Raw genomic sequence first — 110,850 nt, 5'->3', positions numbered from 1 at the left:
TCATGGGGTGTACCGCTTCCTGTTGTCCCGGCAGTGGGTGATCCTCACCCTGATCGCCCTCGTCCTCGTCCCCACGATGATCGAGCTGGGCTTCTGGCAGTTCCACCGGCACGAGCGCCGGGTCGCCCAGAACGCTCTGATCGAGGACAGCGTCAGCGCGAAGCCGGTGCCGGTCGAGGAGCTCACCTCCCCCGGCCACACCGTCCCGCGTGCCGACTACTGGCGCCCGGTCACCGCCACCGGCACCTTCGACACCGCCCACGAGGTGGTCGTCCGCCGCCGCACCTCCTCCGACGACCGGATCGGCGTCCACGTCCTGACCCCGCTGGTCCTGCGGGACGGGAAGATCCTGATGGTCAACCGGGGCTGGGTGCCGGCCGCCGCCGACCAGCACTCCTACCCGGCGGTGCCGCCCGTCCCGAAGGGCGAGGTCACGATCACCGGCCGGCTCAAGGCCGACGAGACGACCGGCGCCAGCGGCATCAAGGACCTCAAGGGGCTGCCCGACCGGCAGGTCATGCTGATCAACAGCCGGCAGCAGGCCGAGCTCATCGGCCGCGAGGTTCTCGGCGGCTACGTCGAGCAGACCGCGCCCGACCCCGCCGACGGCACCCTCGAACAGATCCCCGAGCCCGACCACGACTCGATCGGCGCCCACATGGCGTACGCCGTGCAGTGGTGGCTCTTCGCGGCCGGCGTGCCCGTCGGCTGGGTGATCCTGGTGCGCCGCGAGAAGCGCGACCGGGAGGCCGGAGCCGCCGCGGGGACCGCCGGAACGCCGGAACCGGACGCCGCGGAGACCCTGGCCGCGCCGTCGCGCTGATTGACCGCCGCCGCTTCCGGGAACAGCCCGAGCGTGACGCAACACATCGACGACTACGCCCTCATCGGCGATCTCCAGACCGCCGCGCTCGTCGGCCGTGACGGATCGGTCGACTGGCTGTGTCTGCCCCGGTTCGACTCGGCCGCCTGCTTCGCCGCCGTCCTCGGCGACGAGGAGAACGGGCACTGGCGGATCGCCCCCAAGGGCGCCACGACCTGCACCTCCCGCCGCTACGCCGAGGACTCCCTCGTCCTGGAGACCTCCTGGGAGACCCGTACCGGCACCGTCAAGGTCATCGACTTCATGCCGCAGCGGGACGCCTACCCCGACGTGATGCGGATCGTCGAGGGGGTCAGCGGCAGCGTCGAGATGAGCGCCGTCCTGCGGCTGCGCTTCGACTACGGCTCGATCGTGCCCTGGATGCGCAGGGCGGACGGCCACCGGGTGGCGGTCGCCGGGCCCGACGCGGTCTGGCTGCGCAGCGAACCGCACGTGAAGACCTGGGGCCAGCAGTTCTCCACCTGCTCCTCCTTCACCGTCGCCGCCGGCGAGAAGGTGGCCTTCGTGCTGACCTGGCACCCCTCGCACGAGCCGCGCCCCGACCTGATCGACCCCTTCGAGGCGCTGGAGCAGTCGCTCGCGGACTGGCGGGAGTGGGCGGCCCGCTGCACCTACCGGGGACCCCACCGGGAGGCGGTGATGCGCTCCCTGATCACCCTGAAGGCGCTGACGTACGCACCCACCGGGGGGATCGTCGCCGCCCCCACCACCTCCCTGCCGGAGGAGGTCGGCGGCGTGCGGAACTGGGACTACCGCTCCTGCTGGCTGCGCGACTCCTCCCTCACCCTGGGCGCGCTGCTCGCCGCCGGATACGTGGAGGAGGCCGCCGCCTGGCGCGACTGGCTGCTGCGCTCGGTCGCGGGCGACCCGGCCGACCTCCAGATCATGTACGGCCCGGCCGGGGAGCGCCGGCTGCCCGAGACGACCCTGCCGTGGCTGCGGGGGTACGCCGACTCGGCGCCGGTGCGGACCGGGAACGCGGCCGTGGACCAGTTCCAGCTCGACGTGTACGGCGAGGTCATGGACTCGCTCAACCGGGCGCGGGAGGCCGGGATCCCGGCGGAGCGGCACGCCTGGAACCTCCAGCTGAGCCTGCTGGGCTTCCTGGAGTCGACCTGGCGGGAGCCCGACGAGGGGCTGTGGGAGGTGCGCGGGCCGCGCCGCCACTTCACCCATTCGAAGGTGATGGCCTGGGTGGCCGCCGACCGGGCCGTGCGCACCCTGGAGGCCGACCCGTCGCTGCCGGGGGACGCGGCCCGCTGGCGGGCCATGCGGGACGACATCCACGCCCAGGTGTGCGACAAGGCGTACGACCCCGTGCGGAACACCTTCACCCAGTCGTACGGCTCGCGGGAGCTGGACGCCGCCACCCTGCTCATCCCCCAGGTGGGCTTCCTGCTGCCGGACGACCCCCGGGTGGTGGGCACGGTGGACGCGGTCATGACGGAGCTGATGCACGACGGGTACGTGCGCCGCTACAGCGCCGACTCGACGGCGGTGGACGGCCTGCCGGGGCAGGAGGGGACCTTCCTGGTCTGCTCGTTCTGGCTGGCGGACGCCCTGCGGATGACCGGGCGGCCCAGGGAGGCGCGGGCGCTCTTCGAGCGGCTCGTCGCGCTCGCCAACGACGTGGGGCTCCTCGCGGAGGAGTACGACCCGGCGACCGGCCGCCAGCTCGGCAACTTCCCGCAGGCCTTCAGCCACATCGGCCTGGTGGGCACGGCGCTCGCGCTGGCAGCGGACGAGCCGGACCCGGCAGGATAGGGCCATGGATCTTGGACTGAAGGACCGTGTGTACGTGGTGACCGGCGCGACGCGGGGGCTCGGCCGTGCCTCGGCGGAGGCGCTGCTCGCGGAGGGCGCCAAGGTGCTGGTGACCGGGCGCGAGGAGAAGACGGTCGCGGAGGCCGTGGAGGCGCTGGGCCCGGGCGCGGCCGGGATCGCGGCCGACAACACCGACCCGGGGACCCCGGCCCGGCTGATCGCGGAGGCGCGGTCCCGGTTCGGCGGCTTCGACGGCGTCCTGATCAGCGTCGGCGGTCCGGCGCCCGGCTTCGCCGCGGACAACACCGACGAGCAGTGGGCCGCCGCCTTCGACACCGTCTTCCTGGGGGCGGTGCGGCTGGCCCGCGCGGCGGCCGAGACGCTCGGGGAGGGCGGGGTGATCGGCTTCGTCCTGTCCGCGTCGGTCCACGAGCCGATCGCCGGCCTGACCCTCTCCAACGGGCTGCGCCCGGGGCTCGCGGGCTTCGCGAAGTCCCTCGCCAACGACCTGGGGCCGCGCGGGGTGCGGGTCGTCGGGCTGCTGCCGAGCCGGATCGACACGGACCGGGTGCGTTCCCTGGACGCGCTGTCCGGGGACGCGGACGCGACCCGGGCGGCGAACGAGGCGACGATCCCGCTGCGCCGGTACGGCACGCCGGAGGAGTTCGGGCGGACGGCGGCCTTCCTGCTGTCGCCGGCCGCCTCGTACCTGACGGGTGTGATGCTGCCGGTGGACGGCGGGGCCCGCAGCGGCTTCTGAGCCGCCCGGTCCGCCCGCCCGTCAGTTGACCTCAGTTGACCCGGCGGGCGCGGTGCTTCACCGCGCGCAGGCGGGCCTCGGTGGGCAGCGAGGGCAGGCCGGTCGCGGTGCGGGCGTTGGCGAGGGCCTGGGAGCCGAGGGTGGCGAGGGCGTCGGCCGGGGCCGCGTACGGCTCCAGCTGGAGCTTCACCCGGGCGCGGGGGGCGGTGCGGCGGCCGGTGAGGGAGACCCTGGCCCGGTCCACGCCGTCCTGGGAGGCGGCGTCGGCCTCCAGGACGCCCTCCAGGGCCCGGCCGCGCAGGACCGCCTCGTCGCCGTCGCCGCTGTCGACGGCGACCTCGGCGAGCCGGGCCCGGCGGAACTGGGCGATCAGCCACCACAGGGCGAGCAGGACGAGCACGCCGAGGACGGCGATGACCACCGGCCACCACCAGCCCTCGTCCCGCCAGCGCTGCCGGTCGGCGGTGGTCAGCAGGACGTCGGAGGGGCCCGACCAGGGCCACCAGGACGGTACGGACAGGCCGGCCGCGGCGGCGAGGACGGAGCCGCCGAGGACGACGAGGACCAGCCCGGCCAGACCGAGCAGGAAGCGGTTGACGCGGCGCAGGACGACGGTCACCTGCGGGCTCCTTCCGGGGGCGCGGGGGACGTGGCGCGGGGCGGGGTCTTCTCGCGGGGCGTCATCGGGCCGCTCATCCCTTCCGGGGCGGCCGGGCCACCCGTACCTTCGGCGCGGGCGGGCGGGCGAGGCCGAGTTCGTCGACGCCGGTGGTGACCGCCCGCTCCAGGTCGGCCCGGACCTCGTCGAGGTCCCGGAAGTGCGAGACCGCCCGGACGGCGGCCTTGGAGCGGCGGACGCGGACCTTCGCGGACTGCACGCCGGAGACCTCCATGGCGCGGTCCCGCAGGATGAGGGCCGCGGCCTTGCGGTCGAGTCCGGCCCGTACGTCGGGGTGGTCGCGGCGCATGGGGAGCACGGAGCGCAGCCCGGGGGTGAGGGCCAGGAGCAGCAGCCAGAGGCCGAGGAGGGCCGCGAGGGACGCTCCGGCGAGGACCCAGGTGGAGTCGAGCGGCTCGGTCGCGAGGCCCTCGGCCGTCTCCTTCCGCCAGGCCATGGCCGAGTGGTCGGCCCGTACGGCCGCCACGTCGTAGAGGAGCAGCCCGGCGCCACCGAGGACGACGGCGGCGAGCAGGGCGGCGGGAACGCGGCGCACCGCCCAGAAGCGGCGGGCGGGGGCCGCGGGGGCGGTGGTGCCGGGCTCCTCCTCCCGGGCGGGGGCGGGAGCGGGTGCCGGGGTGGTGGTCATGAGAGGCGGCCCCTCGGCGTGTCGTCGCGGGTGAGGGCGGAGTGGAGGCGTTCCACGTCGACGGTCACCTCGTGGACCTCCAGGCCGACGAGGTGTTCCACCCGGCTGCGGACCCTGCTGCGCACGGCGCCGCACTGGCGGCCGACGTCGGAGGGGTAGTCGAGTTCGAGGGTCACCGCGACGCGGGCGGCGTCCCGGTGGACGACGACCGAGGCGTGGGGCTTCGAGCCTCCCCTCGGGACGCGGTCGAGCGCCTCCCGGGCCGCCTGGGCGGCGATCTTCGCGACGACCCGGTCGGCGATGTCGGTCGCTCCCCGCCCGCGCACCGGGTCCCGCGCCGTGTCCGTCGGAGAGGCTGCAAGGTCCGTCGCCACCCCGCGTCACCGCCGCCGGTCGCCGCGATCGCGTCCCCGGAACAGGTCGCCGGGTTCGAGGTCCCCGTCGGCGAAGCGGCCGACCACGAAGCCGACCGCCCCGAGGGCCGCGACCAGTACGAACGCTCCGAAGCCGCCGAAGTATCCGGCGAAGCCGAGAGCCATGCCGGCCAACAGGCCGACCACCGCCATGCTCATTCCGAGTCCCTTTCCTGGCCCTGGCCGCCGGGGTTCCGGTGCCTACTGGAGTCGACGCTGGTCCTCGTCGTCGTCCTCGTCGTCCTCGTCGTCGGGCAGCTTCACGTCGCTGACCGCGATGTTGACCTCGACGACTTCGAGGCCGGTCATCCGCTCGACGGCGTTGACGACGTTCTCCCGGACGTTGCCCGCGACGTCGGAGATGGCGTAGCCGTACTCGACGACGATTTCCAGGTCGAGCGCGGTCTGCACCTCGCCGACCTCGGCCTTCACGCCCCGGGTGACGTTCGACTTGCCGCTGCCGCCGGGGACCCGGTCGCGCACGGCGCCGAAGGTGCGGGAGAGTCCGCTGCCCATGTCGTGGACGCCCTCGACGTCCCGCGCGGCGAGACCGGCGATCTTCTCGACCACGCCGTCGGCGATGGTCGTCTTGCCACGGGTGGCCGCGGGGCCGCCGCCCCGCTTGGTCACGGAGGTGCGGCGCGACTCGTCGGCCGAGGAGTCTCCGGTGTGGGTGGTGTCCGTCATCAGTTTTCGCCCCTTCTGGGATATTTCGGGGTTCCTCGCTCACATTAAGGGCGCTTTCCCATATCTGCTCCGTGAATGCGGCAGTCTGGGGGAATGACGACGGCTGAGGGTTGGACGACGGCGGTCCGGGACCGCCTGGCCCCGGGCAGACTGCTGCCCCTGGGCACGGCGGAGGACGGCGCCTGGATCACGGAACGGGCGGCACGGCGGGTCCTCGACGGGGCCGCCGCGGCGGTACGGGGGGTGGTGCCGGGCGCGATCCGGGTCGGCGCCGATCCGGACGGGGAGCAGGAGGCCGGGCCGTTCCCGGTGCCGCCGGGCGGGCTCGCGCCGGGGCCGCTGCGGATCGCAGCGGACTTCGGGGCAGTGGCGGGCCGGCCGCTGCCGGAGGTGTCCGAGGAGCTGCGGGCGGCCCTGCTCGGGGCGGCGGCGGACGGGATCGGGCTGCGGGTGACGGCCGTGGACCTGCGGGTGACGGAGCTGCTCGACGCGGCGCCGGAGGAGGAGCCGGCCGCTCCCCCGCCGGGGCGGCCCTCCCCGGCGACGGACGATCCGGTGGCCCTGGCGGTGCTGCGGGTCGAGGGGGTGGCGGGCGTGACGGACGCGCTGGGGCCGCCCGTGCGCCGGAGCGGGGACGCGGTGCGGGTCGAGCTGGCCGTGACGGCGGGCCGCCGCCCGCTGGACGTGGCCCGCGCGGCCCGGAGCGCCGCGACCGCGGCCGCCGGTGGGGCGACCGCGGTCACGGTGCTCGTGTCGGAGCTGCGCTGAAAGGGGTCGGGCGTCAGTCGCCGAGGCCCGCGAGGTCGCGCAGGCGGCGGCCCTGGGCGGCGCGCTCGGCGACGCGCTGCTCCTCGTAGGAGCGGCCGGAGACGCCCTGGAGGAGCGCCTTGGTCTCGTTGACCGCGTCGCGGGGCGCCGCGAGCAGGGCGGCGGCGAGGTCCCGTACGGCCGCGTCGAGCTGGTCGGCGGGCACGGCGAGGTTGGCGAGGCCGGTGCGCTCGGCCTCGTCGGCGTGCACGAAGCGTCCGGTGGCGCAGATCTCCAGGGCGCGGGCGTAGCCCACGAGGGAGACGAGGGGGTGCGTGCCGGTGAGGTCCGGGACGAGGCCCAGGCTGGTCTCGCGCATGGCGAACTGCACGTCCTCGGCGACGACCCGCAGGTCGCAGGCGAGGGCGAGCTGGAAGCCCGCGCCGATGGCGTGGCCCTGGACGGCCGCGATCGACACGAGGTCGCCGCGGCGCCACCAGGTGAACGCCTCCTGGTACTCGGCGATGACGGCGTCGAGGTCCTCGTCGGACCCCCGCGCCATGTCGAGGAAGGACGGCTCGCCGTCGAAGCCCTCGGGCGTGAACGCCTGCCGGTCGAGCCCGGCGGAGAAGGACTTGCCCTCGCCGCGCAGGATCACGACCCGCACGCTGCCCGGCAACGACCGTCCGGCTTCCGTCAACGCCCGCCACAGAGCGGGAGACTGGGCGTTGCGCTTCGCCGGATTGGTCAAGGTCACCGTGGCAACGGCGTCCTCGACGGTGAGCCGTACACCGTCCTTGTCGAATACGGGCTCAGAGTCGTCGAGCGTGGTCATGGGGCGCCTCCGGTTCCGGTGCAGCACTGCATCCGATGCTAAGTGACTGCACAGTAACCACCTGGCCGACCGCGGAGCCGACCGGGTGGCCACCGGGAGACCCGGTGGCCCGGTGGGGGCCGCCCCGTGTCAGGCCGAGGCCGCCTTCTTGCCCCGGGTCGCCCCGCCGCGTCCGCGCAGCGTGACTCCGGATTCGCTGAGCATCCGGTGGACGAATCCGTAGGAGCGGCCGGTTTCCTCGGCCAGCGCCCGGATGCTCGCACCGGAGTCGTACTTCTTCTTCAGGTCTGCCGCGAGCTTGTCGCGCGCGGCGCCGGTCACCCGGCTGCCCTTCTTCAGAGTCTCGGCCACCCGTGCCTCCTCATGGGAAGTGCGCTCTGGACTTCTCATGATCACCCCTCCCGTCCGTCCTGGCCACCCATTCGACAAGGTCCGTGCCGCTTCGTTGGTGGACGAGTGCGGCATCGCCATGAGCGGAAGCCTGGATTCCGGTCTTCGGGAAAGCCGCCTCCGCGCCGGGCGGAACGGGAAGTGCCAGGTCAGCGGGGCGCCGGGAACACGCGTGCGGCGCGGGCCTGCCGGAAGGATTCAGCAGGGCACCGCGCCGACGGGTACGAGACGTCCTCACTCAGATGATGGATCACCCATGAGCCGAATGATCCAGTCCGGAATGATCGTTTCGGGTCCGGATCGGGTCCGGAGCCGGTCCGGACCGGCTCCGGAAGGGGCTCCCGGGGGCTCCTCCGAGGCCCCGGGGAGCGCCCCGGCGGGTCAGGCCAGGGCCACCAGGTCCGCGTAGTCCGCGCCCCACAGGTCCTCGACGCCGTCCGGGAGCAGGATGATCCGCTCCGGGTCGAGCGCCTCCACGGCCCCCTCGTCGTGGGTGACGAGGACGACGGCGCCCTTGTACGTGCGCAGCGCGCCGAGGATCTCCTCGCGGCTGGCCGGGTCCAGGTTGTTGGTGGGCTCGTCGAGGAGCAGCACGTTCGCCGAGGAGACGACCAGGGTCGCCAGGGCGAGCCGGGTCTTCTCGCCGCCGGAGAGCACCCCGGCCGGCTTGTCGACGTCGTCGCCGGAGAAGAGGAACGAGCCCAGCGTCTTGCGCACGTCGACCAGGTCGAGGTCGGGCGCGGCCGAGCGCATGTTCTCCAGGACGGTCCGGTCCGGGTCGAGGGTCTCGTGCTCCTGGGCGTAGTACCCCAGCTTCAGGCCGTGGCCCGGGGTGACCTCGCCGGTGTCGGGCTGCTCGACCCCGCCGAGCAGGCGCAGCAGGGTCGTCTTGCCGGCGCCGTTGAGGCCGAGGATGACGACGCGCGAGCCCTTGTCGATGGCGAGGCTCACGTCGGTGAAGATCTCCAGGGAGCCGTACGACTTGGAGAGCCCCTCGGCCGTCAGCGGGGTCTTGCCGCAGGGCGAGGGCTCGGGGAAGCGCAGCTTGGCGACCTTGTCGGAGGCGCGCACCGCCTCCAGGCCGGAGAGCAGCCGCTCGGCGCGCTTGGCCATGTTCTGCGCGGCGACGGTCTTGGTGGCCTTGGCGCGCATCTTGTCGGCCTGCGAGTTGAGCGCGGCGGCCTTCTTCTCGGCGTTCTGGCGCTCGCGCTTGCGGCGCTTCTCGTCGGCCTCGCGCTGCTGCTGGTAGAGCTTCCAGCCCATGTTGTAGACGTCGATCGTGGAGCGGTTGGCGTCCAGGTAGAAGACCTTGTTGACCACGGTCTCGACCAGGTCGACGTCGTGGGAGATCACGATGAAGCCGCCGCGGTAGGTCTTCAGGTAGTCGCGCAGCCAGACGATGGAGTCGGCGTCGAGGTGGTTGGTGGGCTCGTCGAGCAGGAGCGTGTCGGCGTCCGAGAAGAGGATCCGGGCGAGCTCGACGCGGCGGCGCTGACCGCCGGAGAGGGTGTGCAGCGGCTGGCCCATGACCCGGTCGGGCAGGCCGAGGGCGGCGGCGATGGTGGAGGCCTCGGCCTCGGCCGCGTAACCGCCCTTGGTCAGGAACTCGGTCTCCTGGCGCTCGTACTGGCGCAGGGCCTTCTCGCGGGTGGCGCCGGAGCCGGTGGCGATGCGCTCCTCGTTCGCCCGCATCTTCTTGAGGAGGGTGTCCAGGCCCCGGGCGGAGAGGATGCGGTCGCGGGCCAGGACGTCGAGGTCGCCGGTGCGCGGGTCCTGCGGGAGGTAGCCGACCTCGCCGGAGCGGGTGATGGTGCCGCCCGCGGGCTGGCCCTCGCCGGCGAGGCACTTGGTGAGGGTGGTCTTGCCCGCTCCGTTGCGGCCGACCAGGCCGATGCGGTCGCCCTTGGCGACGCGGAAGGAAGCGGACTCGATGAGGACGCGGGCGCCGGCGCGCAGCTCGATGCCGGAAGCGGTGATCACGGACAGACTCCAGGGCGGTGGGGATACGGCGGAAGGACGGGGTGGAGGGCTTCGACGCCGCTAATGCACGGGGAGAATGGCCATACGGCCAGTCTAACGGGCCCCTGCAACTGGTTTTCGGCCACGCGGGGCGCCGGGCCGCGCCCCGGACCCCTCCCGCCCGCGTTCCGGTGGTCCCGCCGGCGCTTCGTAAAAGGGGCGGCGGGTAGGCGGTCGTCCGATACTCGGCGCAGGGCGGCGGCCACTGCCCGGCAGACACGCGGAGGGTGGTGGACCGTGCAGTTCGACGACGACGCCGACCTGGACACCTCGGAGGTCAAGGACGTCCGGAGCAGCCGCATCCCGGGCGGCGGGGCGACCATCGGCGGCGGGATCATCGGTTTCGTCGCGCTGATCCTGGGGCTGTTCTTCGGGGTCGGGCCGGAGCAGCTCGGGCTCTCCGAGGGCGGTGACGAACCGGCCGCGACCTCGTCCTCGGCGGCCCAGGTGAACCAGACCTGCCGGAAGGGCTCGGACGCCAACACGCGCGACGACTGCCGGATCGTGGCGGTCGTCAACAGCGTCCAGGACTACTGGCGGAGCGAGTACACCCGCCGGGGCGGCACCTACGCCACCGCGCCGACCGTGATGTTCACCCAGCGGGTCGGGACCGCGTGCGGCACGGCGACCTCGGCGGTCGGGCCGTTCTACTGCCCCGGCGACCGGCAGGTCTATCTGGACCTGGGCTTCTTCGAGGAGCTGCGGACCAAGTTCGGGGCGAGCGGCGGGCCCTTCGCCCAGGCGTACGTGGTGGCGCACGAGTACGGCCACCACGTCCAGAACCTGATGGGGACCCTGAGCCGGGCCCAGGACGGCCGGACCGGCGCGGACTCCAACGCGGTGCGGGTCGAGCTCCAGGCCGACTGCTACGCGGGCGTGTGGGCGCGGCACGCGACGACCACGCCCGACGAGAAGACCGGCAGGCAGCTGCTGACCACGCTGACCGACCAGGACATCAAGGACGGCCTGGACGCGGCGGCGGCGGTGGGCGACGACCGGATCCAGGAGCGGTTCCAGGGCCGGGTGACGCCGGAGAGCTGGACGCACGGCTCGGCGGCGCAGCGGCAGCAGTGGTTCTACGAGGGCTACCGGACCGGCGACATGGCCCGGTGCAACACCTTCCGCTGAGTTGTCAGTGGCGACTGCGAGACTGAGACCTGGATCACATACGGCCGATTCGAGAGGACGTGGTCGGGATGACCGGGGCACCCCACATCTGTCCGACGCTGCTGTACGAGGACGCGAAGGCGGCGATCGAGCTGCTCACGGAGGGCTTCGGCTTCACCGCGACCGGCGTGTACGAGGGCGAGGACGGGCGCGTCGCGCACGCCGAGCTGTCCTTCGGGAACGGCGTCGTGATGCTGGGCAGCAAGGGCACCGGGAGCGCCTTCGACAAGGCGATGGCCGGTGCCGGTCCGGCGGGCGTCTTCGTGCGCGTGGACGACGTGGACGAGCACCACGCGCGCGCGGTCGCGCACGGGGTGGAGGTCCTGACGCCGCCCGCGGACCAGGAGTACGGCGCCCGGGACTACATGGCCCGGGACGCCGAGGGGAACGTCTGGAGCTTCGGGACGTACGCGCCCGGCGGGGCGGAGTAGCCGGGGTCCGGCGCGGGGCGGACCGGGTGCCCGGTCCGTCCCGCGCCGGGCGTCACGCGCCCCCGGTGTGGACCTGGAAGGCGGCCCTGCGGACCGCCTTGGCCAGGGCCGGGTCCGGGTGGGCGGCGGCGAGGGCGACCAGGACCTGGACGGTACGGGGGTGGCCGACGGCCCGGACCTCGTCGAGCAGCGCGGGGACGGTGCCCTGCACGGCGGAGTCGAGGTGGCGGACCAGGAGCGCGGTCTCGCCGTGGTCGGCGACGGCCGCGGCGGTGTCCACCCAGAGCCAGGTGGCCTCCTCCCGGGTCAGCACCTCCTGGGCATCGTCGGGGTCGGCGCCCTCGTACTCCGCGAGCCAGAGCAGCGCGTAGGGGCGCAGCGAGGGCTCGGAGACGGTGGCCCGGACCCCGGCCTCGGCGGGGGCGCCGACGACCCGGAGCGCCTCGAAGGCGAGGCCGCGCAGCAGGGCGTCCTCGCCCCGGGCGACGGCGAGCAGCTCGGCCACCGCGCTGGAGAGGGTGCGGGCCGCGAGCCAGGCGCGGTACTCGTCGCGAGCCGGGCCCGGGGTGAGCCGGGCGCAGCCGCGGAGCATGTCCTCGGCGGACTGCTCGATGTTGCCCGCGGGGCTCTGCGCGGCGACGCAGATCTGCTCCAGCTTGACCCACACGGCCCAGTTGCCGAGCGGGGTCAGGGTGGCGTGGCGCTCGCCGGCGCCGGAGTCCAGGGTGAGCGCGCCGACGGCGGCCAGGCCCTCCAGGGCCCAGTCGAGGAGGGCGGGGAGCCCGTCGACGCCGCCCTCGGCGGGTGCCTCGGGGGCCTGTTCGGGCGCGGGGACCTCGCAGCGCTCGCCGCGGAGCTCCTCGACGCGCTGGCCGAGGAGGTCGAGGAGGGCGGGGACGAGGACCGGGCCCTGGGAGAGCTGGAGCAGGGAGAGCACCTGCGGGAGGGCCTCGACGACCTCGGCGACGGCGCCCGGGGCGACCCCCTCGGGGGCCGGGTGCACCAGGGACCAGGCGTCGAAGAGGGCGACCCAGCCGCGCAGCACGGCGGAGTCGTCGCGGTCCCAGGCGTGCAGCCGCCAGCCGGGGCGGACGGTGTCGCCGTGGAGCTCGACGAGGCCGGCGAGCCGGGCGCGGTCCCAGCCGGCCCGGACCTGGCCGGGCGTCAGGTCGAGGGCCGCGGCCGCCCGTTCCCGCGGGGGGACGGCGTCGGGGCCGGTGCGGGGGGTCTTCCCGGCCCCGCCGTCGACGGCCGCCCAGCGGGCGATCCGTACGGCGTCGGCGAGGACGTGCCGGGCCTGGCGGGCGAGTTCCGCGCGGGGCGGAGTGCCCTCGGGCGGCCGCGGCGCCGGCCGGGTGCGCCGGGTCGTCACGGCCCGTCGGGCGGTGGCCAGCGACCGTGGGCGGACGAGTCGGAGTCTGGAGTTGCGCGCCAATGGTTCATCGGGCTTTCGAGACGTCACGGGAGCAGTCTTCCCGCTGACGGCCCGAAAGCCCAATCGGAACCGGCCGCGCCGTCGGAACGGGGCTCGCGGAGGGCCCGCGAAGACGGTACGGAGGCCTGGCGGAGGCTTCCCGGAGACCTCGTGGAGACCGCGTGACGCCGCCCGGCGGGGTCTTCCGGCCGGTCCGGGAGTGCCCCGGGTCGGGGTGCCGGGAAACCCGGGCCGGCGCGGGGGTCCCGGGCCGGTGCCGGGCGGCCCTCGGAGCGGTGCCGGGCCGACCCGGCGCGGGGGGGGGCTCAGAGCAGGGGGGTCAGGAAGCGCCGCAGGGACTCCTCGTAGCGGAGGGGGTCCGGGTTCCACATCGCCGCGTGCGGGGCGTCCCGGACGGTCTGGAGGCTGATCAGGTCGGGGCGGCGGGCGGCGAGTTCGACGGAGGGCTCCCAGGGGGCGATCGTGTCCTCGGGGCCGTGGAAGAGGAGGGCCGGGGCGCGCAGGGCGCCGGGGGCCGAGGCGAGCTGGAGGAGGTCGCCGTGCGGGCCGGTCCTGCCCTGGGCGGCGCGGACGGCGAGCGGGACCAGGGGGCCGGGGACGTGCCGGGCCGACGCGAGGTTGCGGAGGGTGACCTCCCAGTCCAGGACCGGGGAGTCGAGGACGAGGCCGCCGATCCGGTCGCGGACCCCCGAGTCGGCGGCGGCGCGCAGGGCCATCGACGCCCCGGGCCCCCAGCCGTGCAGGACGACCTTGCGGGCGCCCCGGCGGACGGCGTAGCGCAGGGCCGCGTCGACGTCGCGCCACTCGGAGTCGCCGAGGTGGGCGAGGCCGTCCGGGGACGGGGGCGCGCCCTCGTCGCCCCGGTAGGCGGGGACGAGGACCGGGATCCGGTGCCGGTGGTAGAAGGGGACGAGGTTCAGCGGGTGCTCGCGGGTGGTGCCGAGGCCGTGCAGGGCGATCACCCAGGTGGTGCGCGGGGCGGGCACGAGCCAGGCGGGCAGCGGGCCGAGCTCGCCGGGGATCTCGACGTCCTCGTGGTCGAGCCCGAGGGCGCTCGTGGGCGTCCCCCGGTGGAGCGCGGGGGTGAGCCGGACGCGGGCGCCGGGCCCGGGGGTGCCGAGCTCGACCCGCTCCAGGCGCCGGACGGCGGTGTCGGCGGTGTGCGGGGCCCGGTCGAGGACGGGGCCGAGGACGGCGTGCAGGCCGGGGCCCTCCATGCCGTACGTGCCGGGGCGCAGCGAGGCGAGGCTGCGGGTGAGGGTGATCCGGTCGGGGCCCGTGGCGTGCACGGTCAGTCTCGGATCGCCGGGCAGGGGTCGTATCGACGACGCCTTGAGGGCGAGGTCGCTGGCGTACCGGCCGGCCGCGACCGCGGCCGCGCCGACACCGAACAGGGTGGTGACGGCCGCTGCCGTCGCTGTAGCCGGGCGCACACCCCCAGTGTCCGCAGGACGGGGCCGGGGTGCCACCGGAGGGTCGAACGGGGGCGAAAGGGGCGCGCGCCGGGGCCCGGCGGGACCGCTCGGGAGGGTGACGTGGCTCTCCCCGGCGGGGTCCCCCGGTCGGGTGGTCCGGTCCGGGGAGCGGAACGGGGCGGCGCGGGAGGAACCGGGGCAGGCCGCCGAGGGCCCGTGGGGCCCGGATTACCCGGGGTCGCAGGGTGCCCGCATCGTGGACACCCCTCCCCCGGACCCCCTCGGGAGGGCTAAGCGGAATCTCTTGACACCGGATAGGGACACCACGCCGCCCGCCCCAGTTCATCTTCCGTTCACCCAGGTTGCCTACGTTCGACCAGCCACTGACGTCGAACGATTGCCTGGGTAAATGGAACACATCACGCTGCTGCTCGCCATTGTGGTCGTGACAGCTCTCGTGTTCGATTTCACGAACGGTTTCCACGACACCGCCAACGCGATGGCCACGACCATCTCGACCGGTGCGCTCAAGCCCAAGACGGCGGTGGCCATGTCCGCCGTGCTCAACCTCGTCGGCGCGTTCCTGTCCGTGGAGGTCGCCAAGACGATCTCCGGCGGGATCATCAACGAAGAGGGCATCCGGACAGAGGTGATCTTCGCCGCGCTGGTCGGCGCCATCCTGTGGAACCTGCTGACGTGGCTGCTCGGACTCCCGTCCAGCTCCTCCCACGCGCTCTTCGGCGGCCTCATCGGCGCCGCGGTCATGTCGGCCGGCTGGTCGGCCGTGAACGGCTCCACGATCGTCACCAAGGTCCTCATCCCGGCCGTCGCCGCGCCGCTGGTCGCGGGTCTCGCCGCGATGGCCGCGACCAAGCTGACGTACAGGATCAAGGCCAACCCCGAGGCGAAGGCCACGGCCAAGGGCTACCGGGCCGGCCAGATCGCCTCCGCCGGTCTCGTCTCCCTCGCCCACGGCACCAACGACGCCCAGAAGACGATGGGCATCATCACCCTCGCCCTGGTCACCCAGGGCGTCGTCGCCCCCGGCTCGAACCCGCCCCTCTGGGTCGTCGTCTCCGCCGGCGTCGCGATCGCGCTCGGCACCTACCTGGGCGGCTGGCGCATCATCCGCACCATGGGCAAGGGCCTCACCGACCTCCAGCCGCAGCAGGGCTTCGCCGCCCAGACCAGCGCCGCGACGGTCATCCTGGCCTCCTCGCACCTCGGCTTCTCCCTCTCCACCACCCAGTCCTGCTCGGGTGCCGTGATGGGCGCCGGCCTCGGCCGCAAGGGCGGTGTCGTCCGCTGGTCGACCGCGACCCGGATGTTCGTCGCCTGGGGCCTGACCCTGCCCGCCGCGGGCCTGGTCGGCGCCGGCGCCGAGTTCCTCACCAAGCAGGGCCCCTGGGGCATCGCCGTCGTCGCGGTCCTCCTCGTGGCCGGTTCGGCCGTCATCTGGGCGCTCTCCCGCCGCAAGCCGGTCGACCACCACAACGTCACGGCCGACGACCCGCACGCCGAGGAGCCCGCGGGCGTGGTGACCACCGCCATCGCGGCCGTCACCCCGCCGCCGGCCGGCTCCGTCGCCGCCGTCACCGACGAGGACCTCAAGGCGACCATCCTCGCCCCGGCCCCCACCGACCCGACCGCTCCCCCGGCCCCGGCCGCGAAGGTCTAAGGAAAGAACCACATGAAGATCGACTGGGCAGCCCTCGGCTCCGTCTTCGGCGTCAGCCTCGTGGCCACCGTCGCCCTGGTGGGCCTCTTCACCCTCGGCATCGTCGGCCTCACCAAGCAGGAGGAGGCCGCCGCCCGGGGAGGCTCCGCCGCCCTGGCCCGCACCGGCGCCTACGCCTGCTTCGGCCTCTGCCTGGCCGCCGTGGCGTACGGCATCTACCTGATCGTCGCCTGACGGTCCCCGCTCCGCCGGCCGGGCGGTCCGCACCTTCGGGTACGGGCCGCCCGGCCCCTTTTCTGTGGCGCTCCGCACAGTGCGCCGCCGCAGGTCAAGGGCGGGTTGACGCCCGTTCTCGGGGCGTGGTGGACTGCCCGGGCCATTACGGCGGCAGCAGAGGAAGTCCGGTGCGAATCCGGCGCGGTCCCGCCACTGTGACCGGATCCGAGGGGTCCGGGAGTCAGGAACTCTCGCCGCCGGTCACGTCGATCCAGGGCGCGGACCCTGAGTGAGGACGGAGCGCCATGCCCGGCCGTCCCAGAGCCACCGGTGTCTTCGCCTACGGAGCGGCCGCGGGCCTCGCCCTCGACCTGCTCCTCGGCGACCCCCGCCGGGGGCACCCCGTCGCCGCGTTCGGCCGGACCGCCGCCGCCGTCGAGAAGCGCCTCCACCACGACCACCGGGGCTGGGGCGCCCTGCACACCGCCGTCTGCGCCGGGTCCACCGCCGCCCTCGGCGCCCTCGCCGCCCGGGCCGTGCGGGACCGGCCGGCCGCCGCCGTCGCGCTGACCGCCGCCTCCGTGTGGGCCGTCGTCGGCGGTACGACCCTGGGCCGGGAGGCCCGCGCGATCGGCGGGGCGCTGGCCGCCGGGGACCTGGAGGTGGCCCGGGAGCGGCTTCCCCACCTGTGCGGGCGCGACCCGCAGTCCCTGGACGGTCCCGCGATGGCCCGCGCGGTCGTCGAGTCGGTCGCCGAGAACACCTCGGACGCCGTGGTCGGCGCGCTGTTCTGGGGCGCGGTCGCGGGCGTGCCGGGACTCGTCGGCTTCCGGGCCGTCAACACCCTGGACGCGATGGTGGGCCACAAGTCGCCCCGGTACCGCCGCTTCGGCTGGGCCTCGGCCCGCCTCGACGACCTGGCGGGCTGGCCGGGCGCGCGCCTGACGGCCGCGCTCGCCACCGTCGCCGGAGGCGATCCGCGCGGGGCCGTACGGGCCTGGCGGGCGGACGCGTCGAAGCACCCGAGCCCCAACGCGGGCCCGGTCGAGGCCTCCTTCGCGGGCGCGTTGGGCGTACGGCTCGGGGGCACCCTCTCGTACGGCGGGCGCGTCGAGCACCGGCCGGTGCTCAACGGGGAGGGGCGGGCCGTCGAGGTGGCGGACGTCGAACGGGCGGTGGCGCTCTCGCGCCGGGTGACCGCGCTGACCCTGGCCGCCTGCGTGGGCGGCCGTCTGATCGCCGGCGCCGTGCGGCGCGGGAAGCGGAGGAGCGCATGACGGGCGGGAGGGGCGGGGGGCTGCTGGTCGCCGGGACCACGTCCGACGCGGGCAAGAGCGTCGTGACGGCCGGGATCTGCCGCTGGCTGGTCCGCAAGGGTCTGAAGGTGGCGCCGTTCAAGGGGCAGAACATGTCCCTCAACTCCTTCGTCACGCGCGAGGGCGCCGAGATCGGGCGGGCCCAGGCCATGCAGGCGCAGGCCGCCCGGGTCGAGCCGACCGCGCTGATGAACCCGGTGCTGCTCAAGCCGGGGAGCGACCGCTCCAGCCAGGTCGTCCTGATGGGGAAGCCGGTGGGCGAGCTGAGTGCCCGGGGCTACCACGGGGGACGCCAGAGGGAGCTGTTCGAGCCGGTCATGGCGTGCCTGGAGGAGCTGCGGAGCACGTACGACGCGGTGATCTGCGAGGGCGCGGGCAGCCCGGCCGAGATCAACCTGCGGCGCACCGACATCGTGAACATGGGCGTGGCGCGGGCCGCGAAGCTGCCCGTGGTGGTGGTCGGGGACATCGACCGGGGCGGGGTCTTCGCCCAGTTCTTCGGCACGACGGCGCTGCTGTCCCCCGAGGACCAGTCGCTCGTCGCCGGGTACCTGGTGAACAAGTTCCGGGGCGACGTGAGCCTGCTCGAACCCGGGCTCGACATGCTGTACGGGCTGACCGGGCGCCGGACCTTCGGCGTCCTGCCGTACGCGCACGGGCTCGGCATCGACGAGGAGGACGGCCTGCGGGTCTCCCTGCGGGGCACCGTCCGGGAGTCGGTGGTGGCGCCGCCGGTCGGCGCGGACGTGCTGCGGGTCGCCGTGTGCGCGGTCCCCCTGATGTCCAACTTCACGGACGTGGACGCGCTGGCGGCCGAGCCGGGCGTGGTCGTCCGGTTCGTGGACCGGCCCGAGGAGCTGGTCGACGCGGACCTGGTCGTCGTACCGGGCACGCGGGGCACGGTGAGGGCGCTCGCCTGGCTGCGGGAGCGCGGCCTCGCGGACGCCCTGGCCCGGCGCGCGGCCGAGGGCCGCCCGGTCCTCGGCATCTGCGGCGGCTTCCAGGCGCTGGGCGAGCGGATCGAGGACGAGGTCGAGTCGAAGGCCGGTGTGGTCGACGGGCTCGGCCTGCTTCCCGTACGGGTGCGGTTCGGGGTCGAGAAGACCCTGGCCCGGCCGGTCGGCGAGGCGCTCGGCGAGCGGGTCGAGGGGTACGAGATCCACCACGGCGTCGCGGACGTACGGGGCGGGGAGCCGTTCCTGGACGGCTGCCGGGTCGGCTCCGTGTGGGGCACCCACTGGCACGGCTCCCTGGAGAGCGACGGCTTCCGGCGCGCGTTCCTGCGGGAGGTCGCGACGGCGGCCGGACGCCGGTTCGTCCCCGCCCCGGACACCTCGTTCGGCGCCCTGCGCGAGGAACAGCTCGACCGGCTCGGCGACCTGATCGAGGAACACGCGGACACGGACGCGCTGCTGCGGCTGATCGAGCAGGGCGCCCCGACGGGGCTGCCGTTCGTGCCGCCCGGGGCGCCGTGAACGGGCCCGCCACCGACGGCCGTGTGCCGTCGTCCGAACACCAGCGATTCGAAGGAGAGACCACCCGATGAGCACCCGGTATCCGTTCACCGCCGTCGTCGGCATGGACGACCTGCGGCTCGCGCTGCTCCTGAACGCCGTCAGTCCGGCCGTGGGCGGTGTGCTGGTCCGGGGGGAGAAGGGGACCGCGAAGTCCACCGCCGTGCGGGCGCTCGCCGAGCTGCTGCCGGTCGTGCCGGTGGTCGCGGGCTGCCGGTTCAGCTGCGACCCGGCGTCCCCCGACCCGGGCTGCCCGGACGGGCCGCACGGGGCGGGGCCGGGGGCCGAGCGGCCCGCGCGGATGGTCGAGCTCCCCGTCGGCGCCTCCGAGGACCGGCTCGTGGGGTCGCTCGACATCGAGAAGGCGCTCGCGGAGGGCGTGAAGGCGTTCGAGCCGGGGCTGCTCGCCGACGCCCACCGGGGCATCCTCTACGTCGACGAGGTCAACCTCCTCCACGACCACCTGATCGACCTGCTGCTCGACGCCGCCGCCATGGGCTTCTCGAACGTCGAGCGCGAGGGCGTCTCCGTGCGGCACGCCGCCCGGTTCCTGCTCGTCGGGACCATGAACCCCGAGGAGGGCGAGCTGCGGCCGCAGCTCCTCGACCGGTTCGGGCTGACCGTGGAGGTCGCCGCCTCCCGCGACCCCGAGCAGCGGGTGGAGGTCGTGCGGCGGCGGCTCGCCTTCGAGGACGACCCGGCCGCGTTCGCCGCGCGCTGGGCCGGCGAGGAGGCCGCGCTGCGCGCGCGGATCGTCGCCGCGCGCGCCCTCCTCCCGCAGGTGACCCTCGAGGACGCCGTGCTGCTCCAGATCGCCGCGACCTGCGCCGCGTTCGAGGTGGACGGGATGCGCGCCGACATCGTCATGGCCCGCACGGCCACCGCGCTCGCCGCCTGGGCCGGACGGACCGAGGTCACCTCCGAGGACGTGCGGCAGGCCGCGCTCCTGGCCCTCCCCCACCGCCGCAGGCGCTCGCCCTTCGACGCGCCGGGCCTCGACGAGGACAAGCTCGACGAGACCCTCGAACAGTTCAAGGGCGAGGACCCGGACCCCGATCCGGAGCCGGACGGCCCGGGAGACGGCGGGCCTGACGACGGCGGCCCGGGAGACGGCGGCCCCGGCGGGGGCGGCCCGGACGGCGGCGGGATCCCGCCGCAGGGCGACGGGCCCGCGCCCGAGGACGTACCGGCGCCGGAAGAGGCCCCCGTGCCCGAGCCCGCGCCGCAGAAGGCCGAAGCGGGCGCCGGTTCCGGCGAGCGGGCCGCCGTCAAGGCCGCCGAGCCCTTCCGTACGAAGGTGCTGAGCGTGCCCGGACTCGGCGAGGGCGCGGCCGGGCGCCGCTCCCGGGCCCGGACCGAGCACGGCCGGACGACCGGCTCCACCCGGCCCCGGGGCACGCTGACCAAGCTGCACCTGGCCGCGACCGTGCAGGCCGCCGCCCCGCACCAGAAGGCGCGCGGGCGGACCGGGCGCGGGCTCGTGGTCCGGCGCGACGACCTGCGGCAGGCGACCCGGGAGGGCCGCGAGGGCAACCTCGTGCTCTTCGCGGTCGACGCCTCGGGCTCGATGGCGGCCCGGCAGCGGATGAGCGCGGTCAAGGGCGCGGTGCTGTCGCTGCTCCTCGACGCCTACCAGCGGCGCGACAAGGTCGGTCTGGTCACCTTCCGGGGCCGGGACGCCGAGGTGGCGCTGCCGCCGACCTCGTCCGTGGACGCGGCCGCCGCCCGGCTCGAACAGCTTCCGACCGGGGGCCGCACCCCCCTGTCGGCCGGGCTGCTCAAGGCCCACGACGTGCTGCGGGTCGAGCGGCTGCGGGACCCCTCGCGCCGCCCCCTGCTCGTCGTCGTGACGGACGGGCGGGCGACCGGGGGACGGGCGGCCGGGGACCCGGTGGCGCTCGCCGCCCGCGCGGCGCGGCTGCACGCCGCCGAGGGCACGGCGTCGGTCGTCGTGGACTGCGAGACGGGGCCGGTGCGGCTCGGCCTGGCCGGGCAGCTCGCGCGCGAACTCGGGGGCACGGCGGTGACGTTGGACGAGCTGCGCGCCGACTCGATCGCCGGCCTCGTCAGGGACGTACAGGCAGGACAGGCAGGGCACGCAGCACAGGCAACCAGGAGGGCCGCTTAATGCCGCAGGGACAGCCGACCGTCGTTCCCGACGACGGTCTGACCACCCGCCAGCGCCGCAACCGCGCGCTGGTGATGGTCCACACGGGCATCGGCAAGGGGAAGTCGACCGCCGCCTTCGGCATGGCGCTGCGCGCCTGGAACCAGGGCTGGCCGGTCGGGGTGTTCCAGTTCGTGAAGTCCGCCAAGTGGAAGGTCGGCGAGGAGAACGCCCTCAAGGCGCTCGGCGAGACCGGCAAGGGCGGCACGGTCACCTGGAACAAGATGGGCGAGGGCTGGTCCTGGATCCAGCGCGAGGTCGCCGAGGGCGAGCAGTCGCACGAGGACAAGGCCCGCGAGGGCTGGGAGCAGGTCAAGCGGGACCTCGCGGAGGAGACGTACAAGTTCTACGTCCTCGACGAGTTCGCCTACCTCCTGCACTGGGGCTGGATCGACGTGAACGAGGTCGTGGAGGTGCTGCGGAACCGTCCCGGGCAGCAGCACGTCGTCATCACCGGCCGCAACGCGCCGCAGGAGCTGGTGGACTTCGCGGACCTGGTCACCGACATGTCCAAGGTCAAGCACCCGATGGACGCCGGTCAGAAGGGCCAGCGGGGCATCGAGTGGTAGCACGTCTCGTCATCGCCGCGCCCTCCTCGGGCGCGGGCAAGACCACGGTCGCGACCGGCCTGATGGCCGCGTTCGCGGGCCGCGGCCTGGCCGTCTCCCCGCACAAGGTCGGCCCGGACTACATCGACCCCGGCTACCACGCGCTCGCGACGGGCCGCCCGGGGCGCAACCTCGACGCGTACATGTGCGGTACGGGCCTGGTGGCGCCGCTCTTCCTGCACGGGTCGCGCGGCTGCGACCTGGCCGTGGTCGAGGGGGTCATGGGCCTGTACGACGGGGCCGCCGACCAGGGCGAGCTGGCGTCCACCGCGCAGGTGGCGAAGCTCCTCAAGGCGCCGGTGGTGCTCGTCGTGGACGCGTCCTCGCAGTCGCGGTCGGTGGCCGCGCTCGTGCACGGGTTCGCGTCCTGGGACCCGGAGGTGCGGATCGGGGGCGTGATCCTCAACAAGGTCGCGACCGACCGGCACGAGCACCTGCTGCGGGAGGCGCTCGGGGAGTCCGGGGTGCCGGTCCTCGGCGTGCTGCGGCGGGCGCCCGCCGTGGCGACGCCCTCGCGGCACCTGGGGCTCGTACCGGTGGCCGAGCGGCAGGCCGCCGCCGTGGAGGCGGTGGCGGCGCAGGCCGAACAGGTCCTGGCCGGGTGCGACATGGAGGCGCTGCTCGCGCTCGCCCGGTCGGCGCCGGAGCTGCGCGCGGAGGCGTGGTCACCGGAGGTCGTGGGGCCGGCGGTCGCCGGCGCGCGCCCCCGGATCGCGATGGCGGGCGGGGCCGCGTTCACGTTCTCGTACGCCGAGCACACCGAGCTGCTGACCGCCGCCGGGGCCGAGGTCGTCACCTTCGACCCGCTGCGCGACGAGGCGCTGCCCGAGGGGACCTCGGGGCTGGTGATCGGCGGCGGTTTCCCCGAGGTGTACGGGGGCGAGCTGTCCGCCAACGAGCCGCTGCGGAAGGCCGTGGCGGACCTCGCCGCCTCGGGCGCGCCGGTCGCGGCCGAGTGCGCCGGGCTGCTCTATCTGGCGCGGTCCCTCGACGGCACGCCCATGTGCGGGGTGCTCGACGCGGACGCGCGCATGTCGGAGCGGCTGACGCTGGGGTACCGGGACGCGGTGGCCGTCAGCGACAGCGTCCTGGCGCCCGCCGGGGCGCGGATGCGGGGGCACGAGTTCCACCGCACCGTGATCGAGCCGGGCGCCGGGGAGCGGCCCGCGTGGGGGCTGCGGCAGCCGGGGCGGCGCGTCGAGGGCTTCGTGCGGGGCGGGGTGCACGCCAGTTACGTGCACACGCACTGGGCGGGCGCTCCCGAGGCGGCGACGCGGTTCGTGGCGTCCGCCGCGGGCTGGAGCGCGGGCGGTTCGGTCGCGGACGGCTCTGTCGCGGGTGGTCCGGTTTCGGGCGGTCCGGTTTCGTGAGGTCAGCCGCCGGAGGCCCCGACCACCAGCCAGATGAAGCCGACGCCCGTCACCGTGCACAGCAGGGTGGAGCGGGCGGGGTGGTCGTGGTGGGCCTCCGGCAGGATCTCGGCGGCGGCGAGGTAGAGCAGGGCGCCGCCGAAGAAGCCGAGATAGCCGCCGAGAAGTTCCTCCGGAAGGGTGAACAGCAGAGTGGAGGCGGCGCCGAGGACGGGGGCGACGGCGTCCGCGACGAGCATCGCGAGGGCCTTGCGGCGCGCGTTCCCGTAGAGGCTCGTGATCGTGTACGTGTTGAAGCCGTCGGCGAAGTCGTGGGTGATGACGGCGAGGGCGACGGTGGCGCCCATGCCGCCGCCGACCTGGAAGGCGGCGCCGAGCGCGATGCCGTCCATGAGGCTGTGGCCGACCATCGCGGCGGCGGCCGTCATGCCGACCTGGGGCACCCTCTCGCCGGCCGAGACCCCGTGCGCGGCCCGGCGTACGGCGAGCAGGCGCTCCACGACGTGGGCGAAGAGGAAGCCGCCGACGAAGAGCAGCAGGGCCTCCGGGACGCCGAACACCTCGTTCCCGGCGGCCTCCAGGGCCTCGGGCAGGAGGTCGAGTCCGACGACGCCGAGCATGAGCCCGCCGGCGAGTCCGAGGACGAGGTGACGCCGGTCGGTGACGCGCCCGGCGACCCATCCTCCGAAGAGCGTCATGAGGAACGCGCCGAGCGCGACGACCACAGCCATGGGGCTTTGCTATCGGATGGGGAGGCGTCCGCGCACCTCGGTGTGGGCGCCCGGTCGGGCGTTCCGGCGGACGAGGTGCTGGCCCTCGTGGACGCGGTCCTGGCGGAGGCGGGGCTGGCGCGCACGGCCGTCCGGTCCCTCGCCACAATGGACGCGCGGGCGGCGGAGCCGGGGATCGCGGGGGCGGCGGCGGTGCTCGGCGTGCCGGTGCGGGGTTTCGCGGCCGGGGAGTTGGCGGCCGTGTCCGTACCGCACCCGTCCGCGCGGCCCCTGGCGACGACGGGCACGGCCTCGGTGGCGGAGGCGGCGGCGCTGCTCGCGGCGGGCGGGGGCCGGGGGGCGGGTACCGGTACGGGTGCGGGTGCCGGTGACGGGGTGGGTGCGGGTGCCGACGCGGGGACGGATGCCGGTGTCGGGGCGGGTGCGGGTGCCTGGACGGGTGCGGGTGCCGGGGCCGGTGCGGTCGCGGGGGCGGGCGGGGACGGGGTGGTGGAGCCCGTGGCATACGCGCGGGGCGTGCTGCTCGTACCGAAGCGGAAAACCCGGCGCGTAACGTGCGCTCTCGCCGCTTCCGTCCCGGTTCGGCCGCGCGAAGACGCCCCGGGCGCGCGGTTGTTGCCCCGAACTCACGGGTACATCGCTGGCGAGCCTGGCTCACCCCCCACCATCCCCACCCCCCACACGACGGCGGCCATGGACATGCACACGCATACCGACGCCCACGACCTTCGCCACCACGGTGACGCCGAGGTCAGGGACGAGAAACTCATCGACCTGGCGGTCAACGTCCGGACGGACACCCCTCCGGACTGGCTGCGCAGACGCATCGCCGACTCCCTGACCGGTCTCGCCGCCTATCCCGACGGCCGGGTCGCGCGGGCGGCGGTCGCCGAGCGGCACGACCTGCCCCCGAACCGGGTGCTGCTCACGGCCGGCGCGGCGGAGGCCTTCGTGCTGATCGCGCGGGCGCTGCCGGCGCGGCGGCCGGTGGTGGTGCACCCGCAGTTCACCGAGCCGGAGGCGGCGCTGCGCGACGCCGGGCACGCGGTGGACCGGGTGCTGCTGCGCGAGGAGGACGGCTTCCGGCTGGATCCGGCGGCGGTCCCGGAGGACGCGGACCTGGTGGTGATCGGGAACCCCACCAATCCGACCTCCGTGCTGCACCCGGCCGCCTCGATCGCCGCGCTCGCCCGGCCGGGGCGGACCCTGGTGGTGGACGAGGCCTTCATGGACGCGGTGCCGGGCGAGCGGGAGTCGCTCGCCGGGCGGACGGACCTGCCGGGGCTCGTGGTGCTGCGGAGCCTCACCAAGACCTGGGGCCTGGCCGGGCTGCGGATCGGGTACGTGCTCGCCGGGCCCGAGACGGTCGCGGCCCTGGAGCGGGCGCAGCCGCTGTGGCCGGTGTCGACGCCCGCTCTGGTGGCGGCGGAGGCCTGCATGTCGCGGGCGGCGCTCGCGGAGGCCGAGCACGCGGCGCACCGGATCGGGATGGAGCGGGCCCATCTGCTCGCCGGGCTCGCGGAGTTCGACGAGGTGCGGACGGTGGCGGGGGCCGAGGCGCCCTTCGTGCTCGTGCGAATCGACGGGGCGGACGCGGTGCGGGAGCGGCTGCGGTCGCTGGGCTTCGCGGCCCGCCGGGGCGACACGTTCCCGGGGCTCGACCGGAACTGGCTGCGGCTCGCGGTCCGGGACCGGGCGACGACGAACCGCTTCCTCCAGGCGCTGGACCAGGCGTTGTTGATGGGGGGCTGAGGAGGTCTCCGCCGCCCGTCCCCGGGAACGGGTCCGGGTCCCGGGCCGGCTTTCAGGGTCACCCGGGGCCGGGGCGGCCTCGGGGTCCTGGGCCAGCCTTCGGGGTCCCCGGGGCCTTCGGAGTCACCCGGGGCCTTCGGGCCCTCCCGGGAACGGGCCGGGGCCCGGGAAGGGCGGTGTCGTCACCGCCGCCCTTCCCGGGCCCCGCCGTTTCCTCTTCCCCCCGCGCCCCCCGGCGCCTCCCCCTCGGGCCGTCAGCCGCGCGAGCGGGCCCGTGAGCGGGTCAGCGCGAGCGCGCCGCCGCCCGCCACGACGAGGGCGAGCGCCCCGGCCGCGATGTACGGGGTGGTGGAGCTGCCGCCGGTCTCGGCGAGGTTCTGGGTGGGGGTGGTGCCGTTGTTGGTGGTGAGGCCGCCGCCGTCGCTCGGCTCGGCGGAGGGCTCCTGGGTCGGCTGCTCGGAGGGCCGTTCGGTGGGCCGCTCCGTCGGCTTCGCGGTGGGCTTCTCGGTCGGCTTCTCGGTCGGCTCGGTGCCCTTCGGCGTCTCGCAGGTCGCCTCGGCCAGGGTGACGGTGCCGTCGACCTTCGCGACGCCCAGGTCCAGCGGGTTGACCTTCACCTTGAGTTCGAGGGCGGTCGCCGCGGCGGTGCGGGAGGTCGTGGAGGTGCGGGAGAGGTCCAGGGTGACCTCGCCGACGCCGGGCACGGTGACCTGGGTCCGGCCGCCCGCCGAGAGGGTGGTCTTCTTGCCGAGGACGGTCACGTGGCCGAGGACGTTGGACTCGGCGACCGGCCGCTTCCCCACCTCGCACAGCGCCTTGGAGGTGACCTTCTCGACCTCGATCAGGGAGAGCAGCGGGAGACCGGGGACGTGCACGCGCGCCTTGACGAGGTTCACGTGCCCCTCGGCCTTCTCCTCGTCCACCGTGGCCTCGGAGGTGGCGACGTCGGCCTTGAGGATGTCGACCGGCTTGCCGTCCTCGGCCCCCTGCACCTTCACGGAGAGCGCGGTCTCGTTCTCGCTCTCCGGCGCCTTGACCTCGTTGAGGGAGGCCCGGACCGGCACGTTCACGGTCTTGCCGAGGAGGGAGACGTCGAGGCCGGTCCGCAGGACGACGGCGGTGGCGCGTCCTTCGCCGCCCGTGGCGTGCGCCGCGGGGGCCGCGAGGAGCACGGGGCCGACGACCAGGGCGGCGACGGTCGCGGCGGCCGCGGAACGGCGTACGGGCAGGGAGAAGGTGTTGCTGTTCAAGGTGGTGGAACCCCCACAGGAGACATGGCGTCGCCGGCCGCTCACCACGGGGACGGTGGTTCGGCGCGGTCCGGCGACTTGGGACACCGGAATCTTTACGCACGGAGAGTGAACCGGCAGTCACCTGGAGCCAGTTCACTCCAAAGGGGGGTTTCCGTTTTCCTTTTCGATTCTTTTCGCTACAACCGTTCTCGCTCGCCCCGTGCGTTTCGCACGAACGGGCGGGTGCGGGCGCGGGCGGGAACGGCGGGCGGGGTGCGGGCAGGGGTGTGAACGACCGGTTCCGCTCCGGGGTAACGGATCGTCAACCTGGCGCGCTCAGCCCTCGCGCCAGTACCCGAGCGCGTGGACGCGCTCCTTGGGCAGCGCCAGCTCCTTGCGCGCGTATCCGCCGAGGGCGCGGGTGGTCGCGGTGTCGCAGGCGATCCAGACGTACGCGGCGGGGTCGGCGAGCGCGGGCAGTTCGGCCTTCACGCGGGCGACGAGCGCGGCGCCGCCCTTCTCGCGGGGCACCCGGCGCAGGTCGTGCCGCTCGGGGTCGACACGGAACGGCAGTTCGTCGTCGGAGGCGTGCTGGGTCTCGAACCAGACGGTGGCCGGGAGGTCCGGGAAGGCGTCGAGCAGGGAGTTGACCGCGGGCAGGGAGGCCGCGTCGCCGACCACGAGCAGGCGCCCGGGCAGCGGGGCGGGGGCCTCGAAGCCGGTGCCCTGGAGGGTGGCCTCGACGGTGTCGCCCGCGGCGCAGTCCCGGGCCCAGCGGCTCGCGACCCCGTCGTGGAGCGCGAACTCCAGGCTGAAGGTGCCGGCCTCCACGTCCGGGTCGACGAGGGTGTAGGCGCGCTGGTGCGGCTTGCCGCCGTTGTCGAACCAGACGCGGACCCACATCGTCGGGTGGACCCCGGCGGCGGCGAGGAGGCCGCCGTCCGTGAAGTGCACCCGCCGGTAGTCCTCGGTGACCTGCTCGGCGCCCGTCACGGTGAACGTGAAGTCCTTGCCGCGCATCAGCTTGAGAACGGCGCCCTGCCAGCCGTGACCCACCGCGATCCCCTCCCCTGTGGTTACTGCCGATTAATTTAGGTCACCCTAACCTGAGGATCCGCGGGGCAGGAGGGGGCGGTGGTCCCCACGGGCCGGGAAGGCCGCCGGTCAGCCGACGATCCGCCCGTTGACGACGATCCGCCGCGGCGCCGCCAGGACGCGGACGTCCGCGCGCGGGTCCTCGTCGTAGACGACGAGGTCGGCGGGGGCGCCCTCCTCCAGGGCGGGGCGGCCCAGCCACGCCCTGGCCCCCCAGGTGGTGGCCGAGAGGGCGTCGATCGGCGGGATGCCGGCCCGGGTCAGCTCCTCGACCTCCTCCGCGACCAGGCCGTGGGCGAGGGAGCCGCCCGCGTCGGTGCCGACGAAGACCGGGACGCCCGCGTCGTAGGCGGCGCGGACCGTGTCGTACCGCCGCGCGTGCAGCCGTCGCATGTGGGCCGACCAGCGGGGGAACTTCTCCTGGCCGCCGTCCGCGAGGTGCGGGAAGGTCGCGATGTTGACCAGGGTCGGGACGATGGCGACGCCCCGCTCCGCGAAGAGCGGGACGGTGTCCTCGGTGAGCCCGGTGGCGTGCTCGATACAGTCGATGCCCGCTTCGACGAGGTCGCGGAGGGAGTCCTCGGCGAAGCAGTGGGCGGTGACCCGGGCGCCGAGCCGGTGCGCCTCCGCGATGGCCGCCTCCACCTCGGGGCGCGGCCAGCAGGCGGTGAGGTCGCCGGCCTCGCGGTCGATCCAGTCGCCGACGAGCTTGACCCAGCCGTCGCCCCTGCGGGCCTCCCGGCCGACGTACGCGACGAGGTCGGCGGGCTCGATCTCGTGGGCGTAGTTGCGGATGTAGCGGCGGGTGCGGGCGATGTGCCGCCCCGCGCGGATGATCTTCGGCAGGTCCTCGCGGTCGTCGATCCAGCGGGTGTCGGAGGGCGAGCCCGCGTCGCGGATCAGCAGGGTCCCGGCGTCCCGGTCGGTGAGGGCCTGCTTCTCGGCGGTGTCCGCGTCGACGGGCCCGTGCCGGTCGAGGCCGACGTGGCAGTGGGCGTCGACGAGTCCGGGCAGCACCCAGCCCGTCACCTTCAGGGCCTCCACCGGGGGCCGTTCGAAGGTGATCCGCCCGTCCACGCACCAGAGTTCCTCCCGTACGTCCTCCGGGCCGACGAGCACCCGCCCCCGCACGTGCAACACCTCGTGATCGCTCATGCCTGCACTGTACGAGGGCGCGCGGGAGGGGTGGGCGTACGCTGGCCGGGCCCGTACCGCCGACCCGAGAAGGCACCACCGTGACCGTGACGCACCCGCTCCTGGACCTCGCCCCGCTGACCGCCGCGCACTTCGCGTCGATCGAGCGGCGGGTGGCCGCGCTGCTCTCCACGGAGCAGGACGTGGTGATCACCCAGGGCGAGGCGCTGCTGCCGCTCGAAGGGTGCATCCGGAGCGGGGCGCGGGCCGGTTCGACCGCGCTGAACGTGGTCACCGGCCCGTACGGGCAGACCTTCGGGAACTGGCTGCGGGACTGCGGGGCGACCGTGGTCGACCTGGAGGTGCCCTTCCACGCGGCGGTGACGGCGGAGCAGGTGGAGCGGGCGCTCGCCGAGCACCCGGAGATCGACTTCGTGTCCCTGGTGCACGCGGAGGCGGCGACCGGCAACACCAACCCGGTCGCGGAGATCGGCGAGGTCGTACGGGCCCACGGCGCGCTGTTCTACCTGGACGCGGTGGCATCGATCGGCGCGGAGCCGGTGCTTCCGGACGCGTGGGGCGTGGACATGTGCATCATCGGCGCGCAGAAGGCGATGGGCGGCCCGGCGGGCGTGTCCGCGGTGTCGGTGAGCGCGCGGGCCTGGGAGCGGTTCGCCGCCAACCCGGCCGCGCCGCGCCGCTCGTACCTCTCACTCCTGGACTGGAAGGAGCGCTGGATCGACGGCGGCCGGAAGGCGCTCCTTCACGCGCCGGCGCAGCTGGAGATGCTGGCCCTGGAGGCCTGTGTGGAGCGGATCGAGGCGGAGGGCCTGGACGCGCTGATGGCGCGGCACGCCTCGGCGGCGGCCGCGACCCGCGCGGGCGCGCTCGCGCTGGGCGGCGGTCTGGAGCCGTACGTGTACGAGGCGAAGGACGCGGCCCCGGTGGCGACGACGCTGCGCACCCCGGCGGGTGTGGACGCGGCCGGGCTGGTGGCGAAGGCGCTCGCGGCCGATCCGTCGCTGCCGTTGATCGCGGGCGGCGGGGCGCTGTCCGGGGAGATGATCCGGGTGAACCACTACGGGGTGGACGCGACCCCGGGTGCCGTCCGGTCCTCGCTCGCGGCGCTGGGCGCGGCGCTCGGGGAGACGGGCCGCGCGGTGGACCTGGAGGGCGCGGGCCGCGCGGTGACGGAGGCCTGGAAGTAGAACGCCGTACGGGCCGGGGGGCGGGGACCCGACACCGGGATCCCGCCCCCTTCTCCGTGCGCCCGGCCGGTTACAGCGCCGGGTAGTCCGTGTAGCCGCGGTGGTCGCCGCCGAAGAAGGTGGCGGGGTCCGGGGTGTTGTACGGGCCGCCGGCCTTCAGGCGGGCGGGCAGGTCGGGGTTGGCGATGAAGAGGGCGCCGTAGGCGACGAGGTCGGCGGTGCCGTCCTCGATCAGGGCGAGGGCCTCGGGGCCGGTCGGGCCCTCGGTGGCCGGGTTGAGGACGAAGGTGCCGGAGAACGCCTTGCGCAGGGCGAGGGTCAGCTCGCGGACCTCGGGCTTGGCCTCGGTGACGTGCAGGTACGCGATGCCGATCGGGTCGATCGCGGCGACGAGGGCCGGGTAGATCGCGTCGGTGTCGGTCTCGGCGATGTCGTTGTAGGTGTTGGCCGGGGAGACGCGCAGGCCGGTGCGCTCGGGGCCGATCTCGGCGGCGACGGCCTTGACGACCTCGACGGCGAAGCGGATGCGGTTCTCGACCGGGCCGCCCCACTCGTCGGTGCGGTGGTTGGAGCCGGTGGCGAGGAACTGCTGGATCAGATAGCCGTTGGCGCCGTGGATCTCGACGCCGTCGAAGCCGGCCTCGACGGCGTTGCGGGCGGCGGTGGCGAAGCCGGCGATCGTCTCCGTTATCTCCTCGGCGGTGAGCTCGCGCGGGGCGACGAAGTCGATGAGGGTGCCGGCGAAGATCTTTCCGGCCGGGGCGACGGCGGAGGGGCCGACGGGGTGGAGGCCGCCGCCGAGGACCTCGGGGTGGCTGATCCGGCCGGCGTGCATCAGCTGGGCGAAGATCCGGCCGCCCTTCGCGTGGACGGCGTCGGTGACCTCGCGCCAGGCGGCGATCTGCTCGGCGGTGTGCAGGCCGGGGGTGTTGGGGTAGCCCTGGCCGATGGCGGTGGGCTGGACGCCTTCGGTGATGATGAGGCCGGTGGAGGCGCGCTGGGCGTAGTACTCCGCGACGAGCGCGGTGGGGGTGCGGCTCTCGCCCTCGGCCCGGCTGCGGGTCATGGGGGCCATGGCGATGCGGTTGGCGAGCCGGGTGCCGGCGAGGTCGATCGGGTCGAAGGCGGTGGTCATGGCGGTCCCTTCGCGCAAGGTATGTGGTCGACCAAGTATCGGGTTTATGTGGTCGGCCAATCATCTGGTCCGGACGCCACTGTAACCCATTCCTTGGCCGACCAAGGTAATCTTTGTGTGACGACGTCCCGAGGAGCCACCGTGTCCGGAACCGACCCCGTCTGTACCGAGCCGCCGCCCGCCGCCACGCGCTGCGGGCCCGTCGGCCACTCCCTGGCGCTGGTCGCGCGGATGCACCGGATCGCCATGGGGCGGCGGCTGCGGGAGCTCGGGCTCTACCCGGGCCAGGAGCTGATGATGATGCGCCTGTGGGACTGCGGTCCGGTCCGGCAGTCGGAGCTGATCCAGTCCCTGGGCCTGGACCCGTCGACGGTGACGAAGATGCTCCAGCGGCTCGAACAGTGCGGGCACGTCCGCCGGGGCCCGGACCCGGCGGACCGGCGCGCGGTCCTGGTCGAGGCGACGGAGAAGGGCCAGGCGCTGCGGGCGGGCGTCGAGGACGCCTGGCAGGACCTGGAGTCGCGCTCGCTCGACGGACTCGGCGCGGCCGACCGCGCGGAGCTGGCCCGGCTGCTCGGTCTCGTCGCGGAGAACCTGCGGGAGGAGACCGAGGAGGCGGGCGAGTGCCCGCCGGGGCCGGAGGCCTGCTGAGAGCGTCCTCAGCCCGCGAGGACGTCCAGGGCGCGGTCCACGTCCGCCGTCGTGTTGTACAGGTGGAAGGAGGCCCGCAGGTTGCCCGCGCGGGCCGAGAGCAGGACGCCGGCCCGCTCCAGGGCGTCCGCGCGGTCCCCGAGGCCCGGGACGGCGACGACCGTCGAGTCGTCCGCGACCGGCTCGTGCCCGAGGGAGCGGAGCCCGGCGCGGAAGCGGGCCGCCAGCCCCTTGTCGTGGGCCTCGATCCGCTCGATGCCGATCTCTTCGAGGAGGGCGAGCGAGCGGGCCGCCCCGTGGTACGAGAGGAAGGCCATCGGCTCGTCGAACCGGCGGGCGGAGCGGGCGAGTTCGCGGACCGGTCCGTAGCTGTTGGCCCAGCGCTCCTCGCCGGTGACCCAGTTGGCGTGGATGGCGAGGAGCGAGTCCTGCGCCTCCTCGGTGACGGTGAGGAAGGACGCCCCGCGCGGGCAGAGCAGGTACTTGTAGCCGCCGGCGACCGTGTAGTCCCACTCCCCCGCGCGCAGCGGCAGCCAGCCGGCCGCCTGGGTGGCGTCCAGGAGGGTGCGGGCGCCGTGGGCGGCGGCGGCCTCCCGTACGGCCGCGAGGTCGGCCGTACGGCCGTCCGACGACTGCACGGCGGAGAGGGCGACGAGGTCGGTCTCCGGCCGCACGGACGCGGCGAGCCGCTCCAGGGGCGCGAAGCGGACCTTGAGGTCGCCGCGGATCGTGAAGGGGGTGATGACGGAGGAGAAGTCGCCCTCGGGGAAGAGCACCTCGGACCCGGCGGGCAGCGACTGGGCGACCATTCCGCAGTGCACGGCGACCGAGCTGCCGACGGCGACGCGCTCGGGGGCGACCGCGACGAGCCGGGCGAAGGTCGCCCGGGCCTCGTCGACGATCTCGAAGCTCCCGGACCCGCCGGGACGCCCGTCGGCGGTCTCCCGCGCGAGGAGCGTGACGGCCTCGACGGTCCGGCGGGGCATCAGTCCGCAGGTGGAGGTGTTCAGATAGGTCTTCTTGGGCGCGAACTCGGCGCTGCCGAGCGGCTGGTCGAGGGAATCCATGCCCCCACCCTGGATTCCCGACGATCACCCGTCAATCGTGCCCGCACCCGGGGGAGCGTCCAAGCGCGGCTTATCGCCGCAGGTCGGAGGGGGTACGGGCGCTCGGCCGGCGACCGGGGGCACCGAAATCCGGCCTGCGGACCGGGTCGGGCCCGGCTCAGGCCCCCGGGACCTCGCAGCCGTCCGGGCCGCAGGCCTCGGCGTCCGGGGCGGTGCCGAGCGGCTGGAGGGCGCGGCCCTGCCAGGCCTGTTCGAGGGCCTGGGTGAAGACCTCGGCGGGCTGGCCGCCGGAGACGCCGTAGCGGCGGTCGAGGACGAAGAACGGCACGCCGTTGGCGCCGAGCTCGGTGGCCTCGCGCTCGTCCTGCCGTACGTCGTCGGCGTAGGCGTCCCCGTCGGCGAGGACGGCCCGGACCTCGGTCTCGTCGAGACCGGCCTCCACGCCGAGCGCCACCAGGGTCTCGGCGTCGAAGACGGAGCGCTCCTCGGCGAAGTTGGCCCGGTAGGCCAGGTCCAGGAGCTCGCTCTGCCGGCCGCGCGCCTTGGCGAGGTGGAGCAGCCGGTGGATGTCGAAGGTGTTGCCGTGGTCACGGCCCTCGGTGCGGTAGCCGAGCCCCTCGGAGTGCGCGTTGGAGGCGACGTGCGCCTCCATGGCCCGGGCCTCGTCGAGGGTGCGGCCGTACTTCTTCGCCAGCATCTCCAGGACGGGCGCCGTGTCGCCCTTGGCCCGCCCGGGGTCGAGCTCGAAGGACCGGTGCACCACCTCGACGTCGTCACGATGGGCGAAGGCCGCGAGGCCCTTCTCGAAGCGCGCCTTGCCGATGTAGCACCAGGGGCAGGCGATGTCGCTCCAGATCTCGACGCGCATGGGGGTTCTCTCCGGGGGTGTGACGGGGGTGATGACGGGGTGTTCTGTGCGGGGAACGCTCCGACCTGCCCGTTTCATTCCCTGGGTGGGGGTGGTGTGAGGCGCGTCATCATCGGCCTTTTCAGCACTGTCCCCTCAAGGGTGGGGCGACGAGGCGGGAGAAATGCGGTGGGGCTGCCGTCATGCGTTTATCGATACGCCCCGAATCGACCAGGGGATAGTCGTCCAGCGCGAGCGTCCACGTCTGACAGACGGCTTCCAGGTGTCCGACGTCCCATTTCCGTTCGGCGAGGATCGCCCGTTCCTTCGCACCCACAGTGGGGTAGTGCGTCCCCATTTTGAAGGCTCTCGCCGGCCTGAATCCGGGCTACCCGAAGTGATGCCGGCGCCTTGCTCAGTACAGGGCATCGAAGGCCGCCATAATGAGCGCGCGGGCTTCTGTTCCGTATGCGGCAACCTCTTTCAAGTTCTCAAATGCCTTGAGGTACAGCGCTACGTCGCTGGGTTCTGTTTCCTTGATGGCCGCCGAGAGGGTTTCCACATGGACGCGCTTACGGTCGAAGATCGTGAAAGTCTCCAGCGGCCAGGCTGCCCGGGGTGCCGTGAACGGAATGACTCCCAGCGAGATCGACGGGAGTCCCATAACAGACAGCAGGTGTCCCAGTTGGGCGGCCATCACTTCCGCGCCGCCGATCCGGTAACGAAGGACTGATTCCTCGATCAGGACGGCGAATCGGTGATCGCCCTCATGGATCACCTGCGATCGGTTCACGCGCGCTGCGACAGCTCCGGATACGTCGTTCGGCGTTTCCCGAAACCGCGCGATCGAGGTCAGCAAGGCGGTTGCATAGTCCGGTGTCTGGAAGAATCCGGGTACCACGTTGGAGCAGTAGACATGAAATTGCTGGGTCTGTTCATAGAGCGGCACTCCCGACTCTTGCAGTCGCTTGAGTCCCGTTCGCTGTAGCCGCTTCCACTGAACGTACATGGAGTCGGCTTGACGGTTGGCGGCAATCAGGTCGGCGGCTAGCTCAGGGACGCCGCACGCTGTGCACCAGGCCCTTATGTCGGCGTCGCCAGGGGCAGTCTTCGCGTGCTCGATACGGGATGACTTGCTTTCGCTCCACCCGCACCGGACAGCCAACTCACGGGCCGTGATTCCCGCGTCAAGCCTCAATTCCCGCAGTCGAGCCGCTACGGCTTCCCTGGCTTCTTGGACTCTGGACGAAGGCGACGACATAAGTCAGCTGTCCGGGTGCTCAGATTTCGTATTCGCTGTGCGGGGTGGCGCGCTGCCAGACGTCTTCGAATGCCCGACCGCAGAGCGCCAACGTTTCGGCCTCCGTGCTGAGTTCATCCGTGACGTGGCTGCCGTCCCCGGCGAAGTGGTGGAGGCGGATCAGGTTGCCGTCGAACAGCCAGAAATCATTGGCGGGCACCAGGAAGCCCGTCGCCTGACTTCGGGGCAGCCAGCGCACTTCTTCGCCGGCAATGACGTTGGCGTGCGTGGCGTAATGCTCCCAGCGGATGTATTCACTGACCGGCTCCGACACGATGCGGGCACGGCGAACGGCGACACCCCGCGCTACGGCGTCCGCAATGTTCTGATGGAACGGGTGCCACCAGGATTCGCGGTCGTCCCACTTGATTCGCTCTCCACGCTGCCACGCTTCCAGCCGGGGATTCGTCCCGTAGTCGTCCCGCGCTTCGAAGTGCACGGCGGATTCACGGGTGTTGGCCAGTAGCTCACTGAACGGCGGAACGCTCGACGGCATCGCACGCTTCCCTGATCATCGGCATCATGCTCGCCGGAATCCTGATGACCTCTTCGCTGTCCGGGATTCCTCCCTTGGCCGGGCTGTTCCCCTCACAGGCCGTGCGAAGTTCCGGGCCGGCCTTCCAGCCCTGCAATACCAGCTCCCCCGCCGCTTCGTCCGCCCAAACGGTGGGGCAGTGCTCAAGGTCGGTGTTCGGATCGATGCCGACGAACCGTAGCGCCATGACAGCCTCGCTTTCCGTGTGTGGCTTGCTCGAACTTGTATGACCATCCTCCCTTCGACGCGCGGGCAGTCAAGGTCGCTCCGGAAAATCGTGCGCAAGTTCATGCAAGTTCGTGGAGGGCTTCCCTTGGCCGGCTGTTGACTGGACACCAGACGGCAAGGCCCCAGGAGGGACGGCGAGGGATGGCCAGCAAGACCAGTGAACCGGACACGGAAGACGCCAGGCAGTGGGAGTACGTGACTTACGCGCCGAAGGGCGAGACGTGCCCCGCGTGCTTGAAGCCGATCAGGTCGCTTGAACGGGTCCGGCGGGGAACGCTGGAAAGGGCGTCGAGTGCCCCTGTCGTGATCTACCGGCACCACGGGGAGTGCCCGGCATGACGCGCGCGCTGCTCCGGTTCGTGAAGCATTCCATCCGCCACGAGCCGGCGGGAGGGGTCACGTACGAAGCGTTCTGCACCGCCTCCGACTGCGAGGCGCGGTCAGGCCCTCAGGAAGCCCAAGAGACCGCACAGGACTGGGCACTGGGGCACACCGGCCTGAACCCCGGCCACGACCTCTTCCGGCGCGTCTTCACCGACCATGCGCGCGTGACCCGCGCCGAGTGAGCCCCGACCCGCCGAGCGACGGCGAGCAAGACAGTTCAGCGAGTCGGCCTCGGCCCTGCTTGTGCACTTACGCGCCCCGGCGGTACTGCCCCGGCGCCACCCCGTACTCCCGCTTGAAGGCCTTGGCGAAGGCGAATTCGGAGGAGTAGCCGGAGCGTTGGGCGACCGCGCGGAGCGGGAGGTCGTCGGAGCGCAGCAGGCGGCCCGCCGCCGTCATGCGCCACCAGGTGAGGTACGCGAGGGGCGGGCGGCCGACGAGGGCGGTGAAGCGGCGGGCGAACGCGGCGCGGGAGAGGCCGCCGAGCGCGCCGAGCTCCTCGACCGTCCACGCCCTGGCCGGGTCCCGGTGGAGGGCGCGCAGGGCGCCGGCGACCGCCGGGTCCGCGAGGGCGGCGGACCAGCCGGTGGAGCGGTCGGCGCGCTCGGTGAGCCACCAGGTGCGCAGCAGGTAGAGCAGGAGGGTGTCGAGGAGGGCGGGCACGACGGCGTCGGAGCCCGGCTGGGGTTCGGCGAGTTCGGCACCGAGCAGTTCGACGGCGGCACGCAGCCGGGGGTGCGCGCCGACCCGGGCGGGGAGGTGCACGTACGGGGGCAGTTCGGTGAGGAGCGGGTGGGCGCGGGCCCGGCTGAGCTGGTAGGCGCCGCACAGCAGCAGGGTCTCCCCGGCGGCCGCGGGTCCCCGGTCCGGCGGGGCGGGCCAGGAGCCGTCCGGGGCGGGCAGGGTGTCGACGAGCGGGGTGTCGGGCCGGTCGGCGATGCCGTGGCCGGTGCCGTGGGCGAGGAGGACGACGTCGCCGGGGCCGAGCCGGACGGGGGCGCCGTCGTCCGGGGGCAGGAGCCAGGCGGTGCCCTGGAGGACGACGTGGAAACCGGCGCCCCCGTTCGCGGGGAAGCGGAAGCCCCAGGGGGCGACGTGGACGGCGCGGGAGGAGTGGGGGCGGCCGGTGCGCATGGCGGTGACGGCGTCGCTCAGTACGTCCATCCCGGCACCGTACCGCCCGTCCCCGCCCGCGTCCGCCCGTGTCCGTCCGTGTCCGTCCGGGCGGGGTGGCGAGACGTTCGGACATCGCGGGGAGCCGGAGGGACATGGATCGTCTCGCCGGGGCCTCCTACGGTTGGGTCCATGACGACGACGAGCACGACGGCGGGCACGACCACCAGGGCCGTTCTCTTCCACGAGCTGGGCGGCCCCGAGGTGCTGACGGTGGAGGAGGTGCCGCTGCCGCCCCCGGTCCCGGCGAGGTGCTCGTACGGGTCGAGGCGATCGGCGTCAACCGCGCCGAGGCGCTGTTCCGCGCGGGCACCTACTACTACCGGCCGACGCTGCCGGGTTCCCGGCTCGGCTACGAGGCGGCGGGGACCGTCGAGGCGGTGGGCGCGGGGGTCACCGCGTACGCCCCGGGCGATCCGGTGATGGCGGCGGCCGACTTCGACTTCGGGACGCACGGGGTGCACGCGGAGCGGGTGGTGCTGCCGGAGGAGCACCTGGTGGCCCGGCCCGCCGGGACGGACGCGGTGACGGCGGCGGCGGTCTGGCTGACGTACTCCACCGCGTACGGCGGGATGGTGCTCACGGGCGGTCTGCGCCCCGGCGACCACGTGGTCGTGACCGGGGCGTCGAGCGGGGTGGGGACGGCGGCGCTCCAGACGGCGCTGCGGGTGGGGGCGGTGCCGATCGCCACCACGCGGGGCGGGGGCAAGCGCGCACGGCTCCTGGAGCTGGGGGCCGCGCACGTGGTGGTCACCGACGAGGAGGACCTGGTCGGGGAGGTGCGCCGGATCACCGGCGGGGTGGGCGCCGACCTGGCCTTCGACGCGATCGGCGGACCCGGGTTCGCCCGGCTCGGCGACGCGCTGCGGCCCGGCGGCACCGCCGTCCTGTACGGCTGGCTGGACCCCCGGCCGGCCGAACTGTCCACGAACTGGCCGCTGACCACGCACGCGTACGCCAACGGAGAGCTGGTCGGGGCCGGGGAGGGGCGCCGCCGGGCGGCCGGGTTCATCGGCTCGGGGCTGCGCGACGGCTCCCTCGCGCCGGTGGTCGCCGAGGTCTTCGACGGCCTGGAGCGGATCGCCGACGCCCACCGGCTGATGGAGTCCGGCACGCACACCGGGAAGATCGTGGTGCGCGTGCGCCACTGAGCACTCCCGTCGGCTCAGCGCCTGGGCAGTCCCAGCGGGTTGCCGTCGCGGAGTTCCGGCGGGAGGAGGTGGTCGGGGGTCGACTGGTAGGTGACCGGGCGGAGCCAGCGCTCGATCGCGGTCGCGCCGACCGAGGTGGAGGTGGAGGTGGTGGCCGGGTAGGGGCCGCCGTGGTGCTGGGCGGCGGCGACGGCGACGCCGGTGGGCCAGCCGTTGACGAGGACGCGTCCGGCCAGCGGGGTGAGGGCGGCGAGCAGCGGGGCCGCGTCGGGGTCCTCGGCGGTCCCGGTGGTGTGCAGGGTGGCCGTGAGGTTGCCCGGCAGCAGGTCCAGGACGGCGGTGGCCTCCGCCCGGGTGGCGTAGCGGGCGACGACGGTGACGGGGCCGAAGCACTCCTCCAGGAGGAGGTGGTGGCCGCCCGCGAGGAGCCGCTCGGCGTCGACGGCGAGGACGCCGGCGCTGACCGTGTGCGCGCCGCCCGCGCCCGGGGTGACGGGGGTGGCGACCCCGGGGAGCGCGGCGCGCTCCGCGACCCCGGCGACGAAGGCGTCCCGCATCCGGTGGTCGAGCATGACGGAGGGCTCGGTCTCGCTGACGCCGGCGGTGAGGGCGTCGAGGAAGCGGTCGCCCGCCCCGCCCCAAGGGGCGAGGACGAAGCCGGGCTTGGTGCAGAACTGGCCCGTGCCCAGGGTCATGGAGGCGGCGAGCCCGGCGCCGAGCCCGGCGGCCCGCTCCTCGGCGGCGGCGGGGGTGATCACGACCGGGTTGAGGGAGCCGAGTTCGCCGTGGAAGGGGATCGGCACGGGCCGGGCGGCGGCCGCGTCGAAGAGCGCCCGGCCGCCGCGCACGGAGCCGGTGAAGCCCGCCGCCGCGACGAGCGGGTGGCGTACGAGCCCGACGCCCGCGTCGAAGCCGTGGACGAGGACGACGACGTCCTCGGGGAGACCGGCCTCGACGGCGGCCCGGCGCAGCAGGGAGGCGCAGAGCTCGGAGGTGGCCGGGTGGTCGGGGTGGCCCTTGACCACCACGGGGCAGCCGGCCGCGAGGGCGCTGGCGGTGTCGCCGCCGGGGACGGAGAAGGCGAGCGGGAAGTTACTGGCGGCGTAGACGGCGACGACGCCGAGCGGGACCTTCCAGCGGCGCAGGTCGGGCCGGGGCGGGACGGCTCCGGGGTCGGGGAGGTCGATCCGGACGTCCAGGAAGGAGCCTTCCTCGACGGTGTCGGCGAAGGACCGCAACTGGGCGGTGGTGCGGGCGAGTTCGCCGGTGAGCCGGACGGGCCCGAGGGCCGTCTCGGCGTCGGCGGCCTCCACGACGTGCTCGCGGGCCCCGTCGAGGAGGTCGGCGGCGGTACGGAGGAGGGCGGCCCGCGCGGTCCGGTCGGCGAGGGCGCCGCGGGTGCCGTGGGCGGCCCGGACGGCCCGGTCGACCTCCTCCGCCGTGGCCTCCACCGCGACCTGTTCGCGCGGCTTCCCCGTCCGGGGGTCCACGCTCCACACTGGTTCCGCCGCCACCGCCACGCCCCTGTTCGCTACCCTGAACACCGTTTCCGCACATGAACGCGTTTCCGGTGGACTCTATTGACGGCCCGGCCGTCTCCACAAGGGGCGGCCGGACGGCGGAGGAGGGGGCGAGGGGCATGGCGACTGCCGACGCGGGCGGGGCCCAGGTGAAGTCCGCGGTGCGGACCGTGGAACTGCTCGAGTACTTCGCCGGGCGCGCCGGGATGCACTCGCTGGCCGCCGTCCAGGAGGCCGTCGGCTATCCCAAGTCCAGTCTGTACATGCTGCTCCGGACCCTGGTGGAGCTGGGCTGGGTGGAGACGGACGCGACCGGCACCCGGTACGGCATCGGGGTGCGGGCGCTGCTCGTCGGCACGGCGTACGTCGACGGCGACGAGGTGGTGGCCGCCTCCCGGACCGTCCTGGACCGGCTCGCGGACGCCACCGCCGAGACGATCCACCTGGCGCGGCTCGACGGGACCGACGTGGTCCACCTGGCGGTCCGCCGGTCCCCGCACCACCTGCGGCCGTCCACCCGGGTCGGGCGGCGGCTGCCCGCGCACTCGACCGCGCTCGGCAAGGCGCTGCTCGCCACCCACGACGACGCGCGGGTGCGCGAGCTGCTCCCGGAGGTCCTGCCGGCACCGACCGGGCACACGGTCACCGACCGCGAGGAGCTGATCGGGGAGCTGGGCGTCATCCGCGAGCGGGGCTTCGCGGTGGACCGCGAGGAGAACACGCCGGGGCTGTGCTGCTTCGGCGTCGCGATTCCCTACCGGACCCCGGCGCGGGACGCGGTCAGCTGCTCGGTGCCGGTAGCGCGGCTCACCCCGGACCGCGAGCGGGCGATCGGGGACGCGCTCCTCGACGCGCGGGACCGGCTGGCCCTGATGACCCGCCGCCTCTGAGCGCCGGGGCGCCCCCGTACGGGAGGAGGGTTCCTCCCCCGTGCGGCGGAGGCGGTTCGCCGGTGGGGAGGAGGCGGCGCGCGGGGTCCACGCGGGAGCGTGGGGGCATGACACCGACCGTCCGCCTCCCCGGCCCGGCGCCCGTCGCGGGCCGCCGTCCGGCCGCCACCGGCCGCTGGGGCGCCCGCCTGTCGCTCGTGGTGCCGCTCCCCGTGGCGGATCCCGTCGGGCGGGTCACCGCCCCGACCCGGCCGGTCTACGCTGGCGGCATGATCGCCGGTTTCCTGCCGGCCGCGTGCGCGGCCGCCCTCCCGCGGCGGCGGAGCGCCGGGACGTGAGGCGGTGGGCGGGGGCCCTCCTCGGGCAGCGGGCCAGGCTGCGCTGGCTGCACCTGATCCTGGGCGGCGCGCTGTTCATGCCGTACTGGCTGGTCGGCACCGTGGTCATGGCCCTCCTCACGGGCAGGGGCGGGATGCTCGCCGGCGACCTGGGGACGCGGTTCGGGGCGTACGCGGTGGGGCTGCCGCTCGCGGCCGTCACCGCGCTGTTCCCGCCGGCCCGGCCGATGTCGGTGGCGGCGGCCCGGGCGCTGTGCGGGGTGCCCGCCGAGCGGTTCGCGGACGGTCCGGCGCGCGGGCGCGGGGCCAGGGCGCGGACGGCGGGCTGGTTCGCCCTGCACCTGGGCGCCGGAGCGCTGGTCAGCGGTGCGAGCCTGGCCCTGCCGCCGTTCGCGGCGACGGTGGCGGCGCTGCCGTTCGTGCCGTCGCTCCGGGAGTCCGAGGCCGTCCGGCACTGGGGGCTCGACGGGTCCCCGTGGGTCTGGGCGGCGGTCCCGGCGGCCCTGCTCATGCTGCTCGCCCTGGCGGGCGCCGCCGCCGCGACCGGGGCCCTGCTCGCCCGGCGGGCGCCCCGGCTGCTCGGGCCGGACCCGGCGGAGCGGCTCGCGGCGGCCGAGCGGCGCGCGGCGGAGGCGGAGGCGCGCAACCGGCTGGCCCGGGAGCTGCACGACTCCGTCGGCCACGCCCTGAGCGCGGTGACCCTCCAGGCGGGCGCGGCCCGCCGGGTGCTGGACGGCGGGCACGCCGACCCGGAGTTCGTACGGGAGGCGCTGACGGCGATCGAGGAGACCGCCCGGCGCACGGTCGGGGAGCTGGACCGGGCCCTGGGCCTGCTGCGGCGCGGCGAGGAGGCCGTGGAGGGCGTGGGCCCGGGGCTCGACGCCCTGGAGGCCCTGGTGCGCGGGGCGGGGCCGGGGGTGGCGCTGACCGTGGACGGGGCCCTGGGGCCCGTACCGGAGACGGTGTCGCGGGAGGCGTACCGGATCGTCCAGGAGGGGCTGACGAACGCGGCCCGGCATGCGGGCGGCGCGCCCGTGACCGTACGGCTCGGCGCCCGTGCCGAGGAGTGGGAGATCGTCGTGGAGAACCCCCTGCCCGCGCGGCCCCCGGCCGCCCGTCCGCACGGCGGGCGGGGCCTTCCCGGCATCGCGGAGCGGGCCCGGCGGCTCGGCGGCACCGCCGGGGCGGGCCCGGCGGACGGCGTGTGGCGGCTCGCGGTCAGGATCCCCCGGTGAGCGGGGCGGAGCCGGGACGGGCCGTGCGGATCGTCCTCGCGGACGACGAGCGGATGGTGCGGACGGCCCTGCGGGTCGTCCTGGACGCGGAGCCGGACCTGAAGGTCGTCGGGGAGGCGGCCACCGGCGCCGAGGCCGTGTCGGTGGTGCGGGCGGCGCGCCCGGACGTGGTCCTCATGGACGTGCGGATGCCGGAGGTCGACGGCATCCGGGCCACCGAGCGGATCCTCGCCGGGACGGCCGAGCCGCCCCGGATCCTGGTGGTGACCACCTTCGAGAACGACTCCTACGTGTACGACGCGCTGCGCGCGGGCGCGGCCGGCTTCCTCCTGAAGCGGGCGGCGGTGGAGGAACTGGTGGGCGCGGTCCGGCTGGTCGCGCGGAGCGACTCGCTGCTCTACCCGGAGGCGGTGCGCGGTCTGGCCGCCGAGCACGCCCGCCGCCGGCCGCGACCGGCCCCGCCCTGGGCCGCGCGGCTCACCGAACGGGAGGCGGAGGTGCTGCGCCTCGTGGCGACGGGCCTGACGAACGCGGAGATCGCCGCCCGGCTGGGCGTCGGCCCGGCCACGGCCAAGACGCACGTGGCGGCGGTCCTGTCCAAACTGGGCGCCCGCGACCGCACCCAGGCGGTGATCCTGGCGTACGAGTCGGGATTCGTGGGGACGGGGTGACGGGGCTCCCCGGGGCCCGGGATCAGGGGGCCGGGGGCCGGGGGCCGGGGCCCGGGGGCCGGGGGCCGGGGCCCGGGGGCCGGGGGCCGGGGCCCGGGATCAGGAGACTGAGGCCCGGGGGCCCGGGGTCAGGAGGCCAGGGCCCGGGGTCCGGAGCCCGGGATCAGGGTCCGGGTCCGGGTCCGGGTCCGGGGATCAGGGGGCCAGGGTCGGGGGCCGGGGGTCCGGGATCAGGGGACTGAGGCCCGGGGGCCCGGGAACCCGGGGTCAGGAGGCCGGGGCCCGGGGTCAGGGGTCCGGGATCAGGATCAGGGTCCGGGGATCAGGGAGCCAGGGCCCGGGATCAGGAGGCCGTCGCTACGACCGTGTCGCCGTGCCGCAGCCCGTTCCGCCCCGGTCCTCGCCCAGCGGCTCCGTGCGGGCGTAGGGGTCGACCGTCCCGGCGTCCGGGTCGGTGTCGACCGCTCCCCCGCCGAACTCCGGCCGGAAGTAGCCGGTGGGGGCGCCGCAGCCGCCGTTGGTCATGTGGAGCTTGTACGACAGGAGGGTGAGGGGCCCCTCCTCGGTGGTCACCTTCGCCGGGTCGTCCCAGCTCACCACGGTCTCCCGCCGCACGATCACGCGCACCACCTCGTCGCCGCCGCCGGCCGGGGCGACCGGGTACACGTACGTGACGTCGGCGGTGACCTCCAGGGCCCCGAGCCGCCCCTCCCGGTAGGAGAGCCGGCCCCGGGTCCTGACCTCGTCCCCGACGAGGCGGGCCTGCGCCGGGTCGAAGCGGCTGAAGAGCAGCAGCGGGTCGTGGTCCTCGCCCGGGGTGCTCAGGGCGGTCGACACGAAGGTCCGGACGTCCTTCTGGTGCGGGTTCACCAGGGCGACGGCCTTCTCCGGGCGGGCGCCCCGCAGCACCGCCGGGTCCAGGCCGGCCGCGGCGAGGAAGTCGCGCGTGCGCGTGAGGGCCCGCGCCACCTCCGCCTTCGTCATCCGGCCGGTGGCCCGGGCGTCGGGCACGGTGATGCCGGCCGTGCCGCTCGCCCAGCGCGCCGCCGGGGAGCCCCGGAACGGGTCGTCGAGCGTCGCCCGCCCGCCCGCCTCCGCGGGAGGCGCGTCCGTGGGCCGCTCCGTCTCCTGCGCGAGGGGCGCGCCGGCCCGGTCCCCGTCGCCGGACCAGCCGACGACGCCTCCCGGGTCCACCGCCACGAACAGCAGGGCGAGGGCGGCCGCGAAGCCCGCCACGTACCAGCCCTTCCGGGACCGGGGCCGTACGGGCGCGGACGTGGGCGCGCGCCACGGCGCGGGTCCGGCGGGCTCCGCCCGCAGCCGGGCCGCCGTCTCGCGGGCCCGTGCGGACGGCTCCTTCGGCGCGTCCCCCGCGCCGTCGGCCGAGGTCCGGAGGAACTCCTCCCACACCTCGTCCGGCACCGACGAACCGTCCCGGTCCCCGCTCACTCCCGGCCCCTCCCCGTTCCCACCCGTCTCCGGCCCCTCCCCGGGGCCTCCGCATGATCGCACAGCCGACCGAACGGATCCGGACATGAAGGTTCGCTGAGAAAGGGGGCGCATCCGGAACGTCCGCCGCCGGTCCGTTCGTCCCGACAAGTGCGATGAACAAGACGATCAGGAACACCTCGGTCTTCGTGCTGCTCCTCGTGCTCGCCCTGCTCGGCCGGGCCACGTGGGTGCAGGCGTACGAGGCCCGGGCGCTCGCGGACGACCAGAAGAACCGGCGGAACACGATCGCGCAGTACGCGCAGCCGCTCGGGAACATCGTCGTGGCCGGCTCCCCGGTCACCGGCTCGGAGAGGAGCGGAGGGGGGACGGACCTGGAGTACTGGCGGACCTACACGGACGGCGAGCTGTACGCGGCCGTCACCGGCTACAGCTCGCAGGCGTACGGCGCCACCCAGCTGGAGGGCATCTACGCCGACGTCCTCGACGGCACCGACGACCGGCTGAAGAACCCGCTGGACGCGGTGACCCGCAAGCAGCAGGAGCCGGGCACGGTCCTCACCACGATCGACCCCGCCGTGCAGAAGGCCGCCTACCGGGCGCTCGGGAACAAGAAGGGCGCGGCCGTCGCCGTCGACCCGGCGAGCGGCCGGATCCTGGCCCTGGCCTCCACGCCGTCCTACGACCCGTCGAGGATCTCCGGGACGAACGACGGGACCGCCTGGAAGGAGCTGACCGGCGACGAGGACAAGCCGCTGGTCAACCGGGCGCTGCGGCAGCCGCTGCCGCCCGGTTCCACCTTCAAGCTGGTCGTCGCGGCGGCGGCCCTGGAGGACGGCCTGTACCGCTCGGTGGACACGGCGACGGAGAGCCCCGACCCGTACACGCTGCCGCACACCCGGACCGTGCTGCGGAACGAGAACGCGTCCGCGCCCTGCGAGAACGCCACGATCCGCACGGCGCTGCGGTACTCCTGCAACAACGTCTTCGGCAAGATGGCCGCCGACCTGGGGCAGGACAAGGTGCGGGCGATGGCCGAGAAGTTCGGCTTCAACGACGCCGGGCTGGACGTCCCGGTCCGGGCGTACGCGAGCGTGTACCCGTCGAAGATGGATCCGGCGCAGACGGCGCTCAGCGGCATCGGCCAGTTCGACGTGACGGCCACCCCGCTCCAGATGGCCATGGTGTCGGCGGCGATCGCCAACGACGGGCTCCTCGCGGCCCCGCACATGGTGTCCGAGGTCGTCGACTCCGACGGCGACCCGCTCGCCTCCTTCGAGGACGGGGACACCCGGCGGATCGTCTCCTCCTCGACGGCCGGGCAGCTGCGCAGCGCGATGGTGACCGTGGTGGAGCGGGGCACGGGCACCAACGCGGCGGTCGCCGGGGCGGAGGTCGGCGGCAAGACGGGCACGGCCCAGCACGGCGAGAACAACAGCAAGACGCCGTACGCCTGGTTCACCTCGTACGCCAAGGACCCCTCGACCGGGAAACAGGTCGCCGTCGCGGTGATGATCGAGGACTCGGGCGCGGCCCGCTCCGAGGTCAGCGGCAACGGCCTGGCGGCCCCGGTGGCCCAGAAGATGATGGCGGCGGCGCTGAAGTGACGGCGGTGACGCCGGACGGGGTCCGGGCGTCGGCGGCGCCCGGACGGCGGTCCGCCGGGGCGAAGTGACGGCGGACGGGGCCCGATTGGCCGTCGGGCCCCGTCACGCGATATGCAGGGGCACGCTCGCATCCGAGCACGCATTCGATCCGTACCCCCTGCTTCCCCCTCACGGAGGACCGCCGTGCGTCTGCCCCGTTCCCTGTCCGGCTGGACCATGGCGGTCTTCGGCGTGCTCGCCGCCGCGCTCGGCGTGGTGGGCCTGGTCGCCCCGGACGCCCTGCTCACGGTCATGGGCTTCGAGCCGGTGCCCGACGGCGGGCGGGCGGACGGCGACCACACCCTGGTCTTCCTGACGGCCTCCTCGATGGCCGCGCTCAACATGGGCGTCTACTACGTCCTGGCCTCGCTCGCCGACTGGAAGCCGTTCTTCCGCTGGACGGTCCCCTTCCGCCTCCTCACCTGCGCGGTCTTCACCCTCGCCGTCGTCACCGGCCGCGCCCCGGCCGGCTTCCTGGGCGTGGGCCTGTGGGAGGGGCTCGGCGCGCTCGTGACGGGGGCGGCGCTGCGGTACGAAAAGAGGAAGGGCTCGGGCGCCTCCTAGGTGCGGGGCGGCCTCCGGGCGGGGAGCATGGAGGAAAAGCACGGGCGCGGCGGGAGGAGGCAGGGTGACGGCCGGTTCCTTCCCTGGGACGGCGGGGCGGGTCGGGGTGCCCCTGGGCGGCAAGGGTCTGCTCGACGTGCTCGGGGTCGCGGCCGTCGTCGTGGACGCGCGCGGCCGGATCGTGCTGTGGAGCCCGCAGGCGGAGAGCCTCTTCGGCTTCCGCGCCGAGGAGGCCCTCGGCCAGTACGTGGCCCCGCTGATCGTCGGCGAGGACCACCGCGAGGAGGCGATGCGGCTCTTCGGCGAGGTGCTCGCCGCCGGCACGACCTGGGCGGGCACCTTCCCCGTACGGCACAAGGACGGCACCACCCGGCAGGTGGAGTTCCGCAACATGCGGCTCACCGACGACCTGGGCGGGCTCTACGCCCTGGGGATCGCCGCCGACCACTCCGTCGTCGAGCGGGTCGAGGCCGAGCTGGCCCTCTCCGACCGGCTCGTCTCCCAGTCCCCGATCGGCCTCGCCGTCTTCGACACCGCGCTGCGCTTCGTCCTGGTGAACCCGGCCCTGGAGCGGATCAACGGCATCCCCGCCGCGCTGCACACCGGGCGGCGGATCTCCGACATGCTGCCGGGGATCGACGCGCCGGGGGTGGAGGAGGTCCTGCGGACGGTCCTGGCGACGGGCGAGCCGCTGCTCGACCACTCCACGGTGGGCCGGACCCCGGCCGACCCGGACCACGACCACGTCTGGTCGGTGTCCTTCTACCGCCTCGAAGGGGGCGAGGGCCGGGTCCTGGGCGTGGCGGCGTCGGTGATCGACGTGACCGAGCGGCACCGGGCGGACGCGGAGGCGGACCGGTCCCGGCGGCGGCTCGCGCTCATCGCGGACGCCTCGGCCCGGGTCGGCACCACCCTGGAGGTGGAGCGGACCGCCGACGAACTGGCCTCGGTGGTGGTGCCGGCCCTCGCGGACGTCGCCGCCGTCGACGTCCTCGACTCCGTCCTGTCGCTGCGCAGGCCGGGCGCGCCGGACGAGGGGCCCGCGCTGTTCCGGGCGCTCGCGGTGAAGGCGGCGGGGCCCACGGAGGCGCTGCCGGCCGCCGACCCGCCGGGGTCGGTCGCGATGTACGGGGCGGACCGGCTGGTCACCCGGTGCGTGCACACGGGCCTGCCGGTCCTGGTGGAGCGGGTCGGGCCCGGGGACCTGTCCCGGATCGCGCGGAGCCCGGAGGCGGCGGAGATGCTGGCCAGGGCCGGGGTCCACTCGTACCTGGCGGTGCCGCTGATCGCGCGCGGCGAGGTGCTCGGCGCGCTCGACCTCAAGCGGGACCGCAACGCGCTGCCGTTCGACGGGGACGACGTGCTGCTCGCGACGGAGCTGGCGGCCCGGGCGGCGGTGAGCATCGACAACGCGCGCTGGTACCAGAGCGTGCGGAACTCGGCGGTGACGCTCCAGCGCAGTCTGCTGCCGGGGGCTCCGCCGGCGCGGGCGGGCCTGGAGGTCGCGGCCCGCTACCAGCCGGCGCAGGCGTCGAGCGAGGTCGGCGGGGACTGGTACGACGTGATCCCGCTCCCCGACGACAAGACGGCGCTCGTCGTCGGGGACGTGATGGGCAGCGGGATCGACGCGGCGGCGACGATGGGCCGGCTGCGGACGGCGACCTGCGCGTTCGCGGACCTCGACCTGTCCCCGGCGCAGGTGCTGCGGCACCTGGACCGGATCACGGAGGGCCTGGAGCACTACATCGCGACCTGTCTCTTCGCCGTGCACGACCCGGCCAGGGAGCGGTGCCGGATCGCGAACGCCGGGCACCTGCCGCCCGTGCGGGTCCCGGTGGACGGTCCGGCCGAGCTGGTGCGGCTCTCGACCGGGGTGCCGCTGGGGGTGGGCGGCGGCACCTTCCGCACGGCCCGGGTGCCGTTCCGGCCCGGGGACCGCCTGGTGCTCTACACGGACGGTCTGATCGAGACCCGCGACGAGGCGATCGACGAACGGCTCGCGCTGCTCGTGGGCCTCCTCGACGAGGCGCGCGGGCCCCTGGAGGAGACCTGCGACCTGCTCCTGAAGGCGCTGCGCCGGCCGGGCGCGCCGGACGACGTGGCGCTCCTGATCGCCCGGAGCACGGGATGACCTCGCGGAAGCGGCGGGACGGCCCGGGCACCGGTGACGGCACCGGCACCGGCCGGAAGGGGGCGCGGCGGGGGAAGGAGAAGGGGCGGAAGCGCGAGACCGGGCTGCGGAGCGTCGCCGGGCAGGTCTTCGCCCTGGAGGCGCTGATCGCGCTCCTGGTGATCGTGGCGGCGGTGTTCGTCACGTTCTACCAGGAGCGGCGGGACACCGAGCGGGACGCCCGGGCCCGTTCGCTCGCGGTCGCGGAGGCGCTGGCGAACGCCCCGGGCATCGACGCGGCGCTGGCCTCGCCCGATCCGACGGCGCGGCTCCAGGACGAGGCGGAGGCGATCCGGCGGGCCACCCGTCTCGACTTCATCGCGATCCTGGGCCCGGACGGGATGCGGTACACCGACTCGCAGCCGGACCTGATCGGCCGCAGGGCGGTCGGCGACCTCTCGCGGGCGGCGGTGGACGGCGAGTCGTACACGGAGATCTTCGAGGGCGCGCCGAACGACGCGGTGCGGGCCGTGGTCCCCGTGGTGGACGACCGGGGCAAGATCGTCGGCCTGGTGACCAGCGGCATCGAGGTGGAGAACATCGCGCACTCCGTCCAGGACCGGCTGCCGCTGCTGGCCGGGGCGGCGGGCGGCGCGCTCCTGGTGGCGGTGGGCGGGGCCGCGCTGGTGAGCCGGCGGCTGCGGCGGCAGACGCACGGCCTGGGGCCGGCCGAGATGACCCGGATGAAGGAGCACCACGAGGCGGTGTTGCACGCCGTCCGGGAGGGCGTCCTCATCATCGACTCCGACCACCGGCTGCTGCTCGCCAACGACGAGGCCCGCCGGCTGCTCGGCCTCGGGCCGGAGGCCGAGCGGCGGCACGTCTCGGAGCTGGGCCTGGACCCGCGCACGGTCGAGCTCCTGGAGTCGGGGGAGGCGGCGACCGACGAGGTGCACCGGGCGGGCGACCGGCTGCTCGCGGTGAGCGTGCGGCCCACGCTGCCGCACGGCTCCGAGTCCGGCTGTGTGATGACGATGCGGGACACCACCGAGCTGGCCGCGCTGTCCGGCCGGGCGGCGGTGGCCCGGGGCCGGCTCCAGCTGCTGTACGAGGCGGGGGTCAGGATCGGGACGACCCTGGAGGTCGTACGGACGGCGGAGGAGCTGGCGGAGGTGGCGGTGCCCCGGTTCGCGGACTTCGCCACGGTGGAGCTCCTGGAGCCGGTGCTGCGCGGGGAGGAGCCGTCCGAGATCGTGGAGACGGCGGCCGCGTCGGCGGAGATGCGGCGGACGGCGCTGAGCGGGGTGCGGCGGGACCAGCCGCTCCAGCCGGTCGGGGACACGGTCCGCTTCGACGTCCCCAGCACTCCGATGGCCATGGCGCTGGCCTCGGGGCACGCGGTGGTGCAGCCGGAGCTGGCGGCGGCGGAGGGCTGGCGGGCGCAGGACCCGGAGGGGGCGGCGCAGGCCCTCGCGTACGGGATGCACTCCCTGCTCACGGTGCCGCTGCTGGCCCGCGGGGTGGTCCTCGGGATGGCGAACTTCTGGCGGGCGGACACGCGGGAGCCGTTCGGGGAGGAGGACCTGTCCTTCGCGGAGGAGCTGGCGGCGCGGGCGGCGGTCGCGATCGACAACGCGCGCCGGTTCACCCGGGAGCACGCGATGGCGGTGTCGCTCCAGCGGAGCCTGCTGCCCCGGGTGCTGCCGGAGCAGAGCGCGGTGGAGGTCGCCCACCGCTACCTCCCGGCGAAGGCCGGGGTGGGCGGCGACTGGTTCGATGTGATCCCGCTGCCGGGGGCGCGGGTGGCGCTGGTGGTGGGGGACGTGGTGGGGCACGGGCTGCACGCGGCGGCGGCCATGGGGCGGCTGCGGACGGCGGTGCACAACTTCTCGACCCTGGACGTGCCGCCGGACGAGCTCCTCGGCCACCTCGACGAGCTGACGGGCCGGATCGATCCCCGGGGGTCGGAGGGGACGGACGGGGAGGGGCGGCGGCGCGACGAGGGGATCACGGGCGCGACCTGCCTGTACGCGATCTACGATCCGGCGTCGGGCCTGTGCACGGTGGCGAGCGCGGGCCACCCGGGGCCCGCGCTGGTCTCCCCCGACGGGCGGGTGGAGTTCCCCGAGCTGTCGCCGGGGCTGCCGCTCGGGCTCGGTCTGGGCGAGGCGCCGTTCGCGTCGACGGAGCTGCGGCTGCCGGAGGGGAGCAAGCTGGTGCTCTTCACCGACGGCCTCCTGGAGGACCACGGGCGGGACTTCGACACGGGGCTCGGGATGCTGCGGTCCACGCTCACCCGCCCGGACCGGAGCCCGGAGCAGACCTGCGCGGACGTCCTGGCGACGCTCCTGCCGCCCTCGCCGCGCGACGACATCGCGCTCCTCGTGGCGCGGACCCGGCTGCTGGACCGGGAGCGGATCGCCGAGTGGGAGGTGGCGCGGGACCCGTCGGCGGTGTCGCCGGTGCGGAACGCGGCGGCGGCGAAGCTGTCGGAGTGGGGGCTGGACGGGCTCGCGTTCTCGGCGGAGCTGATCCTCAGCGAGCTGATCACGAACGCGGTGCGGTACGGCGCGGATCCGGTGCGCGTGCGGCTGCTCCACGACCGGGCGCTGATCTGCGAGGTCTCGGACGGCAGCAGCACCTCGCCGCACCTGCGGCACGCGGCGGCGACGGACGAGGGCGGGCGCGGGCTCTACCTGGTCGCGCAGTACGCGGAGCGCTGGGGCACCCGGTACGGGCGGCGCGGCAAGACGATCTGGGCCGAACTGCGGGCGGGCGCGGGCGACCCCGAGCCGGCGGAGGCGGCGGTGCCGGACCTGGACGCCCTGGAGGACCTGGCCTGGTGAGGACCCGGCCTGGTGAGGACCGGCCGGGTGGGGACCGCGGGCTCCGCTAGGGTGCGCGGATGACGGACACGCGTACGCACGGCGGTTATCGGACGGGCGGGTTGTGGGCCGCGGTGGGGATCTCGTTCACCGTGGTGCTGATCGGCTCGGGCCTCGCGCTGTTCCTGATGCTGGAGTACGACGAGCGGTGCTCCCAGGGGATGGTCCGGGGGCCCGGCGGGCTGCGGGGGATCCGGAACCAGGCGTTCCCCCCGGCCACCGTCTGCGAGTTCGAGCGGGGGGACGTGTCCTCGCTCGGGAACGCGTGGGTCCTCGGCGCCCTCCTCTGGGTCGCCCTGGTGGTCCTGGTCGTCTGCCTGTTCACGGCGCTGGTGGCGGACTGGTTCGAACCGCGCCCCGGCGATCCGCTGGTGGAGCCGAGGAGCAGGACCGAGCAGGTGAGCCGTACGGGGGCCGCCTTCTTCGTGACCGGATCCCTCTTCCTCCTGCTGTACGCGCTGGCCGGCTGGGAGCTGTTCACCGGCCCGTCGTCGGCCTGTTCGGCGGCCGGGGACTGGGGATACCACCCGCCCAGGACGCTGGAGTACTCCTTCTTCCCGCCGCAGGCGACCTGCCAGTACGCGAGCGGCACGACGGAGCACCTCACCTCCGACTGGCTGTCCTCCCTGACGGCGCTGTCCGCCCTCCCCGCCCTCGTCGCGGGCGTCGGTCTCGCCCTCGCGTGGCGCCGCCGCCGGGAGGAGCTGCGGGGTGCCGCCCGGCCCGCCGCCCCCACGGAGGAGCGCTCCCCCGAACTCCCTTGACGGCCCGTCAGGCAGCTTTCTAGCGTGTCCGGGGACCGACCGAAGGAGAGCCGCCGCATGTCCCGTCCCCTCGCCCTCGTGACCGGGGTCGGCCGTACCGTCGGCATCGGCGCGGCCGTCGCCCGGCGCCTCGCGGACTCGGGCTGGGACCTCGTCCTCACCCACTGGACCCCCTACGACCTGCGCATGGAGTGGGGCGTCGAGCGGGGCGCGACCGAGGCGATCGTCCGCGACCTCACCGACCGGGGCGCGACCGCCGGGGCCGTCGAGGCCGACCTCGCCGACCCGGAGGCCCCCGCGTTCGTCCTCGACAGCGCCGAGCGGCTTCTCGGCCGCCCGGTCACGGCCCTCGTCCTGTGCCACTGCGAGTCGGTCGACTCCGGTCTGCTCGACACCACGGTCGAGAGCTTCGACCGCCACTTCGCGGTCAACGCGCGCGCGTCCTGGCTGCTGATCCGCGAGTACGGCCGGCGGTTCACCGGGCCCCCGGGCACCGGCCGCGTCGTCGCCCTGACCAGCGACCACACCGTGGGGAACCTCCCGTACGGGGCGAGCAAGGGCGCCCTGGACCGCATCACCCTGGCGGCGGCCCACGAACTCGCCCACCTCGGGGTCACGGCGAACGTCGTCAACCCGGGCCCCGTGGACACCGGCTGGATGTCCGGGGAGCTGCGGGAGGAGATCGTCCGGAAGACCCCGCTCGGCCGCCTCGGCACCCCCCGGGACGCGGCGCACCTGGTGGACTTCCTCTGCTCGCCCGAGGGCCAGTGGGTCAACGGGCAGCTGCTGACGGCCAACGGCGGCCTGGTCTGACGCGGAGGCGCGCCGCGCGGGCACGCTCCGGAAGCACGCAGGACCCGGCCGGACTGATACGGGGGAGCCGGCCGGGTCCGGGTGACCGTCCGCACGGGCGGACCGGACCCGCTCACCGTAGGCCCGGCCGAAGATCGTCGCGAGCCGCGGAACGCGGGGCCTGTCCGGAATGCGCGACGGATCGGAGCAGCGGAAGCACGCCCCGGCCGGGGGAAGCGCCCCCCGGCCGCCCGGGCCCGGCCGACGGCTTTGGCGCGATACCGCCGTCGGGACGCCGGAGACCGCCGTCGGGGCCCGGAGACCGCCGTCGGGGCGCCGGAGGCCGTCGTCGGGGCGCCGGAGGCCGTCGGCGCGGCCCGGGCCGGGGCCCGGGGGAAGGCCCTACGGGGCGAGGCCCCACGGGCGAGCCCCGCGACCCCGCCGCCCCGCGACCCCCGCTCCCCTCAGCGTCCCGCCCGCAGCGTCCGGGACGGGGACTCGCCGTACTTCTCCCGGTAGCGCGCCGCGAACCGGCCCTGGTGGCCGAAGCCCCAGCGCCAGGCCACCTCGCTCACGCTCACCTCGTCCGGCGCGGCCGCCCGCAGCTCCTCGCGGACCCGGTCGAGGCGGACCTCCCGCACGTACGCCATCGGGGACATCCCCACGTACTCCCGGAAGGACTCCTGGAGGCGGCGCACGCTCACCCGGGCCAGGGCGGCGAGTTCGGTCGTGGTGAACGGGTGCTCGGGGCGCTCCCGCACCGCGTCCATCGCCCGCTTGACCGGGGCCGGGCGCCGGGCCTCCCCCGGATGGTCGAGCGCCTCGCGCCAGGGGTGCTCGGCGGCCAGGAGCAGCCCGTTGAGCAGCGCCTCCTGGAGGGGTCCCGCCACCAGTTCGTGCCGGGCGATGTCCTCCCCGGCCAGCGCCCCGTACGCGACCTGGCGGGCCAGGCGCACCCAGCTCAGGCCGGGGCCGCGCGTGATGTCCAGGCGGGGCGCGAAGACGAGCGGGCCGCGCGGCGGCCGTCCCGTCAGCCGTTCGAGGCGCTCGCGCAGCGCGGCCGCCCCGATCTTCACCGCCAGGGTCCGGCAGTCGCCGCTCCAGCGGTCCAGGAAGGTGTCCCCCGCCGGGTCGAGCAGCAGCGCCTCGGAGGCCGTCGCGACGAGCGGCGGGCCGCCGCCCTGGCGCAGTTCCATCGTCCCGGTCAGCGGGGCGTTCAGGTGGTAGGCGCCCAGCTCGCCGAAGCTCATCCGGACGTCGGCCCCGCAGCTGAGGTCGCCGATGACCAGCGGCCCGAGGACGACGGTGTCGAACCGCGCCGCGAAGGGGCGCGAGCCGCGTTCGACCAGGTCCATGCGGCTCGTGTAGTACCGCGCGTCGAGCTCCTCGCGCGCCTCGTCCACGTCCCCCGTCCGGAACGAGCCCCCGCCCTCCGGTCTCTCCCGCCCCACCGCGCCCGCCCCCGTTCCCCCGGCCCCCACAGCACCCATGGGTCGAAAGAATATTCATATGACGGATCTGACCGGGAACGGCAGGATGCCCGTCATGCCACGACCTCATGGATTCACGTACGAGCAGCGGGGCGACGGCTCCGTCGTCCTCACCCACCAGGGCCGCGCCGCGGGCGTGCTGCGCGGCGGGCGCGCCGAGAAGTTCCTGGCGGAGGTGGAATCGGGCGACGCCCAGCTGGTCATGGCCCGCTGGACGGGCGCGTACCGCTTCGGCAACGAGCGGCAGGCCCGCGACCATCCCCGTAATCAGGGTGGCCGAACCGGGCGAAGGTAAGGGAACGGCAAAGGGGCCCGGATCGTTAGCCCTGGCATGACCGCTATGACCCCCGGCTCGAACATTCCTCTCACCGCCACGCGCGTGGCGGTGGACGTCGCCGCCCCCGTGCGGCTCGACGTCTCGGGCCTGCTGCTCGGCGCCAACGGCAAGGTGCGCTCGGACGACGACTTCATCTTCTACAACCAGCCGGCCGGGCCCGGTGTCACCTACCGCTCCGGCGGCGGGACCGCGCCCGACGCGATCCTGGTCGACACCGGCGCCCTGCCGGCCGGCGTCGAGAGGATCGTCGTCACGGCGAGCCCGGACGCCGCGGGCCAGACCTTCCAGGGCGTCGAGCCCACGGCGACGATCCGCGACGCGGACGGCGGCGCCGTGCTCGCCACCTTCACCCCGCCGCGCCTGGCCACGGAGACGGCGCTCGTGGTCGTCGAGATCTACCTGCGCAACGGCGCGTGGAAGGCCCGCGCGGTGGGCCAGGGCTATGCGAACGGGCTCGCCGGGATCGCGACCGACTTCGGCGTCTCGGTGGACGAGGAGCCAGCCGCTCCCCCGGCCCCCGCCGCGCAGGCCGCACCCCCGGCGCCCCCGGCCCCGCCCGCGCCGCCCGTCGCCCCGGTGGACCCCCGGCTCGCGCCCCCGGCCCCGGCCGCTCCCCCGGCCGCCCCCGCCCCCGGTGCCGGCAAGATCAACCTCGACAAGGGCCGGGTCAACCTCCAGAAGAACCAGACGGTGTCCCTGGTCAAGGGCGGCCGTCCGCTGCTCTCCCAGGTCAAGATGGGCCTCGGCTGGGAGCCCGCCTACCGGGGCAAGGACATCGACCTGGACGCGTCCGTCATCGCGTACGGGCCCCAGCGCAACCATCTGGACAGCTGCTACTTCGGCAAGCTGACCATCCTCAACGGCTCGGTCAAGCACTCCGGTGACAATCTCACCGGCGAGGGCGCGGGCGACGACGAGGTGATCGTGGTCGACCTGGGCCGACTGCCCGCCGAGGTCTCCGGTCTCGTCTTCACGGTGAACTCCTTCTCCGGCCAGAAGTTCACCGAGGTCGCCAAGGCCTACTGCCGGCTGATCGACGCGGCGACGGGCGAGGAGCTGGTCCGCTTCGACCTGACCACCGCCGAGCCGCAGACCGGCGTGATGATGGCGAAGCTGATCAAGCAGTTCTCCGGCGAGTGGGAGATGACGGCGATGGGCGAGTTCGTGAAGTCGCGGACCGTCCGGGGCATGGTGAAGCCGGCCGCCCAGGCCCTCTGACCGACCGGACCGACCAGACCGACCGGACCGACCGGACCGCACGGGCTCCCGGGACCTCCCGGGAGCCCTCTTCCGTACGGACCGTCAGGCGCCCGACCGCGAGCGGGCCTTGAAGGCGGCCTTGCGGGCCTCCTTCGCCGCGCCCTTGTCCCGGTGCAGCCGGCCCATCGCCTCCAGGACCTCCGCCGTCGCCGGGTGCTCCACCCGCCAGGCCGCCTCGAAGAAGCCGCCGTGGCGCCCGGTGAGGCCCTCGATCAGCTCCTGGAGCTCCTCCAGGTCGCCCTCCGCGTCGAGCTGGGCCGCGATCGTGTCGATCGCCAGCCAGAAGATCATCGACTCCGGCGGCGCGGGCACGTCCGCCGCGCCCCGCTCCGCGAGCCAGACCCGCGCCAGGCCGCCGAGTTCCGCGTCGTCCAGGACCTCCCGCACGGCGGGTTCCGCGTCCGGGCCCACCAGGGAGAGCGTCTGCTGGCAGTGGAGGCGGCGGAGCGGGGAGCCCGCGTCGGAGCCCCGGGCGGCGTGCAGCAGTTCGCGGGCCGCGCCGAGGGCGTCGCGCCCGGCCAGCCAGGCGGCGGTCTCCTCGCGGGCCGCGGCCTCCGGGTAGCCGGCGATCCCGTCGAGGAGGGCGTCGGCGCCCTTGTCGGCCAGGTCGCCGACGGCGGGCGCGTCGACGCCGGCCTCCAGCATCCGGGCCCGGACGCCGTAGAGGCCGAGCGGGGTGAGCCGGACCATGCCGTAGCGGGTGACGTCCTCGTCGTCGACGGAGACGGCGGGCTCCTCGCCCTCCTCGACCATCAGGGCCTCGTCCAGGGGCTGGTACTCCACGAGCCCGATCGGTTCGAGCAGCCGGAACTGCTCGTCCAGCCGCATCATCGCGTCGGAGACCTGCTCCAGGACGTCGTCGGTGGGCTCGCCCATGTCGTCGGGGACGACCATCGACGCGGCGAGCGCGGGCAGCGGCACCGGGCCCTCGCCGGCCCCGCCCTCGCTGACGGTCAGCAGGTAGAGGTTGCCGAGCACGCCCTCCAGGAACTCGGCCTCGGCCTCGGGGTCCCAGTCGAGGGCGTCGACGTCGATCTCGCCGTCCTCCCCGATGAGGTCGTCGAGGTCGTCGAGGACGGGGGCGACGGCGTCCGCGAAGACGGTGTCGAAGCCGTCCAGCCAGAGCGCGAGGACGTCCCGGGGCGAACCGCCGGTGAGCAGGGCCAGGTTCTCGCCGGGCCCGGCCCGGCCGGGGACGTCCTCCCCGTCGGCCCCGTCCGCCGGTTCGCCGTCCTCGACCTCCACGAGGCCGGTGTCGACCGCGAGCCGCCAGGCGTCGCCCGCCCGGAGCTCGCCCTCCTCGTCGGCGGTCAGGCCCAGGGCCCCGGCCGCCGCCGGGAGCTGCTCGTCGACGAGTTCGCCGCCCGCGTCGACCCGGGTGTCGGGCCCGGCCCAGCGGGCGAGCCGGGCCGCGTCGGCGAGGAGGGGGGCGGCCAGGGCGTCCCGCGCCAGCTCCGCGTCCGCACGCAGCCGAACGGGGGGAAGGGTGGGGTGCTCCGCTGACATTCTGGGGGGTCTCCTCGGCGCGTACGGGGTGAGCGGGTGAACAGGGGTGGGAAAAGCGGTCGGTGGGCGGGGGCTCGGGAGCGCGTTCGGTGAGCGGGCTCGGGAAAGCGGTCTCGGCGAGTGGTCCCGGAGAGCCGTCCCAGCGTAGACGCATCCGGGGGGAGGTCCGCCGGTTCACGGATTCGTCAGCCTTCGTACACCCGTCGACCCTTGACAAGTGGGGTGCCCTGCCAAGAGATTGACGCGCGTAGATCCATCTGCCGTTCCTCCAAGCACCCTCGGAGTCCCTGATGTCTTCCTCCATACCGAGAACCGCGGCCGTCGCCGCCGTCGTGTCCGCCGCCCTGGCCGCCGGGCTGCTCGCCGGTTCGGCGAGCGCGTCCGCCGAGGACGGCGCCGGTGTCCGCATCCACGACATCCAGGGCACGACCCGCGTCTCGCCCCTGGTCGGGCAGCAGGTCACCGGTGTCACGGGCATCGTGACCGGCGTCCGCACCTACGGCTCGCGCGGCTTCTGGATCCAGGACCCCACCCCCGACGCGAACCCGGCCACCAGCGAGGGCCTGTTCGTCTTCACCAGCTCCGTCCCGACCGTCGCCGTCGGCGACGCGGTGAGCGTGAACGGCACGGTCACCGAGTACGTCCCCGGCGGCCTGGCCTCCGGCAACCAGTCGCTGACGCAGCTCTCCAAGCCGGTCGTCACCGTCGTCTCGCAGGGCAACCCGGTGCCGGCCCCGGTGACGATCTCGTCCTGGTCCGTCCCGGACGCGTACGCCCCGGCGGGCGACCCGGCCGCGGACGGCTCGATCAACGGCCTGACCCTGAAGCCCCGGAAGTACGCCCTGGACTACTACGAGTCCCTGGAGGGCACCAACGTCCGGATCGGCTCCTCGCGGGTGGTCGGCGCCACCGACCCGTACTCCGAGCTGTGGGTCACGGTGAAGCCCTGGGAGAACCGCAACCGGCGCGGCGGCACGGTCTACGGCTCGTACGAGGACCAGAACACCGGTCGGCTCCAGGTCCAGTCGCTGGTCCCGACCGCCCAGCAGCCGTTCCCCAAGGCGAACGTGGGTGACGTCCTTGCCGGCGCCACCGAGGGCCCGCTCGACTTCAACCAGTACGGCGGCTACACCCTGACGGCCCGCACCCTCGGCACGGTCGTGGACCGGGGCCTGAAGCGCGAGACCACGGACCGGCAGCACAGGAACGAGCTGGCCGTGGCGACGTACAACGTCGAGAACCTCGACCCGAGCGACCCGCAGGAGAAGTTCGACGCGCTCGCGAAGGCGGTCGTGGAGAACCTCGCCTCGCCGGACGTCGTCGCCCTGGAGGAGATCCAGGACGACAACGGCGCCAAGAACGACGGCACGGTGACGGCCGGCCAGACGGTGAAGAAGTTCACCGACGCGATCGTGGCGGCCGGCGGCCCGGCGTACGAGTGGCGCTCGGTCGACCCGGAGAACAACAAGGACGGCGGCGAGCCCGGCGGCAACATCCGTCAGGTCTTCCTCTTCAACCCGGCGCGGGTCTCCTTCACAGACCGCCCGGGCGGCGACGCCACCACCGCGACCGGCGTCACCGGCCGCAAGGGGCACGCGGCGCTGACCGTCTCCCCCGGCCGGATCGACCCGGCGAACACGGCCTGGGCGGACAGCCGCAAGCCGCTCGCGGGCGAGTTCGTCTTCCGGGGCCGTACGGTCTTCGTGATCGCCAACCACTTCGGCTCGAAGGGCGGGGACGAGTCGATCGTCTCCCACCACCAGCCGCCGAACCGTTCCTCCGAGGCGAAGCGCCTGCTCCAGGCCCAGGCCGTCAACGGCTTCGTGAAGCAGCTCCTCGCGGTCGAGAAGCAGGCCGACGTGCTGGTGGTCGGCGACATCAACGACTTCGAGTTCTCCGGCACCACGAAGGCGCTGACGGCCGGCGGCGCGCTGTACCCGGCGGTGAAGTCGCTGCCGCGCGGCGAGCGCTACTCGTACGTGTACCAGGGCAACAGCCAGGTCCTCGACCAGATCCTGACCAGCCCGGGGATCCGCCACTTCACGTACGACAGCGTCCACATCAACGCGGAGTTCGCCGACCAGGACAGCGACCACGACCCGCAGGTCCTGCGCTTCCGCCCGTAGGCGAGGCCCTTTACACGCCCGCGCCGAGCCTCGGCGCGGGCGTGCGCCGTCCCACCCTTCAGCAACCCTTATCTTTCCGGCCAAGAAGATCTAAGTGGACCTTCACCGTCCGCCGCGCCCAGACTTCCGGCATGACCACCGCACCGCCTTTCGGCCGCGCGCTCTGCGCGATGATCACGCCCTTCACCCCCGTCGGCGCGCTCGACCCCGACGCGGCGGGCGCCCTCGCCGTCCGGCTCGTGGCGGAGGGCTGCGACGGGCTCGTCCTCAACGGGACCACCGGCGAGTCCCCGACCACCACCGACGCCGAGAAGACCGCGCTCGTCCGCGCCGTCCGGGAGGCCGTCGGCCCCGGCCCCTCGGTCCTCGCGGGCGTCGGCAGCGCCGACACCGCGCACACCGCCGGACTGGCCCGGGCGGCCGAGGAGGCGGGCGCGGACGGGCTGCTCGTCGTCACCCCGTACTACAGCCGCCCTCCGCAGGCGGCCGTCGAGGCGCACTTCCTGAAGGTGGCGGACGCGACCGGCCTGCCGGTGATGGTCTACGACATCCCCGGCCGCACCGGCACCCGCGTCGAGCCCGCGACGATGCGGCGGCTCGCCGCGCACCCCCGGATCGTCGCGGTGAAGGACTGCTCGTACGACCTGCTCGGCGCGGCCCGGCTGATCGCGGAGACCGGGCTCGCGTACTACTCGGGCTGCGAGGAGCTGAACCTGCCGCTGTACGCGGTGGGCGGCGCCGGGTACGTCAGCACGGTGGCGAACGTGGCGCCCCGTCAGCTGCGGGCGGTCCTGGACGCCTTCGACGCGGGCGACACCGCCGGGGCGGCCCGGCTCAACGCCCGGCTGCTGCCGCTCGCCGAGCGGATGATGGCCTCGGGCCTGCCGGGCACGGTGACCGCCAAGGCCCTGCTCGGCGGTCCCCTGCGGGAGCCGCTGCTGCCCGCCGACCGGGAGACGGCCGACGGGCTGCGCGCGCTCCACGAGGCGCTGCCGCGGCCGGATCAGGCGGAGTCCCCGCTGTAGGTGTGGCCGAGGATCGCGGCGTGCTCCAGGACGTCCTCCAGGGGGTCGTCGATCTGGCCGGTGGAGACCAGGGAGACGTTCGGGCCGTTGTGCGCGTGCAGGTGCGTCTCGTCCGCCGCCGCCGTTCCGGCGGACAGCAGGACCGCCACCGCCGCGCCCACCCCGGTGGCCATGGTCCTCGTCCTCATGTCGGCTCCTCGCCTCGTCTGCGTACGGGGCTCTCCGCCCCCGCACTGATAACGCAGCGTCACCGGATCGGTTGTCGTGCGTGTCACGCGCGCGTCGCCGTGTGACGGGATCTTCACGGTGCCGTCCGGAGTTTCACGGCCCTGTCCCCATCGCGTACCGCCCCGGGGCGGCGCCCGGCCCCCCGGTTAGCCTGGGCCCGCTCCGGGCGCCGGACGGCTGCCCGGCCGTGGAACGACAGGACGAGGGAACGGGGAGCGGACACATGCCGATACACGGGGGAAGCACGACCGGGACGACGGCCGCCGGGGCGCACGTGCCGTCCCGCAGGCGTCTGATCCGGCTGGCCGGGACCGGTCTCGGCCTGGCGGCGCTCGGCGCGGGCGCGTGGGGCTGCGGCCCGGTGGAGGAGCCGGCCGCCGACGCCACCGCGCCCGGGAGGAACGGGAAGAACCCGTCGGCCGGGGAGGCCGCTCCCGGGGACGCCTTCACCACCCCTCCGCCCGGCACCGCCCCGGGCCCGCTGTGGCAGGCCGACGCCATGGCCGGGGCGCTCGGCGCGATGGACGCGCTCGCCGTCGCCGGGGACGTGGTCATGGTCTCCGGCGATCCGCTGACGGGCCGCTCCCTCACCACCGGCAAGGAGCTCTGGTCCCGCGAGAAGGTCGCCGTCCCGGGCGCGAAGCTGCTGGTCGCGGGCGGCACCCTGTACCTCGCCAGCGCCCGGTACGACGGGGACGTGGTCGGCCTCGACCCGGCCACCGGCGAGGAGACCTGGCGCAGCAGGCTCGGCGGGAAGAAGTACGCGCAGCCCCGCACGATCGCCGTCGACGAGCGGCGGGTCTACGTCCTCGCCGGGATCCTGGAGGCGGACTACCGCGTCAAGGAGAACGTGATCGCGGCCCTCGACATCGCCTCCGGCAAGGTGGTCTGGCAGGAGCGGCGCGACAAGGGCACCCAGGAGTTCGGCATCACCGCCGCCGTCTCCGGCCGCCACCTCGTCTACACCGACTTCCGGGAGAACGTGACGGTCCGCGACACCGCCACGGGCCGGCAGGTGTGGACGAAGAAGATCGGCCGCTCCAACAGCGAGCGGATCGCCGTCCACGGGGGCCTGGTGGTCGTCGCCGACGGCGGGCGGCTGCGCGCCTTCGCCCTGGCCGACGGCACGGAGCGCTGGTCCCTTGCGGCCGACGAGTCGTACACCCGCTTCCACAGCCCCGCCGTCCTGGACGGGGTGCTCTACGCCTCCGACTCCGCGCACGTGCTGCGGGCGGTGGACCCGGCGACGGGCGAGGAGCGCTGGCGCAACGCGGAACTCCTGGAGGTCGCGTACCCCTGGCAGTTCGTCACGGCGGGCGGGAACCTCTACGCGGCGACGGAGCTCGACCCCAAGGGCGGGATCCTCGCCTTCGACGCCCGCACCGGCAAGCTGCGCTGGACGTACAACGACGGCACGGGCGCGGTCGACAAGTGGTACGTGGCGGCCTCGGGCAAGCGCCTCGCGGCCCTGCACGGAAAGCGGCTGACCGCCCTGCCCGCCGTCTGACGACGGGGGCGAGGGCGGCCGGCGGCTCACGGGGCCTCAGTTGTGGCTGTGCAGGACCTCGTTGAGGCCGCCCCAGACCGCGTTGTTCGGGCGGGCCTCGACGGCGCCGGTGACCGAGTTGCGGCGGAAGAGGATGTTCGAGGCGCCGGAGAGGTCGCGGGCCTTCACGATCTCGCCGTCGGGCATGGTGATCCGGGTGCCGGCCGTGACGTACAGGCCGGCCTCGACGACGCACTCGTCGCCGAGCGCGATGCCGACGCCCGCCTCGGCGCCGATCAGGCAGCGCTCGCCGATGGAGATGACGACGTTGCCGCCGCCGGAGAGGGTGCCCATGGTGGAGGCGCCGCCGCCGATGTCGGAGCCGTCGCCGACGACGACGCCGGCCGAGATGCGGCCCTCGACCATGGAGGTGCCGAGGGTGCCGGCGTTGAAGTTGACGAAGCCCTCGTGCATGACGGTGGTGCCGGCGGCGAGGTGGGCGCCGAGGCGGACGCGGTCGGCGTCGGCGATCCGGACCCCGGCGGGCGCCACGTAGTCGGTCATGCGGGGGAACTTGTCGATCGAGGTCACCTGGAGGTGCAGGCCCTCGGCGCGCGCGTTGAGCCGGACCTTCTCGACGTCGTCGACGGCGACCGGGCCGAGCGAGGTCCAGGCGACGTTGGCGAGGAGGCCGAAGACGCCGTCCAGGCTCTGGCCGTGCGGCTTGACCAGGCGGTGGCTGAGCAGGTGCAGGCGCAGGTACGCGTCGTGGGCGTCGAGCGGCTTCTCGTCGAGCGAGGCGATGACGGTGCGGACGGCGACCACCTCGACGCCCCGGCGGGCGTCCACGCCGAGGGCCTTGACGGCGCCCTCGCCGAGGGCGTTGAGGGCCGCGTCGGGGTCGAGCCGCTCGGTGCCGGCGGGGCCGGGCGCGTCGGTCAGCTCGGGGGCGGGGAACCAGGTGTCGAGGACGGTGCCGTCGCCGGCGATGGTGGCGAGGCCGGCGGCGACGGCGCCGGTGGTGCGAGGAGCAGTGGTCATGACGGAAAACCTAACCGGCGGGCCCCCGCCCGGGCCAACCGGTCTCAGGTGTCGGTCCGGCGCGCCGTCGGTTCGGACGAGCCCCGGCCCGGGGTTCTCGGTGCTTCGTCCGGGGCCCCGGGACCCAGGATCCGGCCCAGCATCACGCGCGCGTACTCCTCGTCGTACGTCCCGTCGGCGAGCAGGACCTGGAGGCAGACGCCGTCCATGAGGGCGACCAGGGCGCGGGCGGTGACGGGGTCGGTGCGGGGGGCCAGGGCGGCGGTGACGGCCTCGGTCCACTCGGCGGCGACCGGGCGCAGGGCGGGGCGGCGCAGGGCGGCGAGGTAGAGCTCGTACTCCAGCTCCACGCCGGTGCGTTCGCCGCCCAGCCACTCCCCCAGGAAGCGGGCGAGGACGGCGGCGAGGTCGGTGTCCGGGCCCAGGAGGGCGGTCCGCTCGCGCAGTTGCCGCCCGAAGTTCTCGTTGGCCTTGCGGAGCGCGGCGACGAGGAGTTCGTCGAGGGAGGCGAAGTGGTACGTGGTGGAGCCCAGCGGCACGTCCGCCTCGGCGGCCACCGTGCGGTGGCTCAGCCCGGCGATGCCGGACCGTCCGACGACCCGGAGGGCCGCGTCCACGAGGCGTTCGCGGCGGTCGGGGTCGTGGCGGCGGGGGCGGGCCATCAGTGGGCGCCGCCGAGGTTGAGGACGGCGACCCCGGCGACGATGAGGAGGATCCCGGCGACCTTGGCGAGGCCGAGGGTCTCGCCGAGGAAGAGGACGCCGATGGTGGCGACGGCGGCGGTGCCGACGCCGGACCAGATGGCGTACGCGGTGCCGACCTGGAGCGTCTTGAGCGCCTGCGCCAGGAGCGCGAAGGCGATCAGGTAGCCGACGCCGGTGACGAGCGAGGGCCAGAGCTTGCTGAAGCCGTCGCTGTACTTCATCGAGGTGGTGGCGAGGATCTCCGCCGCTATGGCGCCCGCCAGCAGTCCGTAACCCATGCGTACGAGCGTACACAGAGATGTGTACGGGCGTACATACCGTCTCGTACGGGTGTGCGGGGCGGCGACCGATACGGTGTCGCCATGACCTATCCCACGGGGCCCTACGGCTACGGCCACACTCCTCCGCCCCCGCCGCCGAAGCCCGGCGTGATACCCCTGCGGCCGCTCGACCTCAGCGAGGTCCTGACGGCCGCCTTCAGCACCCTCGGGCGCCACTGGAAGCAGCTCGTCGGCGTCACGGCCGTCGCCTACGGCTTCGCCCTCCTGCTGGTCGCCGCCGCGTTCGGCGTCGGCTACCTGGCCGTCGCGGACCACGTGCCCGGCGTGTTCGACCTGCCGGAGGACGCGGACCCGTCGTGGGAGGACGGCCTTCCGCTGCTGATCGCGTTCGGCTGCGTCTGGCTGTTCTCGATGGTCGTCATGCTGGTGGCGAGCGCCCTGGTGTCGGCGGCGGTGCCCGTGGTCCTCCAGGAGGCGGTCCTGGGCGGCCGCGTCGCGTTCGGGACCGTGTGGGGGCGCGCGTGGGCGCGGATGCCCGTGGTGCTCGGCACGATCCTGTTGACGTCGCTGACCCTGCTGGTGCCGTTCCTGCTCGTCGGCGGCCTGTTCGTCGGCCTGATGGCCGTGCTGATCGCCAACGACTCCGGCCCCGCCGCGACGCTGCTGCTCCTCCCCGCGCTCCTGCTGATCGCCCCGCTCGGCACCTGGATCTGGGTGAAGCTCGCCTTCGCCCCGACGGTGGCGGTGATGGAGCGTCAGGGCGCCACGGCGTCCCTGCGGCGGTCCTGGCACCTGGTGACCGGCTCGTGGTGGCGGACCCTCGGCGGTCTGCTGATGGCCTCCGTGATCACGGGTGTCATCAGCGTGGTGTTCCAGCAGGTGCTGGGCGCGGTGGCGTCCGCGCCCCTCTCCTTCGACGGGGACCAGGCCCCCGAGACGGCCGGGGAGTTCTTCTCCCTGCTCGCGCCGGCGGTGATCGTCATGATCGCCGGATCGCTGATCGCCCAGGTGTTCTCCGCGCTCTTCCCGCCGCTGGTGTCGGGGCTGCTCTACGTCGACCGGCGGATCCGCCGGGAGAACCTGGCGCCGGTGCTCGCCCGGGCGGCGGCGGAGCGGGCGCAGGACTCCTGACGGCCCGGCGGGGCGGCCGCCTCAGTCCGTGAGCGACCGCTTCGGCCGCAGCACGCAGAACTCGTTGCCCTCGGGATCCGCGAGGGTCACCCAGGTCGCGTCCTTGCCCTGCCCGACGTCGATCCGGGTCGCCCCGAGGGCGAGGATGCGCTCCACCTCGGCGTCCCGGTCGTCGGGCGTGAGGTCGATGTGCAGCCGGTTCTTGACCGTCTTGGACTCGGGCACGGGCAGGAAGCACATCCCCGGCAGAGTGTGCTCGTCGGCTCCGACAACGACCTCGTGCTCGTCCTCGTAGAGCACCTTCCAGTCCAGGACCGAGGCCCAGAAGCGGGCCTGGGCGGACGGGTCGTGGGAGTCGACGGTGAGGTGGTACATGCGAACGGCCATGCTCCCCAGTCTGTCAGGGGAGCACGGCCGTTCGCGCGAGGGGCTCGCTCAGACGTTGAAGCCGAGCGCGCGCAGCTGCTCGCGCCCGTCGTCCGTGATCTTGTCCGGGCCCCACGGCGGCATCCAGACCCAGTTGATCTTCAGCTCGCTGACGATGCCGTCGGTGGCGGACTTCGCCTGGTCCTCGATCACGTCGGTCAGCGGGCAGGCCGCCGACGTCAGGGTCATGTCCAGCGTCGCGACGTTGGAGTCGTCGATGTGGATGCCGTAGATCAGACCCAGGTTGACGACGTCGATGCCCAGCTCGGGGTCGACGACGTCGTACAGCGCCTCGCGGACTTCTTCCTCGGAGGCCGGCTTCATGGTGGCCCCGGCGTTCTCGGTCATGCCGACTTCCTCTCGGACTTCTGGTCGTCGTCCCCCAGCGCCTGGGCGGTCGCGTCCTTCCAGGCCATCCAGCTCAGCAGGGCGCACTTCACCCGGGCGGGGTACTTGGAGACCCCGGCGAACGCGACCGCGTCCTCCAGGACCTCCTCCATCGCCTCGTCCGGCTCGATCTGGCCCTTGGACTGCATCAGCTCCAGGAAGGTGCCCTGGATCTTCCGCGCCTCGGCCAGCTCCTTGCCGACGAGCAGCTCGTTGAGGACGGACGCCGAGGCCTGGCTGATGGAACAGCCCTGGCCCTCGTACGACACGTCCTCGATGCGCGAGCCGTCGTACTTCACGCGGAGCGTGATCTCGTCGCCGCACGTCGGGTTGACGTGGTGCACCTCGGCGTCGCCGTCCCGGAGACCGCGCCCGTGCGGGTGCTTGTAGTGGTCCAGGATGACGTCCTGGTACATCGAATCCAGCTTCACGAGCGTCCCCTAGCCGAAGAAGTTCCGTACGTGCTCCAGTCCCTCGACCAGGGCGTCGACCTCGGCCGGAGTGGAGTACAGATAGAACGACGCCCGCGTGGTCGCGGGAATTCCGTAGCGGAGGCAGACCGGCCGCGCGCAGTGGTGGCCGACCCGGACCGCGATGCCCTGCTCGTCGAGGACCTGGCCCACGTCGTGCGGGTGGATGTCGCCGAGCGTGAAGGAGATCGCCGCGCCGCGGTCCTCGGCCGTGGTGGGGCCGATGATCCGCAGGTCCGGGACCTCCTGGAGGCGCCGGACGGCGTACTCGGTGATCGCGTGCTCGTGGCGCGCGATGTTCTCCATGCCGATCGCCGACAGGTAGTCCACGGCCGCGCCGAGGCCGACGGCCTGCGCGATCGGGGGCGTGCCCGCCTCGAACTTGTGCGGGGCCGGCGCGTACGTCGAGGAGTGCATCGAGACGGTCTCGATCATCTCGCCGCCGCCGAGGAAGGGCGGCAGGTCCTCCAGGAGCTCCTGCCGTCCCCACAGCACGCCGATGCCGGTCGGGCCGCACATCTTGTGGCCGGTGAAGGCCACGAAGTCGGCCTGGAGCGCCTGCACGTCCAGGACCATGTGCGGGGCCGCCTGGGAGGCGTCGATGCAGACGAGCGCACCGACCTCCTGGGCGCGGCGGATGATCGTCTCGACCGGGTTGACCGTGCCCAGCAGGTTCGAGACCAGCGTGAACGAGACGATCTTGGTCTTCTCGGTGATGACCTCTTCGATGTTCGAGAGGTCGAGACGGCCGTCGTCGGTGAGGCCGAACCACTTCAGCTTCGCGCCCGTGCGCTGCGAGAGCAGCTGCCACGGCACGATGTTGGAGTGGTGCTCCATCTCCGTGATGGCGATCTCGGTCTCGTGGTCCACGCGGTAGGGCTCGTCGGCCCAGCCCAGCATGTTGGCCACGAGGTTGAGCGACTCGGAGGCGTTCTTCGTGAAGATGACCTCGTCGCGGCTCGGCGCGTTGATGAAGGCCGCGACCTTGTCACGGGCGCCCTCGTAGAGCGCCGTCGCCTCCTCGGCCACCGTGTAGACGCCGCGGTGGACGTTGGCGTTGTGGCGCTCGTAGTACGTGTTGAGCGCGTCGAGGACCTGGCGCGGCTTCTGCGAGGTCGCCGCGGAGTCGAGGTACACGATCTTCTTGCCGTCGTGGACCGTGCGGTCCAGGAGCGGGAAGTCCTTGCGGATCGCCTCGGTGTCGAGGAGGCCGGAGAGCCCCTGATGGGCAGAAGTCACGCGGACGCGCCACCCTTCACGTACTTGTCGTAGCCCTCGTTCTCCAGCACGTCGGCGAGCTCGGCGCCACCGGACTCGGCGATGCGGCCGTTCGCGAACACGTGCACGAAGTCGGGCTTGATGTAGCGCAGGATGCGCGTGTAGTGGGTGATCAGCAGGGTGCCGACCTCACCGGTCTCGCGGACGCGGTTGACACCCTCGGAGACGACGCGCAGGGCGTCGACGTCGAGGCCGGAGTCGGTCTCGTCGAGGATCGCGATCTTCGGCTTGAGGAGCTCCAGCTGGAGGATCTCGTGGCGCTTCTTCTCACCGCCGGAGAAGCCCTCGTTGACGTTGCGCTCGGCGAAGGCCGGGTCCATCTGGAGCTGCTCCATCGCGGACTTGACCTCCTTCACCCAGGTGCGCAGCTTGGGCGCCTCGCCGCGGACGGCGGTGGCGGAGGTGCGCAGGAAGTTGGAGACCGAGACGCCGGGGACCTCGACCGGGTACTGCATGGCCAGGAAGACGCCGGCGCGGGCGCGCTCGTCGACCGACATCTCCAGGACGTCCTCGCCGTCGAGGGTGACGGTGCCGCCGGTGACCGTGTACTTCGGGTGGCCGGCCAGCGAGTACGCCAGGGTCGACTTGCCGGAGCCGTTGGGGCCCATGACGGCGTGGGTCTCGCCCTGCTTGATGGTCAGGTCGACGCCCTTGAGGATCTCGCGGGGGCCGTTCTCCGCCTCGACGGAGACGTGCAGGTCGTGGATTTCAAGCGTAGCCATGGGTGACTCAGGACTCCTGGGTGACGGAGACGAGCACATCGTCCCCTTCGATCTTTACGGGGTATACGGGGACGGGGCGCGTCGCGGGAAGGCCGGAGGGCTTGCCGGTGCGCAGGTCGAAGCTGGACCCGTGCAGCCAGCACTCGATGGCGCAGTCCTCGACCTCGCCCTCCGAGAGGGAGACGTTCGCGTGCGAGCAGATGTCGTTGATCGCGAACACCTCGCCCTCGGTGTGCACGACCGACACCGGCGTGCCGTCGACCTCGACCCGCTTCGGGGTGTCGGTCTCCAGCTCGCTCAGTGCGCAGACTCGGACGAAGGCCATCAGACGGAGGCCTCCAGCTCCGCCTCGATCTTGGCGAGCAGGCGCTCCTGGACGTCGGGCAGGCCGATCTGCTGGACCAGCTCGGCGAAGAAGCCGCGGACGACGAGGCGGCGGGCCTCGGTCTCCGGGATGCCCCGGGACATCAGGTAGAAGAGCTGCTCGTCGTCGAAGCGGCCGGTGGCCGAGGCGTGACCGGCGCCGGCGATCTCGCCGGTCTCGATCTCCAGGTTCGGCACGGAGTCGACCCGGGCACCGTCCGTGAGGACCAGGTTCCGGTTCAGCTCGTACGTGTCGGTGCCCTCGGCGGCGGCCTGGATGAGCACGTCGCCGATCCAGACGGCGTGCGCGTCCTGGCCCTGCAGCGCGCCCTTGTAGGCCACGTTGGACTTGCAGTGCGGGGTGTTGTGGTCGACCAGGAGGCGGTGCTCCTGGTGCTGGCCCGCGTCGGTGAAGTACAGGCCGAAGAGCTCGGCCTCGCCGCCGGGGGCCGCGTACGCCACGCGCGGGTGGATGCGGACGACGTCGCCGCCGAAGGTGACGACGACCGACTTGAAGGAGGCGTCGCGGCCGACGAGCGCGTTGTGCTGGGCGACGTGGACGGCCTTCTCGTCCCAGTCCTGGACGGAGACGACGGTGAGCTTGGCGCCGTCGCCGAGGACGTAGTCGACGTTGGCGGCGAGGACGGCGTCGCCGGTGTGGTCGATGACCACGACGGCCTCGGCGAAGGCGCCGAGCTCGATCACCTGGTGGCCGAAGGCGGTCCCGCCCTCGCCGTGCACGGCGATGCGGATCGGCTCGGCGAGGACGGCGTCCTTGGCGACGGTGACGACCGAGGCCTTCTCGAAGGAGGAGTACGCCTGGGCGGCGACCCGGTCGACGGGGGTGCCCGCCCGGCCGAGGCGCTCGTCGTCGCGGCCGACGGTCTCCACGGTGACGCCCTCGGGGGCCTCGATGTCGACCTTGACGCCCTCGCCGGTGGCGACGGCGGTGCCGTCGTGCAGCCCGCGCAGGCGCTCCAGCGGGGTGAACCGCCACTCCTCCTCGCGGCCGTGCGGGACGGGGAAGTCCGCGACGTCGAAGGACGGGGGCGCGCTCATGCGCGTGGCGACGGTGGACTCGGCGGCCACCGCGATCGAGCCGGCAGTGGTGGAACCTGCCGGGATGTTCTGGGCCTCAGCCATGGCTGTCGTGTTGCTCTCTTCCTGCGTACGGGGAAACGGTCGCTGCGTGCGGGCGGCGGGCCTCAGCCGACCGACCCCTCCATCTGCAGCTCGATCAGCCGGTTGAGCTCCAGGGCGTACTCCATCGGGAGCTCCTTGGCGATGGGCTCGACGAAGCCGCGGACGATCATCGCCATGGCCTCGAACTCGGTGAGGCCGCGGCTCATCAGGTAGAAGAGCTGGTCCTCGGAGACCTTGGAGACGGTGGCCTCGTGGCCCATGGAGACGTCGTCCTCGCGCACGTCCACGTAGGGGTACGTGTCGGAGCGGGAGATGGTGTCGACGAGCAGCGCGTCGCAGAGCACGTTGGACTTGGCGCCCGGGGCGCCCTCGCCGATCTCGATGAGGCCGCGGTAGGAGGTCCGGCCGCCGCCCCGCGCCACCGACTTGGAGACGATGTTGGAGGAGGTGTTCGGGGCCATGTGGACCATCTTGGCGCCGGCGTCCTGGTGCTGGCCCTCGCCCGCGAAGGCGATGGACAGGGTCTCGCCCTTGGCGTGCTCGCCCATCAGGTAGACGGCCGGGTACTTCATGGTGACCTTGGAGCCGATGTTGCCGTCGACCCACTCCATGGTGGCGCCCTCGTAGGCGACGGCGCGCTTGGTCACCAGGTTGTAGACGTTGTTCGACCAGTTCTGGATGGTCGTGTAGCGGCAGCGGCCGCCCTTCTTGACGATGATCTCCACGACGGCGCTGTGCAGCGAGTCCGAGGAGTAGATCGGGGCGGTGCAGCCCTCGACGTAGTGGACGTAGGCGTCCTCGTCGACGATGATCAGCGTCCGCTCGAACTGGCCCATGTTCTCCGTGTTGATGCGGAAGTAGGCCTGGAGCGGGATCTCGACGTGCACGCCCTTCGGCACGTAGATGAAGGAGCCGCCGGACCACACGGCCGTGTTCAGCGAGGCGAACTTGTTGTCGCCGACCGGGATGACGGTGCCGAAGTACTCCTTGAAGAGCTCCTCGTGCTCCTTCAGGGCGGTGTCGGTGTCGACGAAGATGACGCCCTGCTCCTCCAGGTCCTCGCGGATCTGGTGGTAGACGACCTCGGACTCGTACTGGGCGGCGACGCCGGCGACGAGGCGCTGCTTCTCCGCCTCGGGGATGCCGAGCTTGTCGTACGTGTTCTTGATGTCCTCCGGCAGGTCCTCCCAGGACTCGGCCTGCTTCTCGGTGGACCGCACGAAGTACTTGATGTTGTCGAAGTCGATGCCGGAGAGGTCGGAGCCCCAGGTCGGCATGGGCTTCTTGCCGAAGAGCCGCAGACCCTTGAGACGCAGCTTCAGCATCCACTCGGGCTCGTTCTTCTTCGAGGAGATGTCGCGGACGACGTCCTCGTTCAGTCCGCGCTTGGCGGTGGAGCCGGCGGCGTCGGAGTCGGCCCAGCCGTACTCGTACCGACCCAGGCCCTCGAGCTCGGGGTGGCTGATCTCGGTGGTCATGCGGGGTTCCTCCCGGCCGTGCTTGCGGATGCTGATTCGGTGGTCTGTGGTGCGCCGTGCGGGATGAACGTGGTGCAGACGCCGTCACCATGGGCGATGGTGGCCAGGCGCTGGACGTGCGTTCCCAGGAGGCGGGAGAAGAATTCCGTCTCCGCCTCGCACAGCTGGGGGTACTGCTCGGCGACGTGGGCGACCGGGCAGTGGTGCTGGCAGAGCTGCTCGCCGACCGGCGCGTTCCGCGCAGTGGCAGCGTACCCGTCCGCCGTGAGCGCCTTGGCGAGCGCCTCGGTCCGCCGCGCGGGCTCGGCCGCCTCGACGGCCTCGCGGTACGCGCGGCCCTGGCTCTCGATCCGGTCCCGGGCGAAGGCGGCGACGGCCTCCTCGCCCCCGGCGTTGCGCTCGATCCAGCGGAGCGCCTCGACGGCGAGCGAGTCGTACGACTGGTCGAAGGCGTCCCGGCCGCAGTCGGTCAGGACGAAGACCTTCGCGGGACGGCCGCGGCCGCGGTGGCCGTAGACGCGCTTCTCGCGCGCCTCCACGACGTTCTCCGCGACCAGCGAGTCGAGGTGGCGGCGGACGGCCGCCTGGGTGAGGCGGAGCCGTTCGGCCAGATCGGCGACGGTCGACGGCCCGTGGTCGAGGATCGACCGCGCCACCCGGTTGCGCGTGGAGCGCTCCCGGGTCGCGAGTTCCTCCACCGGAGCCGCTCCCACGTTTTTCACAACACCATTGTTGCGTAATTAATCGGGGAGTGACAAGCGGCACCCGGCGCGCGGACGGTGCCGTGCGTCACTCAGGTAAGGCTTACCTGACCTGCGGCGATGATCATTCATGGGATGAATTCGACCACTCTTCCGGACCCGCGACCGGAGGACCCCCGGGCGCTCTCTAGACTTCCCGACATGCACGGGAAGCCCGCGAGTGAGTCCGTCGTCCAGGTCCGCGGCCTGGTCAAGCGGTACGGAGACAAGACCGCCGTCGACGGCCTCGACCTCGACGTACGGGCCGGCACCGTCACCGCCGTCCTCGGTCCCAACGGGGCCGGCAAGACCACCACGATCGAGATCTGCGAGGGCTACCGCCGGCCCGACGGCGGCACCGTCCGGGTCCTCGGCCTGGACCCGGTCGCCGACGCGGCCGCCCTGCGCCCCCGGATCGGCGTCATGCTCCAGTCCGGCGGCGTCTACTCCGGCGCCCGCGCCGGCGAGATGCTCCGGCACATGGCGAAGCTGCACGCCCACCCGCTGGACGTGGACGCCCTGATCGAGCGCCTCGGCCTCGGCTCCTGCGGCCGGACGACCTACCGGCGCCTCTCCGGCGGCCAGCAGCAGCGCCTCGCGCTCGCCATGGCCGTCGTCGGCCGCCCCGAGCTCGTCTTCCTCGACGAGCCCACCGCCGGGCTCGACCCGCAGGCCCGCCGCGCCACCTGGGACCTGGTCCGCGAGCTGCGCGCCGACGGGGTGACCACGGTCCTCACCACCCACTTCATGCAGGAGGCGGAGGAGCTGGCCGACGACGTCGCCATCGTCGACGCCGGCCGGATCGCCGCCCAGGGCAGCCCCGAGGAGCTGTGCCGCGGCGGCGCCGAGAACACCCTGCGCTTCACCGGCCGCCCCGGACTCGACCTGGGCTCCCTGCTCAAGGCGCTCCCGGACGGCACGGCCGCGGCGGAGACCCTGCCGGGCACGTACCGGATCACCGGCGACGTCGACCCCCAGCTGCTCGCCACGGTCACCAGCTGGTGCGCCCAGCACGGCGTGATGCCGGAGGGCATCGCGGTCGAGCGCCACACCCTCGAAGACGTTTTTCTGGAGCTCACGGGCAAGGAGCTGAGGTCATGAGTACGGACACCCGCCTCCCGGAGTCCACCGGTACCCACTCCCCCCGGCCCGGCGCGGCCCCCGTCGGGCGGATGATCGCCGCGCAGACCGCCCTGGAGACCAGGATGCTGCTGCGCAACGGCGAGCAGCTGCTCCTGACGGTGATCATCCCCTCGCTGCTCCTGGTGCTGTTCTCCACCGTCGACGTCGTCGACACCGGGGCCGGGAAGCCCGTCGACTTCCTCGCCCCCGGCGTCCTCGCGCTCGCCGTGATGTCCACCGCCTTCACCGGCCAAGCCATCGCGACCGGTTTCGAGCGCCGGTACGGGGTGCTCAAGCGCCTGGGGGCCTCGCCGCTCCCCCGCTGGGCCCTGATGACCGCCAAGACGCTCTCCGTCCTGGTCACCGAGGTCCTCCAGATCGCGCTCCTCACGGCGATCGCCCTCGCGCTCGGCTGGTCCCCGCACGGGAACCCGCTCTCCGTGCTGCTGCTCCTGGTCCTCGGCACCGCCGCCTTCTCCGGCCTCGGCCTGCTGATGGCCGGCACGCTGCGGGCCGAGGCCACCCTGGCCGCCGCCAACCTGGTCTTCCTGCTGCTCCTGGTGGGCGGCGGGGTGATCGTGCCCCTGGAGAAGTTCGGCGCCGCGGGCGACGTGCTCGCCCTGCTGCCGATCTCGGCCCTCTCGGACGGCCTGCGGGACGTCCTGCAGGGCGGGGCGGCGATGCCGTGGGGCGACGCGCTGGTCCTGGCGGTCTGGGCGGTCCTGGGGCTCGGCGCGGCGGCGAAGTTCTTCCGCTGGGAGTAACCGAGAGGTTCCGTTCGGCCACATACGCCCCCCTCGTGAAAGCGCGCACAAGCGCCGTCCTACGATGGGGCCCGTGCTGACCCCCCTCGCCCTCATCGCCCGGCGCTGGACCCCGTCCCCCCGGACGCTCCGGCGCGCCGCACTCTCGGCCGTCGTGATGAGCGTGCTCATCATCGTCACCGGCGGCGCGGTCCGGCTGACCGGTTCCGGTCTCGGCTGCGACACCTGGCCCAAGTGCACGGACGACAGCCTCTTCGCCACGCCCGCGCAGGGCTTCCACGGCGCCGTCGAGTTCGGCAACCGGATGCTGACGTACGTCCTGTCGGCGGCCGTCGGCTGGGCCATCATCGCCGTCCGCTCGGTCAAGCCGCGGCGGCGCGGCCTCACCCGGCTCGCCTGGGTCCAGTTCTGGATCGTGCTGAGCAACGCCGTCCTCGGCGGCATCACGGTGTGGATGGGCCTCAACCCGTGGACGGTCGCCGGCCACTTCCTCGCCGCGAACGCGCTGCTCACGGTCGCCGTCGTCACCTGGCACCGGACCCGCGAGGGCGACACCGCCCCCCGCCCGCGCGTGCCGCGCCCGGTCCGCAGGCTGTCCTGGGCGATCGCGATCACCTCGGGCCTGCTGATCGCGCTCGGCACGACGGTGACCGGCTCCGGCAAGCACGCGGGCGACAGCAGCGACGTGCCGCGGATGCCGTGGGACTGGACGGTCGCCGCGCACGCGCACGCGATCGCGGCCTGGATCGTCTGCGCGCTCGCGATCGCGATGTGGCTGGTCCTGCGCGTGGTGGACGCCCCGGACGACACCCGGGCCCGCGCCCGCGACCTGCTGATCGTGCTGCTCCTCCAGGGAGCCGTGGGTTACGTCCAGTACTTCACCGGGGTCCCGGAACTCCTGGTCGGCGCCCACATGCTCGGCTCCTCGCTGATGTGGATCGCGGTCGTGCGGCTCGCCCTGAGTATGCGCGAGCGCCCGCCGGCCACCCCGGCGATCCCGGCCCAGGCCGACCCGGAGCTCGCGAAGGCCTGAGGCCCCGCCCGCTCCCGTACGCGCGCACGTACACGTACGCGGAAGGGCCCACCGGTTCCCGCGAGCCGGTGGGCCCTTCGTGCGTGCGCGTCCGCCGCTTCAGCGGTCGGAGGGGCCGCCGATCTGGATGCCCGCCATCCGGGACCACTCGTACGGACCGGTGACGACCTTCGCGGCGAACTCGCCGTCGAACTCCTTGTGGAGCGTCAGCCCGGCCTTCTCGGCGGCCTGCTCCGCGATCGCGTACGTCGGGGCCACCAGGTCGCCCCAGAGGCCGTCCGTGCCGACGAGGACGATCCGGGTGCCCGCCTGGCCGATGTGCTCCAGGTGTCCCTCGGAGCCGCCGTGCTCCTCGGAGAAGGCCTGGATCTGCTTGGCGAGCCGGGCGACCCTGCGCTCGTCCTTCTTCGTGCCTGCCGTCGTTTCTGCCGTCGTGTCTGCCATGGCAAGGATGCTACCGACGGGTAGATCTAACGGCGACGGCCGGGCGGTTCGTCGGGTTCAGCGGAGGAAGGGGTCCACCGCGACCGCCACGAAGAGCAGCGAGACGTAGGTGATGGACCAGTGGAAGAGCCGCATCTCCTTGAGCTTGGCCCCCGTGGCGCCGTCCTTGGCGCGGTTCAGGAGCCCGTGCGCCTCCCAGAGCCACCAGCCGCCGGTCACCAGGGCCACCGCGGTGTAGAACCAGCCGGTGTAGCCCAGCGGGGTGAGCAGCAGCGAGACGGCGACCATGACCCAGCTGTAGGCCACGATCTGCTTGGCGACGACCTTGTTGGAGGCGATCACCGGGAGCATCGGGACGCCCACGCGCGCGTAGTCGTCCTTGACCTTCATCGACAGCGGCCAGTAGTGCGGCGGCGTCCAGAAGAAGATGACCATGAAGAGGACGACCGCGGCCCAGGACATCGAGTTCGTGACCGAGGACCAGCCGATCAGCACCGGCATACAGCCGGCGATGCCGCCCCAGACGATGTTCTGCGCGGTCCGCCGCTTGAGGATCATCGTGTAGACGACCACGTAGAAGAGGAGCGCGCCGAGCGACAGCCAGGCGGAGAGCCAGTTGACCAGGAGGCCGAACCACAGGGTGGAGACCACCGCGAGCGTGAGGCCGAAGACCAGGCCCTCGCGCGGCGACACCATGCCGGTGACCAGCGGACGCTGGGACGTGCGGTCCATCAGGGCGTCGATGTCCCGGTCGATGTACATGTTCAGCGCGTTCGCGCCGCCCGCCGACAGGTAGCCGCCGAAGCAGGTGGCGAGCACCAGCCAGAGGTTCGGCACGCCCTGCTCGGCGAGGAACATCACCGGGACGGTCGTGATGAGCAGCAGCTCGATGATCCGCGGCTTGGTCAGCGCCACGAATGCCTTGACGCGGGCCCCGAACGGCCGATGGCCCCCCGGGCTGGGAGTCAAGACGACCCCTGCGGGTCGGGACTCGACGGCCGTCACGCACACCCCTGACAGAGAAATCCCAGCAAGCTCCCCGGATGAAAGCGGGGTGAAGCTTGCGCGTACCACGCCACTCTAGACGTTGCCCAGACGCCGATCTTCGCGGGGGTGGGGTCGTGTTGAAGGGGTACGTCCCCAGGGGTGGACGCGGTTCGGGAGGCGAAGTCCCACGGCCACCGGCAGTCTTGCCATGTGCGCTCATTTGAGGGGCATGAGCACGAAAAGAGGGCCGTCCGACGGGGGTAGGCTCGACACCGCCGGTACACCCTCAGTCACCGGCTTCAGACATGTGGAGAGGAGCCCTGACCCAGGGTGAGCACTAAGCCGACCACCACAGACCTCGAGTGGACCGAATTGGACCAGCGGGCCGTAGACACCGCCCGCATCCTGGCCGCGGACGCCGTACAGAAGGTCGGCAACGGCCATCCCGGTACGGCGATGAGCCTGGCGCCCGTCGCGTACACCCTCTTCCAGAAGGTGATGCGGCACGACCCGGCCGACCCCGAGTGGGTCGGGCGCGACCGGTTCGTCCTCTCCGCCGGCCACTCGTCCCTGACCCTCTACACCCAGCTCTACCTGGGTGGATTCGGTCTCGAACTGGACGACCTGAAGGCCTTCCGCACCTGGGGTTCGAAGACCCCCGGCCACCCGGAGTACGGCCACACCGCCGCCGTCGAGACGACCACGGGCCCGCTGGGCCAGGGCGTCGCCAACGCCGTGGGCATGGCGATGGCCGCCCGCTTCGAGCGCGGCCTGTTCGACCCGGAGGCGCCGGCCGGCACCTCGCCGTTCGACCACCGGATCTACGCGATCGCCGGTGACGGCTGCCTCCAGGAGGGCATCTCCGCCGAGGCGTCCTCGCTGGCCGGCCACCAGAAGCTCGGCAACCTGATCCTGCTGTGGGACGACAACCACATCTCGATCGAGGGCGACACCGAGACGGCCGTCTCCGAGGACACGCTCAAGCGGTACGAGGCGTACGGCTGGCACGTGCAGCGCGTCGAGCCGCAGGAGAACGGCGACCTGGACCCGGCCGGTCTGTACGCGGCGATCAAGGCCGCCGAGGCCGAGACCGAGCGCCCGTCGTTCATCGCGATGCGCTCGATCATCGCCTGGCCCGCCCCGAACGCGCAGAACACCGAGGCCGCCCACGGCTCGGCGCTCGGCGACGACGAGGTCGCGGCCACCAAGCGCGTCCTGGGCTTCGACCCGGAGCAGACCTTCGAGGTCTCCGACGAGGTCATCGCGCACACCCGCGCGCTCGGCGACCGGGGCCGCGAGGCCCGCGCGGAGTGGGAGAAGTCCCTCGCCGAGTGGCGCACGGCCAACCCGGAGCACGCGGCGCGCTTCGACCGCATCCAGGCGAACGAGCTGCCCGAGGGCTGGGCGGAGAAGCTGCCGGTCTTCGAGCCGGGCAAGGGCGTCGCCACCCGTGCCGCCTCGGGCCAGGTCCTCAAGGCGCTCGGCGCGGTCGTCCCGGAGCTGTGGGGCGGCTCGGCCGACCTGGCCGGCTCGAACAACACGACGATCGACAAGGACTCGTCGTTCCTGCCCGAGGGCAACCCGCTGCCGGAGGCCGACAAGTACGGCCGCACGATCCACTTCGGCATCCGCGAGCACGCGATGGCGGCCGAGATGAACGGCATCGCGCTGCACGGCAACACGCGGATCTACGGCGGCACCTTCCTGGTGTTCTCCGACTACATGCGCAACGCGGTGCGCCTCTCCGCCCTGATGCACCTGCCCGTCACCTACGTCTGGACCCACGACTCGATCGGTCTGGGCGAGGACGGCCCCACCCACCAGCCGGTGGAGCACCTGGCCTCGCTGCGCGCGATCCCGGGCCTGAACCTGGTCCGTCCGGCCGACGCCAACGAGACGGCCCTGGCGTGGCGCGAGATCATGCAGCGCCACACCAAGGTCTACGGCAAGGGCGCCCCGCACGGTCTGGCGCTCACCCGCCAGGGCGTGCCGACGTACGCGCCGAACGAGGGTACGGTCAAGGGCGGCTACGTGCTGTTCGACGCCGAAGGCGGCGAGCCCGAGGTCGTGCTGATCGCCACCGGTTCCGAGGTGCACCTGGCCGTCGAGGCCCGCGAGCAGCTCCAGGCCGCCGGCACGCCCACCCGCGTGGTGTCGATGCCGTCGGTGGAGTGGTTCGAGGAGCAGGACCAGGCGTACAAGGACTCCGTCCTGCCGCCGTCGGTCCGCGCCCGGGTCGCGGTCGAGGCCGGCATCGGCCTGACCTGGCACAAGTACGTCGGCGACGCCGGCCGGATCGTCTCCCTGGAGCACTTCGGCGCCTCGGCGGACGCGAAGGTCCTCTTCCGCGAGTTCGGCTTCACGCCCGAGGCGATCGTCGCCGCCGCGCGGGAATCGATCGACGCCGCCGCGCGCTGACGCCCGTACGTACGACTTATTGGAGATGCAACTCTCATGACAGACGCACTCAAGCGCCTCTCCGACGAAGGCGTCGCGATCTGGCTGGACGACCTCTCGCGCCAGCGGATCACCTCCGGCAACCTGGCGGAGCTCATCGACCAGAGCCACGTGGTCGGTGTCACCACCAACCCGTCGATCTTCCAGAAGGCGATCTCCGAGGGCCACGGCTACGACCAGCAGGTCTCCGACCTCGCGGCCCGCCGGGTGACCGTCGAAGAGGCGATCCGGATGATCACGACGGCGGACGTCCGCGACGCCGCCGACATCCTGCGGCCGGTCTTCGACTCGACGGACGGCCAGGACGGCCGGGTCTCCATCGAGGTCGACCCCCGTCTGGCGCACGACACCAAGGCCACCGTCGCCGAGGCCAAGCAGCTGGCCTGGCTGGTGGACCGCCCCAACACGCTGATCAAGATCCCGGCCACCGAGGCGGGTCTGCCGGCGATCACCGAGGTCATCGGCCTCGGCATCAGCGTCAACGTGACGCTGATCTTCTCCCTGGAGCGCTACCGCGCGGTCATGGACGCCTACCTGGCGGGTCTGGAGAAGGCCCGCGAGCGCGGCCTGGACCTGGCGAAGATCCACTCGGTGGCCTCCTTCTTCGTCTCCCGCGTGGACACGGAGATCGACAAGCGCCTGGACGGCATCGGCACCGACGAGGCCAAGGCGCTCAAGGGCAAGGCCGCCCTCGCCAACGCGCGCCTGGCCTACGAGGCGTACGAGGAGGTCTTCTCCGGCGAGCGCTGGGAGGCCCTCGACAAGGCGCACGCCAACAAGCAGCGTCCGCTGTGGGCCTCGACCGGCGTCAAGGACCCGGCCTACAAGGACACGCTGTACGTGGTGGACCTGGTCGCCCCCGGCACGGTGAACACCATGCCCGAGGCCACCCTGGAGGCCACCGCCGACCACGGCGAGGTCACCGGCAACACCATCGAGGGCACCTACGACGACTCCCGGGCCGTCCTGGAGGCCGTCGCGAAGCTGGGCATCGGCTACGACGAGGTCGTCCAGCTCCTGGAGGACGAGGGCGTCCAGAAGTTCGAGGCGTCCTGGAACGACCTGCTCACGTCCACCGAGGCGGAGCTGAAGCGCCTCGCACCTTCGGAGGCGTAACACCTTGAGCGCAGTCCACGGAGCCAACCCGCTCCGTGACGCCGCAGACCGACGGCTCCCGCGCATCGCGGGGCCGTCGGGTCTGGTGATCTTCGGCGTCACGGGCGATTTGTCCCGAAAGAAGCTGATGCCCGCCGTCTACGACCTGGCCAACCGCGGCCTGCTGCCGCCGGGCTTCTCGCTCGTCGGCTTCGCCCGGCGCGAGTGGCAGGACGAGGACTTCGCGCAGGAGGTCTACGAGGCCGTCAAGCAGCACTCGCGCACCCCCTTCCGCGAGGAGGTGTGGCAGCAGCTGATCCAGGGAATGCGGTTCGTCCAGGGCGACTTCGACGACGACGAGGCCTTCGAGCAGCTGAAGACCACCGTCGAGGAGCTCGACAAGGCCCAGGGCACCGGCGGCAACTTCGCCTTCTACCTGTCGGTCCCGCCGAAGTTCTTCCCCAAGGTCGTCCAGCAGCTCAAGAAGCACGGGCTCGCCGACCAGAAGGACGGATCCTGGCGCCGCGCGGTCATCGAGAAGCCCTTCGGGCACGACCTGGCCTCCGCCAAGGAGCTCAACGAGGTCGTCCACGAGGTCTTCCCGCCGCACGAGGTCTTCCGGATCGACCACTACCTCGGCAAGGAGACCGTCCAGAACATCCTGGCGCTCCGCTTCGCCAACACCCTCTTCGAGCCGATCTGGAACCGGTCGTACGTCGACCACGTGCAGATCACCATGGCCGAGGACATCGGCATCGGCGGCCGCGCCGGCTACTACGACGGCATCGGCGCCGCCCGTGACGTCATCCAGAACCACCTGCTCCAGCTGCTCGCGCTGACCGCGATGGAGGAGCCCGCCTCCTTCGACGCCGACGCGCTGGCCGCCGAGAAGACCAAGGTCCTCGGCGCGGTGAAGGTCCCCAGGGACCTGGGCGCCTCCACGGTCCGCGGCCAGTACGCGGCCGGGTGGCAGGGCGGCGAGAAGGCCGTCGGCTACCTCCAGGAAGACGGCATCGACCCGCAGTCGAAGACCGACACCTACGCGGCCGTGAAGCTGGAGATCGACAACCGCCGCTGGGCGGGCGTCCCCTTCTACCTGCGCACCGGCAAGCGCCTGGGCCGCCGCGTCACCGAGATCGCGGTCGTCTTCCAGCGCGCCCCGCACTCCCCCTTCGACCACACCGCGACCGAGGAGCTCGGCCGCAACGCCATCGTCATCCGGGTGCAGCCGGACGAGGGCGTGACGGTGCGGTTCGGCTCCAAGGTGCCCGGCACCCAGATGGAGATCCGGGACGTGTCGATGGACTTCGCGTACGGCGAGTCCTTCACCGAGTCCAGCCCGGAGGCGTACGAGCGGCTCATCCTCGACGTCCTGCTCGGCGACTCGAACCTCTTCCCGCGCGTGGAGGAGGTCGAGCTGTCCTGGAAGATCCTCGACCCGATCGAGAAGTTCTGGGACGAGCACGGCAAGCCCGCGCAGTACCAGTCCGGGACCTGGGGTCCGGTCGAGGCGGACGAGATGCTCGCACGAGACGGCAGGAGCTGGCGCCGGCCATGAAGACCGACCTGACGGACACCACGTCCTCCAAGATCAACAAGGCGCTGGTGCTCGGGCGGCGGGCGATCGGCGCGCCGGCCGTCGGCATGGTGCTCACCCTCGTCATCGTCACCGACGAGGAGAACGCCTACGACGCGCTGAAGGCGGCCAACGAGGCGTCCCGCGAGCACCCCTCGCGGACCCTCGTCGTCATCAAGAGGGTCTCGCGCTCGCCGCGGGACCGCGCCAAGGCACGGCTCGACGCCGAGGTTCGCCTCGGTGCCGACGCCAGCGCCGGCGAAACGGTGGTGCTCCGGCTGTACGGCGAGGTCGTCGACCACGCCCAGTCGGTGGTGCTGCCGCTGCTGCTCCCGGACGCCCCGGTCGTCGTGTGGTGGCCGGTGGACGCGCCGACCGACCCGGCGAAGGACCCGCTGGGCGCGCTCGCCCAGCGCCGGGTGACCGACACGTACGCGGCCGAGCAGCCCATCGAGGAGCTGACGGCGCGGGCGGAGACGTACACCCCGGGCGACACGGACCTGTCGTGGACCCGGATCACGCCGTGGCGTTCGATGCTGGCCGCCGCGCTCGACCAGGTCGTCTGCGAGGTCTCCGCCGCCGAGGTGGAGGGCGAGGAGTTCAACCCGAGCGTGGAACTGCTCGCGATGTGGGTGGCGGACCGGCTGAAGGTGCCCGTGCGGCGCTCGAAGTCGGCGGGCCCCGGCCTCACCTCCGTACGCCTGGAGACCGACTGCGGGCCGATCGTGCTCGACCGGCCGGACGGTTCGCTCGCCACGCTCTCCATCGAGGGGCAGCCGGACCGGGGGGTGGCGCTCAAGCGCCGCGACACGGCCGAGCTGATCGCGGAGGAGCTGCGCCGGCTCGACCCGGACGACACCTACGCGGCAGCGCTGAAGTTCGGCGTCGGACGGCTCGACGAGCGGGCGGCGGTCACCGCGCCCGAGCCCGAGGAGGAGGTCGAGGCCGCCGTGGTGGAGACCGCTCCGGAGACCGCCCCCGCCGGGGAGAAGCCCGCCGCCAAGCCGACGGCGAAGAAGGCCCCGGCCCGGAAGGCGGCCAAGTGAGCGCCCCCCAGCTGGTCGTCCACCGCGACAAGGAGCTGATGGCGCAGGCCGCCGCGGCCCAGCTGATCACCCGGATCGTGGACGCCCAGGCCTCCCGGGGCTCCGCCTCGGTGGTGCTGACCGGCGGACGCAACGGCAACGGGCTGCTCGCGGCGCTCGGTTCGGCGCCCGCGCGGGACGCGGTCGACTGGTCGCGGCTCGACCTGTGGTGGGGCGACGAGCGGTACCTGCCCGACGGGGACCCGGAGCGGAACGTCACCCAGGCCCGTGAGGCGCTGCTCGACCGGGTGCCGCTGGACCCCGCGCGGGTGCACGCGATGCCCGCCTCCGACGGGCCGTACGGCGACGACGTGGAGGCCGCTGCCGCCGCCTACGCGGAGGAGCTGGCCGCCGCGGCCGGTCCCGGCGACCGTGCCGGCGTGCCGGCGTTCGACGTGCTGATGCTGGGCGTCGGCCCGGACACGCACGTGGCCTCGCTCTTCCCCGAGCTGCCCGCCGTGCACGAGACCGTGCGGACGGTGGTCGGGGTGCGCGGCGCGCCGAAGCCCCCGCCGGTCCGGATCTCGCTGACGCTCCCGGCGATCCGGGCGGCGCGGGAGGTCTGGCTGCTCGCGGCCGGTGAGGACAAGGCGAAGGCGGCGGCGCTCGCACTGTCGGGCGCGGGCGAGGTGCAGGCCCCGGCGGCCGGTGCCCGCGGCCTCTCGCGCACGCTGTGGCTGCTCGACGCGGCGGCGGCCTCGGAGCTGCCGAAGGGCCTGTACCCGCCGGCCACGGCCTGACCCCTCCCGACAGCCGTCGTTCGGAGGCCCGGTTCACCCCTCGGTGGACCGGGCCTCCGGCGTCTGCGGTGCGTCGGCGGGCTCCAGGAAGGGCGCGAGGAGCCCCGGTACGGCCTCGGCGGCGAAGGCCAGGCCCTGGCTCCGCCCGGCGTCGAGGATCTCGTACGCGCCCGACCCGGCCGCCGTCGTGGCGGTCAGGGTGAGCAGGCCGGCCCGGCGCTGGAAGTACGACTGCTTGACGGTCCAGCCGATGACGCCGGAGCGCTGGAGGGCGACCGTGGTGCGCCGGACCGTGCCCGAACGGGTCACCAGGTACGCCCCTCCGACGCCGTGTCCGAGGTTCCGGTGGGCGTCGCGGGCGAGGAGCAGCGCGAGCGGGGTGAGGACGACGGTCCAGCCGGCCGCCGCGTACAGCAGGACCGGGGTGAGCGCGAGGCCGAGGGCGGCGAGGAGCGCGGCGGGCGTCAGGACGCTCCACAGGGCCCAGCGGATCCGCCGGTTCCGGGCGGCCCGGGGGTGGGCGGCGAGCGGTGCCCCGGTGGGTGGTGCGGGCTCGCGCAGGACCTGGGCGGCGACCCGGTCGGCGAGCGGGCGGGGGACGGCCGGCAGCAGGTTCTTGAGGTCGCCGTGCCTGTCCTCGTCCTTCTGGGCGAGGCCGGTGGCGACGGCGTCGACGCGGGCCGCGCCGAAGAGGCGCACGCCGAGCGGTTCGACGATCTCGACGCCGCGCAGCCGCCGTTCCTCCAGGGAGACCGAGCGGGCGGTGAGGAGGCCCCGGGTGACGCGCAGGGTGCCGCCGGGCTCGCGCTCCAGGCGGTAGTTCCACCACATCTCGATCCAGAGGCCGAGGGCGCCGACGGCCCCGACGGCGGTGGCGACGAGGACCAGCCAGAGGATCATCCAGGGGATCGCGACGGAGTCGAAGCGCTCCCCTATCCAGTCGATGACCTCGCCCTGGGCGCCGAACCACTCGCTGACCTGCATGACCGCTCCGGCGGCGGCGCCGCCGAGGGCGGGGGCGACGAAGGAGACGGGGGCGTAGCGGATCCAGCGCGGGTCGAGGGCGGCGAGGGCGCCGTCGTGGCGGGGGTCCCCGGACGCGGCGGCGCGGGTGAGGAGTGCGCGGCGGAGCCGTTCGCCCTCGGCGCGGGCGACCAGGTCGAGTTCGAGGGCGGCGTCGCCGCCGCTGTGCTCGCCGGTGCCGATGCGGACCTTGACCAGGCCGAGGAGGCGCTGGAGGGGGTTGGCGGTGAGGTCGACGCTGCGGATGCGCTCGCGGGCCAGGGAGCGGCGCTTGAGGAGGAGCAGGCCGGTGTGGAGGTCGACCCGGTCGGGGCCGACGCGGTAGCGGGTGCGGCGCAGGCGGACGTAGTCGGCGCCGGTGCCGCCGAGGACCAGGAGCAGGGCTCCGGCGAGGACCCAGGCGACGGTCTGCGAGAGCGGCCGGGAGCCGGCGAGGCCGAGGGCGACGGGGAGCCCGGTGCCACCGGCCACTCCGCACAGGAGAGCGGCGGTGGCGAGGAGGGTACGCCGGTCGAGCCGCAGCCATCCCCCTTCGGGGCTGCCGGGGTGCGGCCGCTCGCCGCCCTCCGGCGCGCCGGGTCGCGGTCGCCCTCCGCCCTCCGAGGCACCGGGCCGCTGCCGCTCGGCCTCGGGTTGCGGCCGCTCTCGGTCCTCCGGGACACCGGGTCGTTGCCGCTCTCCGCCCTCCGGCGCGCCGAGTCGCGGTCGCCCTCCGCCCTCCGAGGCGCCGGGCCGCTGCCGCTCGGCCTCGGGTCGCGGTCGCCCTCCGTCCTCCGAGGCGTCGGGCCGCCGCCCGGTCTCGGGCACGGCGAGCCGTCGCTCCTCTTCCGGCGCCCCGGCGGCCGGCTCGCTCACGTGGCGTCCCCGGGCGTGGCCTGGGTGACGGCGGTCAGCCGTTCGGCCAGGCCGGCGGCCAGTTCGTGGTCGAGGCCCTCGATCCGGACCGCGCCCGCGGAGGAGGCGGTGGTGACGGTGACGGTGGCGAGCCGGAAGTACTGCTCCAGGGGGCCGCGCGAGGTGTCGACGGTCTGGATCCGGGACATCGGGGCGATCCGCCACTCCTGCCAGAGGGCCCCGGTGCGCACGTAGACGGCCTCGTCGGTGACCTCCCAGCGGTGCACCCGGAACCACCAGGCGGGGAGGAGCGCGGTGCAGGCCAGGCCCGCGGCCGCCACGGCCCCGGCCGCGACCAGCAGCCAGGACCTGGCGGGTCCGATCAGCGCGCCGAGGACGGCGAGGACCGCCACCGGTACGGCGGTGGTGACCAGGAGCTGGGCCCGCCACCAGGTGACGGCCCGCCCGTCCACGGCGTTGCTCGGCGGCCTCAGCCGCACCGCGCCCTCCCCCCGCACGGCTCCTACCGTCCGCGCAGCGAGCGGTAGGCGGCGACCAGGCCCGCGGTGGAGCCGTCGAGCTCCTCCGCGCCCTCTCCGGTCGTCAGGACCGGCTCGATCCGCTTGGCGAGGACCTTGCCGAGCTCGACGCCCCACTGGTCGAAGGAGTCGATGTTCCAGATGGCGCCCTGGACGAAGACCTTGTGCTCGTAGAGCGCGACCAGCTGTCCGAGGACGGACGGGGTGAGCGCGTCGGCGAGGATCGTGGTGGTGGGGTGGTCGCCCCGGAAGGTCTTGTGCGGGACGAGCTCCTCGGGGACGCCCTCGGCCCGCACCTCCTCGGGCGTCTTGCCGAAGGCGAGCGCCTGCGTCTGCGCGAAGAAGTTGGCCATGAGCAGGTCGTGCTGGGCGACGAGGCCGGGCTCCAGGTCGTCGACGGGCCGGGCGAAGCCGATGAAGTCGGCCGGGATCAGCTTGGTGCCCTGGTGGATCAACTGGTAGTACGCGTGCTGGCCGTTGGTGCCGGGGGTGCCCCAGACCACGGGTCCGGTCTGCCAGTCGACCCGGTTGCCCTCGCGGTCCACCGACTTGCCGTTGGACTCCATGTCGAGCTGCTGGAGGTAGGCGGTGAACTTCGACAGGTAGTGGGAGTACGGCAGGACGGCGTGCGACTGGGCGTCGAAGAAGTCGCCGTACCAGACGCCGAGGAGGCCGAGGAGCAGGGGCGCGTTCTCCTCGGGCGGGGCGGTGCGGAAGTGCTCGTCGACGAGGTGGAAGCCGTCGAGCATCTCGCGGAAGCGCTCCGGGCCGATGGCGATCATCAGGGAGAGGCCGATGGCGGAGTCGTAGGAGTAGCGGCCGCCGACCCAGTCCCAGAACTCGAACATGTTCGCGGTGTCGATGCCGAACTCCTCGACCTTCTCCGCGTTGGTCGAGAGGGCCACGAAGTGCCGGGCCACGGCCTCCTGGCCGGCGCCGAGGCCGGTCAGGAGCCAGTCGCGGGCGGAGGTGGCGTTGGTGATGGTCTCGATGGTGGTGAAGGTCTTGGACGCCACGACGAAGAGCGTCTCGGCGGGGTCGAGGTCGTGGAGGGCCTCGTGGAGGTCGGCGCCGTCGACGTTGGAGACGAAACGGAGCGTCAGGTCCCGGCGGGTGTAGGAGCGCAGGAACTCGTAGGCCATGGCGGGGCCGAGGTCGGAGCCGCCGATGCCGATGTTGACGACGTTCTTGACCGGCTTGCCGGTGTGGCCGGTCCACTCGCCGGCGCGGACCTTCTCGGCGAAGTCGCCCATGCGGTCGAGGACGGCGTGGACGCCGGGGACGACGTTCTCGCCGTCGACCTCGACCACGGCGTCGCGGGGGGCGCGCAGCGCGGTGTGGAGGACCGCCCGGTCCTCGGTGGTGTTGATCTTCTCGCCGCGGAACATGGCGTCGCGCAGCTCGGCGACGCCGGTGGCGGCGGCCAGCTCCCGCAGCAGGGTCAGCGTCTCGCCGGTGACGAGGTGCTTGGAGTAGTCCAGGTAGAGGTCGCCGACCCTCAGGGTGAGGTCGGTGCCGCGCGTCGGGTCGGCGGCGAACAGCTCGCGCAGATGGGGCTCGCCCAGCTGCTCGCGGTGCTTGCCGAGGGCCGCCCACTCGGGCAGCCGGTTGAGCCTCGTACGTCCTTCGCCAGTCATCTCGGACATCGCCCTCTTCTTCTTCGTACGTATCTGCCCCGCTGCCCCTCCAACCTAATTGATCAGGGGGACCGGCGGCGCGACGACGAGCGCGAGGGCGGTCGCGGCGGGGGACGCGGGGTCCGGGACGACGGAACGGGCCCGGCCCGCGAATCGAGTTCGCGGGCCGGGCCCGTTCGTCACGCCGTCACGCCGTGCTCAGATCTCGCCGCGCAGCTTGGCGAGGGCTTCGGCGAGGATCGCCTCGCCGTCCGCGTCGCTGCGCCGCTCGCGCACGTACGCGAGATGGGTCTTGTACGGCTCCGTGCGCGGCGGGTCCGGCGGGTTGTCGCGGTCCTGGCCGGCCGGGAAGCCGCAGCGCGGGCAGTCCCAGGTCTCCGGGACCTGTGCGTCGCTGGCGAAGCTCGGCTGTGTCTCGTGCCCGTTCGAGCACCAGAAGGAGATGCGGAGGCGCGGCGCCGACTCGCCCCGCTCGGCCTCGCCCATCGGCCCCGCTCCGACCCGGCTTCCCCGAATCGCGTTGCCACTTGCCACGGTCGTAACTCCCTGCGTGATGGTGCCCGAAGGTGCCCCAGTCTACGTAAGGCCCAACGCGCGTCCAGTGATTGGAGTTACCCGTCCAACTTCATCAGCAGACCGAGCACCACAATGCAGGCGAACCAGAGCAGACCGACCACGACGGTGATGCGGTCCAGGTTGCGCTCGGCGACCGAGGAGCCGCCGACGGAGGACTGCATACCGCCACCGAACATGTCGGAGAGGCCGCCACCCTTCCCCTTGTGCATCAGCACGAGCAGCATCAGCAGCGCGCTGAAGACGATCAGGGCGATCGAGAACCCCATAACCACGGCTGGACCAACTTCCTCGGACTTATACGGACGGGGGCCGGGCGCCTGCCCGACCCCCGCAAGGGTACGACGTAACTCCGCTACCGCATACTCACTGGTCGCGGAAGCGGACGATCTTGACGAACTCGTCGGCGTCCAGGGCCGCGCCGCCCACCAGGGCGCCGTCGACGTCCGGCTGCGCCATGATCGCGGCGACGTTGCCGGACTTGACCGAGCCGCCGTACTGGATGCGGACCTTGTCGGCCAGCTCCTGGGAGTACAGCTCGGCGAGGCGGCCGCGGATCGCCCCGCAGACCTCCTGGGCGTCCTCGGGGGTGGCGACCTCGCCGGTGCCGATGGCCCACACCGGCTCGTACGCGATCACGATCGTCTCGGCCTGCTCGGCCGGGACGTCCTTCAGGCCGCCGTCGAGCTGGGCGAGGGTGTGCTCGACCTGCCGGCCGGCCTTGCGGACGTCGAGGCCCTCGCCGACGCAGAGGATCGGGGTGATGCCGTTCTTGAAGGCGGCCTTCACCTTGGCGTTGCAGACCTCGTCGTCCTCGGCGTGGTACTGGCGGCGCTCGGAGTGGCCGACGGCGACGAAGGAGGCCTTGAGCTTGGACAGCATCGGGCCGGAGATCTCGCCGGTGTAGGCGCCGGAGTCGTGCGCCGAGATGTCCTGGGCGCCGTACTTGATCTTCAGCTTGTCGCCGTCGATCAGGGTCTGGACGGACCGCAGGTCGGTGAAGGGGACCAGGACGGCGACCTCGACCGCGTCGTAGTCCTTGTCGGTCAGGGCGAAGGCGAGCTTCTGGACGTGGGCGATGGCCTCCAGGTGGTTGAGGTTCATCTTCCAGTTGCCCGCCATCAGCGGGGTGCGGGTGTTCATAAGGGGGTCAGTCCTCCAGTGCGGCGAGGCCGGGAAGCGTCTTGCCCTCGAGGTATTCGAGGGAGGCGCCGCCGCCGGTCGAGATGTGTCCGAACGCGTTCTCGTCGAAGCCCAGGATGCGGACCGCGGCGGCGGAGTCGCCGCCGCCGACCACGGTGAAGGCCGGGGAGTCGACGAGCGCCTGGGCGACGGCCTTGGTGCCCTCGGCGTAGTCGGGGTGCTCGAAGACGCCCATCGGGCCGTTCCAGAAGACGGTGGCCGCGTCGGCGAGCTTCGAGGCGTAGAGCTTACGGGTCTCGGGGCCGATGTCGAGGCCCTCCTCGTCCGCCGGGATGGCGTCCGCGGCGACCGTGGTGGGGTTCGCGGGGGTCTTGGTCTTCAGGTCCGGGAACTCGGGCGAGACCAGGACGTCGACGGGGAGCACGAACTCCACGCCGCGCTCCTTCGCGCGCGCCAGGTACTCCTGGACCACCGGGACCTGGTCCTCCTGGAGCAGCGAGATGCCGACCTCGTGGCCCTGGGCCTTGAGGAAGGTGTACGCCATGCCGCCGCCGATGAGGATGCGGTCGGCCCGCTCCAGGAGGTGGTCGATCACGCCGAGCTTGTCGGAGACCTTGGCGCCGCCGAGGGCGACCGCGTACGGCCGCTTGACGTCATCCGTCAGCTTCTTCAGGACGCCGACCTCGGTGGCGATGAGGTAGCCCGCGGCGTGCGGGAGGCGCGCCGGGAGGTCGTAGACCGAGGCGTGCTTGCGGTGCACGGCGCCGAAGCCGTCGCCGACGTAGAGGTCGGCGAGGGCGGCGAGGCGGTCCGCGAAGGCGCCGCGCTCGGCATCGTCCTTGGAGGTCTCGCCGGGGTTGAAGCGGAGGTTCTCCAGGACGGCGACCCGGCCGTCGCCGAGGCCCGCGACGGTCTCCGTGGCGGAGTCGCCGACCGTGTCGGTCGCGAACGCCACGTCGGCGCCGAGCAGTTCGCCGAGGCGCGCGGCGGCCGGGGCGAGCGAGAACGCCGGGTCCGGGGCGCCCTTGGGGCGGCCCAGGTGCGAGGCGACCACGACGCGGGCGCCGGCGTCGGCGAGCGCCTTGACCGTGGGGACGACGGCGCGGATGCGTCCGTCGTCGGTGATGGTGGTGCCGTCGAGCGGCACGTTGAGGTCGGCGCGGACGAACACCCGCTTGCCTTCGACGCCCTCGTGGAGAAGCTCGTCGATCGTCTTCATCTGTTAACTGACTCCTTGGTACGCGGTGGAGCACACGAACAGGGCTCGCGCAGCGCGGCGTTGCGCTGCCCGAGCCCTGCTCACCATCGAAGGTCCGCCCTGAAGCTTAGAGCTGACCGCCGACGAAGACGGTGAGGTCGACGAGACGGTTGGAGTAGCCCCACTCGTTGTCGTACCAGCCGAGGATCTTGACCGACTTGCCGTCCTGGACCATCGTCAGGGAGGCGTCGAAGGTGCAGGACGCCGGGTCGCCCACGATGTCGGAGGAGACGATCGGGTCCTCGGTGTAGAAGAGCACGCCCTTGAGGTCGCCGTCCTCGGCGGCCTTCTTGAACGCGGCGTTGACCTCGTCCTTGGTGACCTCGCGGTCCAGGGTGACGACCAGGTCGGTGGCGGAGCCGGTCGGGACCGGGACGCGCATCGCGATGCCGTCGAGCTTGCCCTTGAGCTGCGGGAGGACCAGGGCGGTGGCCTTGGCGGCACCGGTCGTGGTCGGGATGATGTTCTCCGCGGCGGCGCGGGCGCGGCGCAGGTCCTTGTGCGGGAAGTCCAGGATGCGCTGGTCGTTGGTGTACGCGTGGACCGTGGTCATCAGGCCCTTGACGATGCCGAAGTTCTCGTCGAGGACCTTGGCCATCGGCGCCACGCAGTTGGTGGTGCAGGACGCGTTCGAGATGATGTTGTGCCGCGCCGCGTCGTACTTGTCCTGGTTGACGCCCATGACGATGGTGATGTCCTCGTCGCTGGCCGGAGCCGAGATGAGGACCTTCTTGGCGCCGCCGGCCAGGTGCTTCTCGGCGTCGGCCTTCTTGGTGAAGATGCCGGTCGACTCGATGACGATGTCGACGCCCAGCTCACCCCAGGGGATGTCGGCCGGGTTGCGCTCGGAGAGCACCTTGATGGTGTGGCCGTCGACGGTGATGGTGTCGTCGGTGTGGGTCACCTCGGCCTTGAGGCGGCCCAGGATGGTGTCGTACTTCAGCAGGTGGGCCGTGGTCGCGGTGTCACCCAGGTCGTTGACAGCCACGATCTCGATGTCGGCACCCTGCTCAAGGAGCGCGCGGAAGTAGTTCCGGCCGATGCGGCCAAAGCCGTTGATGCCTACGCGGATCGTCACGAACCGATCTCCTCGTTAGGTACGCCGGTGTTGTTCGACGCCGGCGAGATTTTTGTTTTTGGGATGTCCCCGACCGCTTACGACCCTACCTCCCCGGCGCCTCCGGAGTGACATCGGCCGCATCCGCACGAGCTCGGAACGTGAGGGAAAACGGTCGGCGGCCCGTACCTACCAGCGGGTAAGGGCCGCCTTGGGACGTTTGTCCCGACTACTCTCCGTTAAACGGTCGGGGTGCTCCCCTCAGCGGTGGAGGGCCTTGAGGGCGCGTCCCAGGAGCCGGGCCCGGTCCGCCGTGCCGGGCACGTGCTCCAGGCCGAAGCCGAGGAGGACGGTGTCCCGGGTGGTGACCGCCGCCTGCGAGTGGAAGAGGGCGGCGGAGCGCGTCCAGTCGGAGCCGTTGCCGGGGCTGCCGGCCGGGGCGCCGGGCGTGGACCAGGCGCCGAGGGAGGTCTCGAAGCCCTCGGCCTCGGTGGTGGTGCCGGTGACGAGCCGGACGTCGTCGACGAAGGCGCCCGTCTCGCCCGTTCCGGGGTCGGAGACGTACGAGAGGGAGAGCTCGACCTTCTTGCCCGCCCAGGCGCTCAGGTCGACGGAGGCCTGGCGCCAGCCGTTGGAGGGGCCGGTGAAGGCGTTCCAGGCGCCGGTGGTGCCGGTGGGCGCGCAGCCGTCCTCGCCGACGGTGAGGTAGTGGGCGAGGAAGGGGTGGCCCCGGACGTAGTAGCCCTCGCCGCAGTCGGCCGGGGGCTCGGCGGAGGTGCCGCCGCGGGTGTCGGGCAGGGTGGTCCAGTCGTCCTGTCCGACGGTGTGGGCCTCGACGACGAGGTTGTCGTAGCCGGGCTCGGTGTCGTGGCTGACCTGGAAGTCCAGACGGGGCTTCGCGCCCGCCGGGACGCCGGTGAGGTCGACGGTCCTGGCGAGCCGGGCCCAGGTGTCGTCGGCGTGCTTCACCGCCGCGAAGGAGGAGCCCTCGGCGGGCTCGAAGGGGGTGCGGACGCCCGGGTAGTCGCCGGCGGAGGCGCTGCTCGCGAACTGCGGGAAGTCCTTCGGCTTCAGGGTGTCGGAGGTGACGGTGTACGCGCCCGCGTCGTCCAGCGGGTTCCCGGCGGCGGCCCCGAGGGGCGTCCGTACGCCTCCGAAGGCGCCCGCGCCGGCGAAGGCGGACGGGTTCTTGAGGCCGGCGCGGTGGTGGGCGCCGAGGTAGTACTGGGCGAAGTCGTTGGTCTCGGCGGCGCCGACCCGGGTGAGTCCGCCGGCCTTCTCCCCGGCGTTGATCAGCTTGCCGCCCTCGTTGAGGTAGGAGCGGACGGCGAGTTCGGCGCTCCCGGAGGGGCGCTCGGCGCCGGTGTACCAGACGACGGCGTCGAAGTGGGAGAGGACGCCGAGGGCGTCGGGGGCGCCCTGGACGGCGACGTCCCAGACGGCGGCCTTCCGGCCGTTGTCGGCGAGCGCCTTCACATAGGCGGCGGTGTGGCGTCCGGCGGTGGTGCCGCCCTCGTCGGCGAGGACGAGGACGTCGCCGCGCGCGCGTGCGGCCACCTCGTAGGTGAAGGGGGCGGAGGAGGTGGTCCGGCCCTCGCGGGTGCGTGCGGTGAACCAGACCTGGACGGAGTCGCCGGGCCGGGCGCCCTCGACCTCGCCCCGGTACTCGTCGAAGTAGAGGTTGTCCTCGCCGCCGTAGGTCTCGCCGCCCTTCCAGGCGCGGAGCTCCTCGCTGTGGACGCGGCCGCCGTTGACGCGGTACTTGAGGGTCTTGCCGCGCAGCGACTTGCGGGCGGTGACGGCGACCTCCTGCTCCCCGCCGCGGGCGTAGGAGGTGGTGAAGGCCTTCGGGGTGAAGTCGGGGGCCTCGACGCCGACCGGGGAGACGGGCCGGTCCGGGCGGGCGGCGGACTCGGCGACGGCGAGCGCGAAGGGCACGTTCTTGGCGAACTCGGCCCGGATCAGCTTCTCGTCGTCCGGGAAGGTGAAGACGGAGGCGCAGTCGGCCGGGTTCCAGGCGTCGTTCGGGTCGACCCGGGAGGCGGTGGCGCAGGTGGACATCTCCGGGGTGAACATCTGCATCCCGTTGACGTTGGCGGCGTGTCCGTCGGCCTCGCCGTTGGTGGTGTACAGCTCGGAGGAGACCTGCGGCCGGTAGCCGGGCACGGCGGAGTTCTCCGGGGTGCCGGCGAGCGCCCTGAGGGCCACGTCGTCGGGGGTGTCGGTGGCGACCTGCCAGCCGACGCCGTACAGCAGGAGCTGGGCGGCGGAGTGGTAGTTGATGCCGTACGCGAAGCCGATGCGCTTCTGGAAGGCGTCGATCGCCCTGGTCTCGGGCTCCGACATGGGGCCCTTGCCGCGGAAGGTCTCGTCGGCCGGGTCGGGGGACGAGCCCTCGTTGTCGTAGCCCCACTTGTAGGCGAAGTTGCGGTTGAGGTCGACGCCGTCGCCGGGGCCGGTCCTGCCGTCGCCGTCGTTGTCGCGGAGGTTCTTGCGCCACTGCCGGTTGGCGGGGTCGGCGTGGGTGTGGTCGTAGCCGTCCGGGTTGGCGGAGAGCACGAACCACAGCTCGGTGGTGTCGACGATCCGGGTGATCCGCTCGTCCTTGCCGTACCCGTCGAGGTAGTGGTGGAGCAGCCGCCGGGTCATCTCGGGGGTGATCCACTCGCGCGCGTGCTGGTTCGACATGTAGAGCGTGGCGGGCTTCGACCCGTCCTTCGCCCGCTGGGCGCCCTTGCTGACCTTGAGGGCGAGGATGTCCTGGCCCTTGACGGTCTTGCCGATGGAGACGACCTTGGTGAGTCCGGGGTGGGTCCGGGCGGTGTCCAGGATCTCCTGCTTGAGGCCGTTCGGGCCGCCGTACGGGCGGAAGACGCCGTCCCCGGCGGCGGCGACCCGCTTCTCGGCCCCCGCGGTCAGCCGGTGCTCGGCGAGCTCCACGCCCTCCCCGCGCAGCTGCCCGGCCTGGTCGCCGGTGAGGAAGAGCTCGACCGTGGCGGTGCCCTTGGCAGGCACCCGCTCGGTCAGCTCGTGCGCGTCGGCGCCGGCTTCGAGGAGGAGCGGAACCTGCTCCTTGGTGACCTCGGCCCGCCATACGGAGAGGGCGTCGCCGCCGCGGTCGTCCGGCCGCGCCCCGGCGACGGGTGCCGCCGCCGCTCCGGCGATCAGCAGTGAAGCCGCGGCGAGGATCGATCCCGCTCTGCGTCTCATGGGCTCCCCTTGGTGTCGTCCGTCTCGAAGGTGAACAGGTCTCTCGGGTGAACAGACGACAGACTCATGGGCGCCCGGAGGGGCGTCAAGGGTGCCTCCCGGCGCGTCGCGCACACCACAAAAAGAACTGCCGGTGCGTCAGAAACGCACCGGCAGCGAAGAGTTGACCGGAAATCGACCAGGGGCCGAAGGGCGGTCCGGCCTCAGCCGACCAGGCTGTCGTCCAGCTCCTCGGTGAGGTTGGACTCGGTCCCGGGGATGCCCAGGTCCTGCGCCCGCTTGTCGGCCATGGCGAGCAGCCGGCGGATCCGGCCGGCCACCGCGTCCTTGGTCAGCGGCGGGTCGGCGAGCGCGCCCAGCTCCTCCAGGGAGGCCTGCTTGTGCTCCATGCGGAGCCGGCCGGCGGCGGCGAGGTGCTCGGGCACCTCCTCGCCGAGGATCTCCAGGGCGCGCTGCACCCGGGCCCCGGCGGCGACCGCGGCGCGGGCCGAGCGGCGCAGGTTGGCGTCGTCGAAGTTGGCCAGGCGGTTGGCGGTGGCGCGGACCTCGCGCCGCATCCGCCGCTCCTCCCAGGCGAGCACCGACTCGTGCGCGCCGAGCCGGGTGAGCAGGGCGCCGATCGCGTCGCCGTCGCGGACGACGACCCGGTCCACGCCCCGCACCTCGCGGGCCTTCGCCGCGATGGAGAGCCGGCGGGCGGCGCCGACCAGGGCGAGGGCGGCCTCGGGGCCCGGGCAGGTGACCTCCAGGGAGGAGGACCGGCCGGGCTCGGTCAGCGAGCCGTGCGCGAGGAAGGCACCGCGCCAGGCGGCCTCCGCGTCACAGGTGGCCCCGGAGACCACCTGCGGGGGGAGGCCCCGGATGGGGCGGCCCCGGCCGTCGACCAGACCCGTCTGGCGGGCCAGCTGGTCGCCTCCGGCCACCACCCGCACCACGAAGCGCGAGCCGCGCCGCAGACCGCCGGGGGCCATCACGATCAGCTCGGAGCTGTGCCCGAAGATCTCCAGGACGTCCCGCTTGAGGCGGCGGGCCGCCATCGCGGTGTCGAGCTCCGCCTCGATCACGATGCGGCCGCTCACCAGGTGCAGCCCGCCCGCGAACCGCAGGATCGACGAGACCTCTGCCTTCCTGCAGCAGGTCCGGGTGACGGGAAGCCGGGAGATCTCGTCCTTCACCGCTGCCGTCATCGCCATGGGCCGATCCTTCCATGCATCCGAAAAATACGGTCGTACGCGGCGGCCAGCAGCTCCGGGTCGTGCTTCGCGGAGCCGTCGGGCCGGGCCACCGGCGCCAGCTCGACCGCGGCGCCGAACCGTTTGGCGGCGTCGGCGAGGGAGTCGCGGTCGGGCACGGCGGCCTCGTCGGCCAGCACCACGTCCAGGGCGAGTTTAGGGGCGTGTCGCCCCAAAACCTCCAAATGACGCTGCGGGGAGAAGCCGTCGGTTTCTCCGGGCTGCGGCGCGAGGTTCAGCGAGAGCACCTTCCGGGCCTTCGTCTCGACCAGGGCGTCGAGGAGATCGGGGACCAGGAGGTGCGGGATCACCGAGGAGAACCAGGAGCCGGGGCCCAGGACGACCCAGTCGGCGTCCAGGACCGCGGCGACCGCCTCGGGGACGGCCGGCGGGTCGTTCGGCACGAGGTGCACGGACTGCACCTCGCCGGGGGTGAGCGCCACGGTCGCCTGGCCGCACACGGTGTCCACGTCGTCCGGCCGCTCCGGGTCGTGGCCCTTGACCAGGGCCTGGAGCTCCAGGGGCACGGCGGACATGGGCAGCACCCGGCCCTGGGCGCCGAGCAGCAGACCGACCAGGTCCAGGGCCTGCACGGGGTCGCCGAGCTGCTCCCAGAGGGCGACGATCAGCAGGTTGCCGACGGCGTGCCCGTTGATCTCGCCCTTGGACTGGAAGCGGTGCTGGATGACCCGGGCCCAGGTCTGGCCCCAGTCGTCGTCGCCGCAGAGCGCGGCGAGCGCCTTGCGCAGGTCACCCGGAGGGAGTACGCCCAGCTCCTCGCGGAGCCGGCCGCTGGAGCCGCCGTCGTCGGCGACGGTGACGACGGCGGTGAGGTCGCCGGTGATCCGGCGGAGCGCGGCGAGGGAGGCCGAGAGGCCCATGCCGCCGCCGAGCGCGACGACCTTGGGCTGGGCGCCGCGTCTGCGGAGCGTGCGCCGCGCCGTGAGGGTGGAGGCGCGCCGGCGGTACGGCTTCACTCGCGCCCCATGTCCCGGTGCACGACGACGGTCTCGACCCCTTCGGCGGCGAGGCGGGCGGCGAGGCGCTCGGCGGTGGCCACCGAGCGGTGCTTGCCGCCCGTGCAGCCGACGGCGATCGTCACGTACCGCTTGCCCTCGCGGCGGTAGCCCGCGGCGATCAGCTGGAGCAGCTCGGTGTAGCGGTCCAGGAACTCCTTGGCGCCGGGCTGGTTGTAGACGTAGTTCGACACCTCCTCGTTGAGGCCGGTGAAGGGGCGCAGCTCGGGGACCCAGTGCGGGTTCGGCAGGAAGCGCATGTCCACGACGAGGTCGGCGTCGACGGGCAGGCCGTACTTGAAGCCGAAGGACATCACGGTGGCCCGCAGCTCGGGCTCCTCGTCGCCGGCGAACTGGGCGTCCATCTTGGCGCGCAGCTCGTGGACGTTGAGGCTGGAGGTGTCGATCACCAGGTCGGCGTCGCCGCGCAGCTCGCGCAGCAGGTCGCGCTCGGCGGCGATGCCGTCGGTGATGCGGCCGTCGCCCTGGAGCGGGTGGGGCCTGCGGACCGACTCGAAGCGCCGGACCAGGGCCTCGTCGGAGGACTCCAGGAAGACGATCCGGCGGGTGACCCCCTTGGCGTCCAGGTCGGCGAGGGACTCCCGCAGGTTGTCGAAGAACTGCCGGCCGCGGACGTCCACGACGACGGCGATCCGGGCGACGTTGCCCTGGGAGCGGGCGCCGAGCTCCACCATGGTGGGGATCAGCGCGGGCGGCAGGTTGTCCACGACGAACCAGCCGAGGTCCTCCAGACACTTCGCCGCGGTGGACCGGCCGGCCCCGGACATGCCGGAGATGATCACCAGCTCGGGAATGGCCGCCTCGGCGCCGTTGTCGCCGGGGGTCTCCTTGGTGCCCGTACTCACGTGTCCTGCTCCGTCTTCTCGGTGGTGCTCGTCGTGCCGTGCGCGCGCGGCCGTGCCGTGACGTCCGCGCCGTCCTCCATGATCCCCCCCGCCGCCGCGTGCGCGGCGGGGACGGCCGGGGCCGCCGGGGCGGGAGCCATGTCGTCCTCCATGATCTCTCCCGTCGCCGTGTTGACGGCGGGAGCGGCCGGGGCCGCCTGGGCGAGGGCCACGACGACCGCCTCCGCGGTCTTCCGGCCCATGCCGGGGACCTCGCAGATCTGCTCGATTGTCGCCTGCCGGAGCCGCTTCACCGAGCCGAAGTGCTTGATCAGGGCCTGCTTCCGGGTCTCCCCGAGGCCGGGGACGGCGTCGAGGGGCCCGGTCCTGAGGCGTTTCGTCCGCTTGGACCGCTGGTAGCGGATGGCGAAGTCGTGAGCCGTGTCACGCACCCGCTGGAGAAGGTACAGGCCTTCGCTGGAGCGGGGCAGCACCACCGGGTCGTCGTCGCCGGGCAGCCAGACCTCCTCCAGGCGCTTGGCGAGGCCGCAGACGGCGACGTCGTCGATGCCGAGCTCGTCCAGGGCCCGCTGCGCGGCGGCGACCTGCGGCTGTCCGCCGTCGACCACGACGAGCTGCGGCGGGTACGCGAACCGCTTGGGCCGCCCGTCGTCCTCGGGGTCCTCGGCCGGGACCTCGCCGTCCCCCCACTCCCCCGTCCGCTCCTTCTCGGCGAGGTAGCGCTTGAAGCGCCGGCCGATCACCTCGTGCATGGAGCGGACGTCGTCCTGGCCCTCGAAGCCCTTGATCTGGAAGCGGCGGTACTCGCTCTTGCGGGGCAGTCCGTCCTCGAAGACGACCATGGAGGCCACGACGTCCTCGCCCTGGAGGTGCGAGATGTCGAAGCACTCGATCCGCAGCGGCGCCGAGTCCAGGTCGAGGGCCTCGGCGATCTCCTCCAGGGCCCGGGAGCGGGTGGTGAGGTCGCTGGCCCGCTTGGTCTTGTGGAGGACGAGCGCCTGCTGGGCGTTGCGCGCGACGGTCTCCATGAGGTCCTTCTTGTCGCCGCGCTGGGGCACGCGCAGCGAGACGAGGGAGCCGCGGCGGCCGGAGAGCCAGGCGGAGACGGCCCCGGCGTCCTCGGGGAGCGCCGGGACGAGGACCTCCTTGGGGACGGCCTCGCCGCTCTCCTCGCCGTAGAGCTGCTGGAGGGCGTGCTCGACGAGCCCGGCGGTGTCGACGGCCTCGACCTTGTCGGTGACCCAGCCGCGCTGGCCGCGGACGCGTCCGCCGCGCACGTGGAAGATCTGGACGGCGGCCTCCAGCTCGTCCTCGGCGAGGGCGATCAGGTCGGCGTCGGTGGCGTCGGCGAGGACGACCGCGTTCTTCTCCATGGCCCGGCGCAGGGCGGTGACGTCGTCGCGGAGCCGGGCGGCCTTCTCGTACTCCATGTCCTCGGCCGCGATCGTCATCCGCTTCTCGAGCCTGCGGATGTACGTGCCGGTGCGGCCGGCCATGAAGTCGCTGAACTCCTCGGCGAGTTCGCGGTGTTCCTCGGGGGTGACCCGGCCGACGCAGGGCGCCGAGCACTTGCCGATGTAGCCGAGGAGGCAGGGGCGGCCGGCCGAGGAGGCGTTTCGGAAGACGCCCGCCGAGCAGGTGCGGACGGGGAAGACCCGCAGCATGAGGTCGACGGTCTCGCGGATCGCCCACGCGTGCGCGTACGGCCCGAAGTAGCGCACGCCCTTCTTCTTGTGGCCGCGCATGACCTGGACGCGGGGGAACTCCTCGTTCATGGTCACCGCGAGGTACGGGTAGCTCTTGTCGTCCCGGTACTTGACGTTGAACCGGGGGTCGAACTCCTTGATCCAGGAGTACTCCAGCTGGAGCGCCTCGACCTCGGTGGAGACGACGGTCCACTCGACGGAGGCGGCGGTGGTCACCATGGTGGCCGTGCGCGGGTGCAGGCTCGTGAGCGGCTGGAAGTAGTTGGCGAGCCGCTGGCGCAGGGACTTCGCCTTCCCCACGTAGATCACCCGGCGGTGCTCGTCGCGGAACTTGTAGACCCCCGGGGAGTCGGGGATCTGACCCGGCTTGGGGCGGTAGCTGGAGGGGTCTGCCATGCTCCCCACCCTACTGGCGGGGACCGACACTCCGGCCGGGCGCGCGCGTCCGGGCGGGCCCCCTGCGGACGGGGTGGGGACCCGCCCGCACGGGGCCCGTACGAGGCCCGCACGAGGCCGTACGGACCGGGCCGGGGCCCGGTCAGGCCGCCGGGCCGCTCCCGGCCGCCCGGCGGCGGCGTATCGCGGCTCCGGCCGTCAGGGCGAGGGCCAGGGCGGCGCCCACGCCGGCCGCGGTGGCGGCGGAGCCCCCGGAGGCGTCCGTACGGGACGCCTGGGCGGCCCGGGGCGCGGGAGCCGCCTGCGCGGCGGCCTCCTGCGGCCCGTACCCGCCCGCCGCGCCCTTCTTCGCGTAGGCGGAGCCGGGGAGCTTGTCGCCGTACGCCCGGGCGACCCGCTCCCGGTACGCGGCGAGGCTCGTCCCGTTCTTCCCGACGGCCCGCACCGCGTCCTCGTCCAGCGGGAGCACCTTCGCCCCCTTCTGGACGTACCAGGCGTCGATCTGCGGCTCGCGGAAGACGAGGCCGCCGGGCAGCAGGCGCCCGCCCCGCTCCGCGTACCGGATCTCGTCGTCGCCGGTGGCGATGTTCACCACCTGCCAGCCGTCCGCGCCCTCGACCGTCCACAGGGAGGCCTTCCGCCCGTCCGGGGCGACGGCCAGGCTGGCGCGGAACTCGACGCGGGCGACCGGCGCCCCGGCCTTCCCGGCGACGAAGTCCGGGGAGAGGATCCGGACGGGCACGGAGGCGCCCTCGATCCGCGGGGTGCCCGCGGCCCGCGAGGTGCCCTCCGCGCGGGCGGCCGCCGCCGGCGCCCCGGCCCCGTCACTGGCGAAGAACCGGGACAGGGTGTCCAGGGTCCCCGGCGCGGAGGCGGCCCGCTCGGGGGTGGGGGCGGGCGGCAGGGCCTCGGCGGCGGCCGCCGGGAGGGTGCCGAGGGCGACGAGGGCGGCGGCGGTCAGGAGCCCGGCGGCGGTGGCACGCGCGCGTGTCGTGGTCACGGTGAGCACGGTGGTCACGCCCCGATCCGGTAGAGCGAGTGGGTCCAGGAGAACGAGTTGTTGTTGACGTACCAGGCGTGCGAGGCCCAGTTGTAGCGGTCGCTGGAGGGCCAGGGGTCGCCCCAGTAGACCCAGCTGCTCGCGTCGTCGTAGCCGTAGAGCACGTGCATGTGCCCGCCGCCGCTCGACCACTGGATGCGGGTCTCGATCGGCCGGTCGGCGTTGATCTCGGTCTGCACGGTGGGGTAGCGCAGCCAGCCGGTGACGTACGAGCCGGGGCGGACGCCGGCCCAGCTCAGGCCGGTCTGGACGTTGCCGAGGGTGGCCTGGTTGTTGGGGCAGTCGTAGCCCTGCTGGCGGTTGAAGGCGGCGTTGCAGAACTGGTTCTGGCTGTAGCCGCGGCCGAACCAGGTGGCGATGGTGTTGCCGGCCGCCGCCCAGCACCAGTTGGTCTTCTGCTGGGCCTGCATGGTGATGTTCAGGCGCTTGGCGGCGAGGGCGGAGGCGTCCTCACCGGCCGGCGCGGCGGACGCCGAGGTGGTGGGGACGAGGAAGAGGGCGGCTGCGGCGAGTGCCGCGAGGTTCAGTTTCCTTCTGCGCATCGCGTTCCTCCCGGGTGGGGTGGGGGTGTGGAGGAGCGCGTCCGGACGCTGGTCAGGAGCATCTGCCGTTGTCCGGTCCGGGTCAACACGCTTCAATGCGGGATGACATCGGACTGTGAACGGTGTGACCCGGGTGTGAACGGACGCCCCCGGCCCACCTGCCCGCTCGTCCCCGGCGGTGCGACGGTCCGCTCCCCCACCGTGAACGTTCACCGAGGAGTCCTCGTGAGCCACACCGAGGCCGATCTTGCGCAACTGCTGCACACCGGTCCCTTCCATCTGGCGCTGCGCACCGCGCTCGCCGTGCGCGGGCTGCCGCTCCAGCGGGTCCAGCACCATCTGGCGCACCGGGGCGTCAGGGTCGGGGTGACGAGCCTGAGCTACTGGCAGCAGGGCGCCCGCCGGCCGCAGCGGCCGGAGTCCCTGAAGGCCGTACGGGCCCTGGAGGAGGTGCTCCAGCTCCCGGGGAACTCGCTCCTCCGGCTCCTGTCGGGGGATGCGGCCGCCCGGTCCGAGGTGGAGCGCCCGGCGGGCCGGTCGTACCGGTCACTGGTGGAGGCGTCCGGCTCGGTCGAGGAGCTGCTCGCGGAGCTGGAGTGCCCGACGGACGGGGGGCTGCACACGGTGGGGCACCACGAGCGGGTGCGGATCGGGGCGGGGCGGGAGCTGGTGGGGCGCGAGTCCCAGCACGTGGTGCGGGCGCACCGGGACGGGGTGGACCGCTATCTGGCCATCCACCACGGGGACCCGGGCTGCGATCCGTCGCGGGTGGTGGTGCGGGCGGTGGAGAACTGCCGGACCGGGCGGGTGCGGTGGCACGCGGGGACGGGGGTGCTGGTCGCGGAGCTGCTCTTCGACGCGCGGCTGCGGGCCGGGGACACGTACCTCTTCTCGTACGGCTTCGAGGACGGCACGGCGGGGGCGAGCGGGGAGTACGTGCGCGGGTTCAGCTTCGCGGGCGGGCAGTACGTGCTCCAGGTGCGCTTCGACGAGGCGGCGCTTCCGGTGCGGTGCCGGAGGTTCGCGCAGGCCTCGGCGGGGGCGCCGCGGGGCGGCCGTGCGGAGCTGACCCTGAGCGGCCGGCACCGCACGGTGCACCTGGTGGAGCAGGGGGTGCGTCCGGGGATCCTGGGGATCGACTGGGACTGGTCCTGAACCGCTTGTCCCGTCAGGCTCGGGGCCCGGCGACGAGCTCGCCGCCCTCGACCCGGATCGGGACCGCGGGGAGCGGGACGGTGGCCGGGCCCCGGAGCGCCTTGCCGGTCGTCACGTCGAAGCGGCTGCCGTGGCAGGGGCAGTTGCCCTCGTTCGCCTCGACCTTGTCGAGGACGCAGCCCGCGTGGGTGCACTGGGCGCTGAAGGCCTTGTACTGGCCCTCGGCGGGGCAGCTCACGACGAGGCGCTGCTCCCGGTAGAGCTTGGAGCCGCCGACCGGGACCTCGTCGGGGGAGCCGAGGGAGACCGGGGCGGTCGGGGTCGGGACCTCGGCGTGGCCGAGCTTGGACTCGGTGGAGCAGGCGGCGACCCCCAGCCCGGCGGCACCGGCGAGGGCGGCGCCTTTCAGTACGGTGCGACGGCTGGACTGGCCGGACATGAGCGCTCCACGGTGAGATCGGTGGGATCGGGGACAAGACACCCCAGCGGTGACCGAACCGACGATACCGGCGCGGTCCGCGCCCGGGTCGCGGGGGCCGTGGGGGCGGCCCCGTGTACGGAGCGGGCCCGAGCGGCGAGACCTCCGCGCGGGCGCCTCGCGGGCACACCGAAGCCCCCGGCGCGGAGTCCCCCGGTGGGGCGGGGAGTCCGTGCGCGGGGGCGTGTCGGGGTGGCAGGGCTCGGGGTGGGGCCCTGCCACCGGTGGTGGGTCAGGCCTTGCGGGCCCGGGTCGCCGTCTTCTTGGCGGCGGCCTTGGTCGCGGTCGACTTGGTGGCGGCCGTCTTGGCCGCCGCCGTCTTCTTCGCCGCCGTCCGCTTCGTGCCGCGCGCCGCCGGGATCGCCGCGTCGCTGATCCGGTCGGCGCCGAGGACGTCACGGAGGAACTTGCCGGTGTGGCTCGCCGGGACCGAGGCGACCTCCTCCGGCGTGCCCTCGGCGACGACCACGCCACCGCCGCTGCCGCCCTCCGGGCCCATGTCGACGACCCAGTCCGCGGTCTTGATGACGTCGAGGTTGTGCTCGATGACGATCACCGAGTTCCCCTTGTCGACCAGCCCGGAGAGGACCTTGATCAGCTTCGAGATGTCCTCGAAGTGCAGACCGGTGGTCGGCTCGTCCAGGACGTAGACCGTGCGGCCCGTGGAGCGCTTCTGGAGCTCGGAGGCGAGCTTCACGCGCTGCGCCTCGCCGCCGGAGAGCGTCGGCGCCGACTGCCCGAGGCGGACGTAGCCGAGGCCGACCTCGGTCAGGGTCCGCAGGTGACGGGCGATCGTGGGGACGGCCTCGAAGAAGTCGAGGGCCTCCTCGATCGGCATGTTCAGGACTTCGGCGATGGACTTGCCCTTGTAGTGGACCTCCAGGGTCTCCCGGTTGTAGCGGTCGCCGTGGCAGACCTCGCACGGGACGTAGACGTCCGGGAGGAAGTTCATCTCGATCTTGATCGTGCCGTCGCCGGAGCAGTTCTCGCAGCGGCCGCCCTTGACGTTGAAGGAGAAGCGGCCGGGCAGGTAGCCCCGGACCTTGGCCTCCATCGTCTCGGCGAAGAGCCTGCGAACGTGGTCGAAGACGCCGGTGTAGGTCGCCGGGTTCGACCGCGGGGTGCGGCCGATCGGGGACTGGTCGACGTGCACGACCTTGTCGACCAGCTCGTCGCCGTCCACGCGCGTGTGCCGCCCGGGCACCGACTTGGCGCCGTTCAGCTCGCGCGCCAGGTGGGTGTAGAGGATGTCGTTGACCAGGGTCGACTTGCCGGATCCCGAGACGCCGGTGACGGCGGTGAGGACGCCGAGCGGGAAGGAGACGTCGATGTCCCGCAGGTTGTTCTCGCGGGCCCCGTGGACGGTGAGCCGCCGCTCGGGGTCCACCGGCCGGCGGACGTCCGGGGTGACGATCGACCTGCGGCCGGACAAGTACTGCCCGGTCATCGACTCCTCGTTGGCGAGGAGCTCCTTCAGGGAGCCGGAGTGGACGACCTTGCCGCCGTGCTCGCCGGCGCCGGGGCCGATGTCCACGACCCAGTCGGCGACCTTGATGGTGTCCTCGTCGTGCTCGACGACGATGAGCGTGTTGCCCATGTCCCGGAGCCGCACCAGGGTCTCGATCAGCCGGTGGTTGTCGCGCTGGTGGAGGCCGATGGAGGGCTCGTCGAGCACGTAGAGCACGCCGACCAGGCCGGAGCCGATCTGCGTGGCGAGCCGGATGCGCTGGGCCTCGCCGCCGGAGAGCGTCCCCGCGGCCCGGTTGAGCGAGAGGTAGTCGAGGCCGACGTCGACCAGGAAGCGCAGTCGCTCGTTGACCTCCTTGAGGACCCGCTCGGCGATCTTCTTGTCGCGGGCGCTGAGGGTGAGCCGGGAGAGGAACTCGGCGCAGTCGCTGATGGACATCGCGGAGACCTCGGCGATGGACTTGTCCATGACCGTGACCGCGAGGACGATCGGCTTCAGCCGGGTGCCCTCGCAGGTGGGACAGGGCACCTCGCGCATGTAGCCCTCGAAGCGCTCGCGGCTGGAGTCGCTCTCGGCCTCGGTGTGGCGCCGCTTGACGAAGGGGACGGCGCCCTCGAAGGCCGGGGTGGTGTACGCCCGCTCCCGCCCGTACCGGTTCCGGTAGCGGACCTCGACCTGGGTCTTGTGGCCGTACATCAGCGCCTTCTTGGCGCGCTGAGGAAGGCCCGCGTACGGGATGTCGGTGCGGAAGCCGAGGGCCTGGGAGAGGCCGCCGATGAGCCGGCCGAAGTACTCCTTGGTGTGGCCGTGCGACCAGGGGTGGATGGCGCCCTCGTCGAGGGACTTGTCCTCGTCGGGGACGATCAGCTCCGGGTCGACCTCCATGCGGGTGCCGATGCCGGTGCAGTCCGGGCAGGCGCCGAAGGGCGAGTTGAAGGAGAAGGAGCGCGGCTCCAGCTCCTCGAAGGAGAGGTCGTCGTACGGGCAGTAGAGGTGCTCCGAGTACATCCGCTCGCGCTCGGGGTCGTCCTCGGGGAGATCGACGAAGTCGAGCACGACCATGCCGCCGGAGAGTCCGAGCGCGGTCTCGACGGAGTCGGTGAGCCGGCGCTTGGCGCTGTCCTTGACGGTGAGGCGGTCGATGACCACCTCGATGGTGTGCTTCTCCTGCTTCTTGAGCGTCGGCGGCTCGCTGAGCTGCACGGTCGTGCCGTCGACCCGGGCACGGCTGTAGCCCTTGGTCTGGAGGTCGGCGAAGAGGTCGACGAACTCGCCCTTGCGCTCGCGCACGAGCGGGGAGAGCACCTGGAAGCGGCTGCCCTCGGGGAGCTCCAGGACCTTGTCGACGATGGCCTGCGGCGACTGGCGCGAGATGGGACGGTGGCACTCGGGACAGTGCGGCTTGCCGATGCGCGCGAAGAGCAGGCGGAGGTAGTCGTAGACCTCCGTGATGGTGCCGACCGTCGAGCGCGGGTTGCGCGAGGTCGACTTCTGGTCGATGGAGACGGCGGGCGACAGACCTTCGATGAAGTCGACGTCCGGCTTGTCCATCTGACCGAGGAACTGCCGGGCGTACGAGGAGAGCGACTCGACGTACCGGCGCTGCCCCTCGGCGAAGATCGTGTCGAACGCGAGGGAGGACTTGCCCGACCCCGAGAGCCCGGTGAAGACGATGAGGGAGTCACGCGGGAGATCGAGGGAGACGTTCTTGAGGTTGTGCTCGCGAGCGCCACGGACGATGAGACGGTCGGCCACGCCGGTCCGCACCTTTCTTGAGAGAGCGGATGTGCCTACACACCAACAACCGGGGACGCCGGATGCTTCCATCGAGCGTATAGCACGTACATTCGATTTCCGGTCTTCCGGAGACCTCTTCACCCGAACGAGTGGTCCGGGCCGGTCGGCGCTAGGGTCGGCGCCATGATCGATCACGAGCGTGACCTTGTTTCCCTGCAAGAGGCGACCGATCGGCTCCTGGACGCCGCCGCCTCCTGGGACAACGCCGCGACGGCCGAGCCGTCACGGCTTCCGGGCTGGACCCGCGGCCATGTCCTCGCCCACCTCGCCCGCAACGCCGACGCCCTGGTGAACGTCTTCGAGGGCCGCCCCATGTACACGGACGCCGCGACCCGCGAGGCCGACATCGAGCGGGACGCGTACCGCCCGCTCGACGCGCAGCTCGCCGACGTACGCGAGAGCGCGGAGCGGCTGCGGGCGGTGTGCGAGAAGCCCGCCGACTGGAGCCGGACCGTCGAGCTGCGCAACGGCGTCACCGACAGCGCCTCCCGGGTCCCCTTCCGCCGCTGGGTGGAGGTGGAGCTGCACCACGTCGACCTGGGCGCCGGATACGGCCTGGACGACCTGCCGGAGGAGTTCGTCCTGCGGGAGGTCGAGTTCCTGGCCGACCGCTGGTCGGGACGCCCGGAGGTGCCCCCGGTGACCCTCCGCCTCGGTCACGACGGGACGGGGCCCACCTGGAGCACCGGAGGGACCGAGGGTACTCCCGTCGTCCTCGCGGGCACCGGCCCCGAACTGCTCGGCTGGCTGTCCGGCCGCGGCGACAAGGGCGCCCGTCTCGCCGTCCTCTCCGGCGACGGCCTCCCGGACCTCCCCCCGCTATAGGCTGAGCGCATGACGTACAGCGGAGTGGTGAAGGTCGGCGGCCCTGCGGACGTGCACGAGCTGGCGGACCTGATGATCTCGAAGGTCGCGGTCGGCCCGATGGACAACAACGCCTATCTGCTGCGCTGTCGGGCGACCGGCGAGCAGCTGCTGATCGACGCGGCGAACGAGGCCGGCACCCTGCTCACGCTGATCGGTGACGACGGCGTCGGCGCCGTCGTCACCACCCACCGGCACGGCGACCACTGGCAGGCCCTGGCCGAGGTGGTCGCCGCGACCGGCGCCCGCACCTACGCGGGCGCGTACGACGCGGAGGGCATCCCGGTCGCGACCGACGTGCCCGTCGAGGACGGCGACACGATCCGGGTGGGCCGGGTCGAGCTGACCGCCCGCAGGCTCGTCGGCCACACCCCGGGCTCGATCGCCCTCGTCTACGACGACCCGCACGGCCACCCCCACGTCTTCACCGGCGACTGCCTCTTCCCCGGCGGCGTGGGCAACACCCACCAGGACCCGGAGGCCTTCGCGAGCCTGCTCCACGACGTGGAGACCAAGCTCTTCGAGGCCCTCCCGGACGAGTCCTGGGTCTACCCGGGCCACGGCAAGGACACCACGCTCGGTGACGAGCGCCCCCACCTCGCGGAGTGGCGCGAGCGCGGCTGGTGACCCGAGGGCGGACGGAGGGCGCGCGCCCCACCAGCGGCGCGCTCCCGCACGCCCCCGTAGCGGGGGTGATCGGCGGGTAGATCGCGGGACATGTACCGCCGTCACTCTCCGTCGCCGTCCACCGGCCCCTCGATGGGCCGGATCGCCGCCGCCTCGCTCGTCGGCACCGCCATCGAGTTCTTCGACTTCTACGTCTACGGGACCGCCGCCGCCCTCGTCCTGGGCCCGCTCTTCTTCCCGACCTTCTCCCCGCTCGCCGGGACCCTGGCCGCCTTCGGCACCTTCGCCGTCGGCTTCGTGGCCCGGCCGCTCGGCTCGGTCCTCTTCGGCCACGTCGGCGACCGGTACGGCCGGCGCCCGGTCCTCTTCGCCTCGCTGCTCCTGACCGGCTGCGCCACGGTCGCGGTCGGCTGCCTCCCCACGTACGCGACGCTCGGCATCGCCGCCCCCGTGCTGCTGCTCCTGCTCCGCTTCCTCCAGGGGCTCGGTCTGGGCGGCGAGTGGGGCGGGGCGGTGCTGCTCACGGCCGAGCACGCCCCGGAGCACCGGCGCGCGCTGTGGGCGAGCTTCCCGCAGATCGGCCCGACGGTCGGCTTCCTCCTGGCGAACGGGGTGATGCTGGGGCTCACGGCCGGGCTGAGCGACGCGGAGTTCCGCTCCTGGGGCTGGCGGGTGCCGTTCTGGGCGGCGGGGCTGCTCGCGGCGGGCGGGCTGCTGCTGCGCTCCTCGCTCGCGGAGACCCCGCAGTTCGAGGAGCTGTCCGCGTCCGGGCGGCGCGCGGGCGCCCCGCTGGCCGAGGTCGTCCGGAACCACTGGCGGCTCGTGCTGCTGACGGCGGGGGCCCTCGCGGTCGGGTACGCCGTCTTCTACGCGGTCTCCACCTGGGCCCTGGCCTACGGCACCGGGCGGCTCGGCCTGAGCGGCCCGGTGATGCTGGGCTGCGTCATGGCGGCGGTGGCGGTGATGGGGGCGGCCACCCCGTTCGTGGCGCTCCTCGCCGACCGCTGGGGCCGCCGGACGCTCTGTCTGGCCGGGTGCGCGGGCTGCGCGCTCTGGATGTTCCCGATGGTGGCGCTGCTGCACACCGCGCGGCCGCCGCTGATGTTCCTGGGCTTCCTGGGCGCGCTGCTGGCCTTCATCACGATGTTCGCGGTGGTCGCCGCGTACCTGCCGGAGCTGTACGAGCCCCGGGTCCGCTGTACGGGCGCGGCCGTCGGCTACAACCTCGCGGGCGTCCTCGGCGGCGCCCTGACCCCCCTCGCGGCCACCGCGCTCTCCGAGGGGGGTTCGGGTCCGCCGTGGGGCGTGGCGGCCTATCTGACGCTGGTGGCCCTGGTCAGCCTGGGCTGCTTCGCGCTCCTCCCGGAGACCCTGCCGGCGCGCACTGCGGTGAAGGAGCCCGCGCCCGCCTAGGAGGCGTCCGGAAGGAGACGCGTCCGAAAGGGGCCCGTTCCGAAAGGGCTCCGGAAACGGCGAAAGGCCGACCGGGGAGGGGGTCCCGGGCCGGCCGTCGCCGTGTGTGCCGCGTCAGGCGCCGATGCTGTCCTTCTCGGTGCCGTCGGCGTCGGCCACGCTCTGGGCGGCCTCCCGCTCGGCCTGTCGCTTGGAGGCGATCAGGCTGGTGATCGTGGTGATGATCAGAACACCGCAGATGACCGCGAGGGAGACCGGGATGGAGATCTCCGGGACGTGCACCCCGGACTCGTGCAGGGCGTGCAGCACCAGCTTGACGCCGATGAAGCCGAGGATCACCGACAGGCCGTAGCTGAGGTGGACCAGCTTCTTGAGCAGGCCGCCGATCAGGAAGTACAGCTGTCGCAGACCCATGAGGGCGA

The 110,850-nt window shown here is 73.4% G+C and carries 104 protein-coding genes and 1 riboswitch (1 of these 105 running past the window's edge); of the genes, 46 read left to right on the top strand and 58 right to left on the bottom strand.

Features of this window, described 5'->3' with window-relative positions; all coding sequences use genetic code 11:
• The first annotated feature begins 7 nt into the window (after positions 1 to 7).
• The 3 genes from ACIQVI_RS12580 to ACIQVI_RS12570 are packed head-to-tail and all read left to right on the top strand — an operon-like array spanning position 8 to position 3,407.
• Positions 8 to 823, top strand: a complete 816-nt coding sequence (locus ACIQVI_RS12580; protein ID WP_403594419.1) for an SURF1 family protein — start codon at positions 8 to 10, stop codon at positions 821 to 823.
• A gap of 33 nt (positions 824 to 856) precedes the next feature.
• A complete protein-coding gene (locus tag ACIQVI_RS12575) occupies positions 857 to 2,647 on the top strand; it encodes a glycoside hydrolase family 15 protein (protein WP_403594416.1) in 1,791 nt (596 codons plus the stop codon).
• 4 nt (positions 2,648 to 2,651) lie between these two features.
• On the top strand, positions 2,652 to 3,407 hold the full coding sequence (locus tag ACIQVI_RS12570) for an SDR family oxidoreductase (protein WP_351972954.1): 756 nt from the start codon (positions 2,652 to 2,654) through the stop codon (positions 3,405 to 3,407).
• Positions 3,408 to 3,438: 31 nt separating this feature from the next.
• Here ACIQVI_RS12570 and amaP read toward each other — a convergent pair whose 3' ends face one another.
• From amaP to ACIQVI_RS12545, 5 genes are all read right to left on the bottom strand, one after another.
• The gene (amaP, locus tag ACIQVI_RS12565; RefSeq protein WP_403594411.1) at positions 3,439 to 4,026 is read right to left on the bottom strand and encodes an alkaline shock response membrane anchor protein AmaP; all 588 of its coding nucleotides are present in this window, start codon (positions 4,024 to 4,026) and stop codon (positions 3,439 to 3,441) included.
• A 73-nt stretch (positions 4,027 to 4,099) separates the two neighbouring features.
• A complete protein-coding gene (locus tag ACIQVI_RS12560; RefSeq protein WP_403594408.1) occupies positions 4,100 to 4,714 on the bottom strand; it encodes a DUF6286 domain-containing protein in 615 nt (204 codons plus the stop codon).
• The gene (locus ACIQVI_RS12555; RefSeq protein WP_403594405.1) at positions 4,711 to 5,088 is read right to left on the bottom strand and encodes an Asp23/Gls24 family envelope stress response protein; all 378 of its coding nucleotides are present in this window, start codon (positions 5,086 to 5,088) and stop codon (positions 4,711 to 4,713) included. Before ACIQVI_RS12555 ends, ACIQVI_RS12560 begins: the two co-directional genes overlap by 4 nt.
• A gap of 6 nt (positions 5,089 to 5,094) precedes the next feature.
• A complete protein-coding gene (locus ACIQVI_RS12550) occupies positions 5,095 to 5,286 on the bottom strand; it encodes a hypothetical protein (protein ID WP_121833471.1) in 192 nt (63 codons plus the stop codon).
• 42 nt (positions 5,287 to 5,328) lie between these two features.
• Positions 5,329 to 5,814 (bottom strand): Asp23/Gls24 family envelope stress response protein, encoded by a 486-nt coding sequence (locus ACIQVI_RS12545; RefSeq protein WP_351972957.1) that lies wholly within the window; start codon positions 5,812 to 5,814, stop codon positions 5,329 to 5,331.
• Between the two features lie 93 nt (positions 5,815 to 5,907).
• Between ACIQVI_RS12545 and ACIQVI_RS12540 the strand changes: the two genes are divergently transcribed.
• The gene (locus ACIQVI_RS12540) at positions 5,908 to 6,582 is read left to right on the top strand and encodes a hypothetical protein (RefSeq protein WP_403594402.1); all 675 of its coding nucleotides are present in this window, start codon (positions 5,908 to 5,910) and stop codon (positions 6,580 to 6,582) included.
• A gap of 13 nt (positions 6,583 to 6,595) precedes the next feature.
• Here the strand turns inward: ACIQVI_RS12540 and ACIQVI_RS12535 are convergent, their stop codons facing one another.
• The 3 genes from ACIQVI_RS12535 to ACIQVI_RS12525 form a co-directional block, all read right to left on the bottom strand.
• Entirely contained in the window at positions 6,596 to 7,396 is an 801-nt protein-coding gene (locus ACIQVI_RS12535) for an enoyl-CoA hydratase/isomerase family protein (RefSeq protein WP_351972959.1), read from the bottom strand.
• A gap of 129 nt (positions 7,397 to 7,525) precedes the next feature.
• Complete coding sequence (locus ACIQVI_RS12530; protein WP_006123601.1) at positions 7,526 to 7,747, bottom strand: helix-turn-helix domain-containing protein; 222 nt, start codon at positions 7,745 to 7,747, stop codon at positions 7,526 to 7,528.
• Positions 7,748 to 8,167: 420 nt separating this feature from the next.
• Entirely contained in the window at positions 8,168 to 9,766 is a 1,599-nt protein-coding gene (locus ACIQVI_RS12525) for an ABC-F family ATP-binding cassette domain-containing protein (protein WP_403594399.1), read from the bottom strand.
• Between the two features lie 276 nt (positions 9,767 to 10,042).
• Between ACIQVI_RS12525 and ACIQVI_RS12520 the strand changes: the two genes are divergently transcribed.
• Both ACIQVI_RS12520 and ACIQVI_RS12515 read left to right on the top strand, forming a co-directional pair.
• On the top strand, positions 10,043 to 10,933 hold the full coding sequence (locus ACIQVI_RS12520) for a neutral zinc metallopeptidase (RefSeq protein WP_403594396.1): 891 nt from the start codon (positions 10,043 to 10,045) through the stop codon (positions 10,931 to 10,933).
• Positions 10,934 to 11,001: 68 nt separating this feature from the next.
• A complete protein-coding gene (locus tag ACIQVI_RS12515; RefSeq protein ID WP_403594393.1) occupies positions 11,002 to 11,403 on the top strand; it encodes a VOC family protein in 402 nt (133 codons plus the stop codon).
• Between the two features lie 52 nt (positions 11,404 to 11,455).
• Here the strand turns inward: ACIQVI_RS12515 and ACIQVI_RS12510 are convergent, their stop codons facing one another.
• Both ACIQVI_RS12510 and ACIQVI_RS12505 read right to left on the bottom strand, forming a co-directional pair.
• Positions 11,456 to 12,865 (bottom strand): hypothetical protein, encoded by a 1,410-nt coding sequence (locus ACIQVI_RS12510; RefSeq protein ID WP_403594390.1) that lies wholly within the window; start codon positions 12,863 to 12,865, stop codon positions 11,456 to 11,458.
• 278 nt (positions 12,866 to 13,143) lie between these two features.
• A complete protein-coding gene (locus tag ACIQVI_RS12505; protein ID WP_351973605.1) occupies positions 13,144 to 14,271 on the bottom strand; it encodes a hypothetical protein in 1,128 nt (375 codons plus the stop codon).
• Between the two features lie 391 nt (positions 14,272 to 14,662).
• Between ACIQVI_RS12505 and ACIQVI_RS12500 the strand changes: the two genes are divergently transcribed.
• The 7 genes from ACIQVI_RS12500 (at position 14,663) to ACIQVI_RS12470 (ending at position 23,122) form a co-directional block, all read left to right on the top strand.
• Positions 14,663 to 15,931 (top strand): inorganic phosphate transporter, encoded by a 1,269-nt coding sequence (locus ACIQVI_RS12500; protein ID WP_351973606.1) that lies wholly within the window; start codon positions 14,663 to 14,665, stop codon positions 15,929 to 15,931.
• Between the two features lie 12 nt (positions 15,932 to 15,943).
• Positions 15,944 to 16,165, top strand: coding sequence for a hypothetical protein (locus ACIQVI_RS12495; protein WP_403594386.1), 222 nt, complete (start codon positions 15,944 to 15,946; stop codon positions 16,163 to 16,165).
• Between the two features lie 158 nt (positions 16,166 to 16,323).
• A riboswitch (cobalamin riboswitch) is annotated at positions 16,324 to 16,398 on the top strand.
• A gap of 54 nt (positions 16,399 to 16,452) precedes the next feature.
• A complete protein-coding gene (locus tag ACIQVI_RS12490; protein WP_403594383.1) occupies positions 16,453 to 17,424 on the top strand; it encodes a cobalamin biosynthesis protein in 972 nt (323 codons plus the stop codon).
• Positions 17,421 to 18,938, top strand: a complete 1,518-nt coding sequence (locus ACIQVI_RS12485) for a cobyric acid synthase (RefSeq protein WP_403594380.1) — start codon at positions 17,421 to 17,423, stop codon at positions 18,936 to 18,938. The genes ACIQVI_RS12490 and ACIQVI_RS12485 overlap by 4 nt, the downstream gene beginning before the upstream one ends.
• Positions 18,939 to 19,005: 67 nt before the next feature.
• Positions 19,006 to 21,105 (top strand): putative cobaltochelatase, encoded by a 2,100-nt coding sequence (locus ACIQVI_RS12480; RefSeq protein WP_403594377.1) that lies wholly within the window; start codon positions 19,006 to 19,008, stop codon positions 21,103 to 21,105.
• Positions 21,105 to 21,713, top strand: a complete 609-nt coding sequence (gene cobO, locus ACIQVI_RS12475) for a cob(I)yrinic acid a,c-diamide adenosyltransferase (protein ID WP_403594374.1) — start codon at positions 21,105 to 21,107, stop codon at positions 21,711 to 21,713. The genes ACIQVI_RS12480 and cobO overlap by 1 nt, the downstream gene beginning before the upstream one ends.
• On the top strand, positions 21,707 to 23,122 hold the full coding sequence (locus ACIQVI_RS12470; RefSeq protein WP_403594371.1) for a cobyrinate a,c-diamide synthase: 1,416 nt from the start codon (positions 21,707 to 21,709) through the stop codon (positions 23,120 to 23,122). Before cobO ends, ACIQVI_RS12470 begins: the two co-directional genes overlap by 7 nt.
• A gap of 2 nt (positions 23,123 to 23,124) precedes the next feature.
• On the opposite strand, the gene ACIQVI_RS12465 is transcribed toward ACIQVI_RS12470, so the two are convergent.
• Positions 23,125 to 23,853, bottom strand: a complete 729-nt coding sequence (locus tag ACIQVI_RS12465; RefSeq protein WP_351971774.1) for a ZIP family metal transporter — start codon at positions 23,851 to 23,853, stop codon at positions 23,125 to 23,127.
• Positions 23,854 to 23,859: 6 nt separating this feature from the next.
• Here ACIQVI_RS12465 and cobC point away from each other — a divergent pair, with 6 nt between their 5' ends.
• On the top strand, positions 23,860 to 25,605 hold the full coding sequence (gene cobC / locus ACIQVI_RS12460) for an Rv2231c family pyridoxal phosphate-dependent protein CobC (protein WP_403594367.1): 1,746 nt from the start codon (positions 23,860 to 23,862) through the stop codon (positions 25,603 to 25,605).
• Positions 25,606 to 25,859: 254 nt separating this feature from the next.
• Here cobC and ACIQVI_RS12455 read toward each other — a convergent pair whose 3' ends face one another.
• The 3 genes from ACIQVI_RS12455 to ACIQVI_RS12445 form a co-directional block, all read right to left on the bottom strand.
• Positions 25,860 to 26,855 (bottom strand): SCO1860 family LAETG-anchored protein, encoded by a 996-nt coding sequence (locus ACIQVI_RS12455; protein ID WP_403594364.1) that lies wholly within the window; start codon positions 26,853 to 26,855, stop codon positions 25,860 to 25,862.
• Between the two features lie 318 nt (positions 26,856 to 27,173).
• Entirely contained in the window at positions 27,174 to 27,893 is a 720-nt protein-coding gene (locus tag ACIQVI_RS12450) for a siderophore-interacting protein (protein WP_403594361.1), read from the bottom strand.
• A 108-nt stretch (positions 27,894 to 28,001) separates the two neighbouring features.
• Positions 28,002 to 29,087: an amidohydrolase family protein gene (locus ACIQVI_RS12445; RefSeq protein ID WP_403594358.1), complete on the bottom strand. Its 1,086-nt coding sequence runs from the start codon at positions 29,085 to 29,087 to the stop codon at positions 28,002 to 28,004.
• An 86-nt stretch (positions 29,088 to 29,173) separates the two neighbouring features.
• Here ACIQVI_RS12445 and ACIQVI_RS12440 point away from each other — a divergent pair, with 86 nt between their 5' ends.
• The gene (locus tag ACIQVI_RS12440) at positions 29,174 to 30,274 is read left to right on the top strand and encodes an aminotransferase class V-fold PLP-dependent enzyme (protein ID WP_351971790.1); all 1,101 of its coding nucleotides are present in this window, start codon (positions 29,174 to 29,176) and stop codon (positions 30,272 to 30,274) included.
• Positions 30,275 to 30,344: 70 nt separating this feature from the next.
• On the opposite strand, the gene ACIQVI_RS12435 is transcribed toward ACIQVI_RS12440, so the two are convergent.
• Positions 30,345 to 31,409, bottom strand: coding sequence for an alkene reductase (locus ACIQVI_RS12435; RefSeq protein ID WP_351971779.1), 1,065 nt, complete (start codon positions 31,407 to 31,409; stop codon positions 30,345 to 30,347).
• A gap of 141 nt (positions 31,410 to 31,550) precedes the next feature.
• Between ACIQVI_RS12435 and ACIQVI_RS12430 the strand changes: the two genes are divergently transcribed.
• A complete protein-coding gene (locus tag ACIQVI_RS12430) occupies positions 31,551 to 32,060 on the top strand; it encodes a MarR family winged helix-turn-helix transcriptional regulator (RefSeq protein WP_403594355.1) in 510 nt (169 codons plus the stop codon).
• Positions 32,061 to 32,068: 8 nt separating this feature from the next.
• On the opposite strand, the gene ACIQVI_RS12425 is transcribed toward ACIQVI_RS12430, so the two are convergent.
• From ACIQVI_RS12425 to ACIQVI_RS12405, 5 genes are all read right to left on the bottom strand, one after another.
• A complete protein-coding gene (locus ACIQVI_RS12425) occupies positions 32,069 to 33,127 on the bottom strand; it encodes an aminotransferase class V-fold PLP-dependent enzyme (RefSeq protein ID WP_351971781.1) in 1,059 nt (352 codons plus the stop codon).
• Positions 33,128 to 33,284: 157 nt separating this feature from the next.
• Complete coding sequence (locus ACIQVI_RS12420; protein ID WP_403594351.1) at positions 33,285 to 33,995, bottom strand: DsbA family oxidoreductase; 711 nt, start codon at positions 33,993 to 33,995, stop codon at positions 33,285 to 33,287.
• A gap of 394 nt (positions 33,996 to 34,389) precedes the next feature.
• Complete coding sequence (locus tag ACIQVI_RS12415) at positions 34,390 to 35,235, bottom strand: helix-turn-helix domain-containing protein (protein WP_403594348.1); 846 nt, start codon at positions 35,233 to 35,235, stop codon at positions 34,390 to 34,392.
• A gap of 19 nt (positions 35,236 to 35,254) precedes the next feature.
• Complete coding sequence (locus ACIQVI_RS12410) at positions 35,255 to 35,770, bottom strand: DUF6879 family protein (protein WP_403594345.1); 516 nt, start codon at positions 35,768 to 35,770, stop codon at positions 35,255 to 35,257.
• Positions 35,742 to 35,996, bottom strand: a complete 255-nt coding sequence (locus ACIQVI_RS12405; RefSeq protein WP_403594342.1) for a hypothetical protein — start codon at positions 35,994 to 35,996, stop codon at positions 35,742 to 35,744. The genes ACIQVI_RS12410 and ACIQVI_RS12405 overlap by 29 nt, the downstream gene beginning before the upstream one ends.
• 376 nt (positions 35,997 to 36,372) lie before the next feature.
• Here ACIQVI_RS12405 and ACIQVI_RS12400 point away from each other — a divergent pair, with 376 nt between their 5' ends.
• Positions 36,373 to 36,603: a hypothetical protein gene (locus tag ACIQVI_RS12400; RefSeq protein WP_351971786.1), complete on the top strand. Its 231-nt coding sequence runs from the start codon at positions 36,373 to 36,375 to the stop codon at positions 36,601 to 36,603.
• Positions 36,604 to 36,670: 67 nt separating this feature from the next.
• On the opposite strand, the gene ACIQVI_RS12395 is transcribed toward ACIQVI_RS12400, so the two are convergent.
• A complete protein-coding gene (locus ACIQVI_RS12395) occupies positions 36,671 to 37,585 on the bottom strand; it encodes an AraC family transcriptional regulator (RefSeq protein ID WP_351971787.1) in 915 nt (304 codons plus the stop codon).
• A gap of 260 nt (positions 37,586 to 37,845) precedes the next feature.
• Between ACIQVI_RS12395 and ACIQVI_RS12390 the strand changes: the two genes are divergently transcribed.
• Positions 37,846 to 38,745 (top strand): zinc-dependent alcohol dehydrogenase family protein, encoded by a 900-nt coding sequence (locus tag ACIQVI_RS12390; RefSeq protein ID WP_403594338.1) that lies wholly within the window; start codon positions 37,846 to 37,848, stop codon positions 38,743 to 38,745.
• A gap of 14 nt (positions 38,746 to 38,759) precedes the next feature.
• Here the strand turns inward: ACIQVI_RS12390 and ACIQVI_RS12385 are convergent, their stop codons facing one another.
• Positions 38,760 to 40,259 carry an aldehyde dehydrogenase (NADP(+)) gene (locus ACIQVI_RS12385; protein ID WP_403594335.1) on the bottom strand — a complete coding sequence of 500 codons (1,500 nt, stop codon included), beginning with the start codon at positions 40,257 to 40,259 and terminating at the stop codon, positions 38,760 to 38,762.
• Positions 40,260 to 40,384: 125 nt separating this feature from the next.
• Between ACIQVI_RS12385 and ACIQVI_RS12380 the strand changes: the two genes are divergently transcribed.
• The 4 genes from ACIQVI_RS12380 to ACIQVI_RS12365 all read left to right on the top strand — a co-directional run bounded on the left by ACIQVI_RS12380 (position 40,385) and on the right by ACIQVI_RS12365 (position 43,399).
• On the top strand, positions 40,385 to 41,155 hold the full coding sequence (locus ACIQVI_RS12380; RefSeq protein WP_403594332.1) for an IclR family transcriptional regulator: 771 nt from the start codon (positions 40,385 to 40,387) through the stop codon (positions 41,153 to 41,155).
• A 107-nt stretch (positions 41,156 to 41,262) separates the two neighbouring features.
• A complete protein-coding gene (locus tag ACIQVI_RS12375) occupies positions 41,263 to 41,493 on the top strand; it encodes a hypothetical protein (protein WP_403594329.1) in 231 nt (76 codons plus the stop codon).
• Positions 41,490 to 42,728, top strand: coding sequence for a sensor histidine kinase (locus tag ACIQVI_RS12370; protein ID WP_403594326.1), 1,239 nt, complete (start codon positions 41,490 to 41,492; stop codon positions 42,726 to 42,728). The genes ACIQVI_RS12375 and ACIQVI_RS12370 overlap by 4 nt, the downstream gene beginning before the upstream one ends.
• Positions 42,729 to 42,781: 53 nt before the next feature.
• The gene (locus ACIQVI_RS12365) at positions 42,782 to 43,399 is read left to right on the top strand and encodes a response regulator (protein ID WP_403594558.1); all 618 of its coding nucleotides are present in this window, start codon (positions 42,782 to 42,784) and stop codon (positions 43,397 to 43,399) included.
• Positions 43,400 to 43,756: 357 nt separating this feature from the next.
• Here ACIQVI_RS12365 and ACIQVI_RS12360 read toward each other — a convergent pair whose 3' ends face one another.
• A complete protein-coding gene (locus ACIQVI_RS12360; RefSeq protein WP_403594323.1) occupies positions 43,757 to 44,848 on the bottom strand; it encodes a hypothetical protein in 1,092 nt (363 codons plus the stop codon).
• A 155-nt stretch (positions 44,849 to 45,003) separates the two neighbouring features.
• Here ACIQVI_RS12360 and ACIQVI_RS12355 point away from each other — a divergent pair, with 155 nt between their 5' ends.
• The 6 genes from ACIQVI_RS12355 (at position 45,004) to ACIQVI_RS12330 (ending at position 53,630) form a co-directional block, all read left to right on the top strand.
• Positions 45,004 to 46,455 carry a peptidoglycan D,D-transpeptidase FtsI family protein gene (locus tag ACIQVI_RS12355; protein ID WP_403594320.1) on the top strand — a complete coding sequence of 484 codons (1,452 nt, stop codon included), beginning with the start codon at positions 45,004 to 45,006 and terminating at the stop codon, positions 46,453 to 46,455.
• Between the two features lie 216 nt (positions 46,456 to 46,671).
• Positions 46,672 to 47,058 carry a hypothetical protein gene (locus ACIQVI_RS12350; protein WP_403594555.1) on the top strand — a complete coding sequence of 129 codons (387 nt, stop codon included), beginning with the start codon at positions 46,672 to 46,674 and terminating at the stop codon, positions 47,056 to 47,058.
• A 64-nt stretch (positions 47,059 to 47,122) separates the two neighbouring features.
• A complete protein-coding gene (locus tag ACIQVI_RS12345; RefSeq protein ID WP_351969529.1) occupies positions 47,123 to 49,189 on the top strand; it encodes a SpoIIE family protein phosphatase in 2,067 nt (688 codons plus the stop codon).
• Complete coding sequence (locus tag ACIQVI_RS12340) at positions 49,186 to 52,014, top strand: SpoIIE family protein phosphatase (protein WP_403594316.1); 2,829 nt, start codon at positions 49,186 to 49,188, stop codon at positions 52,012 to 52,014. Before ACIQVI_RS12345 ends, ACIQVI_RS12340 begins: the two co-directional genes overlap by 4 nt.
• 59 nt (positions 52,015 to 52,073) lie before the next feature.
• Positions 52,074 to 52,817, top strand: a complete 744-nt coding sequence (locus ACIQVI_RS12335) for a hypothetical protein (protein ID WP_403594313.1) — start codon at positions 52,074 to 52,076, stop codon at positions 52,815 to 52,817.
• A 57-nt stretch (positions 52,818 to 52,874) separates the two neighbouring features.
• The gene (locus ACIQVI_RS12330) at positions 52,875 to 53,630 is read left to right on the top strand and encodes an SDR family oxidoreductase (protein ID WP_403594310.1); all 756 of its coding nucleotides are present in this window, start codon (positions 52,875 to 52,877) and stop codon (positions 53,628 to 53,630) included.
• Between the two features lie 443 nt (positions 53,631 to 54,073).
• On the opposite strand, the gene ACIQVI_RS12325 is transcribed toward ACIQVI_RS12330, so the two are convergent.
• Positions 54,074 to 55,099 carry an AraC family transcriptional regulator gene (locus ACIQVI_RS12325; protein ID WP_351969525.1) on the bottom strand — a complete coding sequence of 342 codons (1,026 nt, stop codon included), beginning with the start codon at positions 55,097 to 55,099 and terminating at the stop codon, positions 54,074 to 54,076.
• A 55-nt stretch (positions 55,100 to 55,154) separates the two neighbouring features.
• On the opposite strand from ACIQVI_RS12325, the gene ACIQVI_RS12320 reads away from it, so the two are divergent.
• Complete coding sequence (locus ACIQVI_RS12320; protein ID WP_121834040.1) at positions 55,155 to 55,394, top strand: hypothetical protein; 240 nt, start codon at positions 55,155 to 55,157, stop codon at positions 55,392 to 55,394.
• 36 nt (positions 55,395 to 55,430) lie between these two features.
• A complete protein-coding gene (locus tag ACIQVI_RS12315) occupies positions 55,431 to 56,654 on the top strand; it encodes a TerD family protein (protein ID WP_351969524.1) in 1,224 nt (407 codons plus the stop codon).
• 84 nt (positions 56,655 to 56,738) lie between these two features.
• Here the strand turns inward: ACIQVI_RS12315 and ACIQVI_RS12310 are convergent, their stop codons facing one another.
• A complete protein-coding gene (locus ACIQVI_RS12310) occupies positions 56,739 to 58,202 on the bottom strand; it encodes a hypothetical protein (protein ID WP_403594307.1) in 1,464 nt (487 codons plus the stop codon).
• A gap of 290 nt (positions 58,203 to 58,492) precedes the next feature.
• Here ACIQVI_RS12310 and ACIQVI_RS12305 point away from each other — a divergent pair, with 290 nt between their 5' ends.
• Together ACIQVI_RS12305 and dapA are read left to right on the top strand one after the other, a co-directional pair.
• Positions 58,493 to 60,328, top strand: coding sequence for an endonuclease/exonuclease/phosphatase family protein (locus tag ACIQVI_RS12305; protein WP_403594304.1), 1,836 nt, complete (start codon positions 58,493 to 58,495; stop codon positions 60,326 to 60,328).
• 131 nt (positions 60,329 to 60,459) lie between these two features.
• A complete protein-coding gene (gene dapA, locus ACIQVI_RS12300; protein WP_403594301.1) occupies positions 60,460 to 61,353 on the top strand; it encodes a 4-hydroxy-tetrahydrodipicolinate synthase in 894 nt (297 codons plus the stop codon).
• Here dapA and ACIQVI_RS12295 read toward each other — a convergent pair.
• Positions 61,332 to 61,541 carry a hypothetical protein gene (locus tag ACIQVI_RS12295; protein ID WP_351969521.1) on the bottom strand — a complete coding sequence of 70 codons (210 nt, stop codon included), beginning with the start codon at positions 61,539 to 61,541 and terminating at the stop codon, positions 61,332 to 61,334. The two genes, dapA and ACIQVI_RS12295, sit on opposite strands and share 22 nt — an antisense overlap.
• A gap of 263 nt (positions 61,542 to 61,804) precedes the next feature.
• Here ACIQVI_RS12295 and ACIQVI_RS12290 point away from each other — a divergent pair, with 263 nt between their 5' ends.
• The gene (locus ACIQVI_RS12290) at positions 61,805 to 63,088 is read left to right on the top strand and encodes a PQQ-binding-like beta-propeller repeat protein (protein ID WP_403594298.1); all 1,284 of its coding nucleotides are present in this window, start codon (positions 61,805 to 61,807) and stop codon (positions 63,086 to 63,088) included.
• Positions 63,089 to 63,124: 36 nt separating this feature from the next.
• Here ACIQVI_RS12290 and dapD read toward each other — a convergent pair whose 3' ends face one another.
• Genes dapD through ACIQVI_RS12275 form a run of 3 tightly spaced genes read right to left on the bottom strand, consistent with a single transcriptional unit; the run spans position 63,125 to position 65,090 of the window.
• Positions 63,125 to 64,108, bottom strand: a complete 984-nt coding sequence (gene dapD / locus ACIQVI_RS12285) for a 2,3,4,5-tetrahydropyridine-2,6-dicarboxylate N-succinyltransferase (protein ID WP_351969519.1) — start codon at positions 64,106 to 64,108, stop codon at positions 63,125 to 63,127.
• A 44-nt stretch (positions 64,109 to 64,152) separates the two neighbouring features.
• A complete protein-coding gene (locus tag ACIQVI_RS12280) occupies positions 64,153 to 64,770 on the bottom strand; it encodes a TetR/AcrR family transcriptional regulator (protein WP_403594295.1) in 618 nt (205 codons plus the stop codon).
• A complete protein-coding gene (locus tag ACIQVI_RS12275; RefSeq protein ID WP_403594292.1) occupies positions 64,770 to 65,090 on the bottom strand; it encodes a DMT family transporter in 321 nt (106 codons plus the stop codon). The genes ACIQVI_RS12280 and ACIQVI_RS12275 overlap by 1 nt, the downstream gene beginning before the upstream one ends.
• Positions 65,091 to 65,174: 84 nt before the next feature.
• On the opposite strand from ACIQVI_RS12275, the gene ACIQVI_RS12270 reads away from it, so the two are divergent.
• Positions 65,175 to 66,224: an oxidoreductase gene (locus tag ACIQVI_RS12270; RefSeq protein ID WP_403594289.1), complete on the top strand. Its 1,050-nt coding sequence runs from the start codon at positions 65,175 to 65,177 to the stop codon at positions 66,222 to 66,224.
• Positions 66,225 to 66,245: 21 nt separating this feature from the next.
• Here ACIQVI_RS12270 and ACIQVI_RS12265 read toward each other — a convergent pair whose 3' ends face one another.
• From ACIQVI_RS12265 to ACIQVI_RS12225, 9 genes are all read right to left on the bottom strand, one after another.
• Positions 66,246 to 66,611, bottom strand: a complete 366-nt coding sequence (locus ACIQVI_RS12265) for a VOC family protein (protein ID WP_403594286.1) — start codon at positions 66,609 to 66,611, stop codon at positions 66,246 to 66,248.
• A gap of 48 nt (positions 66,612 to 66,659) precedes the next feature.
• A complete protein-coding gene (locus tag ACIQVI_RS12260; RefSeq protein ID WP_055644196.1) occupies positions 66,660 to 66,998 on the bottom strand; it encodes a metal-sulfur cluster assembly factor in 339 nt (112 codons plus the stop codon).
• Complete coding sequence (gene sufU / locus ACIQVI_RS12255) at positions 66,995 to 67,468, bottom strand: Fe-S cluster assembly sulfur transfer protein SufU (RefSeq protein ID WP_351969514.1); 474 nt, start codon at positions 67,466 to 67,468, stop codon at positions 66,995 to 66,997. Before sufU ends, ACIQVI_RS12260 begins: the two co-directional genes overlap by 4 nt.
• A 9-nt stretch (positions 67,469 to 67,477) precedes the next feature.
• Positions 67,478 to 68,746: a cysteine desulfurase gene (locus tag ACIQVI_RS12250; RefSeq protein WP_053642066.1), complete on the bottom strand. Its 1,269-nt coding sequence runs from the start codon at positions 68,744 to 68,746 to the stop codon at positions 67,478 to 67,480.
• Positions 68,743 to 69,507 carry a Fe-S cluster assembly ATPase SufC gene (gene sufC, locus ACIQVI_RS12245; RefSeq protein ID WP_073806607.1) on the bottom strand — a complete coding sequence of 255 codons (765 nt, stop codon included), beginning with the start codon at positions 69,505 to 69,507 and terminating at the stop codon, positions 68,743 to 68,745. The genes ACIQVI_RS12250 and sufC overlap by 4 nt, the downstream gene beginning before the upstream one ends.
• A 7-nt stretch (positions 69,508 to 69,514) precedes the next feature.
• Positions 69,515 to 69,832, bottom strand: a complete 318-nt coding sequence (locus ACIQVI_RS12240; protein WP_030205123.1) for a bifunctional 3-phenylpropionate/cinnamic acid dioxygenase ferredoxin subunit — start codon at positions 69,830 to 69,832, stop codon at positions 69,515 to 69,517.
• Positions 69,832 to 71,013: a Fe-S cluster assembly protein SufD gene (gene sufD, locus ACIQVI_RS12235; protein ID WP_351969512.1), complete on the bottom strand. Its 1,182-nt coding sequence runs from the start codon at positions 71,011 to 71,013 to the stop codon at positions 69,832 to 69,834. Before sufD ends, ACIQVI_RS12240 begins: the two co-directional genes overlap by 1 nt.
• A 62-nt stretch (positions 71,014 to 71,075) precedes the next feature.
• The gene (gene sufB, locus ACIQVI_RS12230) at positions 71,076 to 72,491 is read right to left on the bottom strand and encodes a Fe-S cluster assembly protein SufB (protein WP_351969511.1); all 1,416 of its coding nucleotides are present in this window, start codon (positions 72,489 to 72,491) and stop codon (positions 71,076 to 71,078) included.
• Positions 72,488 to 73,213 carry a helix-turn-helix transcriptional regulator gene (locus ACIQVI_RS12225; protein ID WP_403594279.1) on the bottom strand — a complete coding sequence of 242 codons (726 nt, stop codon included), beginning with the start codon at positions 73,211 to 73,213 and terminating at the stop codon, positions 72,488 to 72,490. Before ACIQVI_RS12225 ends, sufB begins: the two co-directional genes overlap by 4 nt.
• Before the next feature lie 180 nt (positions 73,214 to 73,393).
• Between ACIQVI_RS12225 and ACIQVI_RS12220 the strand changes: the two genes are divergently transcribed.
• The 3 genes from ACIQVI_RS12220 (at position 73,394) to ACIQVI_RS12210 (ending at position 76,150) form a co-directional block, all read left to right on the top strand.
• Positions 73,394 to 74,332: an ABC transporter ATP-binding protein gene (locus ACIQVI_RS12220; RefSeq protein WP_161372172.1), complete on the top strand. Its 939-nt coding sequence runs from the start codon at positions 73,394 to 73,396 to the stop codon at positions 74,330 to 74,332.
• Complete coding sequence (locus ACIQVI_RS12215) at positions 74,329 to 75,117, top strand: ABC transporter permease (protein WP_403594275.1); 789 nt, start codon at positions 74,329 to 74,331, stop codon at positions 75,115 to 75,117. The genes ACIQVI_RS12220 and ACIQVI_RS12215 overlap by 4 nt, the downstream gene beginning before the upstream one ends.
• Before the next feature lie 64 nt (positions 75,118 to 75,181).
• Positions 75,182 to 76,150: a heme A synthase gene (locus tag ACIQVI_RS12210; protein WP_403594272.1), complete on the top strand. Its 969-nt coding sequence runs from the start codon at positions 75,182 to 75,184 to the stop codon at positions 76,148 to 76,150.
• Positions 76,151 to 76,249: 99 nt separating this feature from the next.
• On the opposite strand, the gene ACIQVI_RS12205 is transcribed toward ACIQVI_RS12210, so the two are convergent.
• Both ACIQVI_RS12205 and ACIQVI_RS12200 read right to left on the bottom strand, forming a co-directional pair.
• On the bottom strand, positions 76,250 to 76,594 hold the full coding sequence (locus tag ACIQVI_RS12205; RefSeq protein ID WP_403594269.1) for a hypothetical protein: 345 nt from the start codon (positions 76,592 to 76,594) through the stop codon (positions 76,250 to 76,252).
• Positions 76,595 to 76,651: 57 nt separating this feature from the next.
• A complete protein-coding gene (locus tag ACIQVI_RS12200) occupies positions 76,652 to 77,599 on the bottom strand; it encodes a heme o synthase (protein ID WP_351969506.1) in 948 nt (315 codons plus the stop codon).
• Between the two features lie 312 nt (positions 77,600 to 77,911).
• Here ACIQVI_RS12200 and tkt point away from each other — a divergent pair, with 312 nt between their 5' ends.
• The 5 genes from tkt to pgl are packed head-to-tail and all read left to right on the top strand — an operon-like array spanning position 77,912 to position 84,534.
• A complete protein-coding gene (gene tkt / locus ACIQVI_RS12195) occupies positions 77,912 to 79,999 on the top strand; it encodes a transketolase (RefSeq protein ID WP_403594266.1) in 2,088 nt (695 codons plus the stop codon).
• 36 nt (positions 80,000 to 80,035) lie between these two features.
• Entirely contained in the window at positions 80,036 to 81,154 is a 1,119-nt protein-coding gene (tal, locus tag ACIQVI_RS12190; protein ID WP_351969504.1) for a transaldolase, read from the top strand.
• 4 nt (positions 81,155 to 81,158) lie between these two features.
• Positions 81,159 to 82,691, top strand: coding sequence for a glucose-6-phosphate dehydrogenase (zwf, locus tag ACIQVI_RS12185; RefSeq protein WP_403594263.1), 1,533 nt, complete (start codon positions 81,159 to 81,161; stop codon positions 82,689 to 82,691).
• On the top strand, positions 82,688 to 83,755 hold the full coding sequence (gene opcA / locus ACIQVI_RS12180; RefSeq protein ID WP_403594260.1) for a glucose-6-phosphate dehydrogenase assembly protein OpcA: 1,068 nt from the start codon (positions 82,688 to 82,690) through the stop codon (positions 83,753 to 83,755). The genes zwf and opcA overlap by 4 nt, the downstream gene beginning before the upstream one ends.
• Positions 83,752 to 84,534, top strand: a complete 783-nt coding sequence (pgl, locus tag ACIQVI_RS12175; protein ID WP_403594257.1) for a 6-phosphogluconolactonase — start codon at positions 83,752 to 83,754, stop codon at positions 84,532 to 84,534. The genes opcA and pgl overlap by 4 nt, the downstream gene beginning before the upstream one ends.
• Positions 84,535 to 84,567: 33 nt before the next feature.
• On the opposite strand, the gene ACIQVI_RS12170 is transcribed toward pgl, so the two are convergent.
• The 15 genes from ACIQVI_RS12170 to ACIQVI_RS12100 form a co-directional block, all read right to left on the bottom strand.
• Positions 84,568 to 86,037, bottom strand: coding sequence for a PH domain-containing protein (locus ACIQVI_RS12170; RefSeq protein WP_403594551.1), 1,470 nt, complete (start codon positions 86,035 to 86,037; stop codon positions 84,568 to 84,570).
• Between the two features lie 371 nt (positions 86,038 to 86,408).
• Entirely contained in the window at positions 86,409 to 86,909 is a 501-nt protein-coding gene (locus ACIQVI_RS12165; protein WP_403594254.1) for a PH domain-containing protein, read from the bottom strand.
• Positions 86,910 to 86,914: 5 nt separating this feature from the next.
• Positions 86,915 to 88,576 carry a glucose-6-phosphate isomerase gene (gene pgi / locus ACIQVI_RS12160; RefSeq protein ID WP_373682732.1) on the bottom strand — a complete coding sequence of 554 codons (1,662 nt, stop codon included), beginning with the start codon at positions 88,574 to 88,576 and terminating at the stop codon, positions 86,915 to 86,917.
• A 189-nt stretch (positions 88,577 to 88,765) separates the two neighbouring features.
• Entirely contained in the window at positions 88,766 to 89,101 is a 336-nt protein-coding gene (locus tag ACIQVI_RS12155) for an RNA polymerase-binding protein RbpA (RefSeq protein WP_003976875.1), read from the bottom strand.
• A 77-nt stretch (positions 89,102 to 89,178) separates the two neighbouring features.
• Positions 89,179 to 89,409, bottom strand: coding sequence for a preprotein translocase subunit SecG (gene secG, locus ACIQVI_RS12150; RefSeq protein WP_030205174.1), 231 nt, complete (start codon positions 89,407 to 89,409; stop codon positions 89,179 to 89,181).
• Between the two features lie 97 nt (positions 89,410 to 89,506).
• Positions 89,507 to 90,283: a triose-phosphate isomerase gene (gene tpiA / locus ACIQVI_RS12145; RefSeq protein WP_403594251.1), complete on the bottom strand. Its 777-nt coding sequence runs from the start codon at positions 90,281 to 90,283 to the stop codon at positions 89,507 to 89,509.
• A 7-nt stretch (positions 90,284 to 90,290) separates the two neighbouring features.
• Positions 90,291 to 91,502, bottom strand: a complete 1,212-nt coding sequence (locus tag ACIQVI_RS12140; protein ID WP_403594248.1) for a phosphoglycerate kinase — start codon at positions 91,500 to 91,502, stop codon at positions 90,291 to 90,293.
• Between the two features lie 106 nt (positions 91,503 to 91,608).
• Positions 91,609 to 92,619: a type I glyceraldehyde-3-phosphate dehydrogenase gene (gene gap, locus ACIQVI_RS12135; RefSeq protein ID WP_403594245.1), complete on the bottom strand. Its 1,011-nt coding sequence runs from the start codon at positions 92,617 to 92,619 to the stop codon at positions 91,609 to 91,611.
• A gap of 240 nt (positions 92,620 to 92,859) precedes the next feature.
• Positions 92,860 to 95,808 (bottom strand): M14 family zinc carboxypeptidase, encoded by a 2,949-nt coding sequence (locus tag ACIQVI_RS12130; protein ID WP_403594242.1) that lies wholly within the window; start codon positions 95,806 to 95,808, stop codon positions 92,860 to 92,862.
• A gap of 203 nt (positions 95,809 to 96,011) precedes the next feature.
• Positions 96,012 to 97,001 carry a DNA-binding protein WhiA gene (gene whiA / locus ACIQVI_RS12125; protein WP_121830017.1) on the bottom strand — a complete coding sequence of 330 codons (990 nt, stop codon included), beginning with the start codon at positions 96,999 to 97,001 and terminating at the stop codon, positions 96,012 to 96,014.
• Positions 96,992 to 98,017: a uridine diphosphate-N-acetylglucosamine-binding protein YvcK gene (yvcK, locus tag ACIQVI_RS12120; protein ID WP_403594237.1), complete on the bottom strand. Its 1,026-nt coding sequence runs from the start codon at positions 98,015 to 98,017 to the stop codon at positions 96,992 to 96,994. The genes whiA and yvcK overlap by 10 nt, the downstream gene beginning before the upstream one ends.
• On the bottom strand, positions 98,014 to 98,922 hold the full coding sequence (gene rapZ / locus ACIQVI_RS12115; RefSeq protein ID WP_121830015.1) for an RNase adapter RapZ: 909 nt from the start codon (positions 98,920 to 98,922) through the stop codon (positions 98,014 to 98,016). Before rapZ ends, yvcK begins: the two co-directional genes overlap by 4 nt.
• The gene (uvrC, locus tag ACIQVI_RS12110) at positions 98,919 to 101,024 is read right to left on the bottom strand and encodes an excinuclease ABC subunit UvrC (RefSeq protein ID WP_403594233.1); all 2,106 of its coding nucleotides are present in this window, start codon (positions 101,022 to 101,024) and stop codon (positions 98,919 to 98,921) included. Before uvrC ends, rapZ begins: the two co-directional genes overlap by 4 nt.
• 142 nt (positions 101,025 to 101,166) lie before the next feature.
• Positions 101,167 to 102,024: a hypothetical protein gene (locus ACIQVI_RS12105; RefSeq protein ID WP_403594230.1), complete on the bottom strand. Its 858-nt coding sequence runs from the start codon at positions 102,022 to 102,024 to the stop codon at positions 101,167 to 101,169.
• 14 nt (positions 102,025 to 102,038) lie between these two features.
• Positions 102,039 to 102,626, bottom strand: coding sequence for a papain-like cysteine protease family protein (locus tag ACIQVI_RS12100; protein WP_121833289.1), 588 nt, complete (start codon positions 102,624 to 102,626; stop codon positions 102,039 to 102,041).
• A gap of 225 nt (positions 102,627 to 102,851) precedes the next feature.
• On the opposite strand from ACIQVI_RS12100, the gene ACIQVI_RS12095 reads away from it, so the two are divergent.
• Positions 102,852 to 103,781 (top strand): hypothetical protein, encoded by a 930-nt coding sequence (locus tag ACIQVI_RS12095; protein WP_121833290.1) that lies wholly within the window; start codon positions 102,852 to 102,854, stop codon positions 103,779 to 103,781.
• Positions 103,782 to 103,794: 13 nt separating this feature from the next.
• On the opposite strand, the gene ACIQVI_RS12090 is transcribed toward ACIQVI_RS12095, so the two are convergent.
• Positions 103,795 to 104,220: a Rieske (2Fe-2S) protein gene (locus tag ACIQVI_RS12090; RefSeq protein WP_351973649.1), complete on the bottom strand. Its 426-nt coding sequence runs from the start codon at positions 104,218 to 104,220 to the stop codon at positions 103,795 to 103,797.
• 271 nt (positions 104,221 to 104,491) lie between these two features.
• Positions 104,492 to 107,482 (bottom strand): excinuclease ABC subunit UvrA, encoded by a 2,991-nt coding sequence (uvrA, locus tag ACIQVI_RS12085; protein WP_403594224.1) that lies wholly within the window; start codon positions 107,480 to 107,482, stop codon positions 104,492 to 104,494.
• 165 nt (positions 107,483 to 107,647) lie between these two features.
• Between uvrA and ACIQVI_RS12080 the strand changes: the two genes are divergently transcribed.
• The 3 genes from ACIQVI_RS12080 (at position 107,648) to ACIQVI_RS12070 (ending at position 110,428) form a co-directional block, all read left to right on the top strand.
• Positions 107,648 to 108,349 carry a maleylpyruvate isomerase family mycothiol-dependent enzyme gene (locus tag ACIQVI_RS12080; RefSeq protein WP_403594221.1) on the top strand — a complete coding sequence of 234 codons (702 nt, stop codon included), beginning with the start codon at positions 107,648 to 107,650 and terminating at the stop codon, positions 108,347 to 108,349.
• A 9-nt stretch (positions 108,350 to 108,358) separates the two neighbouring features.
• On the top strand, positions 108,359 to 109,015 hold the full coding sequence (locus ACIQVI_RS12075; protein ID WP_403594218.1) for an MBL fold metallo-hydrolase: 657 nt from the start codon (positions 108,359 to 108,361) through the stop codon (positions 109,013 to 109,015).
• 132 nt (positions 109,016 to 109,147) lie between these two features.
• Positions 109,148 to 110,428: an MFS transporter gene (locus ACIQVI_RS12070; RefSeq protein ID WP_403594548.1), complete on the top strand. Its 1,281-nt coding sequence runs from the start codon at positions 109,148 to 109,150 to the stop codon at positions 110,426 to 110,428.
• A 114-nt stretch (positions 110,429 to 110,542) separates the two neighbouring features.
• Here ACIQVI_RS12070 and ACIQVI_RS12065 read toward each other — a convergent pair whose 3' ends face one another.
• Positions 110,543 to 110,850, bottom strand: partial view of a TerC/Alx family metal homeostasis membrane protein gene (locus ACIQVI_RS12065; RefSeq protein WP_121833295.1) — the end only. It continues 700 nt past the right edge of the window; the window shows 308 of its 1,008 coding nt (coding positions 701-1,008); the start codon falls outside the window, past its right edge; its stop codon occupies positions 110,543 to 110,545.

This window comes from Streptomyces sp. NPDC098101 (genome assembly GCF_044760185.1).
Taxonomy (GTDB): Bacteria; Actinomycetota; Actinomycetes; order Streptomycetales; family Streptomycetaceae; genus Streptomyces.
The sequence above is the reverse complement of the archived record's forward strand: the minus strand, read 5'-3'. Positions and strand labels throughout refer to the sequence as shown.

What these genes read in the sequence shown, in the direction of transcription:
- ACIQVI_RS12570 (WP_351972954.1), top strand. Translation starts at nt 2,652, where the DNA reads ATGGATCTTGGACTGAAGGACCGTGTGTACGTGGTGACCGGCGCGACG.
- ACIQVI_RS12560 (WP_403594408.1), bottom strand. Translation starts at nt 4,714, where the DNA reads ATGACCACCACCCCGGCACCCGCTCCCGCCCCCGCCCGGGAGGAGGAG.
- ACIQVI_RS12550 (WP_121833471.1), bottom strand. Translation starts at nt 5,286, where the DNA reads ATGAGCATGGCGGTGGTCGGCCTGTTGGCCGGCATGGCTCTCGGCTTC.
- ACIQVI_RS12545 (WP_351972957.1), bottom strand. Translation starts at nt 5,814, where the DNA reads ATGACGGACACCACCCACACCGGAGACTCCTCGGCCGACGAGTCGCGC.
- ACIQVI_RS12540 (WP_403594402.1), top strand. Translation starts at nt 5,908, where the DNA reads ATGACGACGGCTGAGGGTTGGACGACGGCGGTCCGGGACCGCCTGGCC.
- ACIQVI_RS12535 (WP_351972959.1), bottom strand. Translation starts at nt 7,396, where the DNA reads ATGACCACGCTCGACGACTCTGAGCCCGTATTCGACAAGGACGGTGTA.
- ACIQVI_RS12515 (WP_403594393.1), top strand. Translation starts at nt 11,002, where the DNA reads ATGACCGGGGCACCCCACATCTGTCCGACGCTGCTGTACGAGGACGCG.
- ACIQVI_RS12500 (WP_351973606.1), top strand. Translation starts at nt 14,663, where the DNA reads ATGGAACACATCACGCTGCTGCTCGCCATTGTGGTCGTGACAGCTCTC.
- ACIQVI_RS12495 (WP_403594386.1), top strand. Translation starts at nt 15,944, where the DNA reads ATGAAGATCGACTGGGCAGCCCTCGGCTCCGTCTTCGGCGTCAGCCTC.
- ACIQVI_RS12490 (WP_403594383.1), top strand. Translation starts at nt 16,453, where the DNA reads ATGCCCGGCCGTCCCAGAGCCACCGGTGTCTTCGCCTACGGAGCGGCC.
- ACIQVI_RS12485 (WP_403594380.1), top strand. Translation starts at nt 17,421, where the DNA reads ATGACGGGCGGGAGGGGCGGGGGGCTGCTGGTCGCCGGGACCACGTCC.
- ACIQVI_RS12480 (WP_403594377.1), top strand. Translation starts at nt 19,006, where the DNA reads ATGAGCACCCGGTATCCGTTCACCGCCGTCGTCGGCATGGACGACCTG.
- cobO (WP_403594374.1), top strand. Translation starts at nt 21,105, where the DNA reads ATGCCGCAGGGACAGCCGACCGTCGTTCCCGACGACGGTCTGACCACC.
- ACIQVI_RS12465 (WP_351971774.1), bottom strand. Translation starts at nt 23,853, where the DNA reads ATGGCTGTGGTCGTCGCGCTCGGCGCGTTCCTCATGACGCTCTTCGGA.
- ACIQVI_RS12445 (WP_403594358.1), bottom strand. Translation starts at nt 29,087, where the DNA reads ATGAGCGATCACGAGGTGTTGCACGTGCGGGGGCGGGTGCTCGTCGGC.
- ACIQVI_RS12435 (WP_351971779.1), bottom strand. Translation starts at nt 31,409, where the DNA reads ATGACCACCGCCTTCGACCCGATCGACCTCGCCGGCACCCGGCTCGCC.
- ACIQVI_RS12425 (WP_351971781.1), bottom strand. Translation starts at nt 33,127, where the DNA reads ATGGATTCCCTCGACCAGCCGCTCGGCAGCGCCGAGTTCGCGCCCAAG.
- ACIQVI_RS12420 (WP_403594351.1), bottom strand. Translation starts at nt 33,995, where the DNA reads ATGCGCGTCGAGATCTGGAGCGACATCGCCTGCCCCTGGTGCTACATC.
- ACIQVI_RS12415 (WP_403594348.1), bottom strand. Translation starts at nt 35,235, where the DNA reads ATGTCGTCGCCTTCGTCCAGAGTCCAAGAAGCCAGGGAAGCCGTAGCG.
- ACIQVI_RS12410 (WP_403594345.1), bottom strand. Translation starts at nt 35,770, where the DNA reads ATGCCGTCGAGCGTTCCGCCGTTCAGTGAGCTACTGGCCAACACCCGT.
- ACIQVI_RS12405 (WP_403594342.1), bottom strand. Translation starts at nt 35,996, where the DNA reads ATGGCGCTACGGTTCGTCGGCATCGATCCGAACACCGACCTTGAGCAC.
- ACIQVI_RS12400 (WP_351971786.1), top strand. Translation starts at nt 36,373, where the DNA reads ATGACGCGCGCGCTGCTCCGGTTCGTGAAGCATTCCATCCGCCACGAG.
- ACIQVI_RS12395 (WP_351971787.1), bottom strand. Translation starts at nt 37,585, where the DNA reads ATGGACGTACTGAGCGACGCCGTCACCGCCATGCGCACCGGCCGCCCC.
- ACIQVI_RS12380 (WP_403594332.1), top strand. Translation starts at nt 40,385, where the DNA reads ATGGCGACTGCCGACGCGGGCGGGGCCCAGGTGAAGTCCGCGGTGCGG.
- ACIQVI_RS12375 (WP_403594329.1), top strand. Translation starts at nt 41,263, where the DNA reads ATGACACCGACCGTCCGCCTCCCCGGCCCGGCGCCCGTCGCGGGCCGC.
- ACIQVI_RS12365 (WP_403594558.1), top strand. Translation starts at nt 42,782, where the DNA reads ATGGTGCGGACGGCCCTGCGGGTCGTCCTGGACGCGGAGCCGGACCTG.
- ACIQVI_RS12355 (WP_403594320.1), top strand. Translation starts at nt 45,004, where the DNA reads ATGAACAAGACGATCAGGAACACCTCGGTCTTCGTGCTGCTCCTCGTG.
- ACIQVI_RS12350 (WP_403594555.1), top strand. Translation starts at nt 46,672, where the DNA reads ATGGCGGTCTTCGGCGTGCTCGCCGCCGCGCTCGGCGTGGTGGGCCTG.
- ACIQVI_RS12340 (WP_403594316.1), top strand. Translation starts at nt 49,186, where the DNA reads ATGACCTCGCGGAAGCGGCGGGACGGCCCGGGCACCGGTGACGGCACC.
- ACIQVI_RS12335 (WP_403594313.1), top strand. Translation starts at nt 52,074, where the DNA reads ATGACGGACACGCGTACGCACGGCGGTTATCGGACGGGCGGGTTGTGG.
- ACIQVI_RS12330 (WP_403594310.1), top strand. Translation starts at nt 52,875, where the DNA reads ATGTCCCGTCCCCTCGCCCTCGTGACCGGGGTCGGCCGTACCGTCGGC.
- ACIQVI_RS12325 (WP_351969525.1), bottom strand. Translation starts at nt 55,099, where the DNA reads ATGGGTGCTGTGGGGGCCGGGGGAACGGGGGCGGGCGCGGTGGGGCGG.
- ACIQVI_RS12320 (WP_121834040.1), top strand. Translation starts at nt 55,155, where the DNA reads ATGCCACGACCTCATGGATTCACGTACGAGCAGCGGGGCGACGGCTCC.
- ACIQVI_RS12315 (WP_351969524.1), top strand. Translation starts at nt 55,431, where the DNA reads ATGACCGCTATGACCCCCGGCTCGAACATTCCTCTCACCGCCACGCGC.
- ACIQVI_RS12310 (WP_403594307.1), bottom strand. Translation starts at nt 58,202, where the DNA reads ATGTCAGCGGAGCACCCCACCCTTCCCCCCGTTCGGCTGCGTGCGGAC.
- ACIQVI_RS12305 (WP_403594304.1), top strand. Translation starts at nt 58,493, where the DNA reads ATGTCTTCCTCCATACCGAGAACCGCGGCCGTCGCCGCCGTCGTGTCC.
- dapA (WP_403594301.1), top strand. Translation starts at nt 60,460, where the DNA reads ATGACCACCGCACCGCCTTTCGGCCGCGCGCTCTGCGCGATGATCACG.
- ACIQVI_RS12295 (WP_351969521.1), bottom strand. Translation starts at nt 61,541, where the DNA reads ATGAGGACGAGGACCATGGCCACCGGGGTGGGCGCGGCGGTGGCGGTC.
- ACIQVI_RS12290 (WP_403594298.1), top strand. Translation starts at nt 61,805, where the DNA reads ATGCCGATACACGGGGGAAGCACGACCGGGACGACGGCCGCCGGGGCG.
- dapD (WP_351969519.1), bottom strand. Translation starts at nt 64,108, where the DNA reads ATGACCACTGCTCCTCGCACCACCGGCGCCGTCGCCGCCGGCCTCGCC.
- ACIQVI_RS12280 (WP_403594295.1), bottom strand. Translation starts at nt 64,770, where the DNA reads ATGGCCCGCCCCCGCCGCCACGACCCCGACCGCCGCGAACGCCTCGTG.
- ACIQVI_RS12275 (WP_403594292.1), bottom strand. Translation starts at nt 65,090, where the DNA reads ATGGGTTACGGACTGCTGGCGGGCGCCATAGCGGCGGAGATCCTCGCC.
- ACIQVI_RS12270 (WP_403594289.1), top strand. Translation starts at nt 65,175, where the DNA reads ATGACCTATCCCACGGGGCCCTACGGCTACGGCCACACTCCTCCGCCC.
- ACIQVI_RS12265 (WP_403594286.1), bottom strand. Translation starts at nt 66,611, where the DNA reads ATGGCCGTTCGCATGTACCACCTCACCGTCGACTCCCACGACCCGTCC.
- ACIQVI_RS12260 (WP_055644196.1), bottom strand. Translation starts at nt 66,998, where the DNA reads ATGACCGAGAACGCCGGGGCCACCATGAAGCCGGCCTCCGAGGAAGAA.
- sufC (WP_073806607.1), bottom strand. Translation starts at nt 69,507, where the DNA reads ATGGCTACGCTTGAAATCCACGACCTGCACGTCTCCGTCGAGGCGGAG.
- ACIQVI_RS12240 (WP_030205123.1), bottom strand. Translation starts at nt 69,832, where the DNA reads ATGGCCTTCGTCCGAGTCTGCGCACTGAGCGAGCTGGAGACCGACACC.
- sufD (WP_351969512.1), bottom strand. Translation starts at nt 71,013, where the DNA reads ATGGCTGAGGCCCAGAACATCCCGGCAGGTTCCACCACTGCCGGCTCG.
- sufB (WP_351969511.1), bottom strand. Translation starts at nt 72,491, where the DNA reads ATGACCACCGAGATCAGCCACCCCGAGCTCGAGGGCCTGGGTCGGTAC.
- ACIQVI_RS12220 (WP_161372172.1), top strand. Translation starts at nt 73,394, where the DNA reads ATGCACGGGAAGCCCGCGAGTGAGTCCGTCGTCCAGGTCCGCGGCCTG.
- ACIQVI_RS12215 (WP_403594275.1), top strand. Translation starts at nt 74,329, where the DNA reads ATGAGTACGGACACCCGCCTCCCGGAGTCCACCGGTACCCACTCCCCC.
- ACIQVI_RS12210 (WP_403594272.1), top strand. Translation starts at nt 75,182, where the DNA reads ATGGGGCCCGTGCTGACCCCCCTCGCCCTCATCGCCCGGCGCTGGACC.
- ACIQVI_RS12205 (WP_403594269.1), bottom strand. Translation starts at nt 76,594, where the DNA reads ATGGCAGACACGACGGCAGAAACGACGGCAGGCACGAAGAAGGACGAG.
- tal (WP_351969504.1), top strand. Translation starts at nt 80,036, where the DNA reads ATGACAGACGCACTCAAGCGCCTCTCCGACGAAGGCGTCGCGATCTGG.
- opcA (WP_403594260.1), top strand. Translation starts at nt 82,688, where the DNA reads ATGAAGACCGACCTGACGGACACCACGTCCTCCAAGATCAACAAGGCG.
- pgi (WP_373682732.1), bottom strand. Translation starts at nt 88,576, where the DNA reads ATGTCCGAGATGACTGGCGAAGGACGTACGAGGCTCAACCGGCTGCCC.
- secG (WP_030205174.1), bottom strand. Translation starts at nt 89,409, where the DNA reads ATGGGGTTCTCGATCGCCCTGATCGTCTTCAGCGCGCTGCTGATGCTG.
- tpiA (WP_403594251.1), bottom strand. Translation starts at nt 90,283, where the DNA reads ATGAACACCCGCACCCCGCTGATGGCGGGCAACTGGAAGATGAACCTC.
- ACIQVI_RS12140 (WP_403594248.1), bottom strand. Translation starts at nt 91,502, where the DNA reads ATGAAGACGATCGACGAGCTTCTCCACGAGGGCGTCGAAGGCAAGCGG.
- ACIQVI_RS12130 (WP_403594242.1), bottom strand. Translation starts at nt 95,808, where the DNA reads ATGAGACGCAGAGCGGGATCGATCCTCGCCGCGGCTTCACTGCTGATC.
- whiA (WP_121830017.1), bottom strand. Translation starts at nt 97,001, where the DNA reads ATGGCGATGACGGCAGCGGTGAAGGACGAGATCTCCCGGCTTCCCGTC.
- uvrC (WP_403594233.1), bottom strand. Translation starts at nt 101,024, where the DNA reads ATGGCAGACCCCTCCAGCTACCGCCCCAAGCCGGGTCAGATCCCCGAC.
- ACIQVI_RS12100 (WP_121833289.1), bottom strand. Translation starts at nt 102,626, where the DNA reads ATGCGCAGAAGGAAACTGAACCTCGCGGCACTCGCCGCAGCCGCCCTC.
- ACIQVI_RS12090 (WP_351973649.1), bottom strand. Translation starts at nt 104,220, where the DNA reads ATGTCCGGCCAGTCCAGCCGTCGCACCGTACTGAAAGGCGCCGCCCTC.
- ACIQVI_RS12080 (WP_403594221.1), top strand. Translation starts at nt 107,648, where the DNA reads ATGATCGATCACGAGCGTGACCTTGTTTCCCTGCAAGAGGCGACCGAT.
- ACIQVI_RS12075 (WP_403594218.1), top strand. Translation starts at nt 108,359, where the DNA reads ATGACGTACAGCGGAGTGGTGAAGGTCGGCGGCCCTGCGGACGTGCAC.
- ACIQVI_RS12070 (WP_403594548.1), top strand. Translation starts at nt 109,148, where the DNA reads ATGGGCCGGATCGCCGCCGCCTCGCTCGTCGGCACCGCCATCGAGTTC.